General features: G+C 71.3%; 89 protein-coding genes. 35 read left to right on the plus strand and 54 right to left on the minus strand.

Annotated features, from left to right (window positions below):
- The 4 genes from OM076_RS27330 to OM076_RS27345 all read right to left on the minus strand — a co-directional run.
- Window positions 1-1,322, minus strand: a 1,322-nt coding sequence (locus OM076_RS27330; RefSeq protein WP_270043284.1) for an AAA family ATPase, incomplete at its 3' end; no start/stop codon positions are given.
- Between the two features lie 22 nt (window positions 1,323-1,344).
- The gene (locus OM076_RS27335; RefSeq protein WP_270043285.1) at window positions 1,345-2,139 is read right to left on the minus strand and encodes an SDR family NAD(P)-dependent oxidoreductase; all 795 of its coding nucleotides are present in this window, start codon (window positions 2,137-2,139) and stop codon (window positions 1,345-1,347) included.
- Entirely contained in the window at window positions 2,136-2,630 is a 495-nt protein-coding gene (locus OM076_RS27340; RefSeq protein WP_270043286.1) for a TetR/AcrR family transcriptional regulator, read from the minus strand. Before OM076_RS27340 ends, OM076_RS27335 begins: the two co-directional genes overlap by 4 nt.
- A complete protein-coding gene (locus OM076_RS27345; RefSeq protein ID WP_270043287.1) occupies window positions 2,627-2,863 on the minus strand; it encodes a hypothetical protein in 237 nt (78 codons plus the stop codon). Before OM076_RS27345 ends, OM076_RS27340 begins: the two co-directional genes overlap by 4 nt.
- Before the next feature lie 76 nt (window positions 2,864-2,939).
- Here OM076_RS27345 and OM076_RS27350 point away from each other — a divergent pair, with 76 nt between their 5' ends.
- The gene (locus OM076_RS27350) at window positions 2,940-3,668 is read left to right on the plus strand and encodes an esterase/lipase family protein (protein ID WP_270043288.1); all 729 of its coding nucleotides are present in this window, start codon (window positions 2,940-2,942) and stop codon (window positions 3,666-3,668) included.
- Here the strand turns inward: OM076_RS27350 and OM076_RS27355 are convergent.
- Window positions 3,648-7,010 (minus strand): ATP-binding protein, encoded by a 3,363-nt coding sequence (locus tag OM076_RS27355; protein WP_270043289.1) that lies wholly within the window; start codon window positions 7,008-7,010, stop codon window positions 3,648-3,650. The two genes, OM076_RS27350 and OM076_RS27355, sit on opposite strands and share 21 nt — an antisense overlap.
- A 56-nt stretch (window positions 7,011-7,066) precedes the next feature.
- On the opposite strand from OM076_RS27355, the gene OM076_RS27360 reads away from it, so the two are divergent.
- Window positions 7,067-7,636 (plus strand): RNA polymerase sigma factor, encoded by a 570-nt coding sequence (locus OM076_RS27360; RefSeq protein WP_270043290.1) that lies wholly within the window; start codon window positions 7,067-7,069, stop codon window positions 7,634-7,636.
- Window positions 7,637-7,647: 11 nt separating this feature from the next.
- On the opposite strand, the gene OM076_RS27365 is transcribed toward OM076_RS27360, so the two are convergent.
- Window positions 7,648-8,385 (minus strand): DUF5995 family protein, encoded by a 738-nt coding sequence (locus tag OM076_RS27365; RefSeq protein ID WP_270043292.1) that lies wholly within the window; start codon window positions 8,383-8,385, stop codon window positions 7,648-7,650.
- Between the two features lie 138 nt (window positions 8,386-8,523).
- Window positions 8,524-9,096 (minus strand): TetR/AcrR family transcriptional regulator, encoded by a 573-nt coding sequence (locus tag OM076_RS27370; protein WP_272598489.1) that lies wholly within the window; start codon window positions 9,094-9,096, stop codon window positions 8,524-8,526.
- A 50-nt stretch (window positions 9,097-9,146) separates the two neighbouring features.
- On the opposite strand from OM076_RS27370, the gene OM076_RS27375 reads away from it, so the two are divergent.
- The gene (locus OM076_RS27375) at window positions 9,147-10,148 is read left to right on the plus strand and encodes a zinc-binding dehydrogenase (RefSeq protein ID WP_270043294.1); all 1,002 of its coding nucleotides are present in this window, start codon (window positions 9,147-9,149) and stop codon (window positions 10,146-10,148) included.
- A gap of 658 nt (window positions 10,149-10,806) precedes the next feature.
- On the opposite strand, the gene OM076_RS27380 is transcribed toward OM076_RS27375, so the two are convergent.
- From OM076_RS27380 to OM076_RS27390, 3 genes are read right to left on the minus strand one after another with little or no spacing between them, the layout of a single operon-like run.
- A complete protein-coding gene (locus OM076_RS27380; protein ID WP_270043295.1) occupies window positions 10,807-11,577 on the minus strand; it encodes a dioxygenase family protein in 771 nt (256 codons plus the stop codon).
- Window positions 11,570-11,866 (minus strand): muconolactone Delta-isomerase, encoded by a 297-nt coding sequence (gene catC, locus OM076_RS27385; RefSeq protein WP_270043296.1) that lies wholly within the window; start codon window positions 11,864-11,866, stop codon window positions 11,570-11,572. The genes OM076_RS27380 and catC overlap by 8 nt, the downstream gene beginning before the upstream one ends.
- A complete protein-coding gene (locus OM076_RS27390) occupies window positions 11,866-12,996 on the minus strand; it encodes a mandelate racemase/muconate lactonizing enzyme family protein (RefSeq protein ID WP_270043297.1) in 1,131 nt (376 codons plus the stop codon). Before OM076_RS27390 ends, catC begins: the two co-directional genes overlap by 1 nt.
- A gap of 81 nt (window positions 12,997-13,077) precedes the next feature.
- On the opposite strand from OM076_RS27390, the gene OM076_RS27395 reads away from it, so the two are divergent.
- Both OM076_RS27395 and OM076_RS27400 read left to right on the plus strand, forming a co-directional pair.
- Complete coding sequence (locus OM076_RS27395) at window positions 13,078-13,974, plus strand: LysR substrate-binding domain-containing protein (protein WP_270043298.1); 897 nt, start codon at window positions 13,078-13,080, stop codon at window positions 13,972-13,974.
- A complete protein-coding gene (locus OM076_RS27400; RefSeq protein WP_270043299.1) occupies window positions 13,971-14,861 on the plus strand; it encodes a DMT family transporter in 891 nt (296 codons plus the stop codon). The genes OM076_RS27395 and OM076_RS27400 overlap by 4 nt, the downstream gene beginning before the upstream one ends.
- Here the strand turns inward: OM076_RS27400 and OM076_RS27405 are convergent.
- Window positions 14,824-17,625, minus strand: a complete 2,802-nt coding sequence (locus tag OM076_RS27405; RefSeq protein WP_270043300.1) for an ATP-binding protein — start codon at window positions 17,623-17,625, stop codon at window positions 14,824-14,826. The two genes, OM076_RS27400 and OM076_RS27405, sit on opposite strands and share 38 nt — an antisense overlap.
- Before the next feature lie 47 nt (window positions 17,626-17,672).
- Between OM076_RS27405 and OM076_RS27410 the strand changes: the two genes are divergently transcribed.
- From OM076_RS27410 to OM076_RS27420, 3 genes are read left to right on the plus strand one after another with little or no spacing between them, the layout of a single operon-like run.
- Entirely contained in the window at window positions 17,673-17,984 is a 312-nt protein-coding gene (locus OM076_RS27410; protein WP_270043301.1) for a hypothetical protein, read from the plus strand.
- Window positions 17,981-18,631 carry a DUF4386 family protein gene (locus OM076_RS27415; protein ID WP_270043302.1) on the plus strand — a complete coding sequence of 217 codons (651 nt, stop codon included), beginning with the start codon at window positions 17,981-17,983 and terminating at the stop codon, window positions 18,629-18,631. Before OM076_RS27410 ends, OM076_RS27415 begins: the two co-directional genes overlap by 4 nt.
- Window positions 18,628-20,112: an MFS transporter gene (locus tag OM076_RS27420; protein WP_270043303.1), complete on the plus strand. Its 1,485-nt coding sequence runs from the start codon at window positions 18,628-18,630 to the stop codon at window positions 20,110-20,112. Before OM076_RS27415 ends, OM076_RS27420 begins: the two co-directional genes overlap by 4 nt.
- On the opposite strand, the gene OM076_RS27425 is transcribed toward OM076_RS27420, so the two are convergent.
- Both OM076_RS27425 and OM076_RS27430 read right to left on the minus strand, forming a co-directional pair.
- Window positions 20,067-24,671 (minus strand): family 78 glycoside hydrolase catalytic domain, encoded by a 4,605-nt coding sequence (locus OM076_RS27425; protein ID WP_270043304.1) that lies wholly within the window; start codon window positions 24,669-24,671, stop codon window positions 20,067-20,069. The two genes, OM076_RS27420 and OM076_RS27425, sit on opposite strands and share 46 nt — an antisense overlap.
- 125 nt (window positions 24,672-24,796) lie before the next feature.
- A complete protein-coding gene (locus OM076_RS27430) occupies window positions 24,797-27,064 on the minus strand; it encodes a sensor domain-containing protein (protein ID WP_270043305.1) in 2,268 nt (755 codons plus the stop codon).
- A gap of 142 nt (window positions 27,065-27,206) precedes the next feature.
- On the opposite strand from OM076_RS27430, the gene OM076_RS27435 reads away from it, so the two are divergent.
- The 7 genes from OM076_RS27435 to OM076_RS27465 all read left to right on the plus strand — a co-directional run bounded on the left by OM076_RS27435 (window position 27,207) and on the right by OM076_RS27465 (window position 38,854).
- Window positions 27,207-29,345: an MMPL family transporter gene (locus tag OM076_RS27435; RefSeq protein WP_270043306.1), complete on the plus strand. Its 2,139-nt coding sequence runs from the start codon at window positions 27,207-27,209 to the stop codon at window positions 29,343-29,345.
- A gap of 15 nt (window positions 29,346-29,360) precedes the next feature.
- A complete protein-coding gene (locus OM076_RS27440) occupies window positions 29,361-31,502 on the plus strand; it encodes an AfsR/SARP family transcriptional regulator (protein WP_270043307.1) in 2,142 nt (713 codons plus the stop codon).
- A gap of 33 nt (window positions 31,503-31,535) precedes the next feature.
- A complete protein-coding gene (locus tag OM076_RS27445) occupies window positions 31,536-34,811 on the plus strand; it encodes an ABC transporter substrate-binding protein (RefSeq protein WP_270043308.1) in 3,276 nt (1,091 codons plus the stop codon).
- Window positions 34,812-34,909: 98 nt separating this feature from the next.
- Window positions 34,910-35,254, plus strand: coding sequence for a hypothetical protein (locus tag OM076_RS27450; RefSeq protein ID WP_270043309.1), 345 nt, complete (start codon window positions 34,910-34,912; stop codon window positions 35,252-35,254).
- Window positions 35,255-35,264: 10 nt separating this feature from the next.
- On the plus strand, window positions 35,265-36,566 hold the full coding sequence (locus tag OM076_RS27455; protein ID WP_270043310.1) for a vanadium-dependent haloperoxidase: 1,302 nt from the start codon (window positions 35,265-35,267) through the stop codon (window positions 36,564-36,566).
- 24 nt (window positions 36,567-36,590) lie between these two features.
- Complete coding sequence (locus tag OM076_RS27460) at window positions 36,591-36,938, plus strand: VOC family protein (RefSeq protein ID WP_270043311.1); 348 nt, start codon at window positions 36,591-36,593, stop codon at window positions 36,936-36,938.
- Window positions 36,939-36,943: 5 nt separating this feature from the next.
- Window positions 36,944-38,854 (plus strand): PfkB family carbohydrate kinase, encoded by a 1,911-nt coding sequence (locus OM076_RS27465; protein WP_270043312.1) that lies wholly within the window; start codon window positions 36,944-36,946, stop codon window positions 38,852-38,854.
- Here OM076_RS27465 and OM076_RS27470 read toward each other — a convergent pair.
- The gene (locus tag OM076_RS27470) at window positions 38,851-39,990 is read right to left on the minus strand and encodes an NAD(P)/FAD-dependent oxidoreductase (RefSeq protein ID WP_270043313.1); all 1,140 of its coding nucleotides are present in this window, start codon (window positions 39,988-39,990) and stop codon (window positions 38,851-38,853) included. The genes OM076_RS27465 and OM076_RS27470 overlap by 4 nt on opposite strands.
- A gap of 65 nt (window positions 39,991-40,055) precedes the next feature.
- On the opposite strand from OM076_RS27470, the gene OM076_RS27475 reads away from it, so the two are divergent.
- Window positions 40,056-41,786: a hypothetical protein gene (locus OM076_RS27475; protein WP_270043314.1), complete on the plus strand. Its 1,731-nt coding sequence runs from the start codon at window positions 40,056-40,058 to the stop codon at window positions 41,784-41,786.
- On the opposite strand, the gene OM076_RS27480 is transcribed toward OM076_RS27475, so the two are convergent.
- Entirely contained in the window at window positions 41,783-42,355 is a 573-nt protein-coding gene (locus OM076_RS27480; protein WP_270043315.1) for a hypothetical protein, read from the minus strand. The two genes, OM076_RS27475 and OM076_RS27480, sit on opposite strands and share 4 nt — an antisense overlap.
- Window positions 42,356-42,401: 46 nt before the next feature.
- Between OM076_RS27480 and OM076_RS27485 the strand changes: the two genes are divergently transcribed.
- The gene (locus OM076_RS27485) at window positions 42,402-43,253 is read left to right on the plus strand and encodes a methyltransferase domain-containing protein (protein WP_270043316.1); all 852 of its coding nucleotides are present in this window, start codon (window positions 42,402-42,404) and stop codon (window positions 43,251-43,253) included.
- On the opposite strand, the gene OM076_RS27490 is transcribed toward OM076_RS27485, so the two are convergent.
- A complete protein-coding gene (locus OM076_RS27490) occupies window positions 43,250-43,879 on the minus strand; it encodes a TetR/AcrR family transcriptional regulator (protein ID WP_270043317.1) in 630 nt (209 codons plus the stop codon). The two genes, OM076_RS27485 and OM076_RS27490, sit on opposite strands and share 4 nt — an antisense overlap.
- A 97-nt stretch (window positions 43,880-43,976) precedes the next feature.
- Here OM076_RS27490 and OM076_RS27495 point away from each other — a divergent pair, with 97 nt between their 5' ends.
- Window positions 43,977-44,399: a cupin domain-containing protein gene (locus OM076_RS27495; protein WP_270043318.1), complete on the plus strand. Its 423-nt coding sequence runs from the start codon at window positions 43,977-43,979 to the stop codon at window positions 44,397-44,399.
- A gap of 12 nt (window positions 44,400-44,411) precedes the next feature.
- Here the strand turns inward: OM076_RS27495 and OM076_RS27500 are convergent, their stop codons facing one another.
- Window positions 44,412-45,224, minus strand: a complete 813-nt coding sequence (locus OM076_RS27500) for a G1 family glutamic endopeptidase (RefSeq protein ID WP_270043319.1) — start codon at window positions 45,222-45,224, stop codon at window positions 44,412-44,414.
- Window positions 45,225-45,344: 120 nt separating this feature from the next.
- Window positions 45,345-47,816 carry a metallopeptidase domain-containing protein gene (locus OM076_RS27505; RefSeq protein ID WP_270043320.1) on the minus strand — a complete coding sequence of 824 codons (2,472 nt, stop codon included), beginning with the start codon at window positions 47,814-47,816 and terminating at the stop codon, window positions 45,345-45,347.
- 155 nt (window positions 47,817-47,971) lie between these two features.
- Between OM076_RS27505 and OM076_RS27510 the strand changes: the two genes are divergently transcribed.
- Complete coding sequence (locus OM076_RS27510) at window positions 47,972-49,030, plus strand: hypothetical protein (protein WP_270043321.1); 1,059 nt, start codon at window positions 47,972-47,974, stop codon at window positions 49,028-49,030.
- Between the two features lie 67 nt (window positions 49,031-49,097).
- Here the strand turns inward: OM076_RS27510 and OM076_RS27515 are convergent, their stop codons facing one another.
- Window positions 49,098-51,293 carry a M4 family metallopeptidase gene (locus OM076_RS27515; protein WP_270043322.1) on the minus strand — a complete coding sequence of 732 codons (2,196 nt, stop codon included), beginning with the start codon at window positions 51,291-51,293 and terminating at the stop codon, window positions 49,098-49,100.
- A gap of 183 nt (window positions 51,294-51,476) precedes the next feature.
- Here OM076_RS27515 and OM076_RS27520 point away from each other — a divergent pair, with 183 nt between their 5' ends.
- Complete coding sequence (locus OM076_RS27520) at window positions 51,477-51,893, plus strand: acyl-CoA thioesterase (RefSeq protein ID WP_270043323.1); 417 nt, start codon at window positions 51,477-51,479, stop codon at window positions 51,891-51,893.
- A gap of 25 nt (window positions 51,894-51,918) precedes the next feature.
- Here the strand turns inward: OM076_RS27520 and hemW are convergent, their stop codons facing one another.
- From hemW to OM076_RS27535, 3 genes are read right to left on the minus strand one after another with little or no spacing between them, the layout of a single operon-like run.
- Complete coding sequence (hemW, locus tag OM076_RS27525) at window positions 51,919-53,133, minus strand: radical SAM family heme chaperone HemW (protein WP_270043324.1); 1,215 nt, start codon at window positions 53,131-53,133, stop codon at window positions 51,919-51,921.
- A gap of 35 nt (window positions 53,134-53,168) precedes the next feature.
- The gene (locus OM076_RS27530; protein ID WP_270043325.1) at window positions 53,169-54,560 is read right to left on the minus strand and encodes a hypothetical protein; all 1,392 of its coding nucleotides are present in this window, start codon (window positions 54,558-54,560) and stop codon (window positions 53,169-53,171) included.
- Entirely contained in the window at window positions 54,557-55,906 is a 1,350-nt protein-coding gene (locus tag OM076_RS27535; protein WP_270043326.1) for an FAD-binding oxidoreductase, read from the minus strand. The genes OM076_RS27530 and OM076_RS27535 overlap by 4 nt, the downstream gene beginning before the upstream one ends.
- A gap of 95 nt (window positions 55,907-56,001) precedes the next feature.
- Here OM076_RS27535 and OM076_RS27540 point away from each other — a divergent pair, with 95 nt between their 5' ends.
- Both OM076_RS27540 and OM076_RS27545 read left to right on the plus strand, forming a co-directional pair.
- Complete coding sequence (locus tag OM076_RS27540) at window positions 56,002-56,940, plus strand: LysR family transcriptional regulator (RefSeq protein ID WP_270043327.1); 939 nt, start codon at window positions 56,002-56,004, stop codon at window positions 56,938-56,940.
- Between the two features lie 107 nt (window positions 56,941-57,047).
- Window positions 57,048-58,328: an FAD-dependent oxidoreductase gene (locus tag OM076_RS27545; RefSeq protein WP_270043328.1), complete on the plus strand. Its 1,281-nt coding sequence runs from the start codon at window positions 57,048-57,050 to the stop codon at window positions 58,326-58,328.
- A gap of 58 nt (window positions 58,329-58,386) precedes the next feature.
- On the opposite strand, the gene OM076_RS27550 is transcribed toward OM076_RS27545, so the two are convergent.
- The 3 genes from OM076_RS27550 to OM076_RS27560 all read right to left on the minus strand — a co-directional run bounded on the left by OM076_RS27550 (window position 58,387) and on the right by OM076_RS27560 (window position 62,832).
- Entirely contained in the window at window positions 58,387-59,853 is a 1,467-nt protein-coding gene (locus OM076_RS27550) for a DUF2252 domain-containing protein (RefSeq protein ID WP_270043329.1), read from the minus strand.
- Window positions 59,854-59,938: 85 nt separating this feature from the next.
- Window positions 59,939-61,951 (minus strand): ATP-dependent metallopeptidase FtsH/Yme1/Tma family protein, encoded by a 2,013-nt coding sequence (locus OM076_RS27555; protein ID WP_270043330.1) that lies wholly within the window; start codon window positions 61,949-61,951, stop codon window positions 59,939-59,941.
- 95 nt (window positions 61,952-62,046) lie between these two features.
- On the minus strand, window positions 62,047-62,832 hold the full coding sequence (locus OM076_RS27560) for an intradiol ring-cleavage dioxygenase (RefSeq protein ID WP_270043331.1): 786 nt from the start codon (window positions 62,830-62,832) through the stop codon (window positions 62,047-62,049).
- Between the two features lie 143 nt (window positions 62,833-62,975).
- Between OM076_RS27560 and OM076_RS27565 the strand changes: the two genes are divergently transcribed.
- Entirely contained in the window at window positions 62,976-63,677 is a 702-nt protein-coding gene (locus OM076_RS27565; protein ID WP_270043332.1) for a DedA family protein, read from the plus strand.
- Here the strand turns inward: OM076_RS27565 and OM076_RS27570 are convergent.
- Entirely contained in the window at window positions 63,604-65,691 is a 2,088-nt protein-coding gene (locus OM076_RS27570; protein WP_270043333.1) for an MMPL family transporter, read from the minus strand. The genes OM076_RS27565 and OM076_RS27570 overlap by 74 nt on opposite strands.
- 70 nt (window positions 65,692-65,761) lie before the next feature.
- On the opposite strand from OM076_RS27570, the gene OM076_RS27575 reads away from it, so the two are divergent.
- On the plus strand, window positions 65,762-66,361 hold the full coding sequence (locus OM076_RS27575; protein WP_270043334.1) for a TetR/AcrR family transcriptional regulator: 600 nt from the start codon (window positions 65,762-65,764) through the stop codon (window positions 66,359-66,361).
- A 159-nt stretch (window positions 66,362-66,520) separates the two neighbouring features.
- Here the strand turns inward: OM076_RS27575 and OM076_RS27580 are convergent, their stop codons facing one another.
- Together OM076_RS27580 and uxaC are read right to left on the minus strand one after the other, a co-directional pair.
- Complete coding sequence (locus tag OM076_RS27580; protein ID WP_270043335.1) at window positions 66,521-67,807, minus strand: mannitol dehydrogenase family protein; 1,287 nt, start codon at window positions 67,805-67,807, stop codon at window positions 66,521-66,523.
- A complete protein-coding gene (gene uxaC, locus OM076_RS27585; protein ID WP_270043336.1) occupies window positions 67,807-69,234 on the minus strand; it encodes a glucuronate isomerase in 1,428 nt (475 codons plus the stop codon). Before uxaC ends, OM076_RS27580 begins: the two co-directional genes overlap by 1 nt.
- Here uxaC and OM076_RS27590 point away from each other — a divergent pair.
- Window positions 69,233-70,474: a lactate racemase domain-containing protein gene (locus tag OM076_RS27590; protein WP_270043337.1), complete on the plus strand. Its 1,242-nt coding sequence runs from the start codon at window positions 69,233-69,235 to the stop codon at window positions 70,472-70,474. The genes uxaC and OM076_RS27590 overlap by 2 nt on opposite strands.
- Here OM076_RS27590 and OM076_RS27595 read toward each other — a convergent pair whose 3' ends face one another.
- The 3 genes from OM076_RS27595 to OM076_RS27605 form a co-directional block, all read right to left on the minus strand.
- Window positions 70,475-71,125, minus strand: a complete 651-nt coding sequence (locus OM076_RS27595; protein ID WP_270043338.1) for a hypothetical protein — start codon at window positions 71,123-71,125, stop codon at window positions 70,475-70,477.
- Between the two features lie 78 nt (window positions 71,126-71,203).
- Window positions 71,204-72,691 (minus strand): MFS transporter, encoded by a 1,488-nt coding sequence (locus OM076_RS27600; protein WP_270043339.1) that lies wholly within the window; start codon window positions 72,689-72,691, stop codon window positions 71,204-71,206.
- Window positions 72,692-72,859: 168 nt separating this feature from the next.
- The gene (locus tag OM076_RS27605; RefSeq protein WP_270043340.1) at window positions 72,860-75,214 is read right to left on the minus strand and encodes an LVIVD repeat-containing protein; all 2,355 of its coding nucleotides are present in this window, start codon (window positions 75,212-75,214) and stop codon (window positions 72,860-72,862) included.
- Window positions 75,215-75,449: 235 nt separating this feature from the next.
- Here OM076_RS27605 and OM076_RS27610 point away from each other — a divergent pair, with 235 nt between their 5' ends.
- Window positions 75,450-77,348, plus strand: coding sequence for a M14 family zinc carboxypeptidase (locus tag OM076_RS27610; RefSeq protein WP_270043341.1), 1,899 nt, complete (start codon window positions 75,450-75,452; stop codon window positions 77,346-77,348).
- Between the two features lie 42 nt (window positions 77,349-77,390).
- Here the strand turns inward: OM076_RS27610 and OM076_RS27615 are convergent, their stop codons facing one another.
- Entirely contained in the window at window positions 77,391-77,900 is a 510-nt protein-coding gene (locus OM076_RS27615; protein ID WP_270043342.1) for a hypothetical protein, read from the minus strand.
- Window positions 77,901-78,005: 105 nt separating this feature from the next.
- Between OM076_RS27615 and OM076_RS27620 the strand changes: the two genes are divergently transcribed.
- Both OM076_RS27620 and OM076_RS27625 read left to right on the plus strand, forming a co-directional pair.
- Window positions 78,006-78,965 (plus strand): dihydrodipicolinate synthase family protein, encoded by a 960-nt coding sequence (locus OM076_RS27620; protein WP_270043343.1) that lies wholly within the window; start codon window positions 78,006-78,008, stop codon window positions 78,963-78,965.
- Window positions 78,962-81,628 carry a DEAD/DEAH box helicase gene (locus tag OM076_RS27625; RefSeq protein ID WP_270043344.1) on the plus strand — a complete coding sequence of 889 codons (2,667 nt, stop codon included), beginning with the start codon at window positions 78,962-78,964 and terminating at the stop codon, window positions 81,626-81,628. Before OM076_RS27620 ends, OM076_RS27625 begins: the two co-directional genes overlap by 4 nt.
- A gap of 298 nt (window positions 81,629-81,926) precedes the next feature.
- Here OM076_RS27625 and OM076_RS27630 read toward each other — a convergent pair whose 3' ends face one another.
- The gene (locus OM076_RS27630) at window positions 81,927-82,463 is read right to left on the minus strand and encodes a hypothetical protein (protein ID WP_270043345.1); all 537 of its coding nucleotides are present in this window, start codon (window positions 82,461-82,463) and stop codon (window positions 81,927-81,929) included.
- Between the two features lie 171 nt (window positions 82,464-82,634).
- On the opposite strand from OM076_RS27630, the gene OM076_RS27635 reads away from it, so the two are divergent.
- Both OM076_RS27635 and OM076_RS27640 read left to right on the plus strand, forming a co-directional pair.
- On the plus strand, window positions 82,635-83,225 hold the full coding sequence (locus tag OM076_RS27635; RefSeq protein WP_270043346.1) for a carboxymuconolactone decarboxylase family protein: 591 nt from the start codon (window positions 82,635-82,637) through the stop codon (window positions 83,223-83,225).
- Between the two features lie 65 nt (window positions 83,226-83,290).
- The gene (locus OM076_RS27640) at window positions 83,291-83,614 is read left to right on the plus strand and encodes a hypothetical protein (protein WP_270043347.1); all 324 of its coding nucleotides are present in this window, start codon (window positions 83,291-83,293) and stop codon (window positions 83,612-83,614) included.
- 30 nt (window positions 83,615-83,644) lie between these two features.
- Here OM076_RS27640 and OM076_RS27645 read toward each other — a convergent pair whose 3' ends face one another.
- The 11 genes from OM076_RS27645 to OM076_RS27695 form a co-directional block, all read right to left on the minus strand.
- On the minus strand, window positions 83,645-84,526 hold the full coding sequence (locus OM076_RS27645) for a sugar phosphate isomerase/epimerase family protein (protein ID WP_270043348.1): 882 nt from the start codon (window positions 84,524-84,526) through the stop codon (window positions 83,645-83,647).
- Between the two features lie 12 nt (window positions 84,527-84,538).
- Window positions 84,539-86,032: a CoA-acylating methylmalonate-semialdehyde dehydrogenase gene (locus OM076_RS27650; RefSeq protein ID WP_270043349.1), complete on the minus strand. Its 1,494-nt coding sequence runs from the start codon at window positions 86,030-86,032 to the stop codon at window positions 84,539-84,541.
- On the minus strand, window positions 86,029-87,870 hold the full coding sequence (gene iolD / locus OM076_RS27655; RefSeq protein ID WP_270043350.1) for a 3D-(3,5/4)-trihydroxycyclohexane-1,2-dione acylhydrolase (decyclizing): 1,842 nt from the start codon (window positions 87,868-87,870) through the stop codon (window positions 86,029-86,031). The genes OM076_RS27650 and iolD overlap by 4 nt, the downstream gene beginning before the upstream one ends.
- The gene (gene iolB / locus OM076_RS27660; protein WP_270043351.1) at window positions 87,867-88,601 is read right to left on the minus strand and encodes a 5-deoxy-glucuronate isomerase; all 735 of its coding nucleotides are present in this window, start codon (window positions 88,599-88,601) and stop codon (window positions 87,867-87,869) included. Before iolB ends, iolD begins: the two co-directional genes overlap by 4 nt.
- Entirely contained in the window at window positions 88,598-89,389 is a 792-nt protein-coding gene (locus OM076_RS27665; RefSeq protein ID WP_270043352.1) for a Cgl0159 family (beta/alpha)8-fold protein, read from the minus strand. The genes iolB and OM076_RS27665 overlap by 4 nt, the downstream gene beginning before the upstream one ends.
- A complete protein-coding gene (gene iolC, locus OM076_RS27670; protein WP_270043353.1) occupies window positions 89,382-90,299 on the minus strand; it encodes a 5-dehydro-2-deoxygluconokinase in 918 nt (305 codons plus the stop codon). Before iolC ends, OM076_RS27665 begins: the two co-directional genes overlap by 8 nt.
- Complete coding sequence (locus OM076_RS27675) at window positions 90,300-91,310, minus strand: sugar phosphate isomerase/epimerase family protein (RefSeq protein ID WP_270043354.1); 1,011 nt, start codon at window positions 91,308-91,310, stop codon at window positions 90,300-90,302.
- Window positions 91,311-91,320: 10 nt separating this feature from the next.
- Window positions 91,321-92,523: a Gfo/Idh/MocA family protein gene (locus tag OM076_RS27680; protein WP_270043355.1), complete on the minus strand. Its 1,203-nt coding sequence runs from the start codon at window positions 92,521-92,523 to the stop codon at window positions 91,321-91,323.
- 15 nt (window positions 92,524-92,538) lie between these two features.
- Window positions 92,539-93,381, minus strand: a complete 843-nt coding sequence (locus OM076_RS27685) for an ATP-binding cassette domain-containing protein (RefSeq protein WP_270043356.1) — start codon at window positions 93,379-93,381, stop codon at window positions 92,539-92,541.
- Complete coding sequence (locus OM076_RS27690) at window positions 93,378-94,445, minus strand: ABC transporter permease (protein ID WP_270043357.1); 1,068 nt, start codon at window positions 94,443-94,445, stop codon at window positions 93,378-93,380. Before OM076_RS27690 ends, OM076_RS27685 begins: the two co-directional genes overlap by 4 nt.
- Before the next feature lie 78 nt (window positions 94,446-94,523).
- Window positions 94,524-95,597 (minus strand): sugar ABC transporter substrate-binding protein, encoded by a 1,074-nt coding sequence (locus OM076_RS27695; protein WP_372518085.1) that lies wholly within the window; start codon window positions 95,595-95,597, stop codon window positions 94,524-94,526.
- A gap of 175 nt (window positions 95,598-95,772) precedes the next feature.
- On the opposite strand from OM076_RS27695, the gene OM076_RS27700 reads away from it, so the two are divergent.
- From OM076_RS27700 to OM076_RS27715, 4 genes are all read left to right on the plus strand, one after another.
- Window positions 95,773-96,810, plus strand: a complete 1,038-nt coding sequence (locus OM076_RS27700) for a LacI family DNA-binding transcriptional regulator (RefSeq protein WP_270043359.1) — start codon at window positions 95,773-95,775, stop codon at window positions 96,808-96,810.
- A 367-nt stretch (window positions 96,811-97,177) separates the two neighbouring features.
- Window positions 97,178-97,573, plus strand: coding sequence for an SHOCT domain-containing protein (locus OM076_RS27705; protein WP_270043360.1), 396 nt, complete (start codon window positions 97,178-97,180; stop codon window positions 97,571-97,573).
- Window positions 97,574-97,815: 242 nt separating this feature from the next.
- A complete protein-coding gene (locus tag OM076_RS27710) occupies window positions 97,816-99,261 on the plus strand; it encodes an MFS transporter (protein ID WP_270043361.1) in 1,446 nt (481 codons plus the stop codon).
- Window positions 99,262-99,399: 138 nt separating this feature from the next.
- Window positions 99,400-99,591, plus strand: a complete 192-nt coding sequence (locus OM076_RS27715; protein WP_270043362.1) for a hypothetical protein — start codon at window positions 99,400-99,402, stop codon at window positions 99,589-99,591.
- Window positions 99,592-100,078: 487 nt separating this feature from the next.
- Here the strand turns inward: OM076_RS27715 and OM076_RS27720 are convergent, their stop codons facing one another.
- Complete coding sequence (locus OM076_RS27720) at window positions 100,079-100,471, minus strand: nuclear transport factor 2 family protein (protein WP_270043363.1); 393 nt, start codon at window positions 100,469-100,471, stop codon at window positions 100,079-100,081.
- A 21-nt stretch (window positions 100,472-100,492) separates the two neighbouring features.
- Between OM076_RS27720 and OM076_RS27725 the strand changes: the two genes are divergently transcribed.
- The gene (locus OM076_RS27725) at window positions 100,493-100,630 is read left to right on the plus strand and encodes a hypothetical protein (RefSeq protein WP_270043364.1); all 138 of its coding nucleotides are present in this window, start codon (window positions 100,493-100,495) and stop codon (window positions 100,628-100,630) included.
- Window positions 100,631-100,998: 368 nt separating this feature from the next.
- On the opposite strand, the gene OM076_RS27730 is transcribed toward OM076_RS27725, so the two are convergent.
- The 9 genes from OM076_RS27730 to OM076_RS46930 all read right to left on the minus strand — a co-directional run bounded on the left by OM076_RS27730 (window position 100,999) and on the right by OM076_RS46930 (window position 112,224).
- Window positions 100,999-102,156 (minus strand): DUF2254 family protein, encoded by a 1,158-nt coding sequence (locus tag OM076_RS27730; protein WP_270043365.1) that lies wholly within the window; start codon window positions 102,154-102,156, stop codon window positions 100,999-101,001.
- A gap of 199 nt (window positions 102,157-102,355) precedes the next feature.
- Window positions 102,356-103,321 (minus strand): YhjD/YihY/BrkB family envelope integrity protein, encoded by a 966-nt coding sequence (locus tag OM076_RS27735; protein ID WP_270043366.1) that lies wholly within the window; start codon window positions 103,319-103,321, stop codon window positions 102,356-102,358.
- 19 nt (window positions 103,322-103,340) lie between these two features.
- Window positions 103,341-105,716, minus strand: a complete 2,376-nt coding sequence (locus OM076_RS27740; RefSeq protein ID WP_270043367.1) for an arylsulfatase — start codon at window positions 105,714-105,716, stop codon at window positions 103,341-103,343.
- Between the two features lie 168 nt (window positions 105,717-105,884).
- The gene (locus OM076_RS27745; RefSeq protein WP_270043368.1) at window positions 105,885-106,268 is read right to left on the minus strand and encodes a DUF1622 domain-containing protein; all 384 of its coding nucleotides are present in this window, start codon (window positions 106,266-106,268) and stop codon (window positions 105,885-105,887) included.
- A gap of 714 nt (window positions 106,269-106,982) precedes the next feature.
- The gene (locus OM076_RS27750) at window positions 106,983-108,263 is read right to left on the minus strand and encodes a type II toxin-antitoxin system HipA family toxin (protein ID WP_270043369.1); all 1,281 of its coding nucleotides are present in this window, start codon (window positions 108,261-108,263) and stop codon (window positions 106,983-106,985) included.
- Entirely contained in the window at window positions 108,260-108,541 is a 282-nt protein-coding gene (locus OM076_RS27755) for a helix-turn-helix domain-containing protein (protein ID WP_270043370.1), read from the minus strand. Before OM076_RS27755 ends, OM076_RS27750 begins: the two co-directional genes overlap by 4 nt.
- Window positions 108,542-108,684: 143 nt before the next feature.
- Window positions 108,685-110,784 (minus strand): beta-glucosidase family protein, encoded by a 2,100-nt coding sequence (locus OM076_RS27760; protein WP_270043371.1) that lies wholly within the window; start codon window positions 110,782-110,784, stop codon window positions 108,685-108,687.
- 13 nt (window positions 110,785-110,797) lie between these two features.
- Window positions 110,798-111,343, minus strand: a complete 546-nt coding sequence (locus tag OM076_RS27765; RefSeq protein ID WP_270043372.1) for a hypothetical protein — start codon at window positions 111,341-111,343, stop codon at window positions 110,798-110,800.
- A 59-nt stretch (window positions 111,344-111,402) separates the two neighbouring features.
- Window positions 111,403-112,224 (minus strand): ribonuclease HI family protein, encoded by an 822-nt coding sequence (locus tag OM076_RS46930; RefSeq protein WP_372518084.1) that lies wholly within the window; start codon window positions 112,222-112,224, stop codon window positions 111,403-111,405.
- Window positions 112,225-112,738: the final 514 nt, after the last annotated feature.

The raw sequence follows: 112,738 nt of genomic DNA on the forward strand, positions 1-112,738 counted from the left end.
CGCGCGGCGAGGCCCGGCTCGGGGATCGCCGGGCGCCGGCCCGTGCCGCCAGGCTCGGCGGCCGCGCCTTCATCGCCCGCGCGCCGGCTCGCGCTGCCGGGCCCGGCGACCGCTTCGGCGTCGTCCAGGAGCCGTTCGGTGCGGTCGAAGCGGCCTGCGGAGAACGCCATCTCGGCGGACTCGACGAGCCAGCGGCGGCGGCGCGCCGCGTCGCCCGTCCGCTCACCCGCGCGCTCCAGCGCAAGGGAAGCGGCGGCGTAGCCACCCCGCGCGCGGGCCCGGTCGGCGGCGCCCGCGAGCTCGTCGGCGACCGACTCGTCGACGCCGATGCTGGAGGCGGAGAGGTGCCACGCGCGGCGGTCGGCGTCTTCGGGCGCGGTCAAAGCGTCCGCCAAAGCGCGGTGCGCCCGCTGGCGCGCCTGGAAGCTCGCAGCCGCCAGCGCGGCCGAGCGCACGAGCGGGTGGCGGAACTCGACGCGCGCGGCGTCGAGCCGGATCAGGCCGGCGAGCTCCGCGGGCTCCAGCGTCGCGATCGGGGCGCCGAGCTCCGCGGCCGCCGCCGCGATCGCCGCCAGGTCGCCGGCGTCCGCCGTCGCGGCGACCAGCAGCGCGGTCCGGGACGCTTCGGGCAGCGCGCCGATGCGCTCGACGAACGAGCGCTCGACGCTCGACTGCGGGCTCGCCCCCTCGCGCTCACGCGCCGCGAGCTCCAGCAGCGCCAGTGGGTTGCCCTCCGCGCTCGCCATCACCGCGTCCGAGGCGGCGCCGAACGCGGCGATCAGCACCTCGCGCGCGCTGTCGGAACCGAGGCGCTCGACAACGAGCTCCGGCACGCCCGGCGCGAAGGAGGTCCTGGTGCCGAACAGCAGCGCCACGCCCTCCTGCCCGAGCCGGCGCGCGGCGAAGCCGAGCGCGGCCGCGGACTCGTGGTCGAACCATTGCGCGTCGTCGAGGATGCACAGCAGCGGGCGCTCCTCCGCCGCGTCGGCCAGCAGCTCGAGCACGGTGACGCCGATCGCGAAGCGATCCGCCGGCGCCGCACCCGCCGCGCCGAACGCCACCCGCACGGCGGGCGGGACGTCGGCGCCCAGCAGCGGGTGCAGGAGCTGGTGCAGCGCGGCATACGGGAGCTCGGCCTCGGACTCGACGCCGAGTACCTCAAGCACCGTGAAGTCCGACGCGCGCGAGGCGGCGTAGGCGAGCAGCGAGGTCTTGCCGATCCCCGGCTCGCCGACGACGGCCAGCGCGCTGCTCGCCCCGGTCCGGGCGCGGTCGAGCAGGGCGTCGATCGCCGCCCTCTCCGCGTCCCGGCCCGCAAGCATCGGGCGGATTATCCGCCGTCGGTCAGAGCGGCGCGCCCACGCCGAGCACGGCGGCGGCGCCGCCGTCGACGGTCATCAGCGATCCGGTCATGTACGCGGCGTCGTCGCTGGCGAGGAACGCGGTCACGCGCGCGACCTCCTCGACGCGGGCGAACGCACGCATCGGAATCTGGCGCTTCACGCCCTTGCCGCCCTCGCGGGCCAGCAGCCCGCCGACCAGCTCGGTCGGCGCGAAGCCGGGCAGCACCGCGTTGACGCGCACGCCGAAGCGGGCGAGCTCGATCGCCGAGCAGCGCGTGAACGCGTTGATCGCGCCCTTGGACGCGGCGTAGTTGGACTCACCCGTCCAGCCGCGCTCGCCCATCACGGAGGAGATGTTGACGATCGCCCCCGCGCGCTGGCCCATCAGATGCCCCATCGCCGCCTTGGTGCAGTTGAAGGTGCCGCCGAAGTTCACCCGCATGACGGCGAGCCAGTCCTCCGGGCCCATCGAGTACAGCAACCCGTCGCGCGCGATGCCGGCGTTGTTGACGAGGATGTGCAGGCCACCGAGCTCGGCGATCGTGCGCTCGACCAGCGCGTCGGCCTCGGCGGGCTCGGCCACGTCGGCGGCGAGCGCGACCGCCCGCCCGCCCGCGGCCTCGATCTCGGCGACCACCTCGGCCGCCTCCGCACTTCCGCTGCGGTAGTTGACGGCGACGGCGGCGCCGTCGGCCGCGAGGGCGAGGGCGATCGCGCGGCCGATGCCGCGCGAGCCTCCGGTCACGAGCGCGACACGGCCGGAAAGCCGCCCCGGCGCCTGGGGTAGTGCGGTCATCGGTAACTCCTGTTGGCAGTCGGTGGATCGAGGACGTCGGCGAGGTTCATCGCCATCAAGTGGCCGAGCACGGTGGCCGCGGCGGCGGGGCCGACCAGGGTCGAGACCCGCTCGAGCAGGGCGAGCTGGCGCGCGCGCACCGCCGTGCGCAGCAGCGGGTCGGTCGCGGCGGCCTGCAGGTGCAGCTGGACGCGGCGCTCGTCGGCGGTGAGCTCGTCGCCGTAGGCGCGCAGCAGCTCCCGCGGGTCGGCGTCATCGGCGCCCGCGGCCGTCTCCAGCACCCGCCGGACGCGGCGATCGACGGCGTCGTGACAGGCGAGCAGCAGCTCGCGCTTGGCGCCGAACAGGCGGTAGAGGTACGCCTCCGAGAGGCCCGCGCGCTCCGCGATCAGGCTCGTCGGCGCGGCGCAGCCGTGTTCGGCGAAGACGGCGATCGCCGCCGCGACGATCTCCGCCCGCCGCTGCGTGCCGGACCCGCGGGTGGCGGTCACGCCGCGGCCCGCTCGAGCGCCGCGGCGGTGTCGTAGGCGGCGCACGCCTCCATCCACGCGCGTGCGGCGGCGTCCTCGCGGTCGGCGGCCGCCACGTAGACGGCGAACGCCTCGCGCCGGCGGGCGGCCGGGGCCAGGGCCCAGTCGGCCAGCGCCTCGTCGGTCTCCTCGCGAGCACACACCCAGAGCGGGTAGAGGTCGGCGCACTCCATTGGGGTGCTGTGGTCGTTCATCGACGGTCACAGAGGGTTCGGCCACACCGTTGATACGCCCGTATCAGCGGGACGCTCTCGCCGATCTGCATGGGTCGTGCAGGCCTCCCACGTGCTTCCCCGCCCGTTCCTCCCGCCGATCTGGCGCGAACTGGCCGCGCTCGGGCGGCACCCGCTCCCCGCGCCCCCGCGGCGCGAGCGCGGTGTGCCCGTCGTGCTCGTGCCGGGGTTCCTGGCGGGCGCCGGCTCGCTGCACGTCGCGGGCGAGGCGCTGCGCGCCGCCGGGCACGACCCGCACCCGGCGGGCATCCGCTGGAACGTCTCCTGCTCGGAGACCGCGGTGCAGCGTCTCACCGAGACGGTCGAGCGGATCGCCGACCGCGACGGCCAACGGGTCGCCCTGATGGGCCACAGCCGCGGCGGGCTCTTCGCCCGCGTGCTCGCCCATCGCCGCCCCGAGCTGATCTCCTCGGTGACGACCCTGGGCTCACCGCACCGCGATCAGCTCGCGGTGCATCCGCTGATCTGGATGGTGGCCGCCACGCTGGCCACCGCCGGGCTCGCGCGCGTCCCGGGCGTGCTGCGCTGGTCGTGCTCCGGGACGGGCTGCTGCGAGCACTTCGTGCGCGACCTCGCCGCGCCGCTGCCGGAGGGCGTCGGCGTGCTGAGCGTCTACTCGCGCACCGACGGCGTCGTGGACTGGCGCGCGTGCGTCGATCCCGCCGGCCGGGCGCTCGAAGCGGCGACGTCACATTGCGGCATGGCGGCGCACGCACCCACCCTCTGGGCCGTCGCGGACGCGATCTCAGACTTCGCGGCGGGGTGAGGTCGCCAGCGCCGCGAGCTCGCGTTCGGTGCGCCGCACCAGCGGAGCCGCTCCGATGCGCCGGTGCTGCTCGAGCGCGTCGACGAGCCGCCGCTGGGCCTCGTCCCGCTCCCCCAGCGCGGCGGCGAGCAGGCCGAGGATCCGGTCCACCGCACCCCAGCAACCGGTGAAGCTGGACTGGACGAGCCGGCCCGAGTACGGCGCCAGGTGCTCGTAGAGGGTCGCGCAGGCCTCGGTGCGGCCCAGCCGGGCGGCCGCCTCGCCGAGCCACGCGTGCGCGGGCAGCCAGAGCAGGCCGGGCGGGACGTCGGCGAGCGCGGCGTCGAGCGCCTCGTTGGCCGCGGCGGTGTCACCGGCCTCGAGATACACGAGTGGCAGGACGGCGCTCCAAGCCAGCACCTCATTGCGCTGGGCGACCAGCCGTTCGACATCGCCCAGCAGGTCGGGGAGCTGGTCGCGGTCGCGCAGGATCGGCAGCAGCTGGCCGGTGAAGTGGGCGCGAGCGTCGGCCGCGCCGGCACGCTCGGCGAGGCGCAGGCCCTCGCGCGCCAGCCGCTCCGCCTCGTCGCTGCGCCCCGCCAGCTGCGCCCAGACGGCCCGCCAGGCGAGCGCGGCGTGGCGATACAGCGGCTGCTGCAGGTCACCCGCCAGCGCGGCGAGCTCCTCCTGGCGCACGCGGGCGGACTCCAGCTCGCCCGCCTCGACGAGGTCGTAGATCAGCCAGTGCCGCGCGAGCGCCGCGGTCTCGCCCTGCGAGGCGGCGTCGGCGAGCTCGACGGCCTCGCGTGCCAGCGCGAGCCGCTCGTCGAGGTGCTCGATGTGCAGCCGCGTGGCATGACGGCTGAGCAAGGCCGGGGCCAGCCGGCGGGGATCGCCCGTCGCGCGCGCCAGCCGCTCCGCCTCCGCGCCGACCTCTTCGCGCTGCTGCCCGTCGGGCAGCGACTCGGCGAGGCGGCCGAGGAGCCGCCCGCGGGTGTCGCCGCCGGTCGCGACGGCGAGCGCGCGGGCGAGCAGCGCGACGTACTCGACGTCGCCGCTCCCGGGTGCGTAGAAGCGACCGCCGGCGCCGAGCGCGGCGCGGACCAGCGTCCCGGCATCCCCCAGCCGCTCGCCGATCTCCGCGGCGGCATGGAACGCCTCGCGGGCACCCGGCTCGCCGCCTTGCCAGCGGACCGCGCCGATCGCGAGCCAGATCTCGGCGCGCAGGGCGTCGTCGGCGTCGGCCACGAGCTCAAGCGCCTCCAGCGCGCGCTCGAACTGGGCGGCGGCGTCCTCGTAGGCGTACGCGCGCGCCGCATCGGTGCCGGCGGCGACCGCGTAGCGGGCGGCGCGCTGGGCGCCGCCGTGGTGGCGAGCGGCGTAGAAGTGGTGCGCGAGCTCGCCGGCGCAGCCCGCGGTCCGCTCCAGCGCCATCCCGGCGCGCAGGTGCAGCAGGCCGCGCCGGGCGGCGGCGGGGCGGTCGTACAGCGCGTCGCGGACGAGGCCGTGGCAGAACACGAAGCGTCCCGGCCGCTCGTCGTGCTCGGCCACCAGGCCGGCGTCGATGGCCTCTTCGAGGCTGACGGCGACGTCCTCGTCGGTCCGCCCCGCGAGCAGCGCCAGCGGCGGGAGCTCGAACTCGGGCCCGAGCACGGCCGCGCAGGTGAGGACGTCGTACGTCGCGGCGTCCAGGCGCGCGAAGCGGTCCAGCAGCACTTCGCGCACGCCCTCGGGCACGCGCGCCCGCCGCGCCTCGCCGCGATCGCGCAGGATCTCGCCGATGAAGAACGGGTTGCCGGACGTGTACTCGTGCAGCCATGCGACGTCCGTGACGCCGGCACCTTGCGCGGCCACGAGCGCCGACACGGCGTCACGGTCGACGCCGCCGAGGGCGATGCGCTCGACGACCTGGTCGCGCCGCAGGTCGGCGACCACGCGCTGCAGCGGCGCGCCCGCCGCGAGCCCGGCGTCGCTGTAGGTCGCCAGGACCATGATCGGCGCCGCCTCGGCCTGGCGCACGATCCGGCGCAGGAGCAGCAGCGTCGGGGTGTCGGCGAGGTTCATGTCCTCGAGCACGAGGAGCAGCGGCCGCACCTGCGCGACGCGGTCGAGCAGCATCGCGGCGGCCTCGAACAACCGGTAGCGGCCTTCGTCGGTGGAGCGCGGCGCCGGCTCGGACGCGAGCTCGGGCAGCAGCGGGCGCAGCTCGTCCAGGTGGGGCGCCAGGCTTGCATCGAGCTGGAGCGGGTCGAGGTGGGCGGTGAGGTGGCGCAGCGTCTGCACGAACGGCTGGAACGGCACGACCGTGTCCTCGTCAGTGCGGCCGTGCAGGACGACGCCGCCGCCGGCGTGGACCTCGGCGGCGAAGCGGCCGGCGAGCCGCGTCTTGCCGATCCCCGGCTCCCCGGAGAGCAGCACCAGCGCGCCCTGGCTGCCGCGGATCTGGTCCCAGCGGTCGCGCAGGCGCCGCAGCTCGGCGGTCCGCCCGGCGAACGGGTTGCGGTCGGCGGAGGCGATCGCGGCGGGCAGCGGGACCTGGGGCACGTCCGGCTCGGCCACCGGCTCGGGCGCGGGCGCGGTCTGGCGCAGCAGCCGCGAGTGCAGCGCGGTCAGCGCCGGCGCGGGCGGCACGCACAGCTCGTCGCGCAGCATCACGCGCACGCGGTCGAAGATCAGCAGCGCCTCGGCGACGTTGCCTCCGAGCGCGAGCGCCTCCATCAGCAGGCCGTAGCCGGATTCGCGGTAGGGCTCGAGCTCGATCAGGCTGCCCGCCATCCGCTCGGCGGCGGCGACCTCGCCGACGGCCAGCGCCGAGCGCGTCGCGGTTTCGAGCAGGTCGAAGCGCAGCTGGCCCAGCTCGGAGCGCAGCTGCTCCACCCACTCGCCGGACATCTCGGGGAGCACCGGTTGCCCGGTCTCCTCGAGCGCCGCGCGCGCCCGCTCGAGCGCGACGTCGGGCGCGCCCGCCGCCAGCGCGGCCTCGGCGGCGGCGGCCGCCTCGCGCAGCTCGTCGACGTCGATCCACGTGTCCGGGGACAGCGTGAGCGTGAGGACGGACCGCCCGACGAGGGCGTCGCGCCCGAGCGCGCGCCGCACGCCGGTGAGGAGGCTGCTGAGCGAGGCCTGCGGAGCGCTCGGGGGCCGGTCCTCCCAGACGACGTCGATCAGCGCGTCGCGCCGGACCGGCTCGCCGCGGTTGGCCACGAGATAGGCGAGCAGCACCCGGCCCTGGAGGCCGCGGATCTCGTCGGCGACCTCGTGGCCGTCGACCTGCACGCTCAGGCCGCCGCAGAGCCTGATCCGCGTCGCGGCCGCGTGCGTTGCCTGCACGCCGGGTGACATCAGCGGCGCCAAGGTTTCCAAGCCACCTTCAAGCTTCGGTCAAGGATGTGCAAAGGCGCCTCGCAGAGGATCGTCCCATGTCCTCCCCGGCTCCTACCAACGCGGCGCTCGTCCAGGCCGCGCGGCAAAGCGATCCCAACGCGTGGAAGCATCTCGTCGAGCGCTACGACGGGATGATCCGCGACATCTGCCGCGCCTACCGGCTCGACCGCAGCGAGGTCGACGACCTGCGCCAGACCGTGTGGATGCGCGCCGTCGAGCACCTCGACCGGCTGCACGACCCGCAGCGGATCGGCTCCTGGCTCGCCCGCGTCGCGCGCAACGAGTGCCTGCGGATGCTCCAGCAGGCCGCCCGTGTGCAACCGCGCGACGGTGAGCTCTTCGAGAGCCTGCCCGACACCCGCGAGTCGCCGGACGAGCAGGCCCTCGCTTCCGAGCGGCGGCGGATCGTGCACAACGCCATCGTCACGCTCTCGCCGCGCGACCGCGCGCTGCTCGACATGCTCTACCACCAGAGCGAGCCGAGCTACACGGACATCGGCGAGGCCTTGAACATGCCGATCGGGTCGATCGGCCCGACGCGCGGCCGGGTGCTCGAACGCCTCCGGCGCTGCGACGGCGTCGTCGACTTCGTGGCCGCCGGCTGAGCCGGGGAAGCTCATGCGGCGAGCACCAACCGGCTCTCGTAGCCGACGTGCCGCTCGTGAGCTTCCGCGGTCTCCTCGTCGAAGCGGCGGTCCCAGCGCTCCGCCCGCTGCCACGCCTCGGTCCGCGCCTTGGCGACGACGAAGGTGGCCACCACGTCGTCGAAGCGGCCGAAGAGGCGGTCCAGCCAGCGGATGAGCCCGGACTCGAGCGTCGCGCGCACCTCGACCGCGACGTCCTGGAGGATCCTGTTGACCAGCTGGAAGTCGCGATACACCGGCGAGTCGTCCGCCGGAGCGCCACCGGCCTCGCGCCACGCCTGCAGCAGCGCCCACGGCAGGTCGTTGTTGATGTGGGCGTTCATGCCGGCGAGCGCGAACTGCACCGGCGCGACGTCCTTGCGGCGGCCTTCGGAGAACAGCGGCTCCCACGCCTTCGACACCCACGCCTTGGCCTCGTTGGCGGCGTACTCGCGCAGGTAGAACTCGGCGAACACGACCCCGAGGCGCTCGACGAACGCGGGGTCCTCGAAAGTCGCGAGGCGGCTGTTGACCGCCTGGGTCACGCGCAGGTACATGAAGTTGAAGCAGGCGACGCCGTCCGGCGCGCGCCGGACCCGCCGGCGGAGCGCGTTGCGGGCGGGATTCGCGTAGCCGTCACGCGCCCGCTCGATCTCGAGCAGGCTCGAGATCACGTCGGCGAACGTGCGGGTGCGTTCGAGGCCGTGGATCTGCCCGGCCAGGTCCTGCATCGAAGTGGGAGTGCGGGTGGAGGAGAGAGATGGGTCGACGAACATCTTCCTTCAGAGGCGGGGAGGGCCGGAGCTGATACAGATGTTTTCAGCTCGCCAACATTCGGTGGATGAAAGTCGTCAGGAGGGGGACGGCTCTCATAAAGTGCGGAAGGCCTGGATGGCGAGCGTGGCAAAGCGCCGGGAGGCCGCGAGACGGGCGTCCGGCGAGCCGGCGCGGATGCCGCGGTGGGCCATGATCATCAGGACGAGGTCGTTCAAGACGAAGTCGTGTCGCAGCTGACCGCCTGCCTTGGCGCGGCGGGCCAGCTCCGCCACCGAGCTCAGTGAGGCCCGGCGGTCGGCGACGAAATCCATCGCGTCCGGGAACGCCGCCATGAAGGCCGCGGTGAACTCGCGATTGTGCGCGTGCAGCTCGAAGACCTTCTCGATCACGAGGCAGAACCCGTGCCAGGGGTTCGGGTCGCGGATCCCCTCGTCGACGATCGCGCGGCAGGCCCGGGCCTCCCCCAGGTAGACCTCGTACGCCAGCGTCGCCTTGGCCGGGAAATGGCGATACACGGTCGCCGGACCGACTCCCGCCTGCCGTGCGATCTCGCGCATCGGCGCGTCGAGGCCATCGGCGGCGAACACCGCGCGAGCCGCGTCGAGGATGCGCTCTCGGTTGTCCTGAGCGTCCGACCGTGGGGTGCGAGGCAAACGGCCGGTCATCACTCTCACTTTAGTTGCGCGTCCGCCGTCGTCCGTCACCGTTTTCCGGCATGAAAGCGATTGCGATCAAGACGTTTGGAGGCCCCGACGGCCTCACGGCCATCGACCTCCCAGACCCGAGCCCGGCGAACGGGGAGGTGCTGATCGCCACGGAAGCGATCGGCGTCGGCGGTGTGGACGCCCTCATCCGCAGCGGCGTCCTGGGCGACTACGGCTTCAAGGAAGGTCACATCCTCGGCAGCGAGGTCGCGGGCACCGTGGCGGCGGTCGGCGACGGCGTCGATCCGGCGTGGATCGGCCGGCGCGTGTGGGCGTTCGTCGGCCTGCAGGGTGGCTACGCCGAGCAGGCGGTCGCACCCGCCGCCGCGCTCGTCCCGCTTCCCGGTGACTTGTCCGCCGCCGAGGCGGTGACGCTGGGCACTTCCGGCATCGTGGCCCACTTCGCTCTGCGCCACGCCCACTTCGCAGCGGGCGAGACGGTGCTCGTGCGCGGCGCGGCGGGCGGGATCGGGATCATGACCGTCCAGCTCGCGATTCGTGGCGGCGCCGGTGCCGTCGCGGTCACGACCTCCTCGGCGGAGCGTGGCGAGCGCTTGCGCGAGCTCGGTGCGACCCACATCCTGGACCGCGCCGGTCCCCCGGGAGAGCAGGATGCGCCGGCCGGCTTCGACGTCGTCGTCGACATCGTCGCCGGCCCAGCCCTGCCCTCGTTCCTCGCCAAGCTCAACGCGAACGGCCGTCTCGTCGCCGTCGGGCTCATGGGAGGCGCGCCGCCCGCCGACTTCGGCATGGGGTTGTTCGCGGCCTTCCAGCAGTCGCTCTCGTTCGCGACGTTCAGCGCGAACACTGTGCCCGAAGCCGACCGGCTCGCCGTGACCGCCGAGCTGTTCGCGGCCGCGGAGCGGGGGGAATTGGACGCGGTCGTGCACGAACTCCTGCCCCTGGAGGACGCCGTACTCGCCCACCGGAGGATGGAGGCGGGCGAGGTGTTCGGCCGGATCGTGCTCACCCCGCGGACGAGCAACGGGGCGTCACCGCACGTGGAATGGTGAGCGAGCGTCGACTTTCGTGAACAGAGCGCGAGAAACTCGACGTTCGCGTCGTCCGGCGCTCCGGCCTCGACATCGCCCTCTTTGAGCGCGACGGCCGCACCTGCGTCCTCGCCGGCCATGTCGAGCACACCCGCACTGACCATCTCGGTCATCGCCATCCTGATCATCGCCGCGATCGCGCTGCGCGAGTGCCGCCGCCAGCGGTGCCTCAGGCGGGCTAGCGGGACGAACGTCAACTGCTCGTTCGCTGGCTGGCCGTGGAGTGGCTGGGTGGCCGGGCTTCCCACCTCGCGCGGTGGTCGACAGAAAGGGCGTTCTCACGCACGCCGATCACCCGGATGCCGCGGTCTGCGAGGGGGTGGGGTCAAAAAACGTCCTGACAGGAAGCTTTTTGACCCCACCCCCATCAACGCGCCAACTCGACCAGTGCGACCCTGATCGAAGACGGCGACCTGACCGCCAAACGCGCACGGTCGACCACGGCGACGGAGAGATGGGCGCGAGGGACACACTTTCCTTCTCCGTAGCCCGTAACCGTCGGTATCCCGGCACGGCAATTCGACGCGACAGAGCCGAGCCGCGCGGCGGACGACGGCAGGCAGCAACGAAGGGCGCGCCATTCCCCCTCCCCACCCGGCGCAGTTGACTTTCAACCCAGCTAGGCGATCGCCGGGGTGCGCGCCGGGGCGAGCGCGAAGTCGTAGCTGACCGCGAACTCGCCGTCGCCGACCGGCTCGGGGTGCACGATCAATTCCGGCTTGACCGCACCGGCGACGTCGGTGTCGAGGTAGTCGCTGGAGTCGATGAACAGCTGCGTGACCAGCGGCTCGAAGCCCTCGGCGCTGACGATCAGGTGGATGTGCGCCGGGCGCCACGGGCTCCAGCCGGCGGCCGCGGTCATCCTGCCGGTCGGGCCGTCGAGCGGGATCGTGTACGGACCGGGGATGACGGTCACGTACTCGTAGCGCCCGTCGGTATCAGTGCGCACCTGGCCGCGGAGGTTGCCGTCGGGCGGCCCCGGCATGAACCCGGAGTAGCGGCCTTCGGCGTCCGCCTGCCAGATGTCGAGGTTGGCGTTCGCCAGCGGCCGGCCGTCGACGTCGGTCACGCGCCCCGTCACGCGGGTGCGGTCGCCGGACTCGTCCGGGCGGTGCGGCAGCTCGAACGGCGCGTCCAGCAGCGGCGCGTCCGGCAGGTGGAACGGGCCGAGGATCGTGCCCTGCGAGCCGCTGCGGTTGCTGAAGGCCTGCTCCTCGACCACGTGCTCGACGAAGACGTCGCCGAACAGCGGCCACTCGCCCGCGGCGCCGACGTCGATGAACCACTGCTTCGCGGCCTGGTACTCCTCGTAGGTGACGTTGTTCTCGACGATCGCCTCGTGGACGCGGCGCAGGATGTCCGAGATCAGTTGGTTGGCACGTTCAGACATCGCTCTCTCCTCGGTCGATGGCATTCGGATGGCGCGCCAGCGGTGTGACGCGGATGTCCAGGTACGGGAACAGCGGCAGGCCGGAGAGCAGCTCGTGCAGCTCGTCGATCGAGCCGACGTCGAGCACGCTCACGTTCGCGTAGCGCCCGGCCACCCGCCACAGGTGCGGCCAGCGCCCGTCGCGCTGCGCCGCCTGCGAGTACTCGCGCTCGCGCGCCTTGAGCTCGTCCGCGTGCTCGGCCGGCATGTCGGGCGGCAGGCGGACCTCCATCTCGGCCAGGAACAGCATCAGGCGTCCAGCCGGTAGCGCCGCAGGCGGTCCTCGTCGACCTCGAGCCCGAGACCGGACGCCGCCGGCGCCGCGGCACGGCCGTCGCGGATCACCGGCCCCGCGACGACGAGGTCGTCGGCGAGGTCGAGGAAGTTCGTGAGCTCAGCAGGCCGGCCGGCGGTGGAGGCGAACGCCGCGGCGAAGGTGACCGTCGCCAGCGCGCCGATCGCGCCCTCGTACTGGCTTCCCACGACCACCGGGACGTTGCGGGCCAGGCAGAGGCCGAGGATCCGGCGCGACTCGGTGAACCCGGTGCGCGCCGTCTTGACGCTCACGACGCGAACCGCGCCCTCTTCGAGCGCGCGATCCACGTGCGCGAGGCTGATGCAGCTCTCGTCGCCGGCCAGCGGAACCGGCCAGCGGTCGGCGAGGCGCAGCCGGCCGGCGCGATCCTCGATCGAGATCGGCTCCTCGATCGCGCGCACGCCGAGCTCGACGAGCGCGTCGCCGGCGCGCACCGCGTCGGCATAGCTCCAGCCGCGGTTGGCGTCGACGTAGAGATCGGCGTCCGGGAGCGCGTCGCGGATCGCCCGCACGGCCGCGACGTCCAGTGCCGGGGCGCGCCCGACCTTGACCTTGAAGGTGACCACACCGAGCCGCTCACCCACCTCGATCGCCTCCTCGGCCATCGCCGCGGGCGCGTCGAGCGAGACCATGTGCGCGGCGGCGACGTCGTCCGCGAAGCCGCCCAGCAACGTGTGGCATGGCGTCGCCAGGATCTGCCCGGCGAGATCCCAGACCGCGAGATCGACCGCGCCGCGCGCGACGTAGTTGCCCGCAACCCGCGAGCAGCGCTCGGCGACGAGCTCGGTCCGCAGCGGGTCGACACCGGCCAGCGCCCCATTGAGCGGACCGGAGACCGCGGCGACGATCGACGTCTGCGTCTCGCCGTACGTGTACGGGCGCGGCTGCGCCTCGGCCTGGCCGACGAGCCCGGCATCGGTGTGCACGCGCACGAGCACGTTGTCGGCGGTGGTCACGCTGCCCGACGCGAACCGCGGCGCACGCCGGTAGGGCAGCGCGTACGGGATCGCCTCGACGCCGGTGATCCGCACCGTGCCCGCGAGCGTCTCGGTCGCCAAGTGCATGACCACACGCTAGGTCCCGGAGATGCCATCGGCAACACCAATCGCGTGTCGATTGCATACGTTCTCGATATAAATCGCGGCATGGAGCTGCGACACCTTCGCTACTTCGTCGCGGTCGCCGAGGAGCGGCACTTCGGCCGCGCCGCGGCGCGGCTGCACATCGCGCAGCCGCCGCTGTCGCAGCAGATCCGCCGCTTCGAGGCCGAGCTCGGCGAGCCGCTGCTGTACCGGACGACCCGCAGCGTCGAGCTCTCCCCCGCCGGCGCGGTGATGCTCGAGCGCGGCCGCGAGATCCTCGCCGCCGTCGACTCCGCGCTCGAGGACGCCCGGCGCGCGGCGCGCGGCGAATACGGCCGCCTCGCGATCGGCTTCACCGGCTCCTCGACCTATGCCCTTCTCCCCGCCCTCGCCGCCGCGCTGCGCGAGGAGCTGCCCGGCGTGATGCTCGACCTGCGCGGCGAGTTGCTGACGCCGGCGCAGGTCGCGCAGCTGCTGGACGGCACGCTCGATCTCGGGCTGCTGCGCCCCCCGGTTCACGTGCGGGAGCTGTGCACGGAGGTGCTCCTCTCCGAGCCGCTGCTCGCCGTCCTCCCCAACACCCACCGGCTCGCCACCGCGTCCGCGGTCCCGCTCGAAGCGCTCAAGGACGAGCCGTTCGTCACGTATCCGTCGCACTTCCGGTCGGTCGTGCACGACGCCGTCGAGGACGCGTGCGCCGCCCACGGCTTCAAGCCTGTCGCCGCCCACGAGGTCGCCGAGACCGCGACCCTGGTCAGCTTCGTCGCCGCCGGGCTCGGCGTCTCGCTCGTCCCCGCGTCCGTGAGCAACATGACCGTGCAGGGCGCGATCTACCGCCCGCTCGCGCACGACTCGACGTTCGTCGAGCTCGCCGCGGCCTGGAGACGGGACGATCAGCGCCCGGTGCTCAACAACGCCCTCGACGTGATCCGCCGCGCCATCGCCCGGCACGCCCCGTGATCCGAACGCCGCAGGCGAAGACGCTCGGCGTCCTCGCCGTGGTCTGCCTCGTCGTCGCGTTCTCGTTCAGCTCCACGCTGGTCAAGCGCGCCGAGACCGCCGGCGTCCTCGTGGCCTTCTGGCGCATGCTGATCGTCAGCCTGGCCTGGAACGTGGTGCTGTGGAGCTCCGGCCGGCGAGTCACGACGGCCGACGTGCGCGCCGTGTGGATCCCCGGCGTCTTCTTCGGGCTCAACTTGGCGGTCTTCTTCACGGGCGCGACCCACAACAGCGTCGCGAACGCGGCGCTGATCGGGTCGTGCGCACCGCTGCTGATCGTGCCGGCGGGCGCCTGGCTGTTCCGCGAGCACATCGACCCGCGCGCGCTGCTGTGCGCGGCGATCGCGTTCGGCGGGCTCGCGCTCGTGCTGCTCAACGCGCCGCCAGGCGGTGACGCGACGCTGCTCGGCAACGTCTTCGGCGTGCTGGCAATGCTGCTCCAGGTGAGCTACGTCGTCTCCACGAAGCACTTCCGCCGCGACATGGACGTGACGACGTTCATGGCGACGATCTGCCCGATCGCGACGGTCGCGGTGTTCCCGATCGCCATCGCCCACGGCGGCGTGTTCGGGATGAGCGCCACCGGCTGGAAGTACACGCTCATCTTGAGCTTCACGAGCGGCATCACCGCTCAGGGCCTGCTCGTGTACGCGCAGAAGACGATCCAGATCGGGACGATCGGGATCGCGCAGGTGGCGCAACCGGCATTGGCGGTGGTGTGGTCCTATCTCCTGCTGAGCGAGGTGATCAACGGCCGCCAAGCGCTCGGGATCGCCATCGTCACGGCGGGACTGCTCGCGTTCACGCTGCTCAACCAGCCCGGCGATCGACGCGATCGCGCTCGCTGATGAAGTGCGAGGCGACCTCCATCCGCCGGTCGGCCTCGGCGAACCGGCCGAGCGCGTCGAGCGCGAAGACCTCGACCGGCGCGTCGTCGCCGCCCAGGAACGCGCCCAACCGCGCCTTCGCCCCGGATACCCCCTCGGCGGCGTCCAGTGCCGCCAGCAGGCAGTCGCCTAGCGCCTGCTGCTCGCCGCCGCCGGCGTCGCGATGGAAGGCGGCCGCCGCCTCCAGGGCCGTTCGCGCCTCGGCCGTCCGTCCGAGACCGCGCAGGATGCGGCCGAGGTGGACGCGGCCGAGCGCGGCGAGACGCACGTCGCCCGTGGCCAGTGCCTTGGCGATCCCGAGCTCGAGCGTCGCCGCTCCGGCGGCATCGTCGCCGGCCTGGGCCTGAGCACGCCCCAGGCTGGTGAGCTGGTAGGCCTCGGTCTGCAGGAACCCCAGCCGGCCCGAGATCTCGGCGGCGCGGCCGATGTGGTGGACGGCGTCGTCGAAGCGGCGCTCGACGCGGGCGAGCTCACCGCGCATGGCGTCGCGGCGCACGTGCAGCCAGGGATCGTCCACCCGGTCGACCCAGTGCTCGACCTCGTCGCGGGCGTCGCGGGCGCGCTCGACGTCGCCCGCCGAGATGGCGGCACGCGCCGCGAAGAGCGCGTTGGCCGCCTGGTCCCAGGGGTCGTCGGCCAGCGCACGCGCCCGCGCGGTGAGCGCGAGTGCGTGCTCCCACTCGCCGTGATGCGAGACGACGTAGGCGAGGTAGTAGGCGCAACGAGGGTCGCCGGGGGCGAGAGCGGCGGCGTCGGCCACGTGCCGGCGCGCCGGTTCCAAGTCGCCGGAGGAGGCTTCGATCCAGGCGGCCAGCAGCAGCGCGGTGGCGCGGTCCTCCGCCGGGGCGCCGTCGCCCGCGGCGGCCAGCGCGCCGAGCAGCCGCTGGGCGCCGCGCGCGTCGCCGAGCACGATCCAGGCCCAGCCGAAGCCGTTGGCGATCACCAGCCCGCGCCGCGGGTCGTGCTCCGCACACCAGGCGAGCGCCGCGTCGAGGTTGGCGCGCTCGGCCCGCGCGAACGCCAGGTGCTGCGCCTGCCGCGCACTCCGCACCCCCTCGGTGGACCCCGCCGCGCGCGCCGCGTACCACGCGGCGTGCGCGTCGTGGCCGCGGCCGCTCAATCCCGCTGCGTCGAGCGCGTCGAGCGCGAAGGCCCGGATGCTGTCGAGCAGCCGGTAGCGCGGCGGCTCGTCGACGATCACGAGTGAGCGGCTCGCGAGCCGCGCGACGACGTCGATCGCCGCCGTCGCCGGCACGTCGAGCGCGCCGAGCACCGACTCGGCGGCGGGCAGCGACGCGCCGCCGGCGAATGTCGCGAGCGCCCACAGGCCGCGCTGGTCGTCCGGGAACAGGAGGTCGTAGCTCCAGCCGATCGTGGCCTTCAGCGCCCGGCGCCGCTCCGGCTTGTGACTGGCCGGGTCGGTCAGCACGGTGAAGCGGTCGTCGAGGCGGCGCGCGATGTCCGCGACCGGCAGCGTGCGCGTGCGCGCGGCGGCGAGCTCGATGGCCAGCGGCAGCCCGTCGAGCGACCGGCACAACGCGGACACCTCGTCCGGCGCCCCCGGGCGCGGGGCACGCTGGGTGAAGAGCGCGACGGCGTCCTCGAGCGCGAGCGGCGCGAGCTCGAGGACGATCTCGCCGTCGAGCTCGAGCGGCACCTGGCTGGTGCAGAGGATGCGCAGGCTCCAAGCCGCGTCGAGCATGTCCCGGACCAGCGCCGCGGCGTGCTCGACGACGTGCTCGCAGTTGTCGAGGATCACGACCGCGGAAGCGGAGCGCAGGCGCTCGAGCAGCGCCGGCTCGCCGCCGGTCACCCCCAGTGCCGCGAGCACGGCGTCGAAGACGTCGTCGGCGGTCCGCGCGGCCTCGAGGCGGACCAGCCACGCCGTGTCGTCGAGTGCCTGCCCCGCGGCGATCGCGAGCGCGGTCTTGCCGACCCCGCCCGGCCCGACCAGCTCGACGAGCCGGTGCTGTCCGAGCAGCGCGACGACGGCTTGCAACTCGGCCTCACGGCCGACGAGCGACGCCGTCAGCGACGGGAGGTTCCCGCGCCCGGCGCGCAGCCGGGCGTCCTGGAGCAGGACCCGCCGCTCGAGCTCCTTCAGCTGCGGACCGGGCTCCAGGCCGAGGTCGTCGTGCAGCCGGGAGCGGGCGCGCTGATAGGCCGCGAGCGCATCGGCCTGCCGGCGCGCGCGGTAGAGCGCCGTGATCAGCAACTCCCAAAGGCCTTCGTGGTACGGGAAGGCGGCCACCGCCTCCTCGAGCTCGACGATCACGTCCTCGCCCAGCCGGAGCCGGGTCGCGAAGCGCCGTTCGACGGCCTTCACCCGCGTCTCTTCGAGCTGGGTGCGGTGGGCGGCCGCCCAGTCGCCGGCCGCGGGGATCAGCTCGCCGCGCACGCGCTCCAGCGGCGCGTCCTCCTCGTCGCGCAGGGCGCGCAGCGCGTCGACGGCCTCCGGTGCGACGGCCAGCCGGTACCCCGCCTCGCCGCTCTCGATGACATCGGGCAGCGCGGACCGCAGCCTCGCCACCTTCTGCTGCAGCGTGTTGCGGGTGGTCGGCGCGCCGGCCCACAGGTCGTCGATCAGCCGGTGCGCCGGGATGAACGTCCCCGCCTCGAGCGCGAGGCGTACGAGCAACTCGGCCGTCTTGCCGCCGGGCACCGCGACCGGCTCGCCATCGCGGCGGACCTCGAGCGGGCCGAGCAGCGAGATGTCGTAGCGCACCGCGCGAGTGTAAGAGCGCTGTCAGCGGCGCTCTAGACGCTGCGTGAATGGACCATCTGCTCAGCCGGCTCGTCGTCGGCGACGACGCGGCGGTGGCGGCGATCCTGCGGGCGTCGCGCAGCAGCGACGACCCGCTCGTCCTCGTCGCGGCGGCGCTGTTCGCCCCCGACGCCGACGCGCTCCTGGCCCGCGCCGAGGGCGTCGCGGCGACGACGCGCGACCGCCAGCTCGTGGCCATCGCCGCCGCGCACCGGCGCGGCGAGCGCGACCTCGTCGACGCCCTTGCGCGGGATCACCTCATCGACCACCCCGACAACGTCCTCGTGGCGTACATCGCCTCGAGAAAGGAGGGGGCATGAGCCCCAAAGTGACCGGATCGCTCCTGATCGCCGCCGCCGTGCTGGCCAACCTGGCCTTCACCGCACTCGGCTCGCTCTTCAACTACCCGGACGTGCTCGACGAGCCCGCCGGCGAAGTCCTGCGGTCATTCCGCGCGCACGAGGGCGCCGTGAGCGCCTGGTTCTCGGTCCTCGCGCTGTCCGCCGCGCTGTTCGCCCCGATCGCGATCGGCGTGCGGCGGCTGTCGGCCGCGCCCGCGATGCGCATCGCCGTCTGGGTCGGGATCGCCGCCGCGGTCGTGCAGGTCATCGGCCTGCTGCGGTGGCCGATCCTCGTCCCCGGCTACGCCGCCGACGGGAACGCCGACGCGTTCCGGACCGCGAGTGACATCCTCGGGACCGCGATCGGGGAGACGCTCGGCTATGCGCTCACCGCCGCGTGGACGCTGCTGGTGCTCCGCGCGCTCGGGCGGGCCTTCGCCGGGACCTGGTTCGTCGCGCTGGGCACCGTCGCCGCCGGGCTCGTCGCCGTCGGCGTCATCTCCCCGCTGGACCTTCCGGTCGTCGACGATGCGAACTTCATCGGCTACGTGCTCTGGAGCCTGTGGCTGATCGCCTTCGGCGTGGTCCTGCTGGTGCGCGGACGGCGGGCGGTGGCGGCGCCATGAGCCGCTGGGTCGCGCTCGGCGTGCTGTGCGTCAGCCTGCTCGCCATCGTCATCGACAACACGATCGTCAACGTCGCGCTGCCGACGCTGGCGCGCGAGCTCGACGCGGACCTGAGCGAGCTGCAGTGGGTCGTCGACGCCTACACGCTCGCGTTCGCGGGCCTGTTGCTGCTGGCCGGGACGCTCGGCGACCGGTTCGGCCGGCGCCGCACGCTGCTCGCCGGGCTGGCCGTCTTCGGCGCCTCGTCGGCCGCCGCCGCCTTCGCCGGCGGCGTCGACGCCCTGATCGCCGGCCGGGCGGTCATGGGCGCCGGGGCCGCGTTCATCATGCCCGCGACGCTCTCGCTGCTGATCACGGTGTTCACGGACGCGCGCGAGCGGGCGCTGGCGGTCGGCCTCTGGGCGGCGACGGCGGGCCTCGGCGTCGCCATCGGGCCGGTGGCCGGCGGCTGGCTGCTCGAGCACTTCGCGTGGGGGTCGATCTTCCTGGTCAACGTGCCGTTGTGCGTGATCGCGATCGTCGTCGGCCTTCGGGTCGTGCCCGAGTCCCGCGATCCGGCGGCGCCGCGCATCGACTGGCTCGGCGCGGCGCTCTCGGGCGTCGGGCTGGTCGCGCTCGTGTGGGCGATCATCGAGGCCCCGGGGAAGGGCTGGACCTCCGGCCCGGTGCTCGCCGCGGGCGCGCTCGCCGCGATCGTCCTGACCGCCTTCGTGGTCCAGCAGCGGCGTGCGGCCGCGCCGCTGCTCGACCTGCGCCTGTTCCGCGACCCACGCTTCACCGCGGCGAGCGGGACGATCACGATCCTCTTCTTCGCGCTGTTCGGGTTCCTGTTCCTCTCGACCCAGTACCTGCAGTTCGTGCTCGGGTTCTCCCCGACAGCGGCGGGCGTGCGCCTGCTCCCCTACGCCGGGGCGATGATCGTCTTCGCGATCCTGTCGGCCAAGCTCGTCGCGGCGTTCGGGACCAAGCGGGTCGTCACGACCGGCTTGGCGCTGTTCGCGACCGGCCTGGCGGTCGGCGCGACGATCGCGTCCGACGGTGGCTACGCACGGCTCGCCCTCGCCTTCGTGCTGATGGGCGCGGGGATGGGCCTGGCGGGCGCGCCGGCGACCGAGGCGATCATGACGTCGCTCCCGCCCGAGCGGGCGAACATCGGCTCGGCCGTCAACGACACGAGCCGCGAGCTCGGCGGCGCGCTGGGCGTCGCCGTCGTCGGCAGCATCATGTCGTCGCTGTACTCGGGCGCGCTGCCCGCCGGAGCGCCCGCCGCCGCACGCGACTCGCTCGGCGCCGCCGTGGCAAGCGGCCCGGCCGTCGCCGAGGCGGCGCGCGAGGCGTTCGTGGACGCGCTGTCGACGGCGTCGATCGTCGTCGCGGCGGCCGTCGCGCTGGGCGCGCTGCTCGCCTGGCGGTACCTCCCGGCTCATCGCCGACCTCACCCCAGCGGCAGTGTCCAGACGTCCGCGATCGACGGGTCGTAGAACGCGGGGTCGTCCTGGTTCTCGAACCGGATGCGCACGCGGTCGTCCGTGGCCCGCGCCGCCGGGACGACGAACTCGTAGGTCTCCGTGCCGCCGCTGCCGCGGGAGAACGTGCGCAGCAGCACCTCCTGACCGTCGACATAGACCTTGTAGCGCTTGGTCTGGGCGCGGTCGTAGGTCTCGACGACCCGCAGCACGAACGCGCTGTCCTTCACCACGCTCACGTCGAACTCGAACCACGAGAACGGCGTCAGGTGCCCCGCGTAGCGGCGGGTGAGGCCCGCCTCGGTGTTGGTGCCCGACGATGCAGCGGCGGTCAGGCCATGCACCTGCTCGGAGGCGCTATTGCCGAGGTCGACGCGGTCGTAGGGGTTGGCCGGCAGCGGGCCGATCTCGACCCGCAACGCCGCGGACCCGCCGGCGAGCACCGCTCCCCCGCCGCCCGTGACCGTGACCGTGACCGTCACGTCCTGAATGGACTGGTCGGCGTTGCGCGGGACGACCACGGTGGCGGTCACGTCGAGCTCGCCGCCCGCCGGGATGGTGACCGGCTGGGCCGCCGGCGCCTCCCAGCCGCTCGGGACGCCGATGCGCGCCTCACCGGTCGCCGCGCTGCGCCCGGCGTTTCGCAGCGTCGCGATGACCGTGACGGTCTGCCCCGGCCGGGCCGGCGACGGCGTCACCCGCACGTCCGCGACCGTGATCGCCGAGACGATCTCGACGGTCAGCGGCGCCTCGACGGCGACCTCGACGCGCTCGAACTCGTACCGGACCCGCGCGTGGGCGTCGACCGTGCCCGGTGGTTGCGCCTCCGGGACGCTGAGCGTGAACCGCCCGACCCCGGTCGCCCGCGTCCGCAGCGTGTTCGCGACCCGCGCCTCGGCGGGGTTCACCCGCCACGCGGCGCCGAGCCCCGTCAGCGTCGCCCGCACGTCGTCGAGGGTCGCTCGCGCCCCGTTGGCGATGGTGACGCGCGCGGTCGCGGGGTCTCCCGGCCGCGCCGGGGAGGGATCGATCGCCGCCTCCAGGCGCAGCTCGAGGTAGTCGGAGATCGCCGCGCCGAGCGCCTCGCGCACCGCGGCGGACCCCGCGGAGAGCGCGGGCCGCGGCGTGTGGCGCAGGTCGGCGTCGAACTCGTCGAGCGCGCGCACGGCCCGCGCGAGCGCTTGCGCGGCGTCGGTGATGTCGCCCGAGCGCAGGCGCTTGAGCGCCTTCAGGCCGCGATCGGATGCCTCGTCGAGCGAGTCCAACAGCTCGCGCGCGTCCTTCGGGCGCAGGTCGGTGGTGCGCACCGCCGCGGCCAAGGCGTCGATGCGCTCGAGCGCGCGGCCCGCCAGCGCCATCCGCTCGTCGGCGACGAACGTGTAACGGCCGGAGCCGACGGTCACGAGCACGGTGTCGCCACCGTCGCGGACCGCGTGCACGCCGTCCGCCTCGCCCACGGGGTCGCCGCCTTCGGTGACGGCGTACGGGTTCTCGGCCGGCACGTGCACGGTCGCGGTCGCCCCCACCGGCACGTCGACGCGCAGCTCCAGCGTCCGGCCGCGGTTGCGCCAGTCGCTCGTCACCGGCCCATACGGCGTCTGCGTCGTCGCGCGCGCCCACTCAAGCTCGCCCGTGACCGCCGGGGCGATCGTGAGCTCGCGGTAGCCCGCCGTCTGCGAGGCCTGGATGCCCGCCACGTGGTGGAAGTACCAGTCGTCGACGGTGCCGAGGAAGTAGTGGCCGCGCGAGCGCGCCTCGAGCGCCCAGTGCTCCCACATCGACGTCGCGCCGTTTTCGAGCATGTAGCCCCAGCTCGGGTACGCCGTCTGGGTCGCGAGCCGCTGCGCGAGGTCCGCGTGGCCGTGTTCGGTGAGCACGGGCAGCAGGTATTTCGTGCCGAGCACGCCGGTGTTGAGCGTGTCGCCGCGGCCGTGGACGTCGGCGGCGATGCTGTCGACGACCCGCTGCTCGATCTCGGCGTCGGGCGCCAGCCCGAAGGCCACGGCCAGCACGTTGTGCGTCTGCCGGTAGCCGCGGTCACCGGACCCGCGGTAGAAGCCCTGCGCGCGGTCCAGGAAGCGCTCGTTGAACGCGGTCTTGACCGTCGCCGCGCGGGCGCCGAGTTGCGCCGCGTCGGCCGTGCGGCCCAGCAGCCTGGCGCTGCGCTCGACGCTGCGCAGCATCGTGTACAGGTAGGCCGTGGCCGAGACGCGCAGGTCCTCGGGCGCGTTGCCGCCCGCCGGGCTCGCCTCCGGGCTGACCCAGTCGCCGAGGCGCGCGTTATTGACGATCCCGCCCGCGCTCGTGTCGAACTCCAGGTCGACATAGCGCTTCATCCCGTCATAGAGCTCGGTCCGCACGCGGCGGTCGCCGCCGTACTGGTCCAGCCATTCGGGGATCAGCACGTAGGCCGAGTGCCACGGCGGCGCGATGCCCCACACGCCCCAGTCGCCGGAGCTCGGCGCGATCACCAGCGGCCGGCCGTTGGGCTCACGGGTCTCGTGCACGTCGCGCATCCACTTCGCGAACAGCTCGTGGGCGTCGAAGTTGAGCATGAACATCTCCGCCCCGAGCGCGGCGTCGCCGGTCCAGCCGTTCTTCTCGAACATCGGCGTGTCGGTGGGGATGCCGTGCAGGTTGTTGAGCAGCGTGTCGACGACCGCGCGGTGCGTGCGGTTCATCAGGTCGCTCGCGCTCTCGAACGTGCCCGTCGTCGGCACGTCCGTATGGACGGCCTGCGCGGTGAACGCGCTCAGCGGCGGCGGCGCGTCGCCGGGCCAGCCCGTGACCTCGATGTACTGGAAGCCCTTGTAGGAGAACCGCGCGTGCCAGCGCTCCGCCGCGCCGGTCCCGGCGAGGATGAAGCGGTCCGTCTGGAACCCGGACTGAAAGCCGCCGTTGTTGGAGAAGTCCGGCCGCCCGTTGGCGAGCAGCTTCTCGCCGTACTGGGCGCGGATGGTCGTGCCCGCCGGCCCGCTCGCCGCGAGCTCGACCCAGCCCGCGAGCACGCGCGGGAACTTGACGACGTAGACGTCCGGCGCGGGCTCGGTGATCGCGACCGCCGGCAGTGACTCCGTGACGCGGATCGGCTGCTGGCGTTGGTTGACGAGCACGCCCTTGGGCCCGGCGACCTCGCTGGCCGGTGCCCACGCGCGGTCGTCGAAGCCGGTCCGGTCGAAGCCGTCGACGGCCAGGCGCGCGTCGTAGGTCTCGCCCCCGTAGAGGTCGTCGAACACGGTCGGCCCGTCGGCGATCCGCCAGCCGTCGTCGGTGACCACATCCTGCACGCGGCCGTCCTCGTACTCGATCCGCAGCCGCGCGCGCACGACCGGCTCGTCGTGCCACGGCGGAGACTCCCAGCGCCACACGTTGCCGCCCGTCATCCCGTAGAAGCCGCGGCCGAGCTGGATGCCCAGCGCGTTGGCGCCGGGCCTGAGCCGGTCGGTGAGGTCGGCGGTCGTGTACTGGACCGTGTCGTCGTAGTCGGTGAAGCCCGGCGAGAGCACGTCCTTGCTCGCCGGCGCGCCGTTGAGCGAGAAGTCCGCGTAGCCGCCGGCGGCGTAGAACAGCGTCGCGTTGCGCACGCGCCCGCCGACCGTGAACTCGCGCCGCAGCAGGGGCGCGGGGCGGGCCTCGTCGCGCGGAGCGCGCACGTTGCGACCCCAGGGCCCGCTGCCGTAGGCCGCCTGCACGAACGCGGTGCCCCAGCTCGTGTCGTCGAAGTCAGGTCCGAAAAAGTCCTCCGGGAACGTCTTGGCCGCCTTCCAGGCCGCGCCGGTCGCGACCGTCTCCTCCGAGCCGTCCGTGTAGCGGACGCGGAGGTTGGCGATCAGCCCGGCCGGGGAGCCGGGCCCGTTCGTCGTGCGCACCGCGATGACGTTGCGGGCCCGGTCCAGCGCCGTCTCGAAGCGGCGCGACTGCTGCCACTCGTTCTCCGCGCCGGCCGTGCTGCCGAGCAGGCGCCCGTTGACCCAGAGCCGGTAGGAGTCGTCGGCGGTGATGACGATCTCCGCGCTCGCGGCGGTCTTGCCCGCGGGCGCGGTGAGCGTGTGCCGGAACGCGCGCGGCTCAGCCGGGGCGACCGGGGTGGTCGCCTCCGGCGTCCAGATCCACGAGGCGCCGTCGACGGTGAGCTGCGCACCGCCGCGCGGCCGGCGCGCGTTGCCGATCCAGGCGCTGCCGGCCCAGTCCGCCTCGGCATAGAGACCGGTGCGGAAGCGCGACTGCGCGGAGCCGTCACCGCGGTTGGTCTGGACGTCGACGCGCCACTCGTAGCGGGTCGCCGCGGCGAGCCGCGGGCCGGTGTACTCGACGTCCACCGACTCGCGCGTGCGGACGAGGCCGCTGTCCCACACGGTCTTTCCGGCGGTGCTGACGCGCAGGCGATACGCCCGCTGCTCGACGTCGCGCTCCCGGGACTCGTTCACCCACGAGAAGCGTGGGCGGTCGAGATCGATCCCGACCGGTTCGACCTTGCGCTCGACGCGGAGGTCGTCCACCCCGACGCGCTCATCCGCGCGTGCGGACGCCGCGCTCGACAGCGTCGTCGCGACAACGGCGACGACCAACAGCAACCGTCGGATGGTTCCCGACATGTGCACTCTCTCCCCCTGCGACCGCCACATTCACCACAAACGACCAGTACCGGTCACAAGGTACCAGTCCTCTCATCGGCGCGTAGCCCCGCGCTCACGCGACCTCAGTCGTTGAGGACGCCCGCGACGGCCCTGGGACGCGCGCGGAGCAGCTCCGCGGCTTCGGTGGCGGGGACCGGGCGCGAGAACAGATACCCCTGGCCGAGCTCACAGCCGAGCGCGCGCAACGCGGCGGCCTGCGCGGGGCGCTCGATCCCCTCGGCGACGACGACATGCCCCAGCGCGTGCGCCATCGCGACCACCGCGCGCGTGACGGCGGCGGCCTGCTCGTCGCAGTCGATCGACGCGATCAGCGAGCGGTCGAGCTTCAGCACGTCCACGGGGTAGCGGCGCAGCGAGGCCAGCGAGGACCAGCCGGTGCCGAAATCGTCGAGCGCGATGCGCACGCCGAGCGCGCGCAGCTGCTCCAGCACACGCACCGCGCCGCCATCCTTGACCAGCAGCGTCTCGGTGATCTCGAGCGTCAGGTCCTCCGCGCTCACCCCGGCGGCGTGCAGCGTCAGCTGCACGTGGCTCGGCAGCTCGGGCGTGAGCTCGCGCGGCGACAGGTTCACGGACATGCCGATCCGAGCCGGTGTGAGCGCCTGCAGCGTGGCCAGCCGATGGCACGCTTCCCGCAGCACCCACCGCCCGACCGGCACGATCAGGTCGGTCTCCTCCGCCACCGGGATGAACTCGCCCGGCGGCACCAGCCCGCGCTCGGGATGACGCCAGCGGACGAGCGCCTCGAAACCGCGCAGCTCGCCTCCCGCCAGCGCGACCAGGGGCTGCAGATGCAGCTCGAGTTGGCCGTCGGCGATCGCCCCGCGAAGCTCGTGCTCCACGGTGAGACGCCGGAGGACGCGCGCACGCAGGTCGGCGTCGAAGATCTCGTAGCGGCCGCCGCCGCTCTCCTTCGCGCGGTACATGGCCACATCCGCGTCGCGCAGCAGCGAGTCGGCGTTGGCGTGGTGCGCGTCGGCCACGACGATCCCGACGCTGGCGCTCACGAACAGCTCGCGCCCGCCCACGAGGATCGGCCGCTCGAGCTCTCTGATCAGGCGCTCGGCGAGCGCGGCGACCGTCAGCACCGAGCTGGCACGATCGCAGGCGACCACGAACTCGTCGCCGCCGAAGCGGGCCACGACGTCGCCGCCGCGGACGTTCTCGCGCAGGCGCTGCGCCACGACGCGCAGCAGCTCGTCCCCCGCCCCATGGCCGAGCGTGTCGTTGACGACCTTGAAGCGATCGAGGTCCATCAGCAGCAGCGCGACCTCCTCGCCCTCGCGTTCCGCGGCCGCGAGCGCCTGCGGGATGTGCGCGTCGAGGAACGCCCGGTTGGCCAGACCGGTCAGCGGATCGTGCAGCGCGCGCGAGCGCACCTCGGCCTCCGCGTGGGCCCGCTCGAGCGCGGAGGCGAGCACGTTCGCGACCGCCTCGACGAAGCGGACGTCCGCCGGCCCGAACTCGGACCGCAGCGCCGTCCGGTGGACGATCAGCACGGCGGCGCCACCGTCGCCGCGCGTCGACCGGACGGGGGCGCTCAACCCGCGGCGCATCCCGGCCTCCAGCACCTCCGGGAGGGTGGTGAAGCGGCGCTCGCGCTCCAGGTCGTTCGTGAGCACGACTTCGCCGACGGCAAGCGTGTAGCCGACCTGGGACGCCGTGCCGGCCGGCACCACCGGCTCGTCGCCGGTCACGCCGCAGTCGCGGGCGACGACGCGCAGCATGCCGTCGCTCTCGTGACGCAGCATGACGGCGCACGAGTCGACCCGGGCGGCCTCCTGGACGATCTGCACGACCCGGCGCATCAGCGCCGGCACGTCGGGCACCTCGAGGGCGACGCGGCTCAGCTCCGCGACGGCGTGGCTGAGCCGGTCGGCGCGGCGGCGCTCGCGAAGGTCCTGCAACTGCGTGAAGAAGTGCACGCCGTCCGGGCCGTCGATCAGCGCGGTGGTCAGCAGCACCGGGATCGCGGTGCCGTCGAGGTGCATCAGCCGCTTCTCCAGCGGTGCCGGCTGGCTCCCCGCGATCACGCCGTCGTGCAGGTTGACCGAGATCGCCCGATCGTCGGGGTGGGTGAGATCCAGCGCGCAGCGGCCGACCAGGTCGGACGGCGCACGGCCCAGCAGCGCGCCGAGCGCCGCGTTGACGCGGATCCAGCGCAGATCGGGGCCCGCGATCGCCATCGCGATCGTCGCCTCCTCGAAGCCGCGCTCGAAGCGGCGGCTCTCCTCCAGCGCCCGACGCTCGCGATCGCTCAGCCGGCCGCGCACGAGCGCGCCTGCCGCGGCCCACAGGCGGCGGCTCGAGATCACGCGTGCTCTCTCCACGTGCTCGGGGTGATCGACCCGCGGGTGTGCTCTCTGTAGCGACCGTCCCCCGGTGAGGTGAGCCGCCGGGTTTACCGGCGTCCTACCGGCGTCCAACCGCGCGGCGCTGCACTCCCGGCGAAACCAACGCCAGGAGACGACGATGCAGCAGTCAACGGCAGGACAACCCGCGAGCCGGCTGGGCCGCCTGGGCGGGTGGGCGGCGGACCACAGCCGGGCGGTCGCGATCGTCTGGCTCGGGATCGTCATCGCCCTGGGCGCGCTCGCGCCCTTCGCCGACCGGGCGCTGTCGGGCGCCGGCTGGGAGGCTGTTGGCTCGGAATCCGTGGCCGCGCGGAGCGCGCTCGAGGCGCGCTTCCCGGGCGCGGGCAGCTATGCGCTCTCCGTCGTCGTGGCGGGCCGGCGCGACGACCCGGCGCTGCGCGCCACCGTCGCGCGGGTGGTGACGGTCCTGCGCAGCGACGACGCGGTGTCCGGGGTGCCGGTCCCGCAGCGGTCACGCGATGGCAGCAGCGCGGTCGTGCTCGGCCTGGCGGGCGGGAGACCGGACGAGATGGTGGAGGCCGCCGGCCGCCTCAAGTCCCGCCTCACGCGCCTGTCCGCGGACGGCATCGCCGTCCGCCTCACCGGACCCGCCGCGATGTGGTCGGACTTCAATGCCGAGAACAAGGCGGCGATGCTCAAGTCCGAGCTGCTCTCCTGGCCGCTGACGCTCGTGCTGCTCGTGTTCGCGTTCGGCACGCTCGTCGCGGCCGGGCTGCCGCTGCTGCTCACGATGGCGGGCCTGCTCGGCGCCGGCGGGTCGCTGTTCATCCTCGGGCAGTTCGCCGACGTGTCGATCTGGGCGATGAACTTCGCGATGATGTTCGCGATCGCGCTCGGGATCGACTACGCGCTCTTCATTGTCGTCCGCTTCCGCTCCGCGCTCGCGGCGGGGCTGTCCCCGCGTGAGGCGACGACCGTCACGATGGCCACCGCGGGCAAGGCGGTCCTCGTGTCCGGCCTGACCGTCATCGCCGCGCTGCTGGCCCTGACGCTGGTCCCGGTCCCGGCGTTCCGCACCGTCCCGATCGGCATCGGGCTCGCGGTGACGATGGTGCTCGCCGCGACCCTGACGCTGCTCCCCGCGGTCCTGGCGCGCCTGGGCGACCGGATCAACGGCGGCCGCGTGCGCATGCGCGGTGCGGTCGATCACCGCAGCGAGCGCTTCGCGGTCTGGGGCGCTCGCCTGTGGGCGCGGCCGCTGCCCTACGGCACAGCGGCCATCGCGATCCTGCTGGCGCTCGCCGCCCCGGCGCTCGGGTTGCGCACCGGGATGCCGACCGCTGCGGCACTGGGAGCCGATGCCGGCTCACGGCAGGGGCAGGAGCTGCTCGAGCGGGCGTTCGGAAACGGCGCCGCGAGCGCGCTGCAGATCGTGGTGCGCGAGCCGGACGCGGCGGCCGCGCGGTCGGCGCTCGAGCGTGACCGGGGCATCACGGCGGTCGCGCCGGTGGAGCGCTCGCACGGCGTCGTCCTGCTCACCGCGATCCCGGATGCCGCGGGTCTGAACGCGACGATCGACCGCGTCCGCGACGAGCTGCCGCCGGGCGCGCTGCTCGGCGGCCCCGCCGCCGAGACGCGTGACCTCGAGCGGGCGCTCGCCTCCCGGTTGCCGATCGTCGTGGGCGTCGCCCTCGGCCTCGGCTTCCTGCTGCTGCTGGCGCTGTTGCGGGCGCCGATCGCCGCCGCTGCCGCCGTGGCGATGAGCCTGCTCGCGACCGCCGCGGCCTTCGGCGTCGCCCGGCTCGTGTTCCAGGAAGGCGTGCTCGACCACCTGCTCGGCTGGGAGTCCCAGGGCTTCGTCGACGCGTGGGCGCCGATCTTCTTCTTCGCGCTGATCTTCGCGCTGGCGATGGACTACACCGTGTTCCTGCTCGCCACGGTGAAGGCGGTCTTCGACCGCACGGGCGACGCCCGCCAGGCGCTCGTCGAAGGGCTGACCGGCACGGGGCGCGTGATCAACGCCGCCGCCGGCGTGATGGTGGTGGTCTTCATGACGTTCGCGCTCGCGGGCCCGATCGCGCCCCGGGAGATGGGCGTCATCCTCGCCGTCGCGGTGCTGCTCGACGCCACGCTGATCCGGCTCTTGCTGCAGCCGGTCGTGCTGCGTCTGCTCGGTGCGCGCGCCTGGTGGATGCCGGCGTGGCTCGACCGCCTGGTCCCGGACGTCGGCCCCGGCCACGAGCAACCCGTGGGCGAGCCCGCCCCGGGGCAGCTGGAGCCGTCGAGTCGCTGGTAGGTTCGCCACAGGCGAATGGAGTTCCGGCTGCTCGGCCCGATGGAAGTCCTCGAAGGCGACACACCTGTCGGCCTGGGCGGGCTCAAGCCGCGCGCGTTGCTCGCCCGGCTGCTGGTCTCGCCCAACCGCACGGTCGCGATCGACCGCCTGGTCGAGGACCTGTGGGGCGAGCACGTGCCGGACTCGGCCGCGAAGATGGTCCAGATCTACGTGTCGCAGCTGCGCAAGGCGCTGCCGGGCGAGGTGCTCGTGACCCGCCCGCCCGGGTACCTCGTCGAGGTCGATGTCGAGGCGATCGACGCCGGCCGCTTCGATCGCTTGCGCCGCACCGGCCACGCGGCGCTCGAAGCGGGTGAGGCCGTCACCGCCGGGGCGACGCTACGCGAGGCGCTGGGGCTGTGGCGCGGCGAGGCGCTCGCCGAGTTCGCCGAGCCGTTCGCGCAGGTCGAGCGCCACCGGCTCGAGGAGCTGCGCCTGATCTGTCTCGAGGACCGCGTCGAGGCCGACCTGCTCGCGGGTCGGCACGCGGAGCTGGTCGCGGAGCTGGCGGGCGAGGTCGCGCGGTTCCCGCTGCGCGAGCGCCTTCGCCGGCAGTCGATGCTCGCGCTCTACCGCTCCGGCCGGCACGCCGACGCGCTCGCGGTCTACCAGGAGTTCCACGCCGGCCTGCGCGACGATCTCGGCCTCGAACCGTCGCTCGAGCTGCGCGAGCTGCAGGGACGGATCCTCAACCAGGACCCGTCGCTCGAGCTCGCGCCCACCGCGATCGCCGGCGACGTCGCACCGTCGCGCAGTCTCGCCGCGGGTCTCGAGGCGCTGTCCCGAGGCGCGTGGGACGAGGCCAAGGCGGCGTTCGGCGACAACGAGCAGGCCGAGGCGCTCGAGGGCTGGGCGCAGGCGGCGCGCTTCCTCGGCGAGGGCGACGCGAGCCTGGACGCACGGGCACGCGCGTTCCGCGCCTATCGCGCCCGCGGCGATCCGCGGTCTGCCGCTCGCGTCGCGGCGTGGCTCGCCTACGACACGGTCGTCTTCCGCGGCGACGACGCCGTCGCGCAGGGCTGGTTCGGCCACGCCCACCGGCTGCTCGGCGACGAGGACGACAGCGTCGAGCAGGGGTGGCTCGCCTTCCTCGAAGGCGAGGTCGCGCTGGTCGCCCACAGCGATGCCGGGCGGGCGGCCGAGCACGCCGCCCGGGCGCTGGACATCGGCCGGCGCGCCGGCGTCATGGATCTGGAGATGCTCGCGCTCTCGCTCACCGGCCTCGCACGGGTCGCGGCGGGCGAGGTCGGCGAAGGCATGCGCGACCTCGACCAGGCGACGGCCGCCGCCGTCGCCGGTGAGCTGTCCGGGCTGCATTTCGCCGGTGCCGTGTGCTGCCACATGATCTACGCGTGCGAGCGCGTCCACGACGTCGAGCGCGCCGCGCAGTGGTGCGAGACGGTGCAGGGCTTCAGCGAGCGCTGGGAGGTGCCGCAGCTCTTCGGCTTCTGTCGCTCCCACTACGCGTCGGTGCTGATCCGGCGCGGCCGGTGGACCGACGCGGAGGCTGAGCTGGAGGCCGCCTCGCGGGCGTTCGAGCGGGGCGCGCCGGCGCTCGTCTTCGAGAGCATCCTGCGCCTGGCGGAGCTGCGCCGGCGCCAGGGTCGCCCGGACGAGGCCGCGGAGCTGTGCGAGCGGATCGCGTGGCATCCCGCCGCCCAGCTGTGCCTCGCCGAGCTCGCGCTGGACCGCGGCGATGCGCTGGGCGCGCGGGACCTGGTCGCCCGCCACCTGCGCGCCCTGCCCGCCGGCGAGCGCCTGGGCCGGGCGCCCGGCTTGGAACTCGCGATCCGCGTGCAGCTCGCCGTAGAAGACCTCGGCGCCGCCCAGGCGGGCGTCGAGGAACTGCAGGAGCTCGCCACCGCGGCCGGCACCGCGCAGCTCCGCGCATCGCTGCGGTTCTCGCGCGGACTGCTCGCCCGCGCCCGCGGCGAGACGGCGACGGCGAAAGCGGAGCTCGAGGACGCGATCGACCTCTGGAGCCGCATGCGCGCGCCGTACGAGCTCGCGCGCGGCCACGTCGCGCTCGCCGAGCTCGCGCTCGAGGCCAACCGCCCCGAGGAGGCCGCACGCGAGCGGGGACGCGCTCGAGTCGCGCTCGACGGCCTATCGAGCTGATCCCGGATAGGCTCGGAACGAGCAGCGATTGCGATGGAGATCCGTCTTCTAGGCCTCGTCGAGGCCACCCACGACGGCCAGGACGTCCCCTTGGGCGGCCCGAAGCCACGGGCGCTGCTCTCGATGCTGGCGCTGGAGGCCAACGCGCCGGTGTCGGTCGACCGGCTGATCGACGGGCTGTGGGGAGATCGGCCGCCCGCGACGGCGCCCAAGCTCGTGCAGGTGCTCGTCTCGCAGTTGCGCAAGCAGCTCCCGGGCGAGGCGGAGATCGTCACGCGCGGGCGCGGCTACGAGCTGCGCGTGGATCCCGATGCGGTCGACGCGTTGCGCTTCGAGCGCCTTGTCCGGTCCCAGGACAACGGCGGGCATGCGCAGGAGGCACTCGCGCTGTGGCGCGGCCCGCCGCTCGACGATCTCGCGAACGAGCCGTTCGCGGCTCCGGAGATCCGCCGGCTCGAGGACCTCTGGCTGCAGGCGCGCGAGGCGGCGATCGACACCGCGCTGGCCGAGGGCCGTCACACCGAGGTGGCGGGCGAGCTCGACGATCTGGTCCACGACCATCCGCTGCGCGAGCACCTGCGCGCGCAACAGATGCTCGCGCTGTACCGCGGCGGCCGGCAGGCGGACGCGCTCGAAGCGTTCCGGCAGGGTCGTGCGTTCCTGCTCGACGAGGTCGGGCTCGAGCCCGGCCCGGAGCTGCGAGGTCTCAACGACGCGATCCTGCGTCAGGATCCCGAGCTCGACGGTCCACCCGCCCGCCGGGAGCCGACCGGCGCGCGCCGGTCGTGGCGGTGGCTGATCGGTGCCGCCGTCGTCACGGTCGCCGGCGCGGCCGCGCTGATCTTCGCGCAGTCGCGAGGCCCGGCCGGGCTCGACCGCATCGCCGAGGACACGGTGGGGGTGATCGATCCCTCGTCCGGGCGGATCCTCGCGCCCCAGTACTCCGTCGGCCACACGCCCGGCGCGCTCGCGACGGGCGCCGGGTCGGTGTGGAGCGCCAACGGTCGCGACGGCACCGTCTCGCGGATCGACCGTGCGGGCGGCTCGGTCATCACGATCCCCGTCGGAGGTGAGCCGACCGCGCTCGCCTTCGGTGGCAGCTCGTTGTGGGTCGCCGACGGCGAGACCGGCCGCGTCGAGCAGATCAATTTCAACACGAACCGCGTCGTCGACAGCCTCCCCGCGGGCAACGCGCCGCGCGGCGTGGCGGTGACGAGCGACGCCGTCTGGGTGTCCTCGGCCGTCGACGGCCAGGTGAACCGGCTCGATCTCACGCGCTCCGGGCGGCGCCGCACGATCGACGTGGCCGGCGGGCCGGCGGCGATCACCGCGGGTGCGGGCGCCGTCTGGGTGGCGAGCGAAGAGGACCGGCTCGTCACCAAGCTCGATCCGCGCTCGGGCGCACCCGTGAAGACGATCGGCGTCGGGAACGCCCCGGCCGCGCTCGCCGTCGGCTTCGGCAGCGTGTGGGTGGCCAATCGCGATGACGGCACCGTCACGCGGATCAGCGCGACCACCGGTGTCGTCGGTGGCATCGTGCCGGTCGGGGGCCGTCCGGTCGCGGTGGCGACCGGGCTCGGCGCCGTCTGGGTGGCGGACGGCGAAGGCGCGGTGATCCGGATCGATCCGGGCACCGGCAAGACTCGGCGGATCCCGACCGGGAGCGCACCGTCGGCGGTGACCCTCTACGACGGCCACGTATGGACGGGCGCGACGGCGTCACCCGCGACACATCGCGGCGGGACCCTCCGCTACGAGATCGCCCCCGAGGGCGGGGTCTTCACCTGCACCTCCTGCATCGACGCGGCGGAGCCGTACTCGCAGGCCGGGTCGGTGTTGTCACTCGCCTATGACGGGCTGATCGCGTTCCGGCGGGTGCCGGGCGTCGGTGGCATCACGCTCGTCGCGGACCTCGCCGAGAGCATCCCGGAGCCGGCCGACGGCGGGCGCACGTACACCTTCCAGCTCCGCCAGGGGCCGCGGTTCTCCGACGGTTCGCCGGTGCGGCCAAGTGACTTCCGCGCGTCGATCCAACGCACGATTCGCCTCGGGGCGTCGCCGCTCTACAACGGCATCGCCGGCGCCGCCGCGTGCACGCCGCGCCGTTGCGACCTGTCGGCAGGCATCGAGACCGACGACGCGGCACGGACGATCACCCTCCACCTGCGGGAGGCCGACTCCGAGTTCCTGTACAAGCTGGCCCTGCTCCCGGCGTTCGTGCTTCCGGCGCCAACGCCGGTGAAGCTGCTGCGGCATCCCGTCCCGGGAACCGGCCCGTACGCGATCACCGGAGTCACGCCGAAGCGAGAGGTGCGGCTGACGCGCAATCCGTACTTTCATTCGTGGTCGAGCGAGGCGCGCCCCGACGGGTATCCCGACGCGATCACCGCCAACGTCTCCGCCGACGGGGCGGCGCAGGTCAGCGCCGTCCAGCGCGACCGCTCGGACGCCGTCATCTTCGCGGGTGACGGCAGCGGCTTCAAAGGGCTTGCCGAGCCCCACGCGATCGCCTTCGCCGACGCCAGCCGCGTGCACGCGGGGCCCGCGGCGACGAACACCTACCTCTTCGTCAATGTGCACGAGCGGCCGTTCGACGACCCGAAGGTGCGCCAGGCCCTCAACTACGCCATCGATCGCGGCCGCATGGTCGAGGTCGCGGGCGGCAGCAGTCTCAACACCCTGTCGTGCCAGTTCCTCCCGGCGGGGTTGCCGGGCTACGCGCCCAACTGCCCGTATACCCGCGACGTGTCGGCGCTCGGGCGTTGGACGGCGCCGGATCTGGACCGCGCTCGTCAGCTGGTCGCGGAGTCCGGCACGCGAGGGCAGCGGGTGGAGGTGTTGGGTCCGCCGAGGTTCGCGCCGGTCGCGCGCTACGCCGCCAAGGTGCTCCAGCGGCTCGGCTACCGGGCGCACGCCCGGGTGATCGCCTTGCCGCGGTACTACGCCTACATCGACGACTCGCGCCATCACACGCAGGTGATGTTCTTCAACTGGAGCGACGACTACCCCACGCCGTCGAGCTTCTTCGAGCCGTTGAGCTGCGCGCACTTCGTTCCGAACTCCGCGGCCAACCTGAACCCCTCGCGGTTCTGCGACCACGCGCTGGACGCCGGCGTCACCGCCGCGCTCGCGGCACACGGCGCCGACGCGAACGCGCAGTGGGCCGTGCTCGATCGCAAGCTGCTCGCGGCGGCGCCGGTGATCCCGCTGTTCAGCCGCCGCATGCTCCTGCTGGTTTCCGACCGCGTCGGCAACGCGCAGCTGAACCCGGCCCTGGGCCCGCTGCTGGATCAGTTCTGGGTCCGTTAGCAGGGCTTTTACCGCACTTAAACCGACTCGGGCCGCGGGCCAACCGGTGAAGCGCATCGTCGTTGGGGTCAACTCCACCCCACCGCAGGAGCGTCACCGTGCACTTCAAGCTCACCACCTCCGTCCTCGTCGCCTCGCTGGTCGCCGTCAGCCCCGCCGCGGCGCTCGCGAGCACCGATGGCCCGCCCAATCGCATCGACGCGGCCAGCCACGCGAGGACGATGCACAGCCTCGCCGTGCTGCATGAGCAACTCGACGCCCGGGCCGAGGCCATCGCGGCGCCGGCAAAGACCGCGCCGGCCACGACGACGCGGATCGTGACCGTCAGCGAGGGCTTCAGCTGGGTCGACGGCGCCATCGGCGCCGGCGTGACCGCAGCCGTCCTGCTCGCCGCCGCCGGCGCGCAAGCCGCTCGGCGCCTGCCGTCGACGACCGCCCACTAAGGAGATCCACATGTACCGCCCGAACACCCGTCGTCTCGGCGCGCTCGTCGGCGCCGCCGCACTCGGAGGAATGGTCGCGCCGACGGTAGCGCACGCGAACGCCGTGAGCGACTGGAACGGCTACGCGTCGACCGCGATCGTGTCCACCGCCGGCCAACCGCCGCCCGTCTCGGTCCTGAGCTTCGCGATGGTGCAGGGAGCCGTCTACGACGCGGTCAATGCGATCGATCGCTCCCACCGTCCCTACCTCCCCGAGCCTCCGGCCCGCCGCTCGGACGCCAAGGACGCGGCCGTGGCGACCGCGGCCTACCGCGTCCTGGTGACGCTGTTCCCGGCGCAGGCACCAACCCTGCAGCCGCTCTATGACGCGTCGCTGGCCGCCGTCGCCGACCTCCCCCGCGGGGCGAAGACGCGCGGGATCGCCGACGGCGAGGCCGCCGCCGCCGCGATGCTCTCGGCGCGGGAGAACGACGGGCGCTTCGGCCCGTTCACGCCCGTGATCGGGACCACGCCGGGCGCGTGGCGACCGACCGCGCCCTTCTTCGCGGCCGACCCGGCGCCCTGGGTCGGGAACGTACGCCCCTTCCTCGTCCCCGACGTCGAACTGCTCCGCACCGACCCACCCAACGCGTTGACCAGCCGCGCCTACACCCGGGACTTCGACGAGATCAAGAGCGTCGGCGCGCTCGCCAGCACGACCCGCACCCCCGACCAGACCGATGCGGCGATCTTCTGGCAGGACGCGGCCTTCGCGCTCTGGAACCGCGCCTTCCGGACGATCGCCGCCGATCAGCACCTCGACACCGCGGACACCGCACGGCTGTTCGCGATCGAGGACCTCGCCGCCGCGGACGCGGCCATCGGCTGCTGGAACAACAAGTACCACTGGAACTTCTGGCGCCCGATCACGGCGATCCGCGAAGCGGCGAGCGACGGCAACCCGAAGACCGAGGCCGACCCGGCGTGGACGCCGCTGTTCGATCCGGCCACCCCGGTGGCCTCACCGCCCGCCCTCAGCACGCCGCCGTTCCCCGACCACCCGTCGGGCCACAACTGCGCGGCCGGCGCCATCGTGCGGACGCTCCAGGACTTCTTCGGCACCGACCGGCTCACGTTCAGCCTCACCAGCAACAAGTCCGGCACCACACGGACCTACCACCGGCTCTCCGACGCCCTCGAGGAGAACATCGACGCCCGGGTCTGGGCCGGAATTCACTTCCGGACCGCCGACCTCCAGGGCGCCATCCTCGGCCGCAAGGTCGCGGGCTACCTGCACCGGCACTACTTCGGACCGGTCCTCAAACGCGGCTAGCGATAACCGATCAGACTCCCCGGGATGATCACCGGAGTCCACGCCATCGTCTTCACGCGCGACGCGGAGGCGGACCGCGCCTTCTTCCGCGACGTGCTGGAGCTGCGCTCGGTCGATGCCGGCGGCGGCTGGCTGATCTTCGCGCTGCCGCCGGCCGAGCTCGCGGCGCATCCTTCCGACGGCGACGAGCGCCACGAGCTCTACCTGATGTGCGATGACATCGGCGCGACCGTCGCGGAGCTCGGCGCCAAGGGCGTCGAGTTCACGCGGGAGATCAGCGACGAGCGGTTCGGGCTCCTGACCGCGTTCCGGCTGCCCGGTGGCGGCGAACTACACCTGTACGAGCCCAAGCATCCGACCCCGCTCGGGTGAAGGCGATGTCGCGCGAGATCGAGAACCGGGCCCTCGGCGCGCTCTACGGGCTCGCGATCGGCGACGCGCTCGGGATGCCGACCCAGCTGCTCTCGCGCGAGCGGATCGCCGCGCTCTATGGGACCCTGACCGGCTTCGAGCCGGGCCCGGAGGAGAACGAGATCAGCGCCGGGCTGGCCGCGGGCCGGGTCACCGACGACACCGACCAGGCGGTGATCCTCGCCCGCGCGCTGATCGACGGCGGCGGGGACGTCGACCAGCACGCGTTCGCGCACGCGCTGATGGCGTGGGAGCAGCGGATGCTCGCCGCCGGCTCGCTCGATCTGCTCGGCCCCTCGACGCGCCGCGCGCTCGAGCGCTTCGCCGCCGGCGACATCGAGAACGCGGGCCGCTGGGGGGACACCAACGGCGCCGCGATGCGGATCGCCCCGGTCGGGATCGCCACGCCGCCCCGCCCGCTCGAGCTGCTGCTGGAGCGGGTCGCGCATACGAGCCGCCTGACCCACGACACGAGCGTCGCGATCGCCGGCGCGGCGGCGGTCGCGGCCGCCGTGTCCGCCGGGATCGACGGCGTGGGCACCGGGGCGGCGCTCGCGGTGGGCATCGAGGCCGCGGCGCGCGGCGCCGGCTACGGCCACTACGTCGCGGGCGCCGACGTCGCGCGCCGGATTCAGTGGGCGCTCACGTTGACGTCGCTCGACGACGTCTACGCGCTCGTCGGCACCGGCGTCGCCACGCAGGAGGCGGTGCCGGCCTCGTTCGCGATCGCCGCCCTCCACCCCAGTGACCCGTGGCAGGCCTCCCTGACCGCCGCGAGGCTCGGCGGCGACAGCGACACGGTCGCGGCGATGACCGGCGCGATCGTCGGCGCCGCCACCGGCGTCGATGCGTTCCCGCCCGCCGCGCTCGAGCGCATCCGCGCGGTCAATGCGCTGGACCTCGAGCGCCTCGCCGAGGGATTGCTCGCGCTCCGGGCCGGCGCTCGCCCGCGTCCGGCGCGCACGCCCGCCGCTCCCGCCCAACGGCGCCTCGTCCACGTGGGCAGCATCCTGATCGACATCGGCATGCGGATCGAGCACCCACCCGTGCGCGGCGACGACATGCTCGCGAGCGGCGCGTCGATCATCGTCGCCGGCGGCCTGAACATCCTCGGCGCGGCACGCCGCCAGGGCATGCCCGCGGCCTACCTCGGGCGGATCGGCTCAGGACACTTCGGCCGGATGGTCTCGGGGGCGCTGGCGACCGAAGGAGTCGAGGCGCTCCTCGATCCGACGCCCGGCGAGGACACGGGCTTCTGCGTCGTGATGGTCGACGCCACCGGCGAGCGCACGATGGTCACCACGATGGGCGCCGAGGCCCACCTCGCGCCGGAGGACCTGGCCGCGATCGCGCTGCGTGAGGACGACCTCGTCTACCTCTCCGGCTACGACCTCGTCTACCCGCACGGACCAGCCGTCGTGGAGTGGCTGCACGGCGAGATCCTGTTCGACCCCTGCCCGCTGGTCGACGAGATCCCGCCCGACCTGCTCGACGCCGTCCTCGCGCAGGTGACCTGGATCAGCCTCAACGCCCGCGAGGCGAGCGTGCTGACCGGCGGTGACACCGACCCGCGCGCCGTGCTCGCCCGCGGCCCGCGCCTGCGCGGCGCGATCGTGCGCAACGGCGCCGACGGCTGCCGCCTCGCGACCGCCGGCGGCGTCGAGCACATCCCCGCCTTTCCGACGCAAGTGGTCGACACCACCGGCGCGGGCGACGCGCACGTCGGCGCGTTCGCCGCCGCGCTCGCCCGCGGCGAATCACCCGCGCGCGCGTGCCTGTACGGCAACGCCGTGGCGTCCGTGGTCGTGGCCAACTGGGGACCCGTCACGGCGCCGCGACTCGATGTCACAGAACGCCTGGTGAACGGCCGGAGCTAGCGCCCGAACCAGCGCGCGCGGCGCGAGGCGCCGAACTCCGCCTTCTCGGCGGCGTACGCGAGCGACGGCTCGTTGCGCGCGGCCACCGGGGACGGGCCGCCCAGGAAGTTGACCTCCACCTTGCTGACGAGCCCGTGGCCGAACTCGGCGTAACAGATGCCCCACCCCTCGTACGGCGCGGGCGCCTCGCCGCCCGAGATCTCCGCCGCGATGTCATCGGCGACGACCAGCGCGGCCGACTCGGCGAAGATCCCCGCCTTCGGGACGGTGCGCGGGCCGGAGTTGACGTCACCGATGGCGTAGACGTTGGGGAAGCGCGTCCTGAGGTTGGTCTGGTCCACGGGGACCCATCCATCGACCGCCAGTCCCGAGGCCGCGAGCGGATCGGGCGCCCGGTGGACGGGGATCCCGACGAACAGGTCGTAGGGCATCGTCTTGCCGCTCTTCAGCTGCGCCACGCGGGCCGCCGGGTCGATGCTCGTGACCAGTTCCTGCGGGAGCTCTTCGACGCCCCGTGCGGCCAGTCCCTCGCGGAACATCTGCGAGACCTCGCCCGTCACCGGAACCGGGCGCTGCATCGGGAACGTCGTCGCCATCTGCACGTCGTCGCGGATTCCCTGACGCGTGAAGTGCTCGTGCAGGAGAAACGACCCCTCAAACGGCGCCGGCGGGCACTTGAACGGCGCCCCGAGCACTGAGACGAGCACACGCCCGCCCTGAAAATCGGCCAGCGCGTCGCGCAGCCGCTCCGCCCCGGCCAGCGTGTAGTACTCGTGGCCGCCCGCCTCAAAGCCCGGCGTCGCCGCCATGTCGTAGTCGGCGCCCATGGCCACGACCAGGAAGTCGGCGTCGTGCACGCCGGCGTCGGTGGCCACCCGCCGCGTGACCGGATCGATACCGACCACCCGCTCCTGCCGGAACTCGACGCCGTCCTTCGCGATGTCGCGATAGGGCATCTTCACCGCGTCGGCCGACTCGCGACCGAGCATCACCTCGAGCTTGGAGTAGCCGAAATAGAACGAGTCGTTGCGGTCGAGCAACGTGACGCGGACCGCATCCGGAACCGTCTCGGAGAGCCGCGTCGCCAGCTCGAGCCCGGCGAAGCCGGCACCGAGGATCAGGACGTGTCGCTTCATATTCGCGATCCTACTTCGATCAGCGTCGCTTGCCGGCGGTCTGCGGCGGGTAGATGAGACGCGCTGTGCGCCGCCTGGTCGCCATCATCGCCGCCGTTGCGATCTGCGTGGCGAGCGCGGGGTGCGGGAGCTCGGACGGCGCCGAGACCGCGCGCCATCTCGATCCCCGCTCGGACGCCGTCGTCGCGATCGATCTGGACTACGCGAGTGCCAACTGGAAGCAGGTGAAGCGGCTGTATGCGCGCGCCGTCCGGGAGGGCGGGCTCGACGCCGGGGAGTTCACCCCGCCGACGCTCAACGGAGCGCTGGAGGCGCTGACGTCGTCGACCGGCCTCTCGTTCGCCGACGACATCCTGCCGCTGCTCGGCGGAACGCTGCAGCTCGGGGTCCGCACGGAGCCGGCGCCGCCGCTGTCGGCGAGCGCGCGCGACGTGCTCGAGCGATTCGACTCCAACGCCACCCGCGTGACCGGTGGCCGATCGCGCTACTTCGACTACGACGGGAAGCCGATGGACCCCCAGGAGGTGGAGTCGGCGCTCCGCGAGCAGGACATGCGCCAACCCTCCACGACGGTCACGGCCGCCTACCGCGTCGCGGACGCCGACGCGCTCGAACGCGCGCTCGGCAAGCTGCGCGATCAGGGTCTCGAGTCGACGCCGATCGCGGGGATCGACGGCGCACGCCGTTTGGGAAAGGGTGTGGGCGTACTCGGTGACGACACGCTCGTCGCGGTGCTGGCGGATGACGAAGACCAGGCCGACGCGCTGCTCCGCGAGCGGCTGAAGGCCACCGGAGACGGGCCGGCGATGCCCGAGCTCGGCGAGTCTCTCGTCGCCGCTCACCTCGCGCCGACGGTGCTCGGCGCCTGGCTGGACCGGGAGGAGTTGCAGCGTGCGCTCGCGAGCACCGCGGGCCGGGCGCTGCGCAGCACGGAGGTGCGGCTCAAGCTCGATCAGGAGGCCGCGCGGGCGACAGCGCTCATGGACTTCGAAGGGCTGGCTGACGACGAGCTGCCGCTACCGGGTCCCGGCCCGCTTGCGCTTCCCTCCGGCGAAGGCGTGTCCAGCGCATCCGCGGATCAGAGCCGCACCACGGTGTTCCTCGCCCGCTTGGCGCGGGAGCTGTACCCGGACTCGCGCTTCGTGCGCCGCGTCGAGCGCCTCGAAGCCCGCGAGGGTCTGAAGTTCGAGGACGCGGTGTTGCGGCAGTTCTCCGGGCCGTCATTCAGCGTGCTGCGACCCGGTCGCGACGGCTCGGTCGCATTCGGCGCACGCTCCACGTTGCGCGATCCGGCCGCGATGCGCGCGTTGCTGGACCGCATCGCGCCGGACCTCCCAGGCATCCTCGAAGGACTCCAAGGGCTCGGCGCGACCGGGTTGACGAGCCTGCTGCTGGTCGCGCCGGATGCACCGCTGACGCCCGCCGCGTTCGCGCTGCTGGCCGGCGTGGACGTGCGCAAGCTCGCCGCCGCCGGCTCTGAGCAGCTCTACGAGGTCACCGGGCTCGAGAACGGCTCCGGTCCGAACCGCGTCGTCTACGGGCTCATCGGCGACGCGTTCGTGGTCGCATCCTCCGCCGAACTGGCGCGCGAGGTGGCGGCGATGCGGACCGAGCCGGCGCCGGAAGCGGCCACGCGCGTGCGCGTGGACTTCGCCGCGCTCCTCGAGCGCGCCGGCGGCTGGCTCGGCGAGGACACCGCGCGGGCGGTGCGGGCGCTCGTCGCCGGTGCCGATGTGAACGCCTCGGCGAAGGACGGCGACGTGGTCGGCGAGGCCGAGGTGCGCTGGGCACGCTAGCGGTGGACGACCGCGAGCAGCGCGGCGTAGGAGCGGATGAGCGCGGCGCGCTCCTGCCCGATCAACGCACTGTCGAGCCGGCAGCCCGCGTCGACCCAGCGGTCGGAGTCGCGCATCGCGTCCGCACGCTCTCCGGCGGCCTGCCGCAAGGCGCCGGCATCGACGGCGTAGACGTGCGCCCACAACGCCGCCAGCGCGTCGACCAGCGGCTGCTCGGAGCCTGAGGGATCGTCGCGCTGATGGTGCCGGTGCACCCGCCACCACTCGATCTCGAGCCGGGCGGCCTCGTCGACGTCGAAGGTCTCGCCGTGCCGCGCCGCCACGAGCGCGTAGAACCGGCGCATCGTCCGCTGCGCTCCGTCGGGATCGTTATCCGGGACCGGCGCCCACAGCTGGTTGGCCCGCAGCACCAGCCAGGCGCCGTACAGCGTACGCCACCAGCCGAGGTGGAACGCCTCGTACGTCAGCCCCACCGCGGCGCGCAGGAAGCGCAGCCATTCGCGCCGGTAGTACGTCACCCAGGCGATGGTCTCCAGGCGACCGATCCGGACCGGATCGAACGTGCGCATGGCGCATATTCTGCCGTAGGATTGCTCAAGAGAGAGGTTGGCGTTCGTGGCCTGCGACGACGAGCCGAGCGACGAGCATGGGCGGCGTGCCGCGCGGACGTACGCGGCCGCGGCCGACCACTTCAACTGCCCTTCGCTCGCGTTCTGGGACCGGTACGGCGCCGCGACCGTGTCGCGCCTGAACCTCTCCCCCGGACAGGCGGTGCTGGACCTCTGCTGCGGCGCGGGAGCGTCGGCCATCCCGGCCGCTCGCGCGGTCGGCCCGGCGGGCACCGTCATCGGGATCGACGTGGCCGCAGCGCTGCTGGACGAGGCCCGCGCCCGAGCCGAGCGCGAGGGGCTGCGCAACGTCGAGTTCCGGCTCGACGACGCTCGCTCCACCGGGTTCGGAGACGGTTCGTTCGACGCGGTCGTCTGCGTGTTCGGTGTCTTCTTCGTCGCGGACATGGAGGCATTCGTCGCCGAGATGTGGCGGCTCGTGCGCCCGGGCGGCACGTTGGCGATCACGACGTGGGGCCCGGGTCTGTGGGAGCCGGCGAGCAGCGTGTTCTGGGAGACCGTCCGCGAGATCGAACCGTCGCTCTACAAGGCATTCAACCCCTGGGACGAGATCACCACGCCCGACGCCCTCAACGGCCTGTTCGAGCGCGCCGGGCTCGCGGGCGCGAAGGTCGAGGCCGCCGCCGGCGAGCAGCGCCTCGGCCGGCCGGACGACTTCTGGGACGTCGTACTCGGATCCGGCTACCGCGCGACCGTCGACGCCCTCGATCCGGCACAGCGCGAGGCGCTCCACGATCGCGTGATCACGGAGCTCCGCTCACGAGCGGTCCTGACGCTGCGCACCGACGTCGTCTTCGGCACCGCCGACCGCCCCCAGGACGATCGAACCCGGGCCTAAGCGGAGCCCGCGCCAGAGCGGGGGCGGGCCGCTCGGCTGACCATCGCGGAGGTGAGCTCGACCACACCCGCGCGGTTGACACCGCCGTCACGCGCGAGCGAGCGCCAGGTGTGGAAGTCGACCGCGTGGCGGGTCGCGGCGAGGAGCATCGCGCGACGCCGGCCACGCGCGCCCCAGCCCGCGGCGAGTGCGCGCGCCGCGTCGTCGAGGTACGCACGCATCGGCTCCAACGCCGGCCCGAGCGCGGCGACGAGCGTCTCGTCGCGCAGCACGTTGGTCCACATCGCCTCGGTGAGCTCGTACCAGCCGTACAGCTCCTCGAGCCCGGTCTGCAGGCGCGCGGCGGGGTCGGCGATGGCCCGCCAGGGTGCGGCGTCCGGCCACGGGTAGAGGGCGGAGAAGTGCGCCGAGCAGGCGGCCAGCAACTGCTCCTCGTCGGCGAAGTGGCGGTAGACCGTCTGGCGTTGCACACCCGCGTGTTCGGCCACCGCGGTCATCGTCGTGCGCGCCGGCCCCAGCGTCCCGTGCAGCTCCACCGCGGCCTCGGTGATGCGGCGGCGCGTGGCCTCCACCGCATCGGCGCGCTTGCGGAGCTGATAGCGGCGAGTGACCTTTTCGGCAGACATGGGTGTATGACGATCTTGACAGATCGCTGCGACGGACGTACGCTGACGTCGTTCAAATCATCATACAACGTCGTATGACGAAAGGATCATCCTCCCCATGTTCACCGCATCCACTCCCGACCTCGCCCTGCTCGAGGTCCACCTCGACAGCGACCCGCGCGGACGCGTGTCTCCCGCCTTCCCCATCAACTGCTTCACCGGCGCCGAGCACACCGCGGTCGTCTACTTCGAAGTCCAGCCCGGCGACTACCTCCCCACCCACACCGACAGCGCCGAGGAGGTCCTCTACATCGTCGCCGGCGAAGGCGAAGCCCGTGTCGGCGGCGAGCGCGGCCGCGTGCGCGCCGGCGACCTCGCCGTCATCCCGGCGATGGTCCCCCATGGCATCGCCAACACCGGCGAGGAGCCCTTGAAGGTCGTCGGCTTCTTCTGCGAGAGCGAGATCTTCTCGACCTTCGCGGAGCCGCTGCAGCCGATCGGGCTGGCGACGCTCAAGCAGGGCGAGCCGGTGCCCGCCTGACAACGCGGCCGGTCACGTCGTCTGGTTCCAGGTCACGCTGAAGCGTGACCCGGAGCCGGTCAGCGAGGACGTGGTCGCCTCGCCGCTGGTCAGCTCGCGCCGGCCCATGCCCCGCCCGCCGTGGAAACCGCCGCCGAAGCCGCCGTCGGAGGACACGAGATCGACCCGCTCAGACGTCCAGGCGGAGTCGCTGATCGTGCCGGTGTGGCCGTCGGTCGTGCTTGCGGTCGCGCTGGCGAAGGTGACCTTGCCGAAGTCGGCCAGCGGGACCACCTGGTAGTTGCCGTCGCCGGTCTGGACGGAGGGTGCCTCGGCGACCCACTCGGCGCTCGACGTGTCAGGGCTGGTCATGTGCAGCGTCTTGGTCACCGATTTGCCCGTCGTGGCGTTGGAGATCGAGACGACGACCGTCGTGCCGTTCACCGCGACCTTCGCGGTCATGCGATCGCCGGGGTGAACGCTGAGCTTGAGCGTCACCGGCGCCTTGGGCACGAGCTCGTACCAGGCGCTGTAGGTCGCGTGGCCGTTGACGTCGTCGGACTCGGTGCCGACCTGCTCGAGGGCGCCGGCACTCTCGTCGGCGCCGCCGAGGCCGACCCAGGTCGCCTCGTAGCCCTCAGTGTCGCTCTTGGCCCGCGGCACGACCCAGGTGCCCGAGACGCTCGAGAACGTGTTCCCACTCGCCACGTAGCCGGCCCAGTTGCTGCTGGTCGCCGCCTCGGCGGCGTTCACCGTCTGCGCCTTGGCCGCGGCCGGCACGGCGAGCATTGCCGTCACCGCGACCAATGCCGCCAGGCGGCGGGGAATCATTCGCAATCTGGTCATGACTCCACGATCGGCCCGCGGGCCGTGCGTTGTCTCAGAAGTCCCTGGGAACCTGCTGAGCACGCGCGCACGACCCCACGTGCTCCGGACCGCCGTCGCGGCCCGGAGCAGCGGTGGCGACTACGGCGTCGTCGTGCTCAGCGTGAACGTCACGGTCGTCGAGTAGGTGCCGGTTCGCAGCGCTTCGGTGGCGCCGATCGCCTGCGAGAACGTCAGCTGCACGATGTCGTTGGACACCGGGCCGGTCCACGTCGCCGGAGCCGCCGTGACCTGCAGCGGTTGGCCGAGCGAGAACGCGCCGTTGGCCAGCCGTCCCGCGGGTGCGGCGGTGAGCGTCGCGTCACCCGCGGTCGACGTCACCGTCGCCGTCGATGACGTGCTGTAGACCTTCGCCACGCCGGGCGTGAACGCGCCCAGGCTGACCGGTCCGCTCAACGCCAGCGACAGCGTCGCCGGCACCGTTCCGCCCACGTCTGCGAGCTGGGAGACCACCGGGGTCGCCGCCGCCGCGCCGAAGGAGAAGAACGGCTTCGTGGCGACGGTCAGGCCCTGTGCGGAGGCCGCCGTCGGGAACGTGCCGGGCGCCAGCGTGAGCTCGGCGCCGCCCGGCGAGACCGTGATGCCGGTGATCGCCGAGGCGGGCACCACACTGCCGTCACCGCGCATCAGCGTCACGTCCCCCGCGGTCAGGCGGGAGCCCTCGCGCACGTAGACGTAGTGCCCGTTGTTGATGCTGTTGGAGTCCGTGATGCGGTCCTGCAGTTCGGCGCTGGACTTGAAGCTCAGCGTCGTCGGGCTCGTCAGCTTCGCGTCGCTGAGAGCGACCGGGACGTTCAGCGACGAGGCGCCCGCCTTGGTGACCGTGATCGTCGCGGTGTCATCGGCGGTGTAGGGGCTGTTGGCCGGGTTGGAGGCGAGGTAGTCGCCGATCGCCCCGAAGTCGATCCGCACGCCGGTCGCCGGGTCCTCGAAGGTGTCCCCCGGACCCCACAGCGCGCCCTGCGTGTCGAGGCCGGTGAGCGAGGTGTTGATCGGGCGCCAGACGCCGGTCTTGTTGAGCGGGCCGCCGACCGCCGGGTCGTTGTAGTACTGCTTGGAGATCACCTGCAGGTCGGCGTTGCGCTCGAACTGCTCCCACTGAGAGGCGTCGATGCGGTACAGGAGCACGCCCTGGTACTTGGCGCGGTTGTCGAGCCCGTCGACGCCGAGCTTGGTCCGGAACTCCGCCACGTAGGCGGTCGAGACCCCGGTGCGGATGACGACGATCTTGCTGCCGCCGGGCGTCTCCAGCGGCGTGATCGCGTGCGTCGAGGACCCGGGCTGGGAGACCACGTCGACCTGGTCGTCACGCAGCCAGCGCAGCTTGTACTTCTCATAGCCCGAGTAGTCGTTGGCGTGGCCGCCGATGTTGCCCATGATGTTCCAGCCGCCGACCCAGAAGAACTGGTTGACGCGAGTGCCGCCGATGGTCGTGTAGTACGAGTAGAGGTCCGGCAGGCCGACCGTGTGGCCGAACTCGTGATTGATCCAGCGGTATCCCCACGAGAACATGTCGTTGCCGGCGGTGATGACGGTGCTCACATAGTGCGTCTTGCCGTCATGGTCGACGTAGGCGACCTGGTTGGTGTTGGTCTGCTCGCCGTCGGTCGGGTCACGGTTGATGTTGCCCGGACCGTTGGCGAGGCCGGAGGTGCCGCGCGCGGGCATGATCAGCACTTCGTCGTAGTCGTCGGCCTTGATCCCGAACTGGTCGTAGGCCTTCTGGAACGCCTCGCGCGAGTAGGCGAACATGTTGTGCGTCTGCGCGTCCCACGTGTAGAGGTTCGCGTTCTTGTCCATCGTGATCCAGCCGAGGTTCCCGCTCGCCTGGGGCGAGTCGAACTGCACGTTCAGCTGCCCGTAGGACGCCGTGTTCCAGAACGCCGACGCGGGCGCCAAGAAGTCCATGTAGGGCTGCATCGTCTGCCAGCCGGCGGGCGAGCTCGTCGCCAGCCGGTTGGGGAACTGCACGAACAGCACGAGCATCTTCAGGTCGCGGTGCGCGGGCGTCGTGACCGCGCCGTTGTTCCAGACGACGGGAGCGCCCGCGTCATCGGTGTTGGGCGTGAGGTCCTTGAACCGGTAGAGGCCGTCCTGCCCGGTCACCGGGTCATGGAAGGACGGGTCGGTGAGGCTCGTGCTCCAGCCGTTGTCGGTCCACTGGCTGGAACCGAGGATGTGGGCGTTGGCGGCGGGCTCCCCCGCCCGCGCGACGCTGACCGGCGCCTCCGCCGTGTGACCCGCGAACGCCGACGTGGCGATCGTCGTCCCCTGCGACGTGGTGCGCGCGAACTGGTCGGCCTTCAGGCGCACCACGAGCCGGTTGCCGGTCGTGCTCGCGATCGTGATCGCCGCCGCCGGCACCGTCGCGCCGCCCGGCTTGGTGATCGTCACGTTCTCGGGCGCGATCCCCGCCAGATCCGCGCCGCTGTTGACGTCGATCTCCGTGAGACCGTTGAACTGCGCCCCGCTGAGCGTGTCGGCGTGCGCTGCGGCCGGAGCGAGCAGCACTACCGCCGCGCCGGCGAGCAGCGTCGTCCGTCGGAACCTCATCCGCGATGCTCTCCTTCTTCGTAGACCCTGCGGCCGAAGCTACGCCCGCGGATCCAGATGAGCATCATGCGATTGTCGGACGATTGCGCGCCTCGCATACGACGCTTCTTCGTCGCTTGTGCCGGGCCGTGTTGACGTGATAAACACGGGTTGTCATGGTCGAACGGACGCGGCGACGCCGCCCCGAGGAGCAGCGCGACGAGGAACAGCCGCGCTCACAGACGACGCCGGCCGCGAACGTCCTCGCGTTGCAATCGGCGGCCGGGAACCGCGCTGTCATCCAGCGCCTGATGTACAGCGGCGCGCACAACCAGCTGGCGGTCCCGGACACGTTCGGCGGGCTCAGCGCGAAATGGAACGACGCGCTCGGCTACGTCGACGAGACGAGCGAGTCCAAGACCGTCCGCGACCTGTGGGACGGCGGCAGCCAGAAGTTCCGCAAGGCGCTGAAGATCGGCCTCGGCGTCGACGAGCTGCACAGCCTGCGCACGGTCCCCGTGACGGATCTGCGTGCGGAGGCCGCGACCTACTCGGATAACCCGGACGACGCGGGCATCACGAAGGCGCTCTCGGATTCCGCGGCGGCGCACGACCGCCTGTTCAAACCACCGCTCGCGGACCCGCTGGACACGCGGACGAAGGTCGCGAAGGCGATCAGCTACCTGCCGCAGTTCAAGGATCTCCTGCCGGGCGCGCCGGATCTCCCCCGCGCCGGCGAGTCCGTGATGGACGAGATCCCGGGGACCGAGGACGAACGCGGCGTGCGCAAGCTCTACTGGACGCGCACCTGCGTGCTGATCGCGCTCTACAAGAACGAGGGCATCGACTTCACCCGCGGCATCATCGGCGGCGACGAGGAGGTCGAGGACGAGGTCCACACCGTCGTCCAGAAGCTCCACGACAAGTACATCGGCGCCGGCATCGAGTACGACGACACGGCGACGCGCCTGACGGTGATGAACGAGTGGGGCTACAAGATGATCTTCAGCGGCAATACGCCGTGGAACAAGCTGAGCCACTCCGCGAACTTCGTCCCCGGCAAGCGCTACATCGTCGACATCGAGGGTCACACGGTGAAGATGCGCGTCAAGAAGGCCGTGCCCCCCAAGGTGGACCTCGAGCCGGTGGACGAGTACTTCGAGTGCGACTCCGACAAGCAGAACTACAACACGAGTGAGTTCCTCAAGAAGGTGCTCGCCGTGTGGCAGAAGTAGCCGCGCCACAACGACGAACGCCCCGGCGTGGCCGGGGCGTTCGTGTGGCTTCCTTGCCGGGGTCAGGTCAGCTCACGTTGAGCGCGGTGTCGTCGACGACGAAGGACGTCTGCAGCGAGGCGTCCTCGGTGCCGGAGAACTTCAGCACCACCGTCTGCCCGGCGAAGCCGGAGACGTTGAACGTCTTCAGGGCGTAGCCGCTGGCCTTGTTGAGGTTGGAGTAGGTCGCGAGGGTCGTGGCGCCGAGCGTCACCGTGAGCTTGTCGAAGGCGACGGTCGTGGTCGTCTCGGCGGAGTCGATGTGCAGCCAGAACGAGAGGCTGTAGTTGGCGCAGCCGGCCGGGATCGTGACCGTCTGCTGGAGCGTGTCGGTGTGGGTGGTCCCGTAGCCGTTCATCCAGGCGTACTTGGTGCCGGTGTGCGCGGCCTGGCCGGAGGTGTTGCCGAGGACGCCCGCCGTGGCGGTCCACGGCGCGTTCGCGGTCTCGAAGCCCGGGTTGCCGAGCTTGTTGCCCGGGCTGGCGCAGGCCGACTTCGGGGCGATCGTCCAGGTGAAGGTGGCGCTGTTGGAGGTGCCGTTCGACGTCGCGGTCACGGTCGTCGTGTAGGTCGCGGCGGTCGTCGGCGTGCCGGAGATGACGCCGGTGGAGGCGTTGAGCGCGAGGCCCGCCGGCAGGCCCGTGGCCGTCCAGCTGTAGGTGCCGTTGCCGCCGGTGGCGGCCAGCTGCAGCGACAGCGGCGTCGCGACGTTGCCGGTCTGGTTACCCGGGTTGGTGGCGGTGGTGGCGCCGGCGATCGTGCAGGTCGGGTCCAGCGCCTGAGCGGGGACGCTGATCGCGTCCCAGGCCGCCTTGATGGTGTTGAAGGCGGTGCAGTTGGCCGGGAAGAGGTTCTTGGCGGCGGTGAGCGTGGCGGTGCGGTACTTCAGGTACGTCATGCCGGTCGTCTTGGACAGCATCGCGTTGTAGAAGATCTTGCCGGCGTTCTGGATGCCGAGGCCGGTGATCGTGGTGCCGTTGCAGGTCGGGCTGGCGGGCTTGCCGGCCGGGTTGGTGCCCTCGGCGAGCAGGTAGAACCAGTGGTTGAGCGGGCCGGCCGCGGCGTGCGTCTCGGTGTTCGGGATCGAGGCCGAGTAGCAGTTCGGATCGCCGACGAGCGACGGCTGGTACATGTACCGGATCGGGCCGCTGCCGACGAGGTTGATCTTCTCGCCGACCGTGTAGTCCGGCGCGTCGTAGGCCGCGGACTCGTTGGCGTAGGCCTCGCTCAGCGCGCCGAAGATGTCACCGGTCGCCTCGGAGACGCCGTTGGTGGACTGGCCGCCGGGGGTGTTGGAGTCGATCGCGTGGCCGAACTCGTGCCCGACGACGTCCAGCGAGGAGATCCACTGGCCGGCCGTGTTGTGGCCGATCGTGACGCTCGTCCCGTCCCAGAACGCGTTGGTGTCGTTGAGGCCGACGTAGAGCGGGAAGCCGCTGCCGGAGCCGTTGATGCCGGACCGGCCGTACCAGTTCTTGAGCATGTCCCACTCGCGCTGGACGCTGAACAGCGCGTCGGCGCAGCCGGTCTCGATGTTCGTGCCGTTGCCGTCGCCCCAGTTGTCGTCGGTGCCGGTCAGGACGCCCTTGCCGGTGTAGTTGCGGCAGGAGATGCCCGGACGCGTGCCGTCGGTCATGTTGAACGACGCGCCGGAGCCGCTGGTGTTGATCGCAAGCGGGTTCGGGCCGTTGATCCAGCCCGTGCCGTTGCCGTCCACGACCTCGTCCTGCGTGGACAGCACCGCGCCGGTGGTGGCGTCGGTGACCACGTGCAGCCGGCTCGGGATGGCGCCGCGGTGACCGGTGACGACGGTCTCGTACGCGAGCCTCGGGGTGTCCTCGGTGGCATCGACGACGAGGTCGGTGCTCTCGACGCCGTCGACGGTGCCGGCGAGCTTGGACGTCGCGGTCTGCGCCGCCTGCGCCTCGGAGATGCTGGGCGTCGTCGAGACGTTGATGGTCTCGTCCTGGGCGACGGCGGTCGACGCGACCTGGCCGTCGGCCTTCGTGACGACCACGAAGTCGCCGCCGAGGACCGGCAGGCCCTTGTAGCTGCGTTCGTACGGCACGTACTGCAGACCATCTTTGCTCGAGATGACCTGCTGCTGGTGGAAGGTGTCCGACGAGCTCGCGTGAAGCTTCGAGGGACGGGTCTTCACATAGTCGGCGGCCTTATCGGCCGCCGGGGAGTTCGCCGCCTGCGCGGTCGTAGCGGTCAGACCCATCAACGTCAGTGCAGCTGCGGCGATCGAGTACCTGCGGTGCATTCGTTGCGTGCTCCTTGCGAGCGATCGTGCGAAGGACGACATGAACAGGACGCATCCTTCTCAGACGCGCTGACGCTTCGCAGACGTTCCGCTGACGGGTTCCGTCAGGCACCGGTGCTGGTTCGCCACACTTCACCGGCAGTGAGCGCGCTCGACGCCTACCCGCACCGCCGCGTCCTCGGCACCCGCTGGGCCGACAACGACATCTACGGCCACGTCAACAATGTCGAGTACTACGCGCTGTTCGACACCCTGATCAACGCCTACCTGATCAAGGAAGGCGGGCTCGACATCCATGCCGGCGACGTGATCGGCGTGTGTGCCGCCTCGCAGTGCGACTACCACGCCGCGATCGCCTTTCCGGAGGACGTCACCGGCGGCCTGCGGGTGGCGAAGCTCGGCCGCTCCAGCGTCACCTACGAGATCGGATTGGCCACGGACTCCGGCCTCGCGGCGACCGGGTCGTTCACGCACGTCTTCGTCGACCGCGCGACGCGCCGGCCGGCGCCGATCGAAGGCCGGCTGCGCGACGCCTTGCAGCGCCTGGTGCGCGACTAGACCGCGCCCCGCGGCGAGGCGGGTCTCAGGCGGCCAGGTCGAGCGTGACCGGGTCGGCGAGCAGGCGGCCGCGCAGGGTGAGCACGGCGCGGCCGGCGCCGTGGTCGGCCGGCTCCAGCAGCCCGCCCACGACGTGGCGCTCGGCGGCGGCCCGTCCCGCGCGCGTCAGCTCGCCGAGGGCGACGCCCGATCGCAGCCGCAGACCGAGCATCACGCGCTCCAGGCGGACCTCCTCCTCGCCGGGCAGCTCGCGCGCCGCCGCCGGCGACGTGGCCGCCGCGAGCCGCTCGCTCCACGCGCGCGGGTGCAGCACGTTCCACCACCGCACGCCACCGATGTGGCTGTGCGCGCCCGGCCCGGCACCCCACCAGTCGCCCCCACTCCAGTAGCCGAGGTTGTGCCGGCACCAGGCAGCCTCACCGGTCGCCCAGGAGCAGGTCTCATACCACGCCATCCCGGCCTCGGCGAGCACGCGCTCGGCGGTCTCGAAGCGGTCGACGATCACCTCCTCGCCCGGCACCACGAGCTCGCCGCGGCGCACCTGCGCGGCCAAGCGCGTGCCGGGTTCGACGATCAGCGAGTAGGTCGAGAGGTGGTCGGGCCGCGCGCTCAGCGCGGCGTCGAGCGAGCGGCGCCAGTCGTCCGCGGTCTCGCCCGGCGTGCCGTAGATCAGGTCGAGACTGACCTGCTCGAAGCCGGCGGCGCGCGCCTCGGCGACGGCCTGCTGTGGCCGGCCGGGCGAGTGCACGCGCTCGAGGGTCGCCAGCACCCGCGGCACGGCGCTCTGCATCCCCAGCGAGAGGCGGTTGAAGCCGGCCTCGCGCAGCGCCTGGAGCTTGCCGGGATCGACCGACTCGGGATTGGCCTCGGTGGTGACCTCGGCGCCGGGCTTGAGGCCGAAGCGCTCGTCGATCCGGCCCAGGATCCGGGTCAGCTCGGCGGCCGACAGCAGCGACGGCGTGCCGCCGCCGAAGAAGACCGTGTCCACACGCGGCAACGACCCCGCGAGCACCTGCGCCGCGAGGTCGATCTCGGCGAGCACGGCACCGACGTAGCCGGCGGCCTGCTCGGCGCCCTGTTCGCCGGGCACGTACGTGTTGAAATCGCAGTACCCGCAGCGCGACGCGCAGAACGGCACGTGCACGTAGAACCCGAACGGTCGCGTTCCGACACCCGCCAGCGCCTCGGCCGGCAGGGCGCCGTCGGCGGGCGCGGGATCTCCTTGAGGTAGACGGGCCACGGCGCGGGGAGTCTAGGCTCCCCGCGCCGCGTGACTCAATGTCCCTTCAAGGTCAGTGAGACGGACCGCGTGACGGACGGACCACCTCCCGCAGGTGTGAAGCGGAGGGCGAGCGTCAGGCGGGCCGACCTGCGCTCGTGCAGCAGGCGCGCTGCCTTCGGGGTGAAGCGGATGCGCACCTTGGCCTTGCCGCGCGCGCCGACCTTGGCGGCGCCGGAGCCGAGCTTCGAGCGCTTGAGCTTGGCGGTCGCCGTCACCCTGCCCGCGGCGCCGCTGTTGACGGTGACGGCGATGCCTTCGCGGAGCGCCGTCCGGAGCTTGATGCGCTTGGGCAGCGTCAGCCCGATCGCCGGTCGCTTCGCCGCGTCCGTGGCAGTGCCGGGCGCGCTCTTCGGCGGCTCCGTCACCGGGCCCACCGGCAGCGGCACGTCCGCCGGGCCCCAGTCGGGCTGGGCGCCGGCGATCAGGTCCTTGAAGAAGGTCGGCGACTGGCAGCCGCTCGACAGGTCCGGGATGTCGGCGATCGAGATCGCGCCGCCGAACTGCATCGCCAGCATGCTCCCGTCCGGGGAGAACGAAGGTGAGCTCATCAGGTCCGCGGTGTCCGGCCCGTCGAAGTAGAAGCAGCTTTCCGGCCGGGCTGGCGGAGCGCCGCCCAGGCGATAGACGCGGACGCGGTTGAAGCCGGTCCGGTAGGGCTCGCCGTGGTGTGCGACGTCGTAGCTCACGAACGCCGCCTTGTCGCCCTTGCGCGTGATCTCGCCGTCACGGAATTGGTAGACCTCGTCCATGTCGAAGGTCGAGTCGAGCCAGCGGATCATGTCGTCGTCGCCCTTGCCCGGCCCGATCCGGTTGACGACCGCCTCCTCGGCGAACGCCCGCCCGGCGTAGCTGCGCAGGAGCGTGTCGTTCGACATCCAGGAGCCGAACATCCAGCCGGTCAACGGCCCCCCGAACTCCTCCCACGCGGTCTGGCGGTCCGGGTAGCTGATCGCGGTACCGGAGTCGGTGCCGAACCGGACGCACTTGCAGTCGTAGTCGTAGCGCTCGTGATGCCACGCGTAGCTGTAGGAGACGAGCTGGCCGTCGGGGGAGATCTCGGGCTCGTACGGGCCCATGAAGTAGTTCTCGTTGGGTCCCTTCTTCGGCCCGTCGCTGACCGGGGTGTCGAAGTCGGCGAGCACCTTGCCGTCGCGCGAGAGCCGGTGCAGCCGCTCGCCGGTGAGCGCGATGAAGGTGCCGTCGTCGGCCTGCGAGGCGTACGAGTAGATGCCGGTCGATGTCACCTGGAACTGGCGCGCGCCGTCCGGCGTCGTGAGCCAGATGTTGCCGTCGCGCAGATAGGAGATGGAGTCGGCGGCCGCGGGCGCGGCGGCGACGAGGGAGAGCGCGACCGCGAGTGCCGCCGTGATGTGTCGTCGTCTCATGCCGGGATGTGGTGGTTGGCCTTGAAGAGGTCCTGCGGGTCGTAGAGCGCCTTCACGCGGCGCAGGCGCTCCCAGGTGCCAGGATCGAAGAAGCCGCTCACCTCCACGGGCTGCTCGACGAAGTTCGGGTAGTCGCCCACGCGCCGCGGAGCGACCGCGGCCGAGAGCGCCGCCAGATCGGACAGGACGGCCGGCTCCGCGCTCGCCTCCGGGACGACCCCGAGGCCGAACACGCAGATCTCGCCGGGGAGCGTCGCCCGTGCGCCCGCGTCCGGGTCCCGGCGGCTGAGGGCGCCGCCCATGTGGCGCAGCTGCACCAGCGCGAGCGACGAGCCCGGGCCGGAGATCCGGGCCACGTCGTCGATCGCGGCGGCCGGCAGCGCATCGATCAGCGCGTGCGCGCTGCGGAAGGGCAGCGGCTCTCGCGGGTCCATCGCGAGGTCGCCGAGGCCGGCCGGCGCCTGCATGGCGAACGTGTCGATCAGCGGGCGCAGCCGGCGCAGCGGACGCAGCAGCTCGCGCCCGTCGGCTTCCGAGCCCAGGAATGCGGCCATCACGATCGCGAACGAACGCCCGCGGATCGCGGCGGGGAGCTCCGGCAGCGGTGGGAAGTGCAGGACGTTGGCCCACGAGGTGATCTCCTCGGGCAGGTGCGGCAGCAGCTCGGTCCACGCGTGCAGGACGTCGGCGGTCTGCTCGACCTCGAAGAACAGCGCGCCCGCGTACAGCTCGCGCACCGGGAAGACCTCGAACTCGAGCGCGGTCACGACGCCGAAGTTGCCGCCGCCGCCGCGCAGGGCCCAGAACAGGTCGGGCTCATGCTCACGGTCGGCACGGACGAAGCGTCCGTCGGCGGTGATGAGCTCGATCGCGGTCACCGCGTTGGTCTGCATGCCGTGCTTGCGCGCCAGCCAGCCGATCCCGCCGCCGAGCGAGTAGCCCACGATGCCCACGTCCGGGGAGGATCCGTGCAGCGCGGCCAGCCCCAGCTCGGACAGCCGCGGTGTCACCTGCTCCCACCTCGTCGCCGCGCCCACGCGCACCCGGCGCGCGCCCACGTCGATCTCGACGCCGCCGAGCGCGTCCGTCTTGAGCAGCAGGACGTCCCGCAGGTCTCCGAGCGGCCCGGCGTTGTGGCCGGTCCGCTGCGGCGCCACCCGCAGGCCGTGGCGCGCGGCGAACCGCAGGGCGTCCGCGACGTCCAGCGCGTCGGTCGGCATGGCGATCGCCGCCGGCCGCTGGTCGATGTCGGTGTTGAACGCCTGCCGGGCGGCGTCCCAGCCGCCGTCGCCAGGCGCGAGAACCGCGCCCGCGAAGGCGTCGATGAGGTGTGTGGCGATTGCCAATTCGGTGTTCCTCGGTTGCTCGTTGGAGGAACCAAAATCGCCGGAGCAGGCAATCGACGCAACACATACTCCTTGAACTAGTATCGCGTTTGTCGATGGACGACCTGCGTCGCCTGCGAGCGTTCCACGCCGTCGCCGTGCACGGCTCGTTCTCGGCCGCCGGTCTTGAGCTCGGCTACGCGCAGTCCGTCGTCTCGCACCACGTCGCGGCGCTCGAGCGGCAGCTCGGCCTGACGCTGATCAACCGCGGGACGCGCCCGGTCAGCGTCACCGACGCCGGAGCCCGGCTGCGCCGCCACGCCGAGATCATCCTCGGCCAGGTCAGCGCCGCCGAGGACGACCTCCGCGCGATCGCCGGACTCGAGGGCGGGACCCTCAAGGTGGGCGCCTTCCTCTCCGTGTGCAACACGTTCCTCCCCACGGCCGTCGCCCGCTTCGAGCGGGCCCATCCCGGGGTCGAGCTGGAGGTCGAGCAGCTCGAGGAGCCCGCCGCGCTGCGCAAGCTCCGCTCCGGGGACCTCGACGTCGCCGTGGTGTGGCGGATCCCGGGCGTCCCCGGCGTCAAGCAGGAAGACGGGATGGACGAGCTCCACCTGGCCAACGACCCCTACTGGATCGTCCTCCCCGCACGCCACCGGCTCGGCCGCCACCGGCAGGTCTCGCTGGCCGACCTCGCCGGCGAGCGCTTCATCGCGCCTCCCGTGAGCGACTTCACGCTGTCCTATCGGGCCATGCTCGAGCAGCTGTGGTCGCAGGCCGGGATCGCGCCGCGGATCCACAAGGTCCAGGACGTGACCGTGGCACGGGCGATGATCTCCGCCGGGCTCAGCGTCGGGGTGCTGTCGGAGCTGACGATGTCAGAGCCGCGGGGCGATATCACCGTGCGCCCGATTCGCGACGCCAACCCGCACCGCGCCCTCTATGCGACGTGGCTGCGCGGGCGCCGGGTTCCCGCCGGGGCGCGCATGGTCCGCTATCTCGCCGAGGCCGCCCAGGCGCGGCTGCCCATGCCCGAACCACAGGCGGGTGCGTGACCCGCGGGCTCCGGCGTTTCATGCAGATCGGGTGAGGCGCAGGCGGTTCGCGAGCGCCAGAGTGGTTCGCGCGGACGAAGGCAACGTGGGACACCTGGGGTGATTCGATGGACGTCTTGATCGCAGGCGGCGGCGTCGCGGGCGTGGAGGCGCTGCTCGGGCTGCGCGAAGTGGCCGGCACGCGCGTGCGGCTGACGCTGCTCGCTCCGGATCCCGACTTCGTGTACCGGCCGATGGCCGTGGCGGAGCCGTTCGGGGCCGGCATGGCGCGACACGTCCAACTGGCCGACATCGCCGCCGATGCCGGCGCGGATCTGGTCGCCGACGCGCTCGTCGCGGTGGACGACGGCGCGCGCCAGGTGCGACTGCGCGGCGGCGGCTCACGCGGCTTCGACGCCCTGCTGGTCGCGACCGGAGCGCGTGCCGTGGCCGGCGTGGAGGGCGCGGTGACATGGTGGCCGGAGGGCGATCCGGAGATCTACGGCGGCTTGCTGCGCGACATCGACGAGGGCTATAGCAAGCGTCTGGCGATCGTCGTGCCGCCGGGCGCGGTGTGGCCGCTGCCCGCCTATGAGCTCGCGATCATGACCGCCGGGGAGGCGTACGCCCTCGGCCACGACGACGTGCAGATCACCGTCGTGACACCGGAACGCGCCCCGTTGTCGCTCTTCGGCCCCGAGGCGGGGGCGGCGGTCGCCGACGAGCTCAAGCGCGCCGGCGTGCGGTTGATCACCGGCGCGGTCGCCCAGCGTGCGAACGGCGGGCTGCAATTGGCGCCGAGCGGGGAACGGCTCGACGTGGAGCGCGTGTTCGCGGTGCCGCGGCTGCTCGGCCCGGCGATCGAGGGCCTGGCCGCGGACGAGGAGGGCTTCGTGCTCGTCGGCGAAGACGGCCGTGTCCGCGACGCGCAGCGCACGTGGGCGGCCGGCGACGGTGTCGACGCCCCACTGAAGTTCGGCGGGCTCGCCACGCACCAGGCGCGCGTCGCCGTCGCGGGGATCGCCCGCCTGGCCGGCGTCGCGGCCCCGCCGGACCCGGGTGAGGCCGTGGTCCAGGGCCGGCTGCTGGTCGGTGGCACCCGCTCGCGTCGCCTGCGTCCGACCGGCGCCGGCCAGAGCGCGCCGCTGTGGTGGCCGCAGGGCAAGGTCGCCGGCGAGTACCTCCCGCGCTGGCTGGCCGAGCACGGCTTCGCGCCGACCTCTGCGACGGCCGCGCCGCCGGACGGCGAAGGCCTCGTGATCCGGCGCGAGGTGCGCGCGATGGCGGGTGCCGAGGCGCAGTACCTGTTCGATCTACGCCGGCGCTACCGGATCGACGATCCGGCGATCGCCTCGCTCGGGCGCGAGATGCGTGCCGTCCAAGCCCGCTCGTCACACGGGACACCGTGACGGCCGGCGAACGCCGGCGGAGCCCGCCCTCGGCCGGTGAGGGCGGTCTAACCGCGGCTCAGAGACCCATCTCGGCCTGCAGGCGCCCGTCGGCGACCGCCGTCTGGAACGCCGCGTAGTCGCGCTCGTTCTGGTCGGCGTAGGCCTCCGCGAACGACGCCATCGCGCGGTCGAAGCCGTCGCCGCCGCCGAGGTAGGACGCGATCGCCACCGCGTCGCCGGAACGGGCGTGGGCGCGCGCGAGCGTCCAGCCGCAGATCTCCGCGTAGGTCGCGAGCACGTTCGGCTCCATCAAGTCGACCAGCGCGGAACCCTTGCCGTCCCACAGCTGCCGGATGTAGAAGTCGCGCTCGGCCCCGTCGATGCCCGCCGTGCGGAACCAGCCGAGCATGATGTCGCTGGCCGACTGCATCAGCCGCTGGCCCTCGACCACGCGCTGGCCATGGTTGGCGAAATCGCTGCGGGTGAGGTACGGCTCGAGCACCGAGGGCTGGGCCTCCTTGAACTGCAGGAACAGCGGATCGCCGTCGTCGACACCGAGCATCAGCACGATCCAGGCCCGCGTGCCGACGCTGCCCACGCCGACGACCTTGCGCGCGGCGTCGGCGTAGCGGAAGCGCTCGAGCAGGTGGCGGCGATCGCTCGGCAGCGTGCGGCGATACGAGCGGATCACCGTCCGCACCGTGTGCGCGAGCTCGGCGCTCGCCTCCGGCCCGAGCAGCTCCTCGATCGGCACGATCAGCGGCGGCTCGCTGATGATCCGCGGCCGCCCATCCTCGTCGACACGCGTCAGCCGGCTCCAGGCGCGCTGACTGTCCTTCGAGCGCGCCTTCGCGATGTTGCGTTCGAACCGCTTGCGCTGTTTCGCGTTGCCTGCGGCGGACCAGCGTTGCGCCAGCTCGTCGACGTCGAGGCGCGCGTACCAGAGGTCGAGCGTCCGCGACTGCGCGAACTCTCGCATCGCCCGGCGATAGGCGCGCGCCGCGGCGAGATTGCACTGCTCGCGCTGCGTGAGGTCGAAGCCGCGGTCGCGGCCCGCGACGGCGATGCTCGCGACCAGACGCTCGACGTCCCATTCGAACGGGCCGGGGAGCGTCTCGTCGAAGTCATTGACGCTGAAGATCAGGCGCCGGTCCGGCGCGGCGAACGCGCCGAAGTTGGACAGGTGCGCGTCGCCGCAGAGCTGGGCGTGCAGGCTCGTCCGCGGGCGGCCGGACAGATCCGCGGCCATGATCGCGGCCGCGCCGCGATAGAACGTGAACGCCGAGACGATCATCCTGCCGTGGCGGATCGGGATCAGCTCCGGCACACGCGTGAGTGCCTGTTCCTCGAGCACGCCGACCGGGTCGCGCCGGTCGCTGGGCGGCTCCCAGCCGGCAAGCGACGACCGCGGGACCTCGGCCCGCGCGGCCTTTCCCCGCGCCGCTCGCTCGGTCTTGCTCAGATGCTCGACGCGCGCGCTGCGCGCCGCTCGCCGCCTGACGACGTGTCCCTGGCCTTCCACGGTCCGCGAAGCGATGGTCATGATGCGATTGCACACCCGCGCGATGGGTTCGCGCATCACCCCTTGTGGGCGATGTGCCGCTGATCGCGGGCTGACCGGACGGGCGCTAGGCGCGGGCCGCCGGCCCTCGGTGGGAATCGTCGCGTTCGCTGCGGAACGCGGCGATCGCCTGCCCCGCGGTCGAGCGACCCGGCAGCCATAGGCGTCGTTCGGGTGCGTCGCCCGGTGCGTCGTCGAGGTCGGCGACGAACTCCGGCTCGGGATCGGGGAGCGGCTGGAGATTCGGGCGGCGGGCGGCGGGCGTGGAGCCCTCCATGGCCGCGGCGATCTCCAGGTGGTCGATGTCACCGGCGCGCAGCAGCGCCTGGGTGAGGCGCTCCAGCTGCTCGCGGTGCTCCTGGACCATGGCGATCGCGTCACGGTAGGCGTCTTCGACGATCCGGCGGATCTCTGCGTCGATCGTCGCCTTCGTCTGCTCGGCGAACCCGGACTGCGAGTTGACGATCTGCCCCACGGCGGGCGACAGGCCGTACTGCTCGACGGCGGCGCGGGCGATCGTGTTGGCCTTCTCGAGGTCGTTGGCGGCGCCGGAGGACACCGTCCCGTAGATGACGTGCTCGGCGGCGCGTCCGCCGAGGATGTAGATCAGCTGCTCGTGGATGTGCTGCGCGGTGTGCAACGCGCGGTCGGAGCGACCGACGACGGCGAACCCCGCCGCCTGCCCGCGCGGGTTGATCGTGGCGTGAAGGGTCTTGTCGACGCTCGGGCAGAGCTCGGCGCACAGGACGTGACCCGCTTCGTGATACGCGACGGCTTCGCGTTCGCCGGCGGCCAGCATCGCGGACGCCTTGCGCGGACCGGCGACGACGCGCAGGAAGCCCTCGAAGAGGTCCTCGTGGGTGATCTCCGGGCGCTTGCCGCGAGCGGCCATGATCGCGCCCTCGTTGAGCATCTCGGCGAGCTCGGCGCCGCTCGAGCCGGCGGTGACCTTCGCCAGCTGCGGCAGGTCGACGTCCTCGGCGAGCGGCTTGCCCTTGGCGTGCACGTTGAGGATGCTCAAGCGGCCGTCCTCGGACGGCGGGCCGACGTGCACGTGACGCGAGAAGCGACCAGGACGCAGCAGCGCCGGATCGAGCGTGTCCAGGCGGTTGGTCGCGGCGATGACCAGGAGCCGTTCGTTGCCGCCGAAGCCGTCCATCTCGACCAGGAGCTGGTTGAGGGTCTGGTCGGCCTCGCGGTGGCCGCCTCCCCCACCGCTGCCGCCGCCGCGCTTGGCGCCGACGGCATCGACCTCGTCGATGAAGATGATCGCGGGCGTGTTCAGGCGGGCCTTCGCGAAGACGTCACGGACGCGGGCGGCGCCGACGCCGACGAACATCTCGACGAAGTCCGAGCCGGACATCGCGTAGAAGGCGGCTCCCGCCTCACCGGCGACCGCCTTCGCGAGCAGCGTCTTGCCGGTGCCGGGAGGTCCGTAGAGCATGAGCCCGGACGGCATCTTGGCCCCCAGCCGCCGGTACTCCAGCGGAGCCTTGAGGAAGTCGACGAGCTCGGAGGCCTCCTGGACGGCCTCGTCACAGCCGGCGATGTCAGAGAACCGGACCGAAGGGAGCTCACCCTCCTTCTGCGCGTTCTTTGACTGCATGTCCTGCCCGGCGCGCGCGGCCTTGGCGTGCTTGCGCTGCAGGAAGAACATCGCGGCGATCATCGCGCCGATGCCGCCGAGCATCATCAGCGCGCCCCACGGAAACTGCGAGCGGGCGGTCGCGAAGCCGGTGTCGATCTTGACCTTGGCGCCCGCGGCGGAGAGCTCGTCGGCGAGCGCCTCATCGGTCGGCGGGTAGCCGACCTTGCGCTTCGAGCCGTCCTTGAGGACGACCTCGGCCTCGAAGCTCGCGGGCGACAGCGTCGCCGACTTGACCGCCTTGTCGGCGATCGCCGCGCGCAGGTCCGAGTAGGAGAACTCATCCGCGCTGTCGCCGCCCGCGGCCTTGACGGCCTGCGCGCTGGCGGTCGTGCCCGCCGCGTGAGCGTTGGCGGGCAGCAACGTCCACGGCGCCATGAAGCCGAGGACGATCATCGCCGTCGTGACGACGGACCGGAGAACGGCAGAGGGCAACTGGCGCGGGTTCGAGGACATGGAGGAGGTCCCTGATCGGATCGGATGGGTCCTGACCCTGGGCCCATCGGCCACTCTGCGCCGCGGCTTTAGCCTCACACGCCGACCGTGAGGTTCGCCACGTAGCCCTTGCTGACGCTCCCGGTCACGGTCGCCAACTGGTGAATCGCCCGGTCGTCGCTGAAGACGTTGTCGGTCGACAGCGAGGTCCTCGCGAGGTTGCCGACGCTGGCGGAGTACCCGCTCGTGGCGTACACCTTGCTGCAGATCGCCTTCGGCAACGCGATCTGCGAGGTCTTGACGATCGGCCCGCTCGCGACGGCCTTGGCGACCGACGCGTAGACCTCGAAGTGGATGTGCGGCCAGCGCCCGGAGTAGCACCCCGGGAAGATCGTCTTGAACCAAGCGGTGCCGCTGCTGTCGGTCCTGGCGATCCCGCGCAGGTAGTTCTCATCCTCGACTCCCGAGGAGTACATCGAGTACCTGCCGGAGCGGTCGCAGTGCCACAGGTAGACAGCGGCGCCGGCCATCGGCGCGTAGCCGGCGGAGGCGTCGGTGACGGTCAGATTGACCCGCAGCGGGACGCCCTTGGCGAGCGTCCGGCTGCTGCCGATGCTGCGCCGGATGTCGTGGCGCACGATGCCGGAGTCGTCGAGCACATCGGGACCGTTGGAGCCATCGCCCGGGTACGGCCCGGCGGTCTCGGTCGGCACCTCTGCCGTGGGCGACGCCGCCAGCGCCCGCGATGCACCGAGGGTCGTGAGGATGGCGGCGGCGCCGCTGACGCCGAAGATCCGCAGCGCGTCACGGCGCGACGCGAGTCTGACGAGATCCTCGTGAAGCCCGTCGCCGTGTGCATGGTCTGTGGTGTCGTGTCCCATGCAGGGCATCGTCGCCCCGGATGCTGGGAGCCGGCTGGGGATTGGCGGAGAGACGGCTGGCTGTGCGCGACGGTTGGGGGTACCGTGGCCGGGTGTCGCTCAGTCGCTGGATCCGCCGAGGCGTCGCGAGCGTTGGCGTCGGCTTGTTGCTCGCGATCGCGATCGGTGCGGTGAGGCCGCCGAACGTCGCCGACGCGATCGCTGACGCGGCGGCGCCGCTCGGCGTCTGGATTCATCTCGTCGTGGTGGCCTTCGTGTTTCTCGAGACCACGGTCCTGCTGGGGTTCTTCATCCACGGCGAGCTGGTGCTGATGCTCAGTGGCGTCGCGGCCGCGCGAGGCGATGCCTCGCTGGTCGCCTTGATCGTCCTGGCGTGGGGGGCCGCGGTGGCCGGCGACGTGGTCGGGGTGCTGCTGGGCCGCCGGCTCGGACGCCCGTTCATCGAGCGCCACGGCCGGCGGTTGCGCCTCGGCCCCGAGCGGTTGGCCCGGGTCGACGGCTTCTTCGCGCGTCACGGCCGCAAGGCGTTGTTCCTCGGGCGCTTCACGGGGTTCCTGCGCTCGGTGATGTCGTTCGTCGTGGGCAGCGCCGGCCTGCCGGTGCGCCGCCTGTTGCCGGTCAGCGCCGCGAGCGCGCTGGTCTGGACCGCCACGTTCACGGTGATCGGCTACGCGCTCGCGGACTCCTTCGCCAGCGCGGGGCAGACTGCGACGCGCATCACGTCCGCCGCGATCGTGGTGGTGATCGCGGCGTTCGTGATCCGGTCGCGCGTCAGTCGGCCGCCAGCACCGGCCGCGGCGCCGCGGCCCGGCGGCGCGGCCACAGGCGATCGCCCAGCAGCGTGAGCGCGGCGGGCGCCATCAACAGGCGCACGAGCGTGACGTCGACGAGCACGGCGGTGGCGAGGCCGATGCCGGTCATCTTGATCACCGGGTCGGGATCGGTGGCGAAGCCGAGGAAGACGGCGATCATGATCCCTCCGGCCGCGGTGATGATCTTGCGCGTGCCCGCCGATGCCGCCGCGATCGCCTCGCGGTGGCCGGCGTGCCGGTCCCACTCCTCGCGGACCCGCGAGAGCAGGAACACGTTGTAGTCCGTGGAGAGCCCGAACAGGATCGCGAACATGAACAGCGGCACGTAGGGCACGACCGGCTGCTGCTCGACACCGAGCAGCGAGGCACCCGTCGCGGTCTGGAACGCGAGCGTCACGACGCCGTAGGCAGCCGCGATCGAGGCGAGATTGAACACCGCGGAGAGCACCGAGATCCGCCACGACCGGAACGCGGCGAGGAGCAGCAGCAGTGACAGGCCGACCACGGCGCCCGCGAACAGCGGGATCCGCGAGGCGATCTTCTCGGCCTCGTCGCCGAAGCGGGCGGTGCGACCGCCGATGTACGCGGTCACGCCCGCGGCGGGGATGGCCTCGGTGCGCAGCCGGTCGACGAGCGCGCGGGTCTGGGCGTCCTGCGGGCCGTGCTTCGGTGTGACGGTGATCACCGCGGTGTCACGCGCGGGGTTGAGCGTGGGCTTGCTGACGTCGGCGACCTCGGGGTCGGAGGCGATCTCCTTCGTGAGCCGGTCGAGGGCTTTGCGGTCCGGCGACGTGACGGCGACGACGAGCGGCCCGTTGACGCCGGGGCCGAAGCCCTCGGCAAGACGGTCATAGGCCTGGCGCTGGGTGGTGTCGGGCGTGAGGTTGCGATCGTCCGGCTGGCCCAGCTCGAGGCCGGCCGCGGGCGCGGCGAGCGCGACCGTCACCGCGCCGGCGGCGAGTAGCGCGAGCACCGGCCGCTTGGTCGCCCACGGAGCGCGCGAACTCCGGGTCGGCGTGGCCGGTGCGTTCGCCTTGCGCTCCTTGCGCGGCAGCAGCTTCTCGCCGGCCTTGGCGAAGCGCGCCGGCAGCAGCACGACGCACACGATCGCGCAGGCCAGCACGACGAGGCCGGCGGCGACACCGGCACGACCCACGAACGGGATGCCGGTGACGAGCAGGCCTGAGATCGAGACCAGCACGATGCTCGCGGCCGTCAGGGCGGAATGGCCGGCGGTGGCGTTGGTCCGCTGCGCCGCCTCGATCGGGCTGCGGCCTGCGCGGAGCTCCTCCTGCTGGCGCGCGGCCATGAGCAGTGCGTAGTCGATGCCGGCACCAAGGCCGAGCATCCCCGCGAGCGTGGGCGCGAGCCCGGGCACCTCGGTGGCGGCCGCGGCCCACATCAGCGCGGCGAAGCCGAACCCGATGCCGGCGAACGCGGCACCCAGGGCATTGCGCGTGGCGCGCAGGTTGCGCAGCACCGCAAGCATGAGCAGGACGGCGATCACGAGCCCGATCACCTCACCGATGGGGAACCCACCGGTCGCGGCGCCGTCGATCGGCTCGCCGGACATCGCGACGGCGATCCCCGCCTTGGGAAGTCCGGCCGTCGCCTGCTCGAGCCGCTCACGTGCCTTGGAATCGAGGTCGGTCGCGGTCTGGTCGTAGCTGACGGTCGCGTACGCGGTCCGGCCGTCCTTCGCGAGGCGGTCCGGGGTCTTGAACGGATCTTCGACCGCGACGACGTGGGGCTGGCGGCCGATCGTGGCGAGCACGGTGCCGATCCGTTGCTTGCCGCCGGAGCGGTCGAGGGCCTTGCCGGTGAAGACCAGCGTGGCCTGGGTGCCCGACTGCGCGGGGAAGCGCTGCTCGAGCGTGTCCTGCGCCTTCTGGGACTCGATGCCCGGGACGGTGAAGTCGTCCTTGAACGAGCCGCCGGCCAGGACCGCGCCGGCCAGCAGCGCGACCAGCACGGCGATGACGGTGAGCGTTGCGGCTCGCGGGCGGCGCCCGACCAGCAGCGCGAGACGGGAGAGCGGGGAGGTCATGCACCGGAGAATACACAGACTCAGTCTAAAATCAAACTGAGTTTGTTATTGGACGCGGTATGCTTTGCCCATGCCCGGCCTGCGCGAGCGAAAGAAGGCAGCGACCCGCATCGCCATCCGCGACGCGGGCATGCGGCTGTTCGACGAGCGCGGGTTCGGCGGCACCACGGTCGATGACATCGCCGAGGCCGCCGGGGTCTCCCGCGCAACCGTCTTCACCTACTTCGCCACCAAGGAGGAGATCGTCTTCGGCGACGCGGCGGTGGCCACCGAGGCACTGGCGGCGCGCTTGCGCGACGGCGGCCAGTCCACCCTCGACGCCGTCCGGGCGTGGCTGACCGAGCTCAGCGGATGGCTCGAGCCCGAGATGCTCCTGCAGGAGCGCCTGCGCCACGAGGCGCCCACCGTCGCCGCGCGGCGACTGCAGCTCATCGGCGCGCTCGAAGACGTCATCGCCGCGGCCTTCGAGGCCGAGCTCGGCGAGGAACAGCAACTCGCCGCGCGACTGACCGCCGCGTCGCTGATGGGCGGCCTCAACGTCGTCGAGCAGACGGCCGCGGCACAGATGTCACAACGCGGGCAGGCCCTCTCCCCCGCGGAGATCGATCACATCCTCGATGTCACGATCGCGTACGTCGAGGCGGGCCTGGCGGCCGTCGCCGAGGCCTAGAGAACAGAAAGCACGTTCTCACCCGTGGGATGGTGAGCGAGCGTCGACTTTCGTGAGCAGAGCGCGAGAAACTCGACGCTCGCGTCGCGAGCGAACCGGAGCGCCTGGAGCTGCGCGAGGTTCGCGTGCTCGAGGTCCGGACGGCCGAGGGAGCCGGTCTCAGACGGAGTCGCGCACGCTCGCCACCAGCTCGTCGTCCCCGGCGAGGGCGGGATCGAGGGCCTCGAGGATGCGCCGGACCGCCTCAGGCAGCGGGCCGGCGGCGAGTGCGACCAACTCCTCGGCGCGAGGGTCGACGACCGGCGCACCCGCGCCGCGCAGGTGGCCGATCCACGCGGCGAGCGCGCGCACGGCGCCTGCCGGCATGCGCCCGGCCGACCGCTCGGCCCGCAGTACCGGCAGGATCCGGATCGGCAGCTTCTGCGAGCCGTCGGCGGCGATCTGGGCGAGCAGATGCCGCATGCGCGGGTTCGCGAAGCGCTCGAGCAACGCCTCGCGATAGCGCGCGAGGTCGTCCGCGGGCAGTGTCAGATGCGCCGACGCCTCCGCCCACCACGTCTCCAACCACGTGCGGCACGTCTCGTCGGCCACGCTGTCGGCGACCGTCTCGTGCCCGCGCGCCGACCCGGCGTACGCCAGCAGCGAGTGACCGCCGTTGAGCAGCCACAGCTTGCGCTCCTCGAACGGCGCGATGTCGTCCGTGAACAGCGCGCCGGCGTCCTCCCAGCGCGGGCGCCCGCCCGCGAAGCGGCCGCTGAGCACCCACTCGCTGAACGGCTCGGTGATCACGGGGCAGCGGTCACCCGCGACCGTGTCCTCGGGGGTCGTGCGCGGCGTGATCCGGTCGACCATCGTCGTGACCGTCGTGACCGACGCCTCGAGCCACTCGCGCAGGCCCGGATCGACCCGGTCCGCGAGGTCGGCGACGACCCGCGCGACCACGGCGCCGTTCTCGGGCAGGTTGTCGCACGGGATGATCGTGAACGGCCCCGCGTCCGCGCGCCGGCGCGCGGCGAGCCCCGCCAGGATCCGGGCCGGCGCCGTCCGTACGGGAGCGGTGGGGTCGGCCCGCAGCGCTTGGGCATCCGCCTGCAGCTCGGCATGAGCGCCGCGCAGGTATCCGGCCTCGGTGATCGTGATCGTCATGGCGCGCACGTCGGGCGAAGCCACGGTCGCGAGCCACGCATCGTGGCGCGCGGCGGGGTAGGCGCGCGCGAGGCTCGAGATCACGTCGAGGCGGTCTCCGTCGCGCGCCCGCGTCACGAGCGTGTAGAGCCCGTCCTGCGCGCTGAGTGCGCCGGCGAGCTCGGCGCTGCGGCCGCTGAACGCCGCGATCCCCCAGCCGTCGCCGGCGCGGTCGGTGTACCACGCCTGGTGCGCGCGGAAGAAGTTGCCGAGGCCGAGGTGCACCAGGCGCACCGGCGGCGCGGCCCCGCTGCGCGCCATCACAGCTTGAACACCTCCGTCGGGCGGCCGCTGACCAGATCGGCCATCACCTCACCCGCCTCGTCGGCGTCGAGCAGATGCTGCGCCACGAGCTCGGCCACCCACCCGGCGTCGAGGCGGCGGGACATGTCGTGGCGCGCGGGGATCGAGCAGAACGCGCGGGTGTCGTCGATGAAGCCCGAGGTGCGCGAGAAGCCCACGGTCTCGGTGATCGCGCGGCGGTAGCGCCGGATCGCCTCGGGCGCGTCGAGGAACCACCACGGCGCCCCCACGTAGAGCGAGGGGTAGAAGCCGGCCAGCGGCGCGAGCTCGCGCGAGAACACCGTCTCGTCGAGCGTGAACAGGACGAGGTGGAACCCGGGATGCGTGCCGTAGCGCTCCAGCAGCGGGCGCAGCGCATCGGTGAACTCGATCCGGATCGGGATGTCCGCGCCGACGTCGGGGCCGAAGCGCGCCGCCGTCGGGCCGTGGTGGCCGCGGCGCACGCCTGGGTGCAGCGTCATCACGAGGCCGTCCTCGCACGACATCCGGGCCATCTCGAGCAGCATGTGCCGGCGGAGCGCCGTCGCCTCGTTCCGCGTTGCCGTGCCGGCGAGGGCGGCGCGGAAGATGCGGTCCGCCGCGGCCGGCTCGAGCGGGTCGGTGCGGACGTCCTCGTGGCTGTGGTCGGCCGACGTCGCGCCATGGGCGATGAAGTGCCGCCGGCGCGCCTCGATGGCGGCCACGAACCCCGAGTAGTCCGCGGTGTCGATGCCGGACACCTGCGCGAGCCGGGCCATCAGGTCCGGCCAGTCCGGGCCCGCCGGCTCGAGGTAGCGATCGGGCCGGAAGGTCGGGATCACGCGGCCCGACCAGCTCGGGTCGGCGGCCAGCCCGGCGTGCGCGGCGAGGTCGTCGCACGGATCGTCGGTCGTGGCCAGGACCGCGATCCGGAACCGGTCATAGAGCGCTCGCGGGCGGAACGCCGGCTCGGCCAGGCGAGCGGTCAGCTCGTCATAGAGCGCATCGGCCGACGCCGCCGACGGCCGGCGTGTGACACCGAAGATCTCCACCAGCTCATGCTCGAGCCAGTACCGGACGGGAGTGCCGCGAAAGACGTCCCAGTGCGCGCACATCCGCCGCCACACCGCGCGCGATTCGCCCTCCGGCAGCGGCCCTTGCGCGACCCCGAGCGAGTCGAGCCCCACGCCGGACGCATGCAGCAGTCGCGTCACGTAGTGGTCCGGCGTCACCAGCAGCGTCGCCGGGTCGCCGAACGGCTGGTCGTCGAGCAGCAGCCGCGGGTCCACGTGCCCATGCGGTGAGATCACCGGCAGCTCACGCACAGCGCCGTACAGCTCGCGCGCGATCGCCCGGACTCCGGGCTCGGCGGGCAGAAGACGATCGGGGTGCAGCGCCATACCCGTAGAGTGCAGCAAGGCGGCCATGACACGCACGGTGACTCCGGAAGCGGCGCGGATCGGCGGACCCGGCGTCGTGCTCGACGACGAGCAGGTCCACAGGTTCGTGCGCGATCAGCTCGCGGCCGTGCCGCTCGACGGGCGCAGCGTCTGCGTGATCGTGCCCGACGGCACCCGCAGCTGCCCGCTCCCCCTCCTGCTGTCGGCGGTCGACGGCGCGCTGCGCGGCCGCGTCACCCGCCTCACCGTGCTCGTCGCCCTCGGGACGCACGCCGCGATGGACGAGCCGGCGCTGGCCGCGCACGTCGGCCCCGGCATCTCGGCGCGCAACCATGAGTGGTGGAATCCGGACACGTTCGTGAGCGTGGGGCGCATCGGCGCGCAGCGGATCAAAGCGCTCTCGCGCGGCATGCTCGAGCAGGGCGTCGAGGTCCGCATCAACCGCGCCGTCGTCGAGCACGACGTCACGCTGATCGTCGGGCCGGTCTTCCCGCACGAGGTCGTCGGGTTCTCCGGCGGCAACAAGTACCTGTTCCCGGGAGTGTCGGGCCAGGAGCTGATCGACGTCTCGCACTGGCTCGGCGCGCTGATCACCAGCGCGGAGCTGATCGGCACGCGCGGCGTCACGCCCGTGCGCGCCCTGATCGACGAGGCCGCCTCGCTGCTGCCCGGCGACCGGTTCGCGCTCTGTCTGGTGGTGCAGTCCGGCTCCGGCAAGCTGCACGCGGCCGCGTTCGGGGACCCACGTTCGGCCTGGGCGGCGGCCGCCGACGTCGCCGCCGAGACCCACATCCGCTACCTCGATGCCCCGGTGCGGCGCGTGCTCTCGCTGATCCCGGACAAGTACGCGGACATGTGGACCGGCGCCAAGGGCTTCTACAAGGTCGAGCCGATCGTCGCCGACGGCGGCCAGGTCGTCATCTACGCGCCGCACATCCGCGAGGTGAGCGCGATGCACCCGCACATCGCCGAGATCGGCTACCACTGCCGCGACTACTTCGTCAAGCAGTGGGATCGCTTCAAGGACACGCCGTGGGGGGATCTCGCCCACTCCACGCACCTGCGGGGCGCGGGCACCTACGACCCGGTCGACGGCGAGCGCCTGCGCGTCACCGTCACCCTCGCCACCGGGATCCCCGAGGAGCAGGTCCGCGCCATCAACCTCGACTACCTCGACCCCGCGCAGGTCGACCCCGAAGGCTGGGCGGCCGACCCCGGCACGCTGGTCGTGCCGCAGGCCGGCGAGGTCCTCTATCGCTTGCGTTGACTACGCCCCCGCGAAGGCCGCCTTGCACTCCGCCGTGATGCCCTCGAGATCCTTGCGCACCGCCGGCGCCTGCTCGCTGATGTTGCCGCTCCGCAACAGTCCGCCGAACGCGGAGAGGTAGGCCTTCGCGCAGTCGGCGGCGATCTTCGCCTTGGCCTTCGCGGCGTCGCGCTCCGCGTTGGCCTGGTCGACCTGCGCGTTGGCCTTCTCGGCGTCATCGGTCGCGTCATCGGCCTTCTGCTTGGCGTCCGCCGCCTCCTTCTCTGCCGTGTCGGCCTGCTTCTGCGTGTCCTCGAGCTCCTGCTCCGTCGCGGCGACGTCCTCCTGCGTCGCACCGAGCTCCCGCGCCAAGCCGGTGACCAGCGCCCCCGCCGCTACCAGCGCTCCGGGGTTGCCCTGGTCCTCCTCCGCGGTGGGCGTCGGAGTCTCGGTCGGCAGCGCCGTGGGCTCCTCGGTGGCGGTGGGTTGCGGTGTCGGCTGCTGCTGGGCGCTCGCCAGTTCCTTCTGGGCCCCGCTGAGGTCGTCCTGCGTGTCGTTGAGGTCCGCGTTCAACAACAGCGCCCAGACCAGCAGGCCCGCGGCGACCAGCCCCAATACGGCGCAGGCCCAGAGCCAGGTGTTGCGGTGCTGCTTCGGTGTGTCCGTCGACATGGCGGGTCCTCAGTCGATCGCCTGGCAGGCGATGGCCTGACGGGGGTCAGCAGCTGGCATGGGGTTCCTTTCGCGTTCTCATGCGTGAGCGGGTGCAGGCTCGATCGGGATCGTGTGCGCGCTCGCGGCCGCCGCGGCCGCCCGCTCGACGGCCGGCGTGCCCGTCGCGTGGTGGCGTCGCAGCAGGCGGATGAGCAGCACCCCGGCCGCCGACCAGATCGCCATCGTCAGCGCGCAGCTCCCCAGGCCCGCGGCGAGCGAGTCCGAGGCGGACTCGCCGGCCGCCTTGTGGTTGTTCGTGACCGCGTTGTTGATCATCGCGATCGCGGCCACCGCCACGGCGGCGCCGACGTAGCGCGCCATGTTCGAGATCCCCGCGGCGGAGCCGACCTGGTCGGCGGACACGGCGGCCGTCGAGCCCGACGAGGCGGGCCCGTTCGCGAGCCCGAGACCGACCGAGAGCACCAGCAGCGGAGCGACGAACGCCGCGTAGGTCCACGACGCGGTGACGAACGCCAGCACGGCGAAACCGAGCGTCGCCAGCGCGAACCCGAGCCCGACCGCCCGGCCGCCGCCGATCTTGCCGGCCAGCGGCGTGATCGCCGGCGTGATGGCGATCATCGCCGCGGCGGCGGGGAGCGTCGCCAAGCCGGCCTCGAACGCGCTCATCCCGAACCCGTTGGGGTCCTGGAAATACAGGCTGAGGACGTACATCAGCGCGTTGATGCTGCCCGCGACGAGCAGGATCGCCAGCGTGGCGCCGACCAGGATCCGGTTGCGCAGGAGGTCGAGGTCGACGAGCGGCGCGCTCACCCGCCGCTCGACCCTGACGAACAGGTACAGCGAGACGATCGCGACCGCGAAGCACCCCAGCGTGGCGACCGACGCCCAGCCCCAGTCGTTGCCCTTGCTGAGCGCGAGCACCACGGGGGCGAGCACGAGCGCGACGAGCACCGTCCCGGCCCAGTCGATCGAGCGCGAGCGGTTCGGATCGCGCGACTCCTGGACGGTGCGCAGGGTCACCGGGACGCAGAAGGCCGCGATCGCCGCGTCGATCCAGAACAGACCCTGCCAGCCCGTCGTGTCGACGAGCACGCCGCCGACCAGCGGCCCGAGCGCCCCGCCCGCGGCCGACGCCGCGCCCCACAACGTCACCGCCTTCATCTGCGACGGCCCCGACGAGGCGACGGACAGCAGGCTCATGCCGCAGGCGAGGATCGTGGCGCCGGACGCGCCTTGGATCATCCGGCCGCCGACCACCCCGGCGGCGCCCGTCGAGAGCGCGATCAACGCACACGACGCGATGAACAGCCCGAGTCCCGCGATGAACACCTTCCGGCGGCCGAGCACGTCGCCCAGCGCGCCCGAGGTCACGATCACGGCGGCGCCGACGAGCGAGTAGCCGGTGACCGCCCATTGCAACTGGGCGATCGGCGCGTCCACGTCCTGGCTGATCGACGGCAGCAGGATCGTCACCGCCGACGTGTTCGCGTTCACCACCAGCGCCGACACACAGGCGGCGAACAGGACGCCGCCGCCCGCCTTGCGGTCCTCGCGGGCGGCCATCAGTCCTTGATCACGTCGTCGGGCTCGGTCACGCGCACCTCCTCTTGAACTAGGAGGCACGATTGCCGCGGCGGCAACGCCGCGCATCACCCGGTGCGGATGACGCGGCACCGACACCCTGACCCCCGGTTGTGGGGCGCCGGGCATGCCGGCGCCCCGTGGTCGGATCTACGGCGTCGTGGTCGAGAGCGTGAAGGTGAGCGTCTTGCTGTAGACGCCCGTGCGCAGGGCGTCATTCGCGTTGATGTGCTGCGAGAACCCGATCGTGACCGCGTCGTTGGACGTCGGACCCGAGTAGGTCAGCAGCGCCGTCGGAGCGGTGGACCCGCCGACGTTCGCGAACGCGGCCGAGCCCACGCCCGCCGCGGAGGACGCCTTGGCCTGCAGCGCCGACGGGAGCGAGAACGCGCCGTTGACGAGGTGGCCCGTGCCGGCCGTGGACGGGTCGGCGACCGACAGCGTGCCGTCACCCGCGGTCGAGATCACGGTGGCCGTCATCGAGGACGCGTAGTCCTTCGCGACGCCCGGCGTGAACGCGCTGAAGGCGGCGGGCGTACCCAGGGTCAGAGCGAGCGTCGCCGGGACGGCCGCGCCCGCGCCGCCGGCGGTGCTGGTCGTCATCGGGTCCACGACCTGCGTGTCGCGCGCGCACGAGTTCCAGCACGCGGTCGGGAGGATCTTGCCGCGGTTGGCGGAGTCGTCGAGCTTGATGATGTCGATGCCGCGCTGGTAGTCGGCGACGTAGACGTACTTGCCGTGCCAGTAGGCGGCGGCGGTGTCGCTGGAGATGATCTCGGGCGGGCCGCCGGCCACCGCGGCCCGCGCGGGGACGCGGAACCAGCCGACCTGCTGCGGGTTGCGCGGGTCGGAGATGTCGACGAAGCGGGTGCCCTGCTCGTAATTGCCGAGCGCGACGATGTTGCCCTTGACCGTGAACCAGTGGGCCGAGCAGTCGCCGACCGTCGTGGTGCCGACGGTGCCGTGGAACTCACCCGGCTTGCCGGCTGTGCTGTAGGCGGCGAGGCGGGTCAGGCGCGTCGCCGCGGTCGGGTTGTCGGTCGCGTCGTAGCTGCCCGCCAGCGAGGCGATGATGAACACGCCCGCGCGCGTGCAGTCGGTGGTGTTGTTCTCGTTGGTGACGAGCAGGATGTCTCCCGCCGGGCGATCGGCGAGCGCCGTCGGCAGGTGGTAGGCGTTGTGCATGAACTGGCTGTCGCTGCCGCCGCCGATCCGGCCGCCCGCGTAGGAGATCGGGTCAAACGGCGTGGCGTAGCGCTCGGTGCCGGTCTTCGGATCCTTGTGCAGGCCCTCGGTCCAGAACCCGCGCACGCCGTTCTGGGCGGACACCCACGCGACGCCGTCGAAGTCGACGTCGACCGAGTGCGTCCCGTAGCCGCCGGCGTTGGTGTTGGTGCGCATCACGTCGGCGCCGAAGATCGTCGGGTAGACATACGGGTGCATCGGGTCGCGCATGTCGGTCACGGCGACGGGCGAGAACTTGGCGGGCGACGGCGCGCCCTGCGTGAGCCCGACGGACCACATGAACCGGCAGTCGTTGAGGCAGGTCGACGTGTGCCCGAGGTAGTTCTTGGAGAAGTTGATCAGCTTCGGGTGCCAGGGGTCCTGGACGTCGATGATGATCTGGCCCTTCTGGCCGGTGTCGCGCGTCATGAAGACGAGCTTGCGCCGGTTGTCGACCGTCATGTTCTCGCCCTCCCAGAACTGCGTCATGCTCGCCGCGTCGGGGATGATCGGCACGCTCTTGGTCGGGTCGGCGGGGTCCGGCTTGGTGCCGGTCTTGAGGTCCTGCAGCGTGACCTGGCCGATCCACTTCGGCTTCGCCGGGTCCTTCAGCGACCACAGCGCCAGACCGGAGGTGCCGTTGGCGACCATCACGTCGTAGCCGAGGGCGTCGTAGTGCAGGAAGTTCAGCGACGAGTAGGCGGGGCAGCGAAGCGGGTTGATCGCCCCGCACGAGCGCTGTTGCGCGGTCGTGCTCCAGAGGCCGCGGACGTGGCCGACCAGCGACACGTTGTCGCTGTGCAGGTAGTTGTCCGGCTGCGGCTCGACCTCGGGAATCTCCGTCGTGCCCTCGGTCGCGACGCCACCGGTGAGGCGGGCGAATGAGGCCGCTTCACGGTCGGCGTTGTCCTTCGCCGCGTCCGCGGCGGTCTTTGCCGCAGTCGCCGCCGCGACCTTCGCGTCGTAGTTCTGCTGCGCGGTGGCCTGCGCGGCAGACGCGGCGGCGGCGGCGGTCGTGTTCTCCGGCGTCGGGGTCGCTGCCGCGGCCGCCGCGGCGGCGGTCGCCGCGGCCTTGGCGGCGTCGAGCGCCACGAGACTCTCGGCCGCGGCGCGCGCGGCGTCGGTGGACGCGGTCGCGGCCTGCGTCGCCTCCGCCTGCGCGGCGGCGACCGTCTGCGCGGTCACCGGCCCTCGCGGCAACTCAGCGGCACGAGCCAGGCCCGGTACGGCGAACAGCGTGGCCGCGGCCAAAACGCCCAGCAGACGAGCATGGACTCGCACGGTTTCTTCCCCCTCCTTCGATCACCCAGACCCAGCGGGACGCTGACCAGTGAGCCTTTCAGGGCACTCACGCGAGCGTCATTCGGCAATCGTCGAGGGATCATCGTCCGTTCGGCTGACGCGTGTCGGAAAACTCTCACGAGTTGCCCACCCGCCCCTCGGTGGTTAGGTTCGAGCCGCCGGATGCTGTGGCTCGGGGGAGTCCACCAATGCCTCATCAAGAAGAGGGTCAAGGATGAAGAAGCTGTTGGTCGCCGTCGCCGCGGGCGTGGCGATGGGTGCTGGTCTGCCGGCGGTAGCCGCCGCGGACCCGACGGTCGACGCCGCGGTCACGGCGTTTCACAATCTCGGGCTGCCGCCGCTGACGGCGATGCCGGATAACCGTCAGGTCTACCGCACGTACGACGACTACAACAACGACATGCAGGCGCTCGCGACGGCCAACCCGTCGCTGGTCGCCTACAAGCTCGCGCCGAACAAGTCGATCGAGGGCCGTGACGTCCACTACGTGGAGATCACGAACAACGTCAACGTCGCCGACGGCAAGCCCGTCGACTACGTCCAGGGCGCGATCCACGGCAACGAGTCCGCGGCCGCCGAGGACAGCATGGAGTTCGCGATCGACATCGTGAACCAGGCCAAGGTCAACCCGAAGGTCAGCGCGCTGCTCGACCACGTGCGGGTGATCATCGTGCCGCTGGTGAATCCGGACGGCTACGCGCACACGCCTTCGCCGCGGCGCGCGAACTGCGACTCCGCGACCCCGCTCACGCCGCCGCTGACCTGCCCGACGTCGACGTCCCAGGGCGTCGACATGAACCGCAACTATCCGTTGGGCTGGGGCTCGAACATCGGCGTGTCGTTCGCCCAGCGTGGCTCCGGCCCGGGCTCGGAGCCCGAGGTCAAGAACACGATGAGCATCATCGCCTCCCACCAGGTGACCGCGCTCATCACCGCGCACACGAACGAGCGCGCGATCTTCTACCCGCCGTTCGACCTCAACGCGGGTGACACGCCCGAGCTCAACACGGGCTACAAGGCGCTCGCCCAGGCGATGCTGGCGGCGACCAACAACGGCTACACGAACACCCGCGACTCCGCGCACGACTACGAGACCAGCGGCGAGACGAACGACTGGTCCTACTACGCCACCCGCGGTTTCGGCTTCACGCAGGAGCTCATCGGTCCGGTCAGCGGCTGCCCGCAGGCGCTCCCGAACTACCTCAACTGCACCACCGCCGACTGGACCGGCCATGCCGGCCCGACGTCGACCGCGGCGCAGACGTCCACGTTCGAGGGTCACCCCGTCCGTGACGCGTGGTGGACGGTGCTCGAGTACGCGTCGCTCCCCGCCGGTCACTCGGTCATCGGCGGCACCGCGGTCCCGGGCGCGACGCTGAAGATCACGAAGGACTTCACGCTCTACACCGCCCCGGTCAAGCAGAACACGACGCCGGCCACCTCGACGGCGCCGATCGCGGTGCCGACGCACCTCGAGTCCTCGATGACGGTTCCCGCGTCCGGCAAGTTCACGTGGGACACCAACCCGTCGGTCCGCCCGCAGTCGGCCTACTACGCCGACGGCGAGCACACCGGCCCGAACGGCTTCGTCAATGAGAGCTACACGCTGACCTGCACCGCGGCCAACGGCACCCTGCTCGGCACGACCAAGGTCCTGGTCGACAAGGGCGACGTGGCCAACGTCACGCCCTGCACCACGGGCGACGTCGGCGGCTCCGTGGCGGCGACGCTCGCGCTGACGCTCGGCGCACCGGCGAGCTTCGGGGCGTTCACGCCCGGCGTGGCGAAGGACTACACCGCGTCCACCACCGCCACCGTCATCTCGACCGCCGGCGACGCCACCCTGTCCGTCGCCGACCCGTCCTCCACGGCGACCGGCCACCTCGTCAACGGCACGTTCTCGCTGCCGAGCGCGCTCCAGGCGAGCGCGGGCGGCACGCTGGCCGACGTCGGCGGCTCCGCCGCGCCGACGCTGCTGAAGACCTGGTCCACCCCGGTCTCCAACGACGTCGCCACCGTCACGTTCGGCCAGCACGTCGGCGCCGCCGACGCGCTGCGCACCGGCGCCTACACCAAGACGCTGACGTTCACGCTGTCGACCACGACTCCGTAGTCGGATGCTGAAGGGCGCCGGTCCCGTGCCGGCGCCCTTCGCTCACTCCACCTCGGTCGTGAGCGCCGTCTCGGAGCTGCGGAAGTTCATCACCTTCCAGCCGTCCTCGTCGCGGATCTGGGTCTTGAAGTACACGGGCTTGCCGTTGGTGCCCTTCATCGTGTAGGTGAAGACGGCGATCTTGCCGTTGTCGGTGCTCGCGTTGATGCTCTTGCCGCTCGGTGAGACCTTGTCCTTGGTGACGAGCGTCGACAGCCGCTTGACCAGCTCGTCGAGGTCGGCCTGCTTGGTCGCCGCGCGGAACGTCGGGCTGGTGAGTGCGTACGCCGTCGTGGTGTCGCCCGTCTGGACCGCGGTGACGAGCTGATCGGACACCTTCTGGGCGTCCTTGGTCGACCCGTTCACGAACAGCGCGAGCGCCACGATCAACACCACGATCAGCGCGATCACCGCCGCGACGACGATCAGGATGATCTTCAGCGTGCTCCGCTTCTTCGGCGGGGGCTGCTGGGGGAACATCGGCGCCGGGGCGGGCTCGGGTGCGCTGTTCATCCGCGCATCATCGTCAAAAGCTGTCCCTCCAAGTCGCAGCATCTGTCGCTGGCCTCCGGACGTGACGCGCGGCAAGCTGACCTGCCCCGACTCCGGAGACCCACCATGACCTCGATCTTCACCGGCACCCTCCCCGCGCTCATGACGCCGTGCAAGGAGGACCGCACCCCCGACTTCGACGCCCTCGTGCGCAAGGCCCAGCAGCTGCTGGAGCACGGCATGAGCGCGATGATCTACTGCGGCTCGATGGGCGATTGGCCGCTGCTGACCGACGAATGGCGCATGGAGGGCATCGAGCGCCTCGTCGATGCGGGCATCCCGGTCGTCGTCGGCACCGGCGCGATCAACACCCGCGCGGCGGTCGCGCTCGCCGAGCATGCGCAGCGGGTCGGCGCTCAAGGCCTGATGGTCATCCCGCGGGTCCTCTCGCGCGGCTCCGTCCTGTCCGCGCAGAAGGCGCACTTCAGCGCGATCCTCTCCGCCGCTCCCGAGCTCGACGCCGTCATCTACAACAGCCCGTACTACGGCTTCGCCACCCGCGCGGACCTGTTCTTCGCGCTGCGCGAGCAGCACCCCAACCTCGTCGGCTTCAAGGAGTTCGGCGGCGACGAGGATCTCCGCTACGCCGCGGAGAACATCACCAGCGCGGGCGACAGCGTCGCGCTAGCGGTCGGCGTCGACACCGCCGTCTTCCACGGCTATGTCAATTGCGGCGCTACCGGAGCGATCACCGGCATCGGCAACGTCCTCCCGATCGAGGTGCTGCACCTGACCAACCTCTGCCGCGCCGCGGCCCGCGGCGAGGCAGAGGCGCGTCAGCGGGCGCTCGAGCTCGAGCGGGCGATGGGCGTGCTCGCGTCCTTCGACGTCGGCCCCGACCTCGTCCTCTACTTCAAGTACATGCTCGTCCTGCGCGGCGAGACCGAATACACGCTGCACTTCAACGAGACCGACGAGCTGACCCCGAGCCAGCGTGGCTACGTCGAGAGCCAGCTCGCGCTTTTCGACGCCTGGTACGCGGACTGGAGCCAACTGCCCGGCGCCGTGCAGACATACAGGCCATGAAGGAGCGCGAGGGATACGTCCGTGCCGCGGACCGGACCGGCCAGGCCCCACCCGGGAAGCGCTGGCGCTCCTCGTTCGAGTGGGAGCTCGTCGACAGCGCTCTGCTGCGGGACCTGATCGCGTCCCTTCCCGATGGCCGGGACGCGCTCGCGGACGTGCACGACCCCGCGCTCCTTGTCGATGTCGCGGGGCGGGTCTTCGGCACCCAACTGCCGAAGCGATCGATGACCCGCGTCGCGCCCGTGCTGCTCGAGCGCTGGCTGCCGCACGCCCGCGACGACACGCTCGCCCGCCTGACGAACATCATCCAGACCGCGCTCGGCAAGGCGTACCTCGACAAGGTCTACGCGACGCGCGCGAGCCAGGTCGACTTCCTGCAGGCACGCAAGAAGACGAACAACTTCCTCGAGAACCTGCGCGACGCGTTCCATCGCGAGCACCGGGCGTCGTGGCTGATCCCCAAGGCCGGGGCGGGCGAGGACGCGCGCGGCGTCTACGACCTCCGCGGCCAGGGTGGCGACCCTTTGTACGCCCCGTACCCGCATACGCTGGAGGCCCAGCGGACGCTCGACGAGCTCAAGCGCGCAGGCCCGGTGCGCGGCCTGGTCGTCCTCCCCACCGGCGCCGGAAAGACGGACGTCGCCGTCGGCTGGCTCCTGCAACAGCTCCAGCGCGATCCGCAGCTGCGGGTGCTGTGGCTCGCCCACCAGATCTCGCTGCTCGACCAGTCGGCCGCCCGCTTCGAGCGAGCGGCCCACCAACTTCCGGCCGGCTTCGAGCGCACGCTGCGGATCTTCGCCGGCGATCGCGAGCCGACCAGCCTCCTCGACCGCCGCCACACCCACATCGCCTGCGCGACGATCCAGACGATCTCGCGCAAGCTCGACCGGCGCAGCCGCCGCCGCACCGAGGTCTCGAACTTCTTGAAGGGCCCGACGATCGTGATCGTCGACGAGGCCCACCATGTCGCCTCGCGCAGCTACCAGATGCTGCTCGATCTCGTGGGTGACGCGGAGATCCACGACGTCGTCGGGCTCACGGCCACGCCGTGGGGTCAGGGCGAGCGCCAGGACCGGATCGACGCCGCCTTCCCGCAGCGGGTGATCTCGCGCACCCGCGAGGAGCTGATCGCCGACGGCGTCCTCGCCGCCTACACCGTCACGCCCGTCCGTACCCATCTGCGCATCCCGGTGACGGCCGAGGAACGCGATCAGGCCGAGCGCGTCGGCGACCTCCCCATGACCGTCCTGCGCAAGCTCGAGACCAACGAGCGCAACGCGGTCGTCCTGCGCGCGTACGAGGCGCGCGCCGAAGCGTGGGGCCGGACGCTGCTGTTCACCACGACGATCGAGAACGCGGACGATCTTGTTCTGCACTTCAAGGCCGCCGGGATCGACGCCCGAGCCCTGCATTCGCAGAGCGAGGCCACGCTGTCAGACCTGCGGCCCTGGTTCAAAGAGCACCCACGCGCCGTGCTGATCTCGGTCGGGATGCTGCTCGAAGGGGTCGATCTCCCGGAGGCGCGAACCGCGCTGATCGCCCGCGCGACGACCAGCCCGAACGTCCTCTCCCAGATGGTCGGCCGAGTGTTGCGCGGGATCGCGGCGGGCGGGGAAGCGACCGCGAACGTCGTCTACCTGCAGGACGACTGGGAGGACTTCACCGCCGTGCTGTCACCGACCGGCCCGTGGGAAGGCGGCGACGGCGCTCCGTCTGCGGCCGGCCCGCCGGACGTGGCGGCCGCAGTGGCCGCGGCGCTGCGTGCCTTGAGTGCGACCGCACCCGAGGACGGGCCGGCGCCCGACGTGCAGATCGCGCTCGAACAACGTCAGATCGTCGGCGCCTACGAACTGCCCGACGCCACCGTGCCGGTCTTCGATCACCAGTACGAGCTGCTCCGCGAACACCTCTTGCGCGGCGGCCCGTTTCTGTGGCCCGACGACGCGCCTCCCCCACCGGTCGCCACCGAGCATCTCGAGCGGCTCGAACTGCACGTCGCCGAACACGGCGCGCCGCCCCCGTTTCACCCTGTGGCGCGCAGCCTCGCGCCGATCGACGTCGCCCGCACGCTCTCCGACGACACGCCGCGAACCTACGCCGAACGGCAGGCCGTCATCGCTGCCGCGTACGACGACCCGCTCGCTCAGGTGGTGTATCCCACGTCGCGGCACTTCGCGGAGGCGGTCGAGCACTGGCAGCGCCAGCTCGCGCGGCCGCGGGTGCCGGAGGCGCCGCTGCCGGACGTCCCCGGCCGTCCCCCGCTCCCGCGGCGCCCCGACCGCAGCCTCGAGCCCACTTTGGAGCTCGTGCTGCGCCGCGCGCCCGAACTGCTCCCGGAGACGCGACGGCACCGGCTCGTGCGCCCGCACGTGCGCTGGTCGAACCGTGTCACGAAGTCCTATCTCGGGATGTGGCGGCTCGGGGACACCCCGGGCGAGCACCGCATCGTGATCAACGTGCTGCTCCAGACGCAGGAGTCGATCGTCTCCGAGGAACTGCTCGGCTTCCTGCTCTGGCACGAGGTTGTCCACAGCGTCACACCCGGGCAGGGCCACGACGCCGAATTCGAGTACCTGGAAGGGAAGTGGCCGGACGCCGTGGCGCTCAACACCGGCCTCGACGCCGTTCTGCGCGAGTGGTCAGCTGATCCCGCGGACTACTGAAACGACGAATCGCTGCGCGTCAATGAACGCGTGGACGCGGCACTTGTCCCGCGCCCACGCAATCACCGAGCCAGGTTGGCCTGGCCTACGTGGGGTTGCCGACGAACGTTCCGGCGCTGGCCGGCACGGCGGCGACGAGGAGCCCTGCCGTGACGATTACGCCGACGAGCGAGCGCTTGAGCTTGGCGCTGAACATGGTGCGCCCCCTTTCCGGGGTGGGTCGGGTGTACGCACCTATGACCCCGAGCACAGCGCGCAAGTTGGCCGCATGGGCGTCGGCGCACCGGCCAGTTGGCAGCTACCGCGCGGCGAGGTAGACGTCGGTGGGGCGGATGCTCCAGTGAGGTCGCACCTCATAGACGATCATGCGGTCGTGCGTTTGCTCCCATTTACGTGCCGACAGATGCAGCAGCGCGCAGGCGTAGCCGTTCGAGAGCAGTGCTCCGGCGCCGATTGATGTGGCATTGCCGAGGAAATCGTCAGAGGCCCCGATCAGCAGCGGTATCACGAAGAGGATCACGGCGAGGAACGCCGTCAGCCGGGCGACCCTGATGAAGAGCCTGCGCGTCGTCGCCGAGCGCGGTTCGGTCTCGACTGTCGGCGGCGCGCCGGCTTGGTCGAGCTGCCGGAACACTCGTCTGCGTGACAGCACCCATGCGGGTGCCCCGGAGACGAGCGAGACCGCGATGTCGATCGCGCTCGGCGAGTAGAACGCCTTCACCGCAACCGCCGACAACACCCCCGCGAGCACCAGGGCGAAAAAGAGCTGCAAGTATGCGCGAACCACCGGTGCCAACACCGGCGCGGCGGCGACGTCTCCCCCGCCTTCAACCATGATCGCGACAATAGCCGCGGCGGCACATCCGAGACGGCCCACTCCCGCTCCGGACGATGATCCTCACGTCGTTCGCGGTCTGCCGGCGTCATAGTGCGCTGACCGCTGCGCACGCCGTAGCCGCATCGCCCGCCGGCGTTCGCAGAGGAACCGACCACAAAGGACGCCGGCATGCCGTTCATCAACGTCATTCCCGAAGACCAGGCAACGGGCGCTCTCGCCGCGATGTACGAGACCGACCGACAGACGTTCGGCTATCTCCCGAACCTGACCAAGGGCTTCTCGCTCCGACCCGACGTATACGCCGCATGGCGCCAGCTCAACGGCGCCGTCAAGGCCAACATGGACCTGCGGCGCTACGAGCTCGCGACCATCGCCGCTGCCAAACGTCTGCGCTCGAGCTACTGCACCCTCGCGCACGGATCAGTGCTCCTTGACAAGTTCCTCAGTCCCGACGACCTCCGAGCCGTGCTCGGCGCGGGCGACACAGGCACGCTCGACAGCGTCGACACCGCGGTCATCGAGTTCGCCGACAAGCTCGCCCTCGACGCTTCCTCGGTCACACACGCCGACGTCGATCGCTTGCGGACGCTCGGTCTCACCGACACAGACATCCTCGACGTCGTCCTCGCCGCCGCGGTGCGCTGCTTCTTCAGCACGGTGCTAGACGGTCTCGGGATCGAGGCCGACGCCCGGTACGCACAACTCGACGCCGACCTTCGAGACGTCCTCACGGTCGGGCGTCCGATCGCCGAGCGCTGACCCGCTGTCGCTTCGCACGAGGCTGACATGAGGAATATGGGCGGCGGGCCAGCGTCCTCTCAAGCATGTTCCCCGCCAACTCGCATACCATCCGGCCCGCGACCGCCCACGACGCGATCGCGCTGCGCCGCCTCGCCGCCGCGGCCGGTGTCGGCCCGCTCGCCGGGCGCACCCTAGTGGCCGAACACGACCACGCGGTCATCGCTGCGCTCTCGCTCAGCGAGAACCGCACGATCGCAGCTTCCGACCTCGCGCCCTCCTACGTGGCCACGCTTCTTCGGTTGCGCGCCGACGGCATCAAGGCGTACGAGCGCGAGCCGCGCTTGTCCGAGCGCATCCGCGAAGCCGTGCTCGGGCCGCGCCAGCAAGAGATCGCGGAGGCCGCATAGGCGGCGAGCAGTCGCGGCCACGCGAAGGCCTCAGCGCGTAGCGGGGGTGGCGAGGTGCTTCCAGTCGCGCGTTCGGCGACCCATCTCCTCGCGCATGAACTTGGAGGACTCGTACGCCCGGTCCTCCCAGGCGAACACGCACGCCGTCATCACGCCGTCGAACTCGAGGCCTTCGAGTGTGCCGAAGAACAGGTCCCAGTCCACCTCGCCCTGGCCGATGTCGAGATGCTGATGCACGCGGCACGCCGACCCGGGTGGGTTGACGATGTAGCGCAGTCCTGACGAAGCGCGGTGGTCCAAGGAGTCGGCGACATGCAGGTGCGTGAGCAGATCGCCCGCGTACTCCATGACCCCGGCCAGATCGCCACCCATGTGGAACGTGTGCGGCGCGCAATACAGGAACGACACGTTCGGGTGGTTGATGCCCCGGATCATGTCCACGGCCTCGCGACCGTCCTCGATGAAGTCGTCGGGATGCGGCTCCAGGCGCAGCTGGATGCTTTCGCGCTCGAAGATCGGAAGCAGCTCCTCCATCGAGCGCCAGAACTGGCCCTCCGACTTCGGCTGCTGCTCGGGGCGTCCGTTGAACTCGCTGTTCATCGTGTCCACGCCGAGCTCGACCGTGATCTCGATCGCGCGCTTCCAGTACCGCACCGCGTTCTGGCGCTCGTCCTCGTCCGGTCCCGCCCAGTGATAGAGCGGGAGCATCGTCGCGATCTTCACCCCCGCGTCGGCGAGCGCGCGGCGGAACTCCGAGATCCGTCGCTTGTCCGCGCGCGGGTGGACGAAGAACGGGATGAAGTCCGGCCGCGGCGAGAGCTCGATGTACTCGTAGCCGAGCTCGGCCACCAGCGCCGGGAGCTCGAGCAGCGGCACGTCCCGGAACATGTACGGGTCCAAGGCGATCTTCATCGGTCTCCTCCGTCAGCTCGCGGTCGGGAAGTGCATGTTGGTCGTCTCGTGCCCCTGGTCGGGCCAGCGAGTGGTCACGACCTTGGCGCGGGTATAGAACGTCACGCCCTCGGGGCCGTGGATGTGATGATCGCCGAACAGCGAGTCCTTCCAGCCGCCGAAGCTGTAGAAGGCCATTGGCACCGGGATCGGCACGTTGACGCCGATCATGCCGACCTCGATGCGGCGCTGGAACTCGCGGGCGGCCTGGCCGGAGTCGGTGAAGATCGCAGTCCCGTTGGCGTAGGGGTTGGCGTTGATGAGCGCGATCGCATCGTCGAGCGTCGCCACCCGCACCACGCCCAGCAGCGGCCCGAAGACCTCGTCGCGGTAGACCTCCATGTCGGTGGTGACGTTGTCGAGCAGCGTCGGCCCGACCCAGAATCCGTCGCTGCCGAGGGAGTGCTCGCGACCGTCGACGACGACGTCGGCGGTGGTGCGCTCGACATAGCCGACGACCCGGTCGCGTGCGGCCGCGGTGACGACAGGACCCATCTCGGAGTCGGGCTCAAGGCCGGGACCGACACGGATCGAGAGCGCCTTCGCGCGCAGGCGCTCGACGAGCTCGTCGCCGGCGTCGCCGACCGCGACGGCGATGCTGATGGCCATGCAGCGCTGGCCGGCGGATCCGTAGCCGGCGGCGATGAGGTGGTTGGTGGCGAAGTCGAGATCGGCGTCGGGCATCACGATCGCGTGGTTCTTGGCCCCGCCCAGAGCCTGCACGCGCTTGCCGGCCGCCGTGGCGCGCTCGTGAACGTACTTGGCGATCGGGGTCGAGCCGACGAACGAGATCGCCGCGACGTCCGGATGGTCGAGCAGCGCGTCGACCGCGACCTTGTCCCCGTGCACCACGTTGAAGACGCCGTCGGGCAGTCCCGCTTCGGCGTAGAGCTCCGCGATCAGATTGGACACGCTCGGGTCGCGCTCGGAGGGCTTGAGCACGAACGTGTTCCCCGTCGCGATCGCGATGGGGTGCATCCACATCGGGACCATGATCGGGAAGTTGAACGGGGTGATCCCGGCGCAGACGCCCAGCGGCTGGCGGAACGAGTGCAGGTCGACCCCGGTCGAGACCTGCTCGGAGAACTCGCCCTTGGTGAGCTCCGCGATCCCGCAAGCGAACTCGACGACCTCCATGCCGCGCACGACTTCACCGCGCGCGTCGTCGAATGTCTTGCCGTGCTCGGAGGAGATGATCCGCGCGAGCTCGTCGGTGTGCTGGTCGACCAGCTCGCGGAACTTGAACATCACCCGCGCGCGCCGGGTCACGGACACGTCGCGCCACTTCGCAAACGCCGCCTTGGCCGCCTGGACTGCCGCGTCGACGTCGGCGGGCTCGGCGAGCAGGACCTGTCGCTGCTCGCGGCCGGTGGCCGGGTCGTACACGGGCGTGGTGCGGCTCGAGCCGCCGGTCGAAGCGGCGCCGCCTATGCGGTGCGAAATGGTTTCGAGCTGAACGGTGCTCACGGGGTCCTCACGGTCTCAGGGGTCTTCAGGAAGGTCCGTTGCGTGGCCTTGTGACGGTCGTAGACGGCTCGCGCGTCGCGGGTCGATGCGAGGGCGGCGACCTCGCTCACCGGCACGTCCCACCAGGCCTCAGAGGTTGGAGCCGGGACGAGCGGGTCGGTCTCCACGTGCACGACGGTTGTCACGTCGGACGCGCGCGCCTCGCGCAGCGCGGCCTCGAACTCGTCGACGCCATGCGCATAGAGCACTCGCGCTCCGAGGGCCGCCGCGTTCGCGCCGAGATCGACGGGCAGGACGTCGTCCGTGCCGCGGTAGCGATAGCGGGTGCCGAAGCGCTGCGAGCCGACCTCGTCCGAGAGCGCGCCGATCGAGGCGAAGCCGTGGTTCTGCACGAGGACGATGTTGAGCTTGATGCCCTCTTGGACGGCGGTCACGATCTCCTGGGCCATCATCAGGAACGAGCCGTCGCCGACCATGGCGAACACCTCGCGCTCCGGCGCGGCCATCTTGACCCCGAGCGCCCCGGCGATCTCGTAACCCATGCACGAGAAGCCGTACTCGACGTGGTAGCCCTTCGGGTCCCGCGTGCGCCACAGCTTGTGCAGGTCGCCGGGCATCGAGCCGGCCGCGCACACGACGACGTCGCGCGGCTCGCTGACCCGGTTGACGACGCCGATGATCTCGCTCTGCGCGGGCAGCGGCGTGTGGCCGAGCGTGTAGGCCCGTTCGACGACGGCATCCCAGCCGTTGGGCGGCGTGTGAAAGCTCGTGCCGGCGAGCGCCTCCGTGAGCGCCTCGAGCCCGAGCCGTGCGTCGGCGACGAGCGCGAGTCCTGCCTGCTTGACCGCGTCGAGCGGCGCGACGTTGAGGTTGACGAAGCGCACGTCGGGGTGCTGGAAGATCGTCCGCGAGGCCGTCGTGAAGTCGCTGTAACGCGTGCCGACGCCGAGGATCACGTCCGCCTCTCGCGCTGCGGCGTTGGCCGCGGTGGTGCCGGTCGAGCCGATGGCGCCGAGCGCCTGCGGATGGTCGTACGGCAGCGAGCCCTTGCCGGCCTGCGTCTCGGCGACGCCGATGCCGCTCGCCTCGGCGAGCGCCGCGAGCGCGTCCGTCGCTTCGGCGTAGATCGTGCCCCCGCCCGCAACGATCAGCGGCCGGTGCGCTCCCCGGATCAGCTCGGCGGCCTCGGCGAGCGACTCTGCGTCCGGTCGGGAACGGCGGACGCGCCACACGCGCCGCTCGAAGAAGTCCTCCGGCCAGTCGAAGGCCTCGGCCTGCACGTCCTGCGGCAAGGCCAGCACGACCGCGCCCGTCTCGACCGGATCGGTGAGCACGCGCATCGCGGCGAGCGCACTCGACAGGAGCTGCTCGGGCCGGTTGATGCGGTCGAAGAACCGTGCCACCGGGCGGAACACGTCGTTGACGGAGACGTCGAGCGAGCGCGGGTCCTCGAGTTCTTGCAGGAGCGGGCTCGCCGCCCGCGTCGCGAACTGGTCGGCGGGCAGCAGCAGGACCGGGAGGCGATTGATCGAGGCCAGCGCCGCGCCGGTGACCATGTTCGTCGCGCCGGGGCCGATGCTGCTGGAGCACGCGAGGGTCTGCAGCCGGTTGCGCATGCGCGCGTAGCCGACGGCGGCGTGCACCATCCCCTGTTCGTTGCGCGCGAGGTAGTAGGGCATCGCGTCGGGCTGCTCGAGCAGCGCCTGGCCGACACCGGCCACGTTGCCGTGCCCGAAGATGCCGAAGCACCCCGGGATCAAGCGCTGCTGCACGCCGTCGCGTTCGCTGTATTGGACCGACAGGAAGCGCACGAGCGCCTGTGCCACTGTGAGTCTCATGGGTGCCTCCTCGCTGCCGTCATCGGTAGCCGCGGGTCGAGCTCCTGATCGGCCCAGGAGGCCCTGATCCACGCGTGCTCGGGATCGTCGACGAAGTTCCACTCGCGGACCTCGCCGGCCATCACGTTCAGGTAGTAGAGGTCGTAGCCGGGTGCGGCCATCGACGGGCCGTGGTAGCCGCACGGCAGCTCGATCAGATCGCCCGAGCGGACCTCGGCCAGCAGGTCCATGCCGTCATAGACGCGCTGGTAGGCGAAGCCGCCGCCGGCGACCTCGTAGTAGTAGATCTCCTCGAGCTCGTCGTGGCGGTGCGGCGGATAGGAGCTCCAGTTGCCGTTCGGCGTCAGCACCTCGACGGCGATCAGCGCGTCACATTCGAACGCCTCGACCGCTGCGAAGTTGTTGACCTGGCGGCTTGCGTTGCCGGCGCCTCGTAGCTCGACGGGGACGTCCTCGGCTCCGACGTAGCGCGCCGGCAGTCGCCGGCCGGCCTTCGCCGCGGGCAGCGCGAAGCGGCCGCGGCCCTCGAGTTGCACGCGCGCGCCGATCGGTGCGTACGCGAAGTCACTGACGGCCTCGAAGACGCTCGCGCGCCCCTGGAGCTCGAAGCGCTCGCCGTCGATCGTCACGCTGCAGGAGCCCGACAGCGGGAGCACGATCAGCTCGTCACCCCCGGTGTCGAAGAAGTCGCTTCCGTCGAGCTCGACGATGCGCAGACGGGTGTGCTTCATGTCATCACCAATCCGGTCGCGACGTCGACCGCCGCGGCGACGTCGCCGTCCTGCGGATAGAGCAGCGACCGGCCGATCACGAGGCCGCGCACGGTCGGCAGCGCGAGCGCGCGATCCCAGGCTTCAAAGTCGGCGGGCCCGCCACCGCCCAGGATCAGCGCGGGAAGCGTGCTGGCCGCCATCACCCGCTCCATGTCCTCGACGACCGGCACCTTCAGCCACGTGTAGGCCGACGTCCTCCCGAGCGCCGACGCGACGCTGATCGCCTTCATCGCGCCCTCCGCCGACGTGTCGTTCCAGAACGGCTCGACGAGCGCCGTCAGGCGGCGCTGCGCGAGCTCTCCGACGGCACGTGCGCAGGCCTCGAGGGTCGGGGCCGTCAGCGCGTCGCCAGGGTCGAGTCGCAGCAGCATCTTGCCGCCCTCGAAGCCCGCGGCGGCGATCGCCGCCGCGTCGTAGGCGGTGAAGCGATCGTCGAGCGACCACGTCGCGCCGGCCAACCCGCCTCTGTTCATCGAGCCGAAGACGACCTTGTCGTCGAGTGCGCCCAGAAGGAGCAGGTCCTCGAGCACGTCGGGTGTGCCGAGCACGCCGTTGACGCCGGGCCGCGAGAGCGCCACCACCAGCCGGTCGAGCAGATCGGCGCGATCGCCGAGCAACATGCCGCGCCCCGGGTGGTCGGCCGCGATCACCATCAGGCGCTCAGGCCACGCGGGGCGCACCCGAGCGCTTGCGGCCTCCGCGATCGCCTCCGGCCGGCGCGCGCGGATCTCGGTCAGGTCAAGCATGCGCGAGCATCCCCTCGACCTCGTCCTCGGTCGGCATCGCGTCGGCGCAGGCCAACCGCGACGCAACGAGCGCACCGGCGGCGTTGCAGAAGCGCATCGCGCGCTCGAGCGGCCAGTCGCCGAGCAGCGCATGACACAGCGCACCGCCAAAGGCGTCGCCGGCGCCGAGGCCGTTGACCACCTCGACGGGCACCGGTGGCACCTCCGCCCACTCCTCACCGCGGCGCGCCAGCACGCCCTTCGGGCCCTGCTTGACGACCGCGAGGTCCAGCGGTGTGGTGGCCGCGATGCGCGGGTCGCGCGAGCCGACCGCGGTCTCCCACTCGTCGAGGTTGCCGACCGCGACGTTGACGTAGGGCAACGCCTCCTGCACCCAGCGCCGAGCCTCCTCGCGCGAGTCCCAGAACATCGGCCGGTAGTCGAGGTCGAGCACCGTGATGCCACGCGCGGCACGCAGCGCCGCCAGCGTCGCGCTGCGCGAGGGTTCCTCGGACAGTCCGGTGACCGTCGCCCAGAAGACCTTGGCCCGCGCGATCGCGTCGTAGTCCAACTCGTCGGCGGCGATCCGGAGGTCGGGCGCCGTCGGCTCGCGGTAGAAGTACAGCGGGAAGTCGTCGGGCGGGAAGATCTCGCAGAACGTCACCGGTGTCGGCAGCCCGTCCACCGGGGTCACCCAGCGATCGTCAACGCCGAAGCCCTGGAGCGCGTCGTGCAGGAACTCGCCGAACGGATCGCGACCCGTGCGCGTGATCGTCGCCACCTTGCGGCCGTAGCGCGCCGCCGCCACGGCCACGTTGGTCGAGCTGCCGCCAAGATACTTGCCGAACGAGGACACCTCGCGCAACGAGACGCCGATCTGCAACGGATAGACGTCCACGCCGATCCGGCCCATGGTCACCACGTCGAACATTCAGGAGGCGACCGTGGTCGTCTGCGCGGCCTCGATGAGATTGCGGGCGGCGAACTCGAGGCCCTCGATCTGACCGAACGACGCGTCTTCGTGCTCGATGTTCACCGCGTCGACCGTGGTGTGCTGCTCCAGGGCGCTCAGGAACGCGGTCCAGAAGCCCACGTCGTGGCCACGGCCGACGGCGACGAAGGACCAGCCGGGCACGGCCGGCCACCGAGTGACCGTGTAGTGGCCGCCCAGGCCTACCGGGTTCTCCTCGGCCGGGATCCATTCGAAGCGGTCGTCCAGGACGCCGTTGATCGCCGCGGTGTCGTGGATGAGCGTGTCCTTGGCGGCCGCGAAGAACACCAGTTCCCCGAGATCCTCGATCGCGGCGATGGGGTCGATGTGCTGCCAGAACAGATGGCTGGGATCCATCTCGGCGCCGACACGGTTGACGCCGCTGTCCGGCGTGGTCAGCTCGACGAGCCGCTTCATCGTGGCCGGGTTGAACACCAGGTTGTGCGGGTGCATCTCGACGGCGACGTCGACATCACTCTCGGCGGCCAGGATCTGGATCTCCTTCCAGAACGGCACCGCGACCTCGTTCCACTGGTAGTCGAGTGTCTCCTTGTAGACGCTGTCCCAGGGGATCACCGTCCAGGACGGACGGGTGCCACCGGCCTCGGCGGCAGGGAGGCCGGACATCGTGATCACCGTCTTGATCCCGAGCAGGCCGGCGAGCTTGATCGTGCGCTTGAGGTCGTCGCCGTGATGCACCTCCGGGTCGGGGTGCAGCGGGTTGCCGTTGCAGTTGAGTGCCGTCAGCTCGATGCCGTACTCGTCGAACGTCGCCAGGTACGTCTCGCGGGCCTCAGCGCTCACGAGGAGCTCGTCGACGGGGATGTGCTGCGTGCCGATGAAGCCGCCGGCGTTGATCTCCGCGCTGTTCAGGCCGAGGTCGCGCAGGATCGCCAGCGCCTCCTCGAGCGTCTTGTCGTGCAGGCAGGCGGTATAGGCACCGAGTTTCATAATGCGTTCCTTACGGGGTCGTGGAGGTGAGCGAGGACGCGATGGGGACTGCCTGCCCGTCATTGAGCGCCGACCGGGTGACCGCCGCGAGGATCTCCATGTTGTGGAGGCCGTGGGCGAGGGACGGCACGGGAGCGAGCTTGCCGAGCCCGGCGACCTGGTCGAGGAAGGCGCGCGCCTGCCAGACGAACAGGTCGTTCTGACCGTGTCCGACGGACGGGAAGTCCATCGCGATGCCCTGCTCGATGCCGGGATGCTGCGGGCCGATCAGGACGGAGCGGTAGCCGTTGGTCTTCCCGTCCGGACCGTGATCGGCAAACGTGAATTCCCCGGGCCGGTTGAGATCGAAGGCGGCGGCGCCGTCAGCCGCGTATACCTCGAAGCCGAGTCCGTTCGGAAGGCCGTGCGAGATGCGGCTGATGGAGAAGGTGCCGACAGCGCCGGATTCGAACATCGCGGTGAACGTGGCGATGTCCTCGTTGTCCACCGGCTCCTTGGCGTCTCCGATCGCCCCCGCAGCGTGTCCCACGACGGCGCCCAGCGGCACCGGGCGTTCGACGGTGAACGTCTGGAACACCGCGCCACTGACCGCGGCGATCGGGCCGCAGAGGTACTCCCCCAGGTCGATCATGTGGCTGCCGATGTCCGCCAGCGCCCCGCTGCCCGGCCCACCGCGATAGCGCCAGCTCATCGGGTTGTCCGGATTCTGGGCGTAGTCGCACCAGTAGTGGCCGTTGAAGTGGCGCACTTCCCCGATCGCGTTGCTGTGCAGCTGCTCACGGATCGCGTTGATCCCCGGCATCCTCCGGAAGCTGAAGCCGACGCCGGACTCGGTGTCGGCCGCCTCCGCGGCGGCGACCATCGCCGCCGCGTCCTCGACGGATGGGGCGAGGGGTTTCTCGCAGAGCACGTGCTTGCCGGCGGCGAGCAACGCCTCGACGACCGGTCTGTGCAACTCGTTGGCGATGGCCACTGAGACGACGTCGATGTCGTCGGCCTCGACGATGGCCTCCCAGGAGGTCTCCGGCCGGGAGTAGTCGAAGCGACGAGCCGCGTCGACCGCGAACGGCTCATAGGCGTCGGCCACGGCGACGAGCCGAATCCTCGGGAGATCGAGGTCGTACAGCTGGCTTGCGACGCGATAGCCGGCTGCGTGGGCACGCCCCACCATGCCGGCGCCGATGACGGCGACGCCGATCGAATTCTCAGTCACAGTCTGATCCCAGGGCTAGGCGGTTGACTTGTTGGCCGGGAGGTCGCCTGGGGCCGGCACGTGCCCGTCGTGCGTGCGCTGGTATTCCTCGATCTCGGCCTCGAGCTCCGCCATCGCCTCGCCACCGGCCATCAGGTCGGTGATCTGCTCGCGGGTGCGCTCGCCCTTGCGGAAGTCGTCGGCGATCACTCCGCGGATCAGGACGGCGAAGTGGTCGCCCACAGTCATCGCGTGCGTGACGTTGTGCGTGACCAGGATGACCGCCACGCCCTTCTGCCGCGCCTGCATGATGATGCGGAGAACGTGCGCGGCCTCCTTGACCCCCAGCGCCGCGGTCGGCTCGTCGAGGATCAGGACGTTGGCACCGAAGTACACGGCGCGGCCGATCGCGAGCGCCTGCCGTTCGCCGCCCGACAGCCCGCCCACCAGGCGGCTGCCCTCGGTGATGCGCGTGATGCCCAGGCTCTGCATCTCGCGCACGGCCACTTCGCCGGCGAAACGCGTGTCGAGCCGCTTGAAGGGGCCCCAACCCTTGAGGGGCTCCGCGCCCACGAAGAAGGAGCGCCCGATCGTCATCAGCGGGAAGGTTCCGCCGAACTGGTGCACGGTGGCGATGCCCACCTCACTGGCGTCTCGGGGTGACTTGAAGACCGTGGGTTCCCCGTTGACCTCGACCTGCCCCGACGTGGGCTCATGAAAGCCCGAGAGGACTTTGATCACCGTGGACTTACCGGCACCGTTGTCGCCGAGCAGGCACAGGACTTCGCCTGGGAACACCTCGAGGTTGATGTCCGTCAAGACGTCCGTGGTGCCGAACGACTTGTTGATGTCGATCAGTTTGAGCAAAGGCTGAGTCATGACGTTGAGGCCTTCTTCTTGCGCGGTCCATACGACAGTGCCATTCGGCGGAAGGTGTTGTTCATCATCACGGCGATCAGCAGGAGAACGCCGAGGAACAGGTTGGCCAGGTCGGGGTTCCACCCCGTGTAGTAGATCCCCTGGCCGACGATCGCGAACGTCAGTGTGCCGAGCATGACGCCCACGACTGAGCCGTAGCCACCTGTCAGCAACACGCCACCGATGACCACGGCGATGATCGAGTTGAACACAAATGCCTGGCCGTTGGCGACCTGCGCGCTGTTGTAGATGATCGTCTGGATGATCCCGACGAGGGAAGCCCCGAACGCGCTCGCCATGAACAGACCGATCTTGACCCGGTCGGTTGGGATGCCGGTCGCGCGTGCGCTTTGCAGATCACCGCCGACCGCGAAGATCCAGTTGCCGAAGCGCGACACGTGCAGGATCCAACCGACAACCACGATGACGCCGATCCACCAGAAGATCGCGACTTCGAAGTCGCCGTTCACGTAGCTGCCGAACACGGTCTTCGCCCAGGACTCCGGCGCGATCTCGACGCTGGTCGACCCGGTCAACGCTCGAGTCAGCCATAGAGCGAGGCCGGAGAGAGCGAAGTTGGTCGCCAGCGTCACCACGAAGGATGGAACCTTCGAGCGGGTGACGATCAACCCGTTGATGAATCCGACCACGAGCCCGAGCCCGAGCGCGATCAGAATCCCGACGATGATCGGGTTGCCCCAATACCCTGAGACGATCGCGAGTGTCATCGAGCTGGCGGCGAGCACCGAACCGACGGACAGGTCGAGCTCGCCGGCGATCATCAGCAGCCCGACCGGGAGTGCGATGATGCCGAGCTCCGCGGCGGGATTGAGCCACGTCGCGGTGCCCTTGGTGGCGGTGAACGCACCACCGGCGAACACCGCGAAGAAGATGTAGATACTGACAGTGGCAATCAGTGCCCCCGCCTCGGGGCGCCGCATGATGCTACTCAGCGATTGACGCTGATTCACCCGCGGCGCGCTGACGCCCTTCTCGCTCGTGGGCCTTGTCGCTTGGACGGCCATGAATCTCTTCACTCTCTCCTAGAATTCTCTGTTGAGTGGTGACTGCCGTAAACCGGCGGTCTCGCACTCACCATTCGCCTAGCGGACGCCGGCCTTCGCGCCGGCCATGACGGCGTCGACGTTCTCGGTGCTGATGATCGCCGGACCGGTCAGAACCGGCTTCTGCGGCAGGCTGATCCCCCACTGGATGTAGGCACTGAGCATCGAGACGGCCAGGTAGCCCTGCATGTACGGCTGCTGGTCGATCGCGAAGAGCTGCTTGCCGCCCTTGATGCGTGCCAGTTGCGTGGGGTCGAGATCGAAGGTGCCGAGCTTGACCTTGTCCCCCAGGTTGCCCTGCTTGATCGCCTGAGCGGCAGAGTTCGCGTCAGGCGCGGAGATCGTGACCAGGCCGTCGATCGAACCGTCCTTGAGCAGCGCAGCCTTGATCGCCTGCGAGACGGCGGTCGGGTCACCGAACTTCGAGGACGGCAGCGGGAGCTGGGAGCTCTTGCCACCGCTTGCCTGTATGCCATCGGCGATGCCCTTGCAGCGCGCCTCGGTATTCGCGGCGCCCGGCAGCGTGTTGACGCAGAGGACGTTCTTCTGGCCGCTCTTGCCGAAGAACGCGCCGCCGGCCTTGCCCGCGGCGGCCTCCTCACTGCCGACGTAGTTCAGCGCGCCCACGTGCTGAGCCGCCTCGATGCCGCCGGCGTTGTAGATCACGACTGGCGCGCTGCCCCCGACGACCTTTTTGAAGGACGCGTCCTGCGCCTCGGGCACCCAGTCGGGCCCGACGACGCCGTCGGCGCCCTGACTGACCGCGGTATCGATGAGCTTGGCCGCGTCAGGACCGAGGTTGTCGTAGTTCTTTGGCGCCAGCCACGTGACGCTCCCACCCTGGGCTTTCACGACCTTGGCGGCGTCGTCGGCGCCCCGCTTGACCCTCGACCAAAACGGGTCGTCGGACTTGCCGCCGACGACGAAGATCTTCGGCCCCGCCTTGCCGGAGCTGGCAGAGCCGGCCGAAGGAGCGCTCGCGGCGTTGCTGCTTCCGCTGGAGTCGCCGCTCGACGAATCCTTTTCCACCGCAGTGACGCCGCACGCCGAAACCGTGAGCGCGCAGACGACACCGGCGACGAGCCCGATCGGGCCCCGTCGGGGCGTGAACATGACAGACACGAAACTCCTCTCCTCCGAGCCCTCCCTGCGTGCAAGCAGGACGGGCGACTCGGTGCTGGGCGCCGATGCTGGCGCGAGCGGCCGCCTTCTCGCTATGGGAAGGTTTCCACAGATAGAAACGATTCCATATTGATTCCGGCGTGTCAAGGGGATAACGTCCGGCGCTATGACGAAGGCCAAACCGACCATCGTTGAAGTCGCGGCCGACGCGGGCGTATCGCTCGGCACAGCCTCGCGCGCGCTCTCGGGGCACCCGGCCGTCCGCGACGACACGCGCAAACGGGTTCAGGCCTCGGCGCGCCGCATGGGCTATGTGCCGAACCGGATGGCACGCTCGCTGCGCAGCGGCAGCTCGATGTTGATCGGCGTGATCGTTCCCGACATCGCCCACGGGTTCTATGGGCGGGCGACCAAGGCGATGCAGGACGTGCTAGAGGACGCCGGTTATCAGATCCTGGTCATGAACACCGAGCGCCAGCCGGAGCGCGAGCGGGCGGCCCTGCAGTCGCTGCTCGCACACGATGTTGCGGGGATTCTGATGGCCAGCTCGGGCGGTGTCTCGGAGGCACCATCCGTGCCCACCGTGTTCTTCGACAGCCTGGAGCCCGGCCTTGGCTACGCCAACGTGGCGCAGGCCAACAAGGAAGGCATCGATGTGCTGGTCGGTCACCTGGCCGACTTCCATGACTACCGGCGCATCGCCTATCTCGGCGCACCGCCGGCGCTCACCTCCGGCATCGAGCGGCTGGAGGGCTACCGCGATGCCATGGGACGCCGCGCGCTGCCCGTGCCCCCGGAGCTGATCGTCCTCTCAGACGGCACCTGGTCGCCCGAGAGCGGCACGTCGGCGATGCGTGACCTGCTCGAGCTCGCCGAGCCGCCCGAGGCGGTCGTCGCGGCCAGTGACACGCTGGCCCTGGGCGCGATCCAGGCCGCCCGCGACCACGGCCTCCGCGTCCCGGACGACCTGGCGATCGTATCTTTCGACGACCCGTTCTTCGGCGCGTTCATCGAGCCGCAACTCACCGCCCTGATGCGCGACGAGCGCGAGCTCGGCCGCATTGCCGCGCGGCAGCTGCTGGACGCCCTGCGCCACGGTGCTCAGCGGCCGTCGGTCGAAATCCGCCTGCCGGTAGAGCTCACGATCCGCCGCTCCTGCGGCTGCAATTCGCCGGGCTCCACCCGCATCGCCGCACAGGCCTAACCAACGCCGCCGGCGCTGTGGCGGCAGGTCGCCGGTGCCTCCGAACGGCGAGGTCTTGACAGCTTCAACGCGCCATGGATACCTTTCACCATGGAATCGTTTCTACGCGCGCGTGCGACCTCGGAGCGCTGTGAACGAGCGAGCACTCGCTGCATCGACTCGCAGTTCTCCCGAGTACCAGCTGCCGGTCAACGGCGCCTCGAAGCTCCCGTTGCGTAACTCGCCGGCCGCCATGCCGGCCCGGGGACACGCACGCAACCTCATCGCGCGAACCTCCAGGCTCATCACCCGCATCGCATGAGGGACACACGGGTGCTTCCAGTCAGTATCCGGCGAACTGTTCCCGCCGGTCTGGAGGGCCGATCTGATGCTGTTCGCCGCCGACTATCCGTTCCTGAACGTGTTCTGGACGATGATCCTGTTCTTCTTCTGGGTCGCGTGGATCTGGGTGCTGATCACGGTCTTCATCGATCTCTTCCGCCGCCACGACGCGTCCGGCTGGGTCAAGGCGCTCTGGATCGTCTTCCTGATCTTCCTGCCGTTCCTCGGCGTGCTCGTCTACGTGATCGCCAACGGTCACGGCATGACCGAGCGTCGTGTCAAGGACGTCCAGGCCGACCAGGCGCAGTTCGACGAGTACGTGCAGTCGGTCGCCGCCAAGGGCGGCGCCGCGAGCGAGATCGAGAAAGCCAAGGGCCTGCTCGACAGCGGCGCGATCACGCAGGCCGAATACGATTCGCTGAAGGCCAAGGCGCTGGCCTGACGCATCCCGCTGCCTGCCTCGGCAAGCTCGGGGCTCGCACGGCGAAGGTTCCTGGCTCCGCCGGCGCCGCCGCAACCCGGCGGCGCGGCGTCGAGCGCTCTGACCGCTGGTGCCCGGGCTCACGCTCGTATCGGCCGACCCGAGCCACGCGGCAGCACGCGTTGATGGGTCTCACCCGAGACGGGTGATGCGGGCCACCCGAGCGATCGGGGAACCTTCGCGCGTTGTCCGAGGAGCTCGACGTGACCGACGCCGCAAAGCCCGAAACGGATCCCGATTCCGCCGCCGCACGCCGGAGGTTCCTCGCCCCGCTCGCGCTTGCGCAGTTCATCTGCAGCTTCGCGGGTTCGAACATGAACGTGATGATCACCGACATCACGCACGATCTGGACACGACGGTGACCGGCGTGCAGGCGGCGATCACCCTGTTCCTGCTGATCATGGCGATCCTCATGATCCCGTGCAGCAAGCTGACCGATCGTTGGGGACGCAAGCGCTGCTTCACCGCAGGCCTGATCCTGTACGGCATCGGTGCGCTGATGAGCGCGGCCGCGCCGGGGCTCGGCGTGCTGATCCTCGGCAACTCCGTGCTGGAGGGCATCGGGACCGCCCTGCTGATCCCGCCCGTCTACATCCTCACGACGCTGCGGTTCGACGACCTCACTTCGCGCGCGCGAGCCTTCGGCGTGATCAGCGGACTGGGCGGCATCGGCGCCGCCGCCGGGCCATTGATCGGCGGGCTGATCACCACCGCGATCAGTTGGCGGGCGGCGTTCGTGTTCCAGGCGGTGGTGGTCGCGCTGATCGTCGTGCTCAGCCGCCGCGTCGAGGACCCGCTTCCAGCGGACCCGACCCGCCCGTTCGACATAGTCGGGGCGATCCTCTCGGCGGTCGGCCTGTTCTTCGTGGTGTTCGGGATCCTCCAAGCCGACACCGACCTCGCGCTGATGGCCATCCTGGTACTCGCCGGCGCGGGCTTCGTGACGGCCTTCTTCGTCTACACCCGCGCGCGTGAGCGGGCGGGCCGCGAGCCGCTGCTGTCACTGACCTTGTTCAAGAACCGCACGTCCAACCTCGGTCTGGCCACGCAGAACATCCAGTGGCTGCTGCTAATGGGCGTCTCGTTCACCGTCTCGGTGTTCCTGCAGACCGTCCGCGGCTACAACGCGATCGAGACGGGCGTGATCTTCACCGCCGCGACGCTTGGCGTCCTCGCCTCCTCCCTGGCCGCCGAGCGACTCGCCAAGCGGCGCCCGCAACGGACCCTGATCATCGCCGGCTTCGTCGTCACCGCGACCGGGATCGGCCTCCTGATCGCGCTCGTCGGCGCGTCCTCACGCGCCGTCGCCTTCGCCCCCGGGCTCCTGCTGATCGGACTCGGCCTCGGAACCATGCTGACCCCGTCGGTCAACCTCGTGCAGTCCAGCTTCTCAGAGAACCAGCAGGGTGAGATCTCGGGCCTGTCGCGCTGCATCTCCAACCTCGGCTCCTCCTTCGGCACCGCGATCGCGGGCACGATCCTCGTCTCCGACCTCGCCTCCGGGAACACCACCTACGTGATCGCGATGATCGTGCTGGTCGTCCTCGCGCTCGCCGGACTCGCCGCGGCAACGATGCTCCCACGCGGCGCCCAACTGCCGCAGATCGGCCCCGAACCTTCTGCGCCCGCCGCCCCAACGCACGCCTGAGCTGACCGGGTCTTCGTCTGCGTACGGACGCTTGAGGTCCGCGCGTCGGGGTCGCGCCCGGGGGCCCGCGGCGACTGGCGCGAGATAGCGCTCGCAATCACCGCCGACGCGACAGCGATGCTCGTCAGAATCCTCGCAATGAACGAGGACGCCCTACCGGAGCCAGGCGAAGTCTGGGTCAAGCGCAAGACTGGGGAGCGCTACGAGGTGATGTACGCGTTCCCGAAGATGGTCGGGCTTCGCCCGCTCCGCGCGGATCGGACGCGTCCCGTTCAGTTCAGGCCCAACAATCTCTTTCAGGAGTACTCGCCCGAGGACCCGCCGAACTGATGACGCGGCTCGTTTGAGGCACACGGGCGAAACGCAGACGGCCGGGCCGCTTTGGACAGTGGCTCTGCCGACCGACCACCGAGCGTCGCGGCATGATCGCGTTGGGGCTGGTGACAGGACCGGCAGTGGGCCGAGACTCGTCGAGCGGAGCGCGCCGCGAAGGCTTCAGAGCAGAAGCGCGAGGATCATGCTGAAAGCCATCGCTGCGGCGAAAACGCAACGTGAGAGCATCCGTCGTAGCCGCAGTGCCGTTGGTGCGACGGCCGGCCGCAGCCATCGAGCGGGAACCAGCCGCAATGCCGCCATTTGCAGCGGGTCCAGGCCACGATTAGATCTTCGATTCGCCTGTCGATCACATTGCTGAGCCCGCTCGGCACCGCGCAAGAATATGTGTGGGCTTCCTCAATGACGAATCGTGCAATCCGCCGCCCTATCGGTCGCTGCGAGCGATCTTCTCGGGACCGGGCGTCCGAGGGCGCATGCCCTGTCATTTACCGACGGCGTCGCAGAACTTGCGCGTGTCGGCGAGTTGCTCGTAGCGCGACACGTGGCCGTCGGTGATCGTCCAGATGTGCACGAAGCGGGCGTCGACCGGACCGGCTGCGCCTGTGCCTCCGTGCCGACCGCGGGCGATGACGCGGGCTTCGTCCAGGGCGAGGATCTCGTCCGGATCGGCAGTAAACCCTTCCACGTCCGCGAGGATCGGACCGAACACGTTCGCGACGATCTCCTCGCGGCCGTGATACACGCCTCCATACGGCATGCCCTCGGACTCGTCCCACTCAATCTCGGGCGTCATCGCCGCGAACACCGCATCGACGTCGCCTCGGGCAAAGGCGTCATAGACGCCCCGCACCTGTTCAACGCTTGGCTGAGCCACGGCTCCTCCGATCGTTCGGTGATGCTTTCGATCATCCTCCGCGCCTGCGTGGCTTCCGTCAACCTGCACGCGGCTACTTTGCGCGATGAGCGGCTCCGGGTTTCCGGGCACCGTTACGGCGTCGTGCTGACTTGGACCATCGGCGCTCAGCGGGCGTGAACGCTCTCGATGATCTCGGCGTCGATGCCTGCGGGCGGACGCCCTTGTTACGCGGTCGGCGACCGGCGGCATCGAGCAGTTGCGGCATGGTCCCTCCTTCGGACGCGTTCCGTCCAAACGTCCTCGGCGGATATGCCGTCGGGAAGCGCTACCGCACCGTCGCCGACGCATCGCATGGAATGCAGCAGTCGTGCCAGCCGACGCCTAGCTGCTCGTGCGCGTCGGCGCTCAACGGTTGTGTTCGGCGCGACGGGTTCGACTGGCGTTCGTCTCACGCCGCTCGCGCGGAGCGTCGGCGACGGCGAACGCGCCGTCGCGACGATCCCGTCGGGCCTCGCTGGGCGGACGACAGCAGCGTGGGGCTTGGGTCAGCGTGGGTCCTGCGGTTGCGGTGGGTCGCTGCGCGCGCGCAGCGCTTCGGCGTGTTCGGCGGGAGCGATCTCGATGAGGTCGGTGAGCAATTGCTCCACGCGCCGTTGGACGGGCCAGGACGGGGAGATCGCGATGATCTCATCGAGGGCGACGGTCAGGAAGTCGTCCCAGGTGGGCAGTTGCAGTTTGACTCGGGGTTGGCCGTCGGAGCCGTTGACGGTCTCCAGGGCCAGGTCGCGGGCGACGATCTGCCGCAGGAGGGTGTCGATCTCGTCGAGCGCCTGGATGGCGGTGGTCGGGTCGTTGATGCCTGGGGAGAGCGCGCGCAGGGCGATGTCGGCGAACACGCGCAGCGCCATCGTCGGGTCTTGGTCAAAGGTCCGCTCGATGCCGGTGTGCAGTGAGCGGATCACTTCGTGCGCGGCGACCGTGCCGGCGCCGTGCACGAGCGCGACCCGACCGTGCTGGTGGATCACCTTCCCGGGCTGGACGCACAGCTCGATGACCACGTCCGCGCGCTCGGCGCAGCGGACGAGGGCCGGCACGTCGATGCCCTGCAGCGTCCCGGCCCGGCGCGGCCACCGCACGTCGCCGGCGTCGTGCGCTGCAGGGGCTGCGGGACCCTCGGTCGTTTGCTCGGGGTAGACGTCATTGACGACCTCGCGGCCGCGTCTGGCAACGGCCGACAGCGTCGACGCGAGCTGGATTGACTTGAACGCACTGGCCTGGAGGGCGCGGAACATCACGAGCGCCACCAGGACGAGCACCGTGATGACGATCGGGACCAAGACGGTGGTTTGCGTGTCCTTGTCGATCGTGAAGCTGGCGGTGAAGGCGAACACGATGACGCTGGTGAAGAACGAGAAGCCGTGCCAGACGATCGGGGAGTCGCGGAACAGGTTCAGCCGCGGCGTGAACGCGGTCGCGCTGAACTGCACGACGATGAACAGCAGCGAGTAGATGATCGCGATGAAGGGCACGAACGCCGCGCCGATCGCGACGAGCACCTCGGTCACGCGGCCGCTATCGACCGTCGCGCCGACCGAGACGGTAGGCACGAGCAGGCCGAGGCCGACGGCCGCGAACACGTAGACGGCCTGCACCACCGCCGTGCGCAGGCGACGCCTGTGCAGTAGTGCGGCACCTCGGTGCATCGCCGGCTGCGCGCGGCCTTCGCCTGCCACCGGAGTGCCAGACGCGGCAGCCTGCCGGTCAGGCGGCGCACCCGGAGTCGGCTTCGGGTGAAGGCTCATCGTCGCCGCACGCGGGCCATCCTGGCGACGGCTTCATGTTCGCGGTCGATCCGGCACCAGGTGGCGGATCTCGGCGTCGCCGTCAGCGCGGACAACCCGCTCATGAGGAAGCGCCGCTTCGGCGCCATAGCGCTGCGTTGAGAAACGCTGCGGCGACCACGATCCGAGAGATCAGGAAGAGCCACAGGAGCAAGGTCGCGGCGGACCCGAGCGAGCCGTAGAGCGCGGGCGCTCTGGTCAGTTTCGGCGCGAAGTAGTAGACCGTCGCGACCTGCAACAGGGCGTGGCCGATCGCGAACAGCGCGGCGCCCGGCAGGAGCGCTCGCCAGTTCGCGTTGGCATGGGGCAGCAGCAGCGAAAGGCCGAGCCAGGTGCCGCCGGTGATCGCGAAGGAGACGGGGATGAGGAGTAGCGACAGGGCGGCGTCTTGGTGTCTGAGGTAGGTGATGCCGGTCTCGATCGCGATCATGGCGACGAGTGCCGCGGAGAAGATCGCGCCGTCGCGGGGCGCACGCGCAGGCCGTCGGAGCGGCTCCTCCCAGGCCAGCACGTGCGCGATCCGCAGCGCGCGAATAAGGCTCATCGACGCCAACAGCATCAGCGCGATGCCGATCGCCAGCAGCGCGGCGGCACCCTGATCGGACTGCCGCGTCGCCTCCGCGACCGTGCTCGCGACCGAGGCGGCGAGGCCGAGCGACTGCGCGACGCGCTCGGGCGAGGCGTCGCCGGTCGGCCGCCAAAGGCCGACCACGGCAGCAACGAACAGCGCCGCCGGCAACAGCCAGAGAAAGATCCGGAACGCGATGCCCCCGGCCAGCAGCGACCCGGCCCGGCGGCGGTCGATATCGCCTGCTTCCAGCGCCGCGTCGACCAGCGCGCTGCGCTTACGCAACTCCTCCGCGCGCCGTGCCGCCTCCTCGCGAGTCTTCATCGCGCGCCCGCCGGCCGACCGAAGCCCATCGGCGGCCGGTGCCCTCTCCGCCGGCGCGCCGAGATCGATCCGGGTCTCCGCGCCAGCCTCCGGCGACACCGGGTCGGTACGTTCGCGCGGCGCTTGGTCGGTCATCGCGCCCGCCCGCGTGCTGCTACTCGCGCGCCATCATGGCGACGGCTTCTCGCTCCAAATCGACGTAGGGCTGGCCGCTGACGTCGACGGCGACGCGGTTGATCGTGCCACCGCTGAACGCCCAGGGCGCTTCTCCGGGGTAGTCGGTGGTGACGGGGTCGCCGCTGTCGCGCCCGACGCAGAGGCCGTCGCCGCCGAGCGAGAACTTGCCCGGCTGGGTCTTGATGCGACCCTCGCCGACCTTGGTCTCGCCGTGGTAGAGCGACAGCGTGCCGACCGCCACGCCGGGCGCGTCCTCGCCGTCCTTCTCGAAGGCGGCGGACAGGATCAGGTTCTCGCCGGTGGGCAATTCGCTGTCGGCGACGATCTTCTGTTCGAGGCTGCCGACAAAGCTGTAGACGTAGTGCAGCCGGTTGTCCTTGACGTAGAGGGCGTGACCGCCGAAGCGCGAGCCGTGCGAGAACAGCACCCCGCTCGCGCCGGCCGCGCCGTTGGCGCCGCGTGCGGGGATGTCGACGCGCGCGCCGATTGCGTAGGACCGGTTACGGATGTTGACCGACTGCGACTCGGGCACATCGGCCAGCCCGGGGAAGTAGACGTAGCGGTCGCGCGGCGCCGAGAGCACCGGCCGCGTCGCGAGGATGATCTCCAGCGGGGCACGGTCGTCGAGCGGGAACGCGTCGTTGGCGCCGGCCTCGGCGTACCAGAGGTTGATCATCTCCTGCAGGCGCTCGGGCTCCTGCTCGGCGAGGTTGTGCATCTCGGACCGGTCGACGTCGGTGTGGTAGAGCTCCCACGTGTCCTGGGCGAAGTTGCTCCAGCCGCTCAGCGTCGGGTGGGTGGTGACCGCCGTCCAGCCCTGGTGCCAGATGCTGCGCGAGCCGAGCATCGAGTAAAACTGCGTCTCACGGGCGCCCGGCAGCGCTCCGGCGTCGAAGCTGTAGCGCATGCTGACGCCGTCGAAGCGGCTCTGGACATGGCCCGCGATGGTCTCGGGCGCCTCGATACCGAGCACGTCGAGGATCGTCGGGACCACGTCGATGGCGTGGTGGTACTGCTCACGGATCTCGCCGTGCGCCTCGATGCCCTGCGGCCAGGAGATGATGCACGCGTCAGACGTGCCGCCGGCGAACTCGTAGCGCTTCCACATTTTGAACGGGGTGTTGAACGCCATCGCCCAGCCGGTCGGGTAGTGGTTGAAGGTCGCCGGGCCGCCCAGCTCGTCGAGCATCGCCAGGTTCTCGTTGATGTCGCCGGCAATCCCGTTGAAGAACAGGTTCTCGTTGACCGAGCCGTTCGGGCCACCCTCGCCGCTGGCGCCGTTGTCGGAGACCACGATCACCATCGTGTTCTCGCGCTGGCCACTCTCCTCCAGGTAGTCCAGCAGCCGCCCGATCTGCTCGTCGGCATGGCCTAGGAAGCCGGCGTAGACCTCCGCCATCCGGCAGAACAGCCGCTGCTCGTCCGCTGAGAGCGAGTCCCACGGCCGCGTGTAGTCCACCGCCGGGAACGACTCGCCCTTGGGACCCGTCCGGGTCTCGGGCGTGCCGATCGGGTTGATCGGCGAGAGCTCGGTGTCCGGTGGGACCATCCCGAGCTCCTTCTGACGCGCCAGCGTCTGCTCGCGCATCGCCTCATAGCCCATGTCGAAGCGCCCCTTGAAGCGGTCGATCCACTCCTTCGGCGCGTGGTGCGGCGCGTGACAGGCACCCGGCGCGTAGTACAAAAAGAACGGCTTCTCGGGCGCCAGCACCTTCGCGTCGCGGATGAATTCCAGCGCCTTGTCGGTCAGATCCTCGGTCAGGTGATAGCCCTCCTCCGGAGAGCGCGGCGGATCGACCGGGTGCCCGTCATAGACCAGCTCGGGAAACCACTGGTTCGTCTCGCCGCCCAGGAACCCATAGAAGCGCTCAAAGCCCCGCCCCGTCGGCCAGTTGCGCCGCGTGGAGGCGAGGTTCATCTCGGCCTCCGGGCACAGATGCCACTTGCCGACCATGAACGTGTTCCAGCCCCGCTCGCCCAGGATCTGCTGGATCTGGCCGTTCTCGGGCGGGATCACGCCGCTGGCGTTCGGGAACCCGCTCGCCGCCTCGGTGACGCACGCCATGCCGTTGCGTGTGTGGTTGCGCCCGGTCAGCAGACACGAGCGCGTCGGCGAGCACAACGCCGTCGTATGCCACTGCGTGTAGCGCACCCCCGACCCGGCGATCCGGTCGATGTTCGGCGTCTCGATCGGCCCCCCATAGCACCCAATCGACGCGAACCCGACATCATCGAGCACCACGTAGATCACGCTCGGTGCCCCATCCGGCGCCTTCGGCGCCACAAACGGCGACCAATCCTGCGCCGAGTCGCGGATGTCGACGCTGATCTTGCCCCTAAACGGCACGCTCATCACGAGCTCCTTTGACGAACCGCCACGATTTCGGGCGGCGCGGCAGCGCACGGCCCGGCGGTCACATCAAACACTCATCGATGCAGCGGCAGCCCGCATCACCCCGAACGGGTGACAGCGTCGCCGACCGCAGCGAACGGCCGGGTATCCGAAGGCTGGTGCCGGCCGCTATGCGCCGTCCGACGCTTCAGAGCTCGCGCCGGACTCCACCTGTCGCCGACGCCACGGCCAGGCACCGTCGAGCTCCACTTCCAGCGAGAAGCTCAGGAACGTGCGGATCACGACGATGACGCCGAGAACGGCGACGCTCTCGAACGTCGGATCGACGATGATCGTCTCGACGATGTCAGCGACGATCAGCACCTCCAGACCCAGCAAGATGCAGCGGCCCAGGTCACGGCGCAGATCGGGATAGGCCTCCTTGCGCGTCTCGGCGCGCCGGACGCGCAGCACGAAGGCGACGAACGAGCCAAGTCCGCCGAACACCATGATTCCCGCGCCAACGGCCTCGACGACCCTGACGGCGTCCGAGATCCTCTCCTCGAACGTCACGGCAGGGTCCCCGTCGGCGCACCCTCGCACCCACCGACTCGCGTGCCAGCCAGCACTCCCGCGTGTGGCAGTTTCATCACCCCCGCGAGCTGCGAGTTGGTAAGGGCAGGACGAACGGGCGTGTTGGTGGCCATGGCCCAGTCTCTCACCACGCCCGCGCTCGAGCATCGTGCGCGCATGTGTCCCACCACCCTGCAGCCTCGTCGCCGAGTTGCTGTTTGGAGGCGAGGCTGGCTTGTAAATCAACGGCTCGGCGTGGAAAAATGCCTGCAGCGGTCTCCACGGCTGTCGCGGGTCGACGCGGAGCCAACCCCCTCCGCGGTCGGTGCCAGTGCCCTGGGGAGGGCGGCGCCTGCTCAAGTTGCGATTTTCACTCCTCAGGGGCGGCGGCCGACCGCCGGCGGCCCGACACGCTGTCGCGTAAGTAAGTCGGTCGCGGCGTCGTCGGCGAAATCGGCGAGGCGCCAGAGGCCGTTCTAACGGCCCGCGAGCCGGCGTCGAGGGAAATCAGTCGCGCCGAAACGGGCCTGCGGATCGCCTGTGGGGCTTATGCGACAGCCTCAGGCGCATGCGCCAGCCCCGGCTCCGGCCGCATCCACTGTCGCAACGGACGACAACCAGCGGTCCCGGAGGCGTACGCGCTTACTGCTGCAATGCGCGAGGAGCGATAGCAGCGAGATGGTCCGCTCGGACGACGCACTCGAGCTGCGCCGACTACGACCGGGCGCTTCGCGCCAGACGTTCGCGGCAGCGCCCGGCGCGGTCTGCGACCAGGTCCGCGAGCGTGGCGGGCAGTGGGCGGGCGAGGGCGGTCACCTGTGGCTCGCGAGCGGCGTCAGCGAATGCGTCGGGCGCTCGCTGCGCGAGATCGTCGGCCCGCGCAGAAAGTTCCTCGGCGTCGACTCGCAGCTCGCGGGCGACGCGCGGCCACGGGTTCTGCCACAGCTCGACGGGATAGTCGCCGCCGAGCTTCATGGCGAACCGCAGCCGGCGCACGTGCGCCTCCGGGTACGGCAACGCGGACGCGATGTCATACAGCGGAGCTAGCCGCACCTGGTCGCCGGCGAGCAGCAGCGAGTAGTTCTTCGCGTGCGCGTTGGTGCCGGTGATCAACCAGTTCCAGATCAGCGCGTCGGCGAAACGGCGGACGGCGAGCTCGGCTTCCCGCGCTGGCATCGCGTCTCGGAACAAGGCCGCGATCCTCTCGACACCCGGACCGCCTTCGTTCTCGTACTTGCGATCGGGCGACACCGACAGCGCCTGGCACAGATCCTCTTGATGGACGCGCACGACGCCGCCATCTCTTTCGACACGGTCATAGCGGGTGACAACGACGGCCGTCTCATCCCGAAAGCGCGAGACGGCCGTGCGCGCCGCGATCAAGCCCGCTCGGCGGGCCGCGTCCAGGCACAGGTGCTCGTTGAGGCCATGGTCGTCGAGGCCGGCGACGGCGGGCTTGAGGATGTGCGTCGTCGGCGTCGCCCCGGACGGCACGCCCCAGCGCCCGCCGCTCCGCAGCAGCGCCGTCTTCGCCTGCGCGCCCGCGAGGCTGAACTGCCCGGTGAAGTCCCTCCCCAGCCAGGCTGTGGCGTCCTCCTTGAGCTCGCGCAGGCGTGCCGCGACGTCGTGCTCGTCCAGCCATGTCACAGCACCCGACCGCGCGAGCACCCGGTCGAGATCATCCGGCTTCGCAAAGCGCACGGCGCCGGCGCAGTCCTCGCCGACCGGAGTGGACAGCATCGAGAGCGGCGAGGCGGCCGATGCGTGAAACTGGCGCGCCCAGCGCCGCAGCACCGCCTCGTTGTCCGGCAACAGGCCCCACAGCCACGGCACCACCACACCGCTCGCGTGCGAACGCACCTGAACCGGCATCGACAACGACAACGGCGTTCCCGCACCGTAGTCGTCCTCATAGTCGAAGCGCGGCCGGCCGCCGCGCAGGCGCGTGAGCGTTCCGGCGACGCTGTCGCCCAGGATCACCGCCAGCTCGCTCACGGACGCTCGTAATCGTCCAGCAGCTCGTCGAGGTCGACGGCTGCGCCGCGCGGCGGGCCGTCCTCGCGGTCGCCGATCTGAAGCTCAAGGTCGAGCGCGTCCACGATGGCGAGGACGAGGCGCAGCTCAGCCGCCGGCTTGCCTGACTCGAAGGCGTTGACCCACGCGCGCGAGACGTGCGCGCGCGCAGCAAGCTGCGCCTGGCTGAGCCCGAGCTCCTGGCGACGCCCACGGACTGCGGCGGCGAGATCGTGCAGCGAGCCAATGCGAGTCGCCATCGGTGTAACCGTACGTCGACATCAGGGATGTGTCAACGTACGCCGACAAATTCATCACGTCAGCGTACGTCGACATGCATATCGTGTCAACGAACGTCGACACGACTCGAACGCCGGTGCGTCGTCAGACCGGAGATGGCCGGTCAGCCGATTCGTTCAGCGACGATGAGCAGCGTCGTGTGCGGCGTGTTGTCGGCCGAGTTGCCGATGTAGATGGTGTACTCCCCGGGCTTGGTCACGAAGCTCTGGGCGGTGTAGTCCCAGACGCCAAAGGGGTGGTTCGTCGCCATGGGGTCGACGGTGATCGTCACCGACTCCGACGCGCCCGGCTCCACGAAGACCTTCTGGAAGGCGACGAGGCGCTTCGGGGGCTGACCCGCCTCCGGCACGCCGAGATACACCTGCACCACCTCCGCGCCGGAAACGGGGCCCGTGTTGGTCACCGACGCGGTCACGGTCACCGGGGCATTCGCGCCGTCGGGTGCACTCACCGACACGTCGGCGATCTCGAAGGTGGTGTAGGAGAGCCCGAACCCGAAGCCGAACAGCGGCTCGATGCCCTGCGCCTGAAACCAGCGGTACCCCATCTCCAGCCCTTCGGAGTACCGGATCACCGGGTAGCCGGCTTCCTCGACGGTGCCCGGGTAACGCTCGGGCCGGCCGGCGTAGAGGGTGTCGTCCTCGACCCTCGGGTAGGTCGTCGGCACCTTGCCCGAGGGGTTCACGACGCCGAACAGCAGATCGGCGACGACGTGTCCGTCCTCGGCCCCCTGGTTCCAGGCTTCCAGCACCGCCGGGGCCTTGTCGATCCACGGCATCAGCACCGGGTTGCTGTCCTTGAGTACCACGACCGTGGCCGGGTTGATGCCCAGTAACTCGTCCAGCATCCGGTTCTGGTCGTTGAGCATGTTGGGGTCGCGCTGATCGGCGCCCTCGGTGGCGATCAGGCCGGCCATCAGCACGACGACATCGGCCGTCTCGGCCGCACGCTTTGCGTCGTCGAGGTTGGAGAGATCGTCGGCGACCGTCACCTTGGTCACGGTCGCGGAGGACTCGAGGTCGCGCAGCACGTCGCGCATGCCGTCCAGCGGGGTCACCGTGTACAAGGGGTCGACCTTGGACGAGCCGCCACCACCCAGGCAGGCCTCGTCGACGAACGCGGACTGACCGATGAGTGCGATCGCCCCGGCGTCCTTGTCAAGCGGCAGCACGGCCCGGTCGTTCTTGAGCAGGACGGCGATTTGGGAGCCGATCTCGCGGGATACGGCGCCGTGGGCGCGGGCGTCGATCTCGCCAGGCGCATACGGCCGCTCGAACTGCCCGAACCGGAACATCTGGGTGAAGCGACGGACGAGCGCTCTGTCGACGGTCTCGATCTCGAGGCTCGTGTCCTGGAGCGCGGCCTTGACGTTCGTCTCGTTGAGCCACTTGGCGTCCGGCATCTCGTGATCCAAGCCGGCGTTGATTGCCGGCGCGCACGAGCGGCACGACCAGAAGTCAGACTGCACGTAGCCCTCGAAGCCCCACTCGGTCCGCAGGATGTCGGTCAGCGTGTGCCGATACTCGGTCGCGTACACGCCCCGCACGCGGTTGTAGGCGCTCATGATCGCCGCGACCCCGGCGTCCTTGACCAGCATCTCGAACGGCAACAGGTACAGCTCCCGCAGGACGTGCTCGTCCACCTCGATGTCGACCCGGAACCGCTCGTACTCCTGGTCGTTGACCACGTAATGCTTGCCCATCGCGATCACGTCGTGCGCCTGGATGGCCCTGGTCACCGCGACCCCCATCGAGCCGGACAGGTACGGGTCCTCGGAGAAGTACTCGAAGTTGCGGCCGGCGATCGTGGTGCGATGCAGGCACACGCCGGGGCCCTCCAAGACGTGTTGGCCCAGCGTCGCCGTCTCTGAGCCGATGACGTCCCCGTAGCGGCGCGCCAGCTCGACGTCGAAGCCGGCGGCGAGGGCGATCGTCATCGGCAACGACGTCGCGCGCGGGCTCGGCATCCCGTCACCCCTACCCACTCCCACCGGCCCGTTGGTGATCCGGAAGCGCGGGATCCCCAGCTCCTCGATCGCCGCCACGTGCCGCTCGACCTGGAACTGGTCGGTGAGCTCCTCGAGATCGGTTTCAGCCAGGGCGGAATAGATGTCGATCGTCTCCATGGCGCCATGGAGCTGAGCGATCTTCTGCTCCAGCGTCATTGCCTCGACAAGCTGCTCGGCCCGCTCTCGGGGTGACATGAGAGATGCCCTCCTAGGTCCGTTCGCTGAGGTTCGCCTGACGCTCTGGGTCGAACTGCCCGGCGACGGCATCGAGCGCGCCGATCAGGCGCGGGACGGTCTCACCCAGCCGCTGATAGGTCGCCACCAGCCCCGGGGTGCATTGCGCTGTGCGCGGGACGATGGCCGAGCCGCAGCAGTCGCGCTCGATCTTCGGATTCCGATCGCGCGGCTGCGCCGGATGAGTGAACCCTCGTGCGCCGCGTAAGGTCCGTCGCGAGCGGCTGCACCGGCGCTCGCAGCCCATCCGCCTGCCGGGCGCGCTCGCCGAGCGCGGCGTCCTGGAGATCTGGCGCGACTCGCTTGCGGTCTTGCTGTCGCCGAACTGCTCGGCCTCTCGGCCGAGTCGATCTCTCTCGTCCTCGCCGCCAGACGCCTCACTCACCCACGAAACGAGGAGCGAGCCGGCTTCGCCGCCCGCGACTAAGCCTGGTCGAATGACCGCACAGATGCGATCGAGCGCGCTCGATCGCCCGGATGCGAACAAAACACCGAAAATCGCCGCCCTCGCGCCACGCACCAGTTCTCGTCCGATCGGCTCAAATTGGACCCCGAGGGTCCATTTGGATCCCGTGAGGCCTATGTACCACTTCCGCGAACTACGTCATTTGCAGGACTTTTTAGTCGGGGAGACAGGATTTGAACCTGCGGCCACCCGGCCCTCAGCCAAGGCGATTCCGACGCTGTCCGCTGGTTTTCGCGGCGCTGCGCCGTGCCTAGGGGCGTTTGGTTGCTCCGAGTTGGCCTCAATTTGGACCCCGGAATGGACCCCGTCAGCATTCTCGCATTCTTCCGCGCTGGAAGTCGGGGCCGCCGGAGGAGGGGTGTTCTGGCGCCCGCGGCTGTCGCTGCCCGACACCGATTGCAACGGGGGCGCCGGGACCGCACGAGATGGCTCTCGCAATCACGCGCAAAGCGCAAGCGGCGTGGCCAGCCCGACTCGCGAGTGCGCCGCCGCTGCCTGGCATGGAAAGCGACGTGCGATTCGTCCGGCGCTGGTGGGTGGCGGCTGGGACGCCATCCCGGCGCGCCGAGAGCAGCGTTCACGAGTCGGTCTGCCTCGGCGTTCAGCTCCCGGGGCACCCAGCTGATGCGAAAGCTCTTGAACTGAGCGACGAGGCCTCGCGCCTGTTTGTGTAGCTCACCGAGATGTGCTTTTCGCACGGCCGAGACACCATTGACTTGGTCAACCACGATCTCAGAGTCCATGTAAACCCGGATTTGCTGGACCCCGTACCCGCGCGCGAGCTTCAATCCCTCGATCAACGCTTGGTACTCCGCGACGTTGTGGGTGGCAGGGCCGATTGCCTTCGAGATCTGAGCCACGGTCTCCAAACGGCGCGTTCGCAACAGCGCACCAATCGCCGCGCGGCCCCAATGGGTCCCCGCGGTTGCCGCCATCAGCGTTGAGAAGGTAGTACCCGCGCTTCGTGCCGGCCAGCTCTGTGGCTTCGGCCTCAGGCGTCTCCGGCTCGGCCCGGGGCGTCTCGGGCTCGGACTCCGGCGTCTCCGGCTCGGATTCCGGCGTCTCGCCGAGCAGGATGCGGCGCACAAAGTCCGAGCGCTTCTCGCGAGGCAGACGCGGCTCCGACGTCCACGCGCCGTCGGTGATCTCGCGCGTAGCGAGGAGGTGAGCGGCCTTCTCGGCGGGCGGCCACTCGCGCCAGGGCGCCTGGCGAGATTTTCTCGGCCCGGTCATCGGCGGTCATCGTACGCCGCCACCGAGCGCGAGCCTCCGGCGCGAATGCGCAAGATTGGACTTCTGAGGGCGTCCGAAACACTGCCCGCGGGGCGTCCGCTTCGGACGAGGAGGTCGCCGGGTCCGCAGACCATCACTAGCGCTTTGCGCGAATTGCGGCTGCTCGCAATGGCGGCCGCGCGTCAGAGCACCCTCGCGTTCCTGTCGCGAAGCTAG

This window comes from Solirubrobacter ginsenosidimutans (genome assembly GCF_027587205.1).

Coding starts and splice junctions, on each gene's coding strand:
- OM076_RS27335 (WP_270043285.1), bottom strand. CDS start 2,139: ATGACCGCACTACCCCAGGCGCCGGGGCGGCTTTCCGGCCGTGTCGCG.
- OM076_RS27345 (WP_270043287.1), bottom strand. CDS start 2,863: ATGAACGACCACAGCACCCCAATGGAGTGCGCCGACCTCTACCCGCTC.
- OM076_RS27360 (WP_270043290.1), top strand. CDS start 7,067: ATGTCCTCCCCGGCTCCTACCAACGCGGCGCTCGTCCAGGCCGCGCGG.
- OM076_RS27365 (WP_270043292.1), bottom strand. CDS start 8,385: ATGCAGGACCTGGCCGGGCAGATCCACGGCCTCGAACGCACCCGCACG.
- OM076_RS27370 (WP_272598489.1), bottom strand. CDS start 9,096: ATGACCGGCCGTTTGCCTCGCACCCCACGGTCGGACGCTCAGGACAAC.
- OM076_RS27375 (WP_270043294.1), top strand. CDS start 9,147: ATGAAAGCGATTGCGATCAAGACGTTTGGAGGCCCCGACGGCCTCACG.
- OM076_RS27380 (WP_270043295.1), bottom strand. CDS start 11,577: ATGTCTGAACGTGCCAACCAACTGATCTCGGACATCCTGCGCCGCGTC.
- catC (WP_270043296.1), bottom strand. CDS start 11,866: ATGCTGTTCCTGGCCGAGATGGAGGTCCGCCTGCCGCCCGACATGCCG.
- OM076_RS27390 (WP_270043297.1), bottom strand. CDS start 12,996: ATGCACTTGGCGACCGAGACGCTCGCGGGCACGGTGCGGATCACCGGC.
- OM076_RS27395 (WP_270043298.1), top strand. CDS start 13,078: ATGGAGCTGCGACACCTTCGCTACTTCGTCGCGGTCGCCGAGGAGCGG.
- OM076_RS27410 (WP_270043301.1), top strand. CDS start 17,673: ATGGACCATCTGCTCAGCCGGCTCGTCGTCGGCGACGACGCGGCGGTG.
- OM076_RS27415 (WP_270043302.1), top strand. CDS start 17,981: ATGAGCCCCAAAGTGACCGGATCGCTCCTGATCGCCGCCGCCGTGCTG.
- OM076_RS27420 (WP_270043303.1), top strand. CDS start 18,628: ATGAGCCGCTGGGTCGCGCTCGGCGTGCTGTGCGTCAGCCTGCTCGCC.
- OM076_RS27435 (WP_270043306.1), top strand. CDS start 27,207: ATGCAGCAGTCAACGGCAGGACAACCCGCGAGCCGGCTGGGCCGCCTG.
- OM076_RS27440 (WP_270043307.1), top strand. CDS start 29,361: ATGGAGTTCCGGCTGCTCGGCCCGATGGAAGTCCTCGAAGGCGACACA.
- OM076_RS27445 (WP_270043308.1), top strand. CDS start 31,536: ATGGAGATCCGTCTTCTAGGCCTCGTCGAGGCCACCCACGACGGCCAG.
- OM076_RS27455 (WP_270043310.1), top strand. CDS start 35,265: ATGTACCGCCCGAACACCCGTCGTCTCGGCGCGCTCGTCGGCGCCGCC.
- OM076_RS27460 (WP_270043311.1), top strand. CDS start 36,591: ATGATCACCGGAGTCCACGCCATCGTCTTCACGCGCGACGCGGAGGCG.
- OM076_RS27465 (WP_270043312.1), top strand. CDS start 36,944: ATGTCGCGCGAGATCGAGAACCGGGCCCTCGGCGCGCTCTACGGGCTC.
- OM076_RS27470 (WP_270043313.1), bottom strand. CDS start 39,990: ATGAAGCGACACGTCCTGATCCTCGGTGCCGGCTTCGCCGGGCTCGAG.
- OM076_RS27480 (WP_270043315.1), bottom strand. CDS start 42,355: ATGCGCACGTTCGATCCGGTCCGGATCGGTCGCCTGGAGACCATCGCC.
- OM076_RS27490 (WP_270043317.1), bottom strand. CDS start 43,879: ATGTCTGCCGAAAAGGTCACTCGCCGCTATCAGCTCCGCAAGCGCGCC.
- OM076_RS27495 (WP_270043318.1), top strand. CDS start 43,977: ATGTTCACCGCATCCACTCCCGACCTCGCCCTGCTCGAGGTCCACCTC.
- OM076_RS27500 (WP_270043319.1), bottom strand. CDS start 45,224: ATGACCAGATTGCGAATGATTCCCCGCCGCCTGGCGGCATTGGTCGCG.
- OM076_RS27505 (WP_270043320.1), bottom strand. CDS start 47,816: ATGAGGTTCCGACGGACGACGCTGCTCGCCGGCGCGGCGGTAGTGCTG.
- OM076_RS27510 (WP_270043321.1), top strand. CDS start 47,972: ATGGTCGAACGGACGCGGCGACGCCGCCCCGAGGAGCAGCGCGACGAG.
- OM076_RS27515 (WP_270043322.1), bottom strand. CDS start 51,293: ATGGGTCTGACCGCTACGACCGCGCAGGCGGCGAACTCCCCGGCGGCC.
- OM076_RS27530 (WP_270043325.1), bottom strand. CDS start 54,560: ATGAGACGACGACACATCACGGCGGCACTCGCGGTCGCGCTCTCCCTC.
- OM076_RS27540 (WP_270043327.1), top strand. CDS start 56,002: ATGGACGACCTGCGTCGCCTGCGAGCGTTCCACGCCGTCGCCGTGCAC.
- OM076_RS27545 (WP_270043328.1), top strand. CDS start 57,048: ATGGACGTCTTGATCGCAGGCGGCGGCGTCGCGGGCGTGGAGGCGCTG.
- OM076_RS27550 (WP_270043329.1), bottom strand. CDS start 59,853: ATGACCATCGCTTCGCGGACCGTGGAAGGCCAGGGACACGTCGTCAGG.
- OM076_RS27560 (WP_270043331.1), bottom strand. CDS start 62,832: ATGGGACACGACACCACAGACCATGCACACGGCGACGGGCTTCACGAG.
- OM076_RS27570 (WP_270043333.1), bottom strand. CDS start 65,691: ATGACCTCCCCGCTCTCCCGTCTCGCGCTGCTGGTCGGGCGCCGCCCG.
- OM076_RS27575 (WP_270043334.1), top strand. CDS start 65,762: ATGCCCGGCCTGCGCGAGCGAAAGAAGGCAGCGACCCGCATCGCCATC.
- OM076_RS27580 (WP_270043335.1), bottom strand. CDS start 67,807: ATGGCGCGCAGCGGGGCCGCGCCGCCGGTGCGCCTGGTGCACCTCGGC.
- OM076_RS27590 (WP_270043337.1), top strand. CDS start 69,233: ATGACACGCACGGTGACTCCGGAAGCGGCGCGGATCGGCGGACCCGGC.
- uxaC (WP_270043336.1), bottom strand. CDS start 69,234: ATGGCCGCCTTGCTGCACTCTACGGGTATGGCGCTGCACCCCGATCGT.
- OM076_RS27595 (WP_270043338.1), bottom strand. CDS start 71,125: ATGTCGACGGACACACCGAAGCAGCACCGCAACACCTGGCTCTGGGCC.
- OM076_RS27600 (WP_270043339.1), bottom strand. CDS start 72,691: ATGGCCGCCCGCGAGGACCGCAAGGCGGGCGGCGGCGTCCTGTTCGCC.
- OM076_RS27610 (WP_270043341.1), top strand. CDS start 75,450: ATGAAGAAGCTGTTGGTCGCCGTCGCCGCGGGCGTGGCGATGGGTGCT.
- OM076_RS27615 (WP_270043342.1), bottom strand. CDS start 77,900: ATGAACAGCGCACCCGAGCCCGCCCCGGCGCCGATGTTCCCCCAGCAG.
- OM076_RS27620 (WP_270043343.1), top strand. CDS start 78,006: ATGACCTCGATCTTCACCGGCACCCTCCCCGCGCTCATGACGCCGTGC.
- OM076_RS27625 (WP_270043344.1), top strand. CDS start 78,962: ATGAAGGAGCGCGAGGGATACGTCCGTGCCGCGGACCGGACCGGCCAG.
- OM076_RS27630 (WP_270043345.1), bottom strand. CDS start 82,463: ATGGTTGAAGGCGGGGGAGACGTCGCCGCCGCGCCGGTGTTGGCACCG.
- OM076_RS27635 (WP_270043346.1), top strand. CDS start 82,635: ATGCCGTTCATCAACGTCATTCCCGAAGACCAGGCAACGGGCGCTCTC.
- OM076_RS27640 (WP_270043347.1), top strand. CDS start 83,291: ATGTTCCCCGCCAACTCGCATACCATCCGGCCCGCGACCGCCCACGAC.
- OM076_RS27645 (WP_270043348.1), bottom strand. CDS start 84,526: ATGAAGATCGCCTTGGACCCGTACATGTTCCGGGACGTGCCGCTGCTC.
- iolD (WP_270043350.1), bottom strand. CDS start 87,870: ATGAGACTCACAGTGGCACAGGCGCTCGTGCGCTTCCTGTCGGTCCAA.
- iolB (WP_270043351.1), bottom strand. CDS start 88,601: ATGAAGCACACCCGTCTGCGCATCGTCGAGCTCGACGGAAGCGACTTC.
- OM076_RS27665 (WP_270043352.1), bottom strand. CDS start 89,389: ATGCTTGACCTGACCGAGATCCGCGCGCGCCGGCCGGAGGCGATCGCG.
- iolC (WP_270043353.1), bottom strand. CDS start 90,299: ATGTTCGACGTGGTGACCATGGGCCGGATCGGCGTGGACGTCTATCCG.
- OM076_RS27675 (WP_270043354.1), bottom strand. CDS start 91,310: ATGAAACTCGGTGCCTATACCGCCTGCCTGCACGACAAGACGCTCGAG.
- OM076_RS27685 (WP_270043356.1), bottom strand. CDS start 93,381: ATGACTCAGCCTTTGCTCAAACTGATCGACATCAACAAGTCGTTCGGC.
- OM076_RS27690 (WP_270043357.1), bottom strand. CDS start 94,445: ATGGCCGTCCAAGCGACAAGGCCCACGAGCGAGAAGGGCGTCAGCGCG.
- OM076_RS27695 (WP_372518085.1), bottom strand. CDS start 95,597: ATGTTCACGCCCCGACGGGGCCCGATCGGGCTCGTCGCCGGTGTCGTC.
- OM076_RS27700 (WP_270043359.1), top strand. CDS start 95,773: ATGACGAAGGCCAAACCGACCATCGTTGAAGTCGCGGCCGACGCGGGC.
- OM076_RS27705 (WP_270043360.1), top strand. CDS start 97,178: ATGCTGTTCGCCGCCGACTATCCGTTCCTGAACGTGTTCTGGACGATG.
- OM076_RS27715 (WP_270043362.1), top strand. CDS start 99,400: ATGAACGAGGACGCCCTACCGGAGCCAGGCGAAGTCTGGGTCAAGCGC.
- OM076_RS27725 (WP_270043364.1), top strand. CDS start 100,493: ATGCTTTCGATCATCCTCCGCGCCTGCGTGGCTTCCGTCAACCTGCAC.
- OM076_RS27730 (WP_270043365.1), bottom strand. CDS start 102,156: ATGCACCGAGGTGCCGCACTACTGCACAGGCGTCGCCTGCGCACGGCG.
- OM076_RS27735 (WP_270043366.1), bottom strand. CDS start 103,321: ATGACCGACCAAGCGCCGCGCGAACGTACCGACCCGGTGTCGCCGGAG.
- OM076_RS27740 (WP_270043367.1), bottom strand. CDS start 105,716: ATGAGCGTGCCGTTTAGGGGCAAGATCAGCGTCGACATCCGCGACTCG.
- OM076_RS27755 (WP_270043370.1), bottom strand. CDS start 108,541: ATGGCGACTCGCATTGGCTCGCTGCACGATCTCGCCGCCGCAGTCCGT.
- OM076_RS27760 (WP_270043371.1), bottom strand. CDS start 110,784: ATGTCACCCCGAGAGCGGGCCGAGCAGCTTGTCGAGGCAATGACGCTG.
- OM076_RS46930 (WP_372518084.1), bottom strand. CDS start 112,224: ATGGCGGCAACCGCGGGGACCCATTGGGGCCGCGCGGCGATTGGTGCG.